This window comes from Nonomuraea guangzhouensis (assembly GCF_019396345.1).
Lineage (GTDB): Bacteria > Actinomycetota > Actinomycetes > Streptosporangiales > Streptosporangiaceae > Nonomuraea > Nonomuraea guangzhouensis.
On the sequence record NZ_JAHKRM010000034.1, the window covers coordinates 1 to 111,484 of the forward strand.

The following is a 111,484-nucleotide window of genomic DNA, read 5'->3' on the forward strand; positions in this document are numbered from 1 at the left end:
CAAACGCTGGATCACCCGCTGGAAAGCCGCTCTCAACGCCTTCGCCATCACCTTCGAAGGCCGCCTGAACCCGACCACCCCATAGAACTAATTCAAGATCGAGTTACACCGTTTACTGGACAGGCCCTTAAGCATGGGCAATCGATCACGACAAGGTCGGCACCGGCCGCTACTGATGATCTCCGTTCCCGCTGACGGCGGCTGGTGTCTGACGGTCCGGGGCTTCGTTGCTCAGCCCCGGTCCACCGGGAGCCCGGGTTGCTGTCCTGCCTGCCGAGGATGCCCTGCGCTAAAAGAGGGACGGCGTACCAGAGATCAGGACAGGGTGTCCTTGATCGCGATCTGGCCATTGCTGATCACGAACTTCTGGTTGGTGTTGTTGCTCTCGCACTGCCACAGGTACACCTGGATGCCGTTGCCGCGGCCGTTGGTGGCGTCCAGGCACAGGGGGTTGCCGGAGTTGATGGTGGATTTGAGGATGATCATGTCTCTCTGGATGACCCAGAACTGGTTGCCGTTGTTCAGGCACTGCCACTGGTAGACCCGGGTGCCGTTGGTGCGGCCGTTGGAGGAGTCCAGGCACATCACCGGGCTCCGGCCGACGGTGTCTTCCACCTTGATGAGGCCGCTGTCGATGACGAACTTCTGGTTGGTGTTGTTGCTCTCGCACTGCCATTGGTACATCAGGGTGCCGTTGCCACGGTAGTTGCTGACATCGACGCACATTGCGGGCCAGCCCAGGGCGGTGCGGCCGGCGGGCTGGTGAGTAGAGGCGGCGGCGGGCATGGTGGTTGCCGCACCCGCCGCGATGGAGATGGCAGCGATGGCTAGCAGACGGCGAGCAAGCATGATTGGCCCCCAGAAGAGTTGATCAAGACTCAAGCACCATGCCATGGCCGACAGTTATTGATCAATTACTCTGTGTGCAACCCTGTCGCGTGTCGTGATGTGCTGCCGGCTTCAGGAGTGGGCCGCGACGAGTTCGGCGAGGTCCAGCGCATCCCCTCTGATGCCGGCCAGCCAATCATCTTGTACGTATTCGAAGTTGCCGGTTTCGGTGTCGAACAGGCCGATGCTCCCGGCCGTCACCTGCTGTTCGGGGTTGATCGGCTCCGGCTCCCACCGGGTGAACTTGGGCTGCACCAACTGGGCGAGCGCGTAGGAGGTCGTGCGGCCATAGTGGCGCGGGCCGTTGAGGTGGTGGTAGTGGCCGCTGACGTGCAGGCGTGGTTGCAGGTGCTCGATGAGCGCGGTCAGCTTCGCCGAGCCCTGCACGTTCCCGCGCCGATCGCGTGACATCCCGTACGGGCCGTCATGAGTGACCAGGACGTCCACGTCACCCGGTCCGACCGCCATCAGCCGCGCGTACGCGCTCTCGTCCAGGTCCATCTTCCCCGGAACCTCGATCAGCCCGAGGAACGCCACGCGCTGCCCGGCGACCTCGACCACGTTCCCGCAGGCGACATGGCGGTAAGCGCCGAGCGGGTCCACCGGCACGACCTCGGTGGCCGACGCGTCGTGCAAGGAGGCCAGCCAGTCGTGATCCTCATGGTTGCCGCTGACGAACAGCACACAGGGAACCCGCCCGAGAGCCGAGCGCACCCCCTCGGCGAATGCCGGCGACGGATCGAGCAGGCGAAAGAAGTCCCCCTGAGCGGGATGGTCCCGGGCGAAACGACGGCTCGACTCGTCCCACCGATCGAACGACGGGTAGGCGCCCAGATCGCCGACCTGTATCACGGCGTCGAGCCGAACCCCCAGGCGCCTCTGCAGCACCACGGCCGCACCCAGCGCGTGCAGCACACAACCATGGACATCACCTAAGAAAGCGATCTTCATCGCCTGCCGACCTTTCGCGAAGAGCCATCCGGACATGGCCCAGCAACGGTCGAGCGGCGCAACGATGCGGTGTCAACCACCGGCCCTGGACCGGTGACTCACATCCCAGCGCTCCACCGCCATCTCGACGACCGAGCCAAGCCGAGCGTCGCACCTCGGCCGGAAGAACGTCAACCACAAATGGTTCGTCTCCGACTACCCCGACAGGTGCGCCAGCAGCATCTCCAGCGGCCGCGGCACGCGATCGAGATCGAGTGCCGCGACGAGCGCGCCAGAGTAGCGGATCTTGCGGCCACTGCCCGATCCCATGAACCGGCGCAGCTGGTCGTGAGTGGCGCTCCCGCGCCATGCGAGTTGCTTCTGAAGAGTACGAAATGAACTGAGCTCGCCCTCGGCATCGACAACGCGCTCAACCGTGGCGGTGCCAAGGGCGCGGATCAGCTCGTCTTCCAGGTCAGCGACGCACACGAAGAATCCGAGCGCCTCCAGATCGCTCCGGCTGAGATCGGATCCCAGGCCGGCGCGCTCGAGACTCCGCTGGAAGTCGCCTTCCTCTCCGGCGTCGCACAGACCGGCCAGCCGGAGATTGCGACCGCGAGGGCCGAACCTGCCGAGATACGTCCCGATGTTCGTGGCACCGCCCATCGCCACAAGGGAGATGCCTTCGGCCGCCAGGTTCCGGCCATGACGCTCGGCCAACGCTTCGATGGCCGACTTGTCACTGGCTCCCTCGACCAAGACCACGGTTTGAGTGTCGCTCACGAGCCCAGCTTTGCACCGAACATGGAGAGGTTCATCCTCTTTTGCGCGTTGGAAGGTCACCAGCCGCAGATCACGGTCTCCGACTGCCAGCGGGCTCACCAGTTCGACGAGACAGGGCATGGGTGGCGCGTCGCCTGACATCTTCAGCAGTTGTTTCGTCGGACTACTGGGACGCAAGGTCGTAAGGCCCAAGCACCGCTGAGATCGAGAAGGGAGACCTCGCCATGCCCACGCGCACGCCGTCTCCTCGCGGTGGTCGTCATACCTCACGCCGCCCACCGAAGACGGGCAGCGATCAACGATGCACTGGCCGGCTTTCTCAACGGAAGTCTTGAAGCAGACAGCCACAATGGAGGGCTCATGTTCGCCACTTATGCCACGATCACCATCTTCGCCTCGGTGCTGTACGGCAGCGCCGCCGTCGTCTACCTGATCGGCCACGAATTTCCCAAGGCTCAGGCCGATATGAAGCGCTTGCCACGGTCGTGGGTGCCGGTGTTGGGCATGATGCTGGCGGCGGGCTCTTTGGGGCTGTTGGGTGGGTTCGCCATTCCCATGCTGGGGACACTCGCTGCCGCCGGCCTCGTGCTGTACTTCATCGGCGCGCTCCTTGCGCACCTGCGAGTGGGTTCCCGCAAGCTCGTGAATTGGGGCGGATTCTTCGCCACCGCGGTGGCCGCACTTGCCGTGAACCTGGTCTATTACTGGTCGTGATCCGTGAGGCAGGCTCACTCACCTGGCGCCGATCGCGGTGATGGACGACGGCGAATACGTGGGCTCGATAACGGCCTTCCTGCTCCAACCAATGCTCTGAACTGGGCATTCTCTCAGTAGTACCCCTAGCTATACCCCCGTTGGGGCGTACGCGGGAACGACTGGGAAGGCCCCCGGCTGGTGTGCTGATCACTGTCAGTCAAGCACCCCCTCCCAGGAGCAAATGAAATGGCAGTCAACAGCCGGCCGGATATCGAGCAGCATCCGAGTCAGACCGGGCTGCGGGGTTTCATCCGTCGCCGTCCGCTGATCAGTTTCTTCGTCCTGGCCAATCTGCTGAGCTGGGCCGCCTGGACGCCATACATTCTCTCGGCGACCGGTCTGGGGGTCGTGAATTTCACGTTCCCCTCGCTGCTCGGTAGCACGCAGTTCGCCGGTGTTCTCCCCGGCGCCTATCTCGGGCCCATCCTCGCCGCGTTCATCGTGACCGCGGTCGCGGACGGCAAGGAAGGCGTTCGCCGGTGGGTCGGGCGGATGACGAAATGGCGGGTCAGCTGGGTCTGGTACGTCGCGACCGCCGTCGGCGTTCCCGCCGCCATCATCATTACCGGGCTCGCGGTGTCCGACGGAGACATCCACATGCCGCCCGTCGCCGTGCTGGTGGCTTACCTGCCGGGCCTGCTGCTCCAGATGGTCACTACCGGTCTGGCGGAAGAGCCTGGTTGGCGTGACTTCGCCCTGCCGCGCCTGCAGCGCAAGTTCGGCCCGCTGGTCGCCACCCTCGTCCTCGGCCCGCTGTGGGGGCTCTGGCACCTGCCGCTGTTCCTGAGCGAGTGGGGCGGGTGGCCGGACGTCACCCCGATGAGGATCGGCGAGTTCGTCGCCTCCTGCTGCGTCCTCAGTGTGGTCTTCACCTGGGTGTTCAACCGGACCGGCCAGAGCCTGCCGCTGGTCATGCTGCTGCACGTCAGCATCAACAACTTCCTGTCGATCGCGTACGCGGACATGTTCCCGTCGATCGCCAGCGCCGAGCAGGCCTCCCACGTCACCCTGCTCGCGAGCACCACGGGAGCGATCGTGGTGCTCGTCGCGACCCGCGGCCGCCTCGGTTACCGACCGGTCGAGGAACCCACGCCGGAGGTCACCCATCAGAACTGAACCACCGCGCCACGAAAGCGGGCGTGGGACCGGAATATCGGTCCCACGCCCGCTTTGTGTCGTGCCCGTGGACTTCTGTGATCCGCAACTCAGCTCACCCGAGAACTTCAAAGATCGGTGGACGGCCGGGCCGCACAGACACTCCCGATCGCAGACCCAGGCCCCCCGCGCCCTGCGGGCCGGGCCACACTATGACTGCTCACCCGCCAGAATTCAGGGGAAGGCGAGGGCGGTCTGCGGACAACAACAGATGACCAATGTCCCGCCGACCACAAGGCCGTTGAATGAATGAGCCACACCTGGCCGATCCCCCGGGCGACGCCCCACCGTCGCAGGACGACGCCGTGGTGATCGAGCGGTCCTGGGACGAACCCGAGCGTTTCGGTGCCGTCTTCGACGCGCACTACGCGGAGATCCACCGGTACGTCTCCCGCCGACTCGGTCCACACGCCGCCGACGACGTCTCCGCTGAGACGTTCGCGCTCGCCTTCCGTCAGCGTCGCCGGTACGACACGAGCCACCGCAGCGCCCGCCCCTGGCTCTATGGCATCGCAACCAACCACATCAGCCGATACCGGCGCGATGAGGTGCGCCTCCTTCGTGCCGTGGGCCGGCTGCATCCGGAACCGGAGCCGGCCCGGGGCCACGAGGACGAGGTGATGGCGAAGGTGAGCGCGCAAGGCGTCAAAGGCACGCTGGCCAAGGCCATCGCCGCCCTGCCCGCGGCCCAGCGTGACGTGCTGTTACTGGTGGCGCTCTCAGGGCTGAGCTACGACGAGGTGGCGCAGGCTCTGGACGTGCCTTTCGGCACGGTGTCCTCGCGGCTCAACCGGGCTCGTACGAAGTTGCGCAAGGCACTGGGCGGGACGAATCCGCTGCTCGATGAGGAAGAGACACGTTGATGAACGAGCTGCATCTCGTACGTGGGGTGTACGACGACCCGCCTCCGCCCTCCGATGAGGCCGCGGCGGCCGCCCGTCGCAGGATGTTGAGTCAGGCCGACACCGTACGGCCACGCCCACGCCGTGCGTGGCGCCTGCCCATCGGCCTGGTGGCCGCCACCACGGCCGCAGCCGTGGTGGCGGGCGTGGCGCTCACCACCCACGACGCCGGTCGACCGCAGATAGAAGTGGAGGCCACCCCTCATACCCTGTCGCCTCGCGGCATGATGCTGGCCGCCGCCTCCCAGGCGGAGCTGCAGCAGCAGGGTCGCTACTGGTACACGCATCAGCGCACTAGCTTCTCGGCGCTCGCGCTCGGCCGGACCGGCGGGTACGTCGTGGAGGAGCGCAGCGAGTACTTCCAGTGGAGAGGAAGAACCCGCGGCGACGGCGAGTCCTTCTACGGCCGTGACTTCGCGGGCAAGCCCCAGACCCGCGCCGACGCCGACGCCTGGCGTGCGGCGGGTTCCCCGCCGAGCTGGACGGTGCGTTCGTCGGGCGTGAGCAGGACCGTCAGGACGAAGTCGGGTGCCTGGCAGGTGGACAATCCGGACGACCAGGGCGGCGGCACATTCAACATCGCCGGCGTCGGCCAGTTCAGTTACCAGGAGCTCCAAGAGTTCCCTACCGACCCCGGAGAGCTGCGCAAGCTCTTGTGTGAGGGCTTGATCAAGCTGGCGGCAGGCCGGTCTGGAGCGCCGAGACGCTGCGACGGTCCCAAAGGCATGCTCGACCAGGTCTTCTTCGTCCTCCTGGATACGCCCGTGCCGCCCAAGGTGCGAGCCGGTCTCATCCGCCTGGTCACCGACTATCCCGGCGTGCGACAACTGGGCACCGTCACGGATCCGCTCGGCCGCACCGCGGTCGGCCTCGCGGCCCCCTTTGAGAGCGCCGACGGCCGTGGGAAAATCCAGCTGGATGTGTTCTTCGACCAGCGGACCGGCAATGTCCTGGGCAGCCGTGACATCCAGCTCGAACCCGGCCCCGACAGCAAGAAATGGCAGGTTCCCGGCAGGATGCTGGACTCCTGGGTGGCCGTGGACTCCGGCTGGAAGGACACCAGGCCCACCCTTCCTGACTAGGAGCCGGTCACGACGCCGCGTGGTGGGCGCCTGCCAAAATCCCGCCGTACTGGATGGCGACCAGGTGGCGGATCGGGATCGTCTGGCTGGACGCGCCCGCTTCCGCCTCCGCACACCACCCGTCGTACGTCTCCGACAGTGCCCGCGCCCGGAGGGCGGGCGTGCCGTTGCCCACCGCGAGCTCGCCCTCAAGCGCCCGCAGCAGCATCCCCCCGAACCGGAGCCGCACGCTGTGCAGCGTGTCCCGGCACGAGAACACCTCGGCCACCGTGGCGGGCCGCTCGTTCTCCGGGCCGCCGGCCTGGCTCTGGTCGGTGAGCGCCATCCTGGCGACCATCGGGATGAAGGCTCGGCTCGCGCGGACGAAGGGAGAGTGGGTGACCAGGTCGTCCGACACCGCGGCCAGTGCTTCAGCCAGGACGGTGGACGTGGCCTGGAGGTCCGCGGCGTGGGCGAGCAGCAGGTCGCGGTAGTTGCGGTCCGTTGGTGTGGTGTCGTCGGCGGCGGCGCTGGTCCAGTAGGGCACGATCACCATCGACGATCCACCGGTACGTGCACGGCGCCGCTGCCTTCTCCTGATCCGACTCGTCAGGCAGCCGCGCCACCCAGGCCGCGAACCCGGCCGTCGACTCGACCTCATCGGACGGCAGCAACCCGAAACCGTCCTCGCGGAGGCCTGGCCCCACTCGGCATGCGCCTCGAGCCAGGCGGCGTGCAGACGTGTGGTGGGGGCGATCAGTTCCGGCATGCCGCACCATATCTATCCAGGTCAGTTGTCGATCGTCTGGTAGGCCGTGGTCCAGAAGTCGCGGTGCAACCGAGGGGTGTCCAGGGAGTCCATCGCCGTCTGGGTGAACAGGATCCCGGTGAGCCCCGTGGCCGGATCGGCGTACGCGGTCGTGCCCAGGCCGCCGTCCCACCCGAACTGGCCCACGGACGCCAGGTCGCGGCGGTGGGTGCGGACGGCCATCCCGAAGCCGTAACCGCCGTGCCTGCCGAAGTGGTCGCCGAACGCGTCCTTCTCGACCTTCTGCTCCGGCGTCAGATGGTCCATGGTCATCAGCTCGACCGACGCCCGGGACAGGATGCGCTCGCTGCCATGAGCCCCCTTGTTCAGCAGCATCCGGTAGAAGGCGTGGTAGTCGTCCACCGTCGACACCAGTCCGTCGCCGCCCGCTTCGAACGCCGGCGGCGAGCTGTACTTCCCACCGGCAGCCTCGTCCCACACGACCAGCCCACCAGTCTGCGGATCGTGGGCGTAGCTGGTCGGCAGCCGGTCGATCTTGTCCGCCGGCACGGAGAAGCCAGAGTCCCTCATCCCGAGCGGGTCGAAGAGCCGCTCACGCAGGAACGCCTCGAACGACTGCCCCGCGACCCTGCCGACGAGGACGCCGAGCACGTCGGACCCGGTGTGGTACTGCCACAGATGTCCCGGCTGGTACATCAGCGGCAGCTTGCCCAGACGGCCAAGCCATTCATCTGGCCCCTCCGCCGGTGCGGAGCCGTCGAGGCCCAGCTCGCGCATCGCGACCTGGATGGGGTACGTGTCCGGCGCCGCCAGCACCGCCCCGAACCCGAAGGTGAACGTCAGCAGATCGCGTACGGTGATCGGCCGCAGCGCCGGCACGGTGTCCTCCAGCGGGGCGTCGATCCGCGTCAGCACCTGGCGGTTGGCGAGCTCGGGCAGCCACTCGTCGATCGGGTCGTCCAGCCGCAGCCGGCACTCCTCGACCAGGATCATCACCGCGGCGGCCGTGATCGGCTTGCTCAGCGACGCCAGCCGGAAGATCGTGTCCCTGCGCATCGGCGCGCCGCCGTCGGTGTGCAGCGTCCCCATCGCTTCGACGTGCGTGTCATCTCCGCGACCGACCAGGGCGACCAACCCAGGAATCGCACCAGATTCGACATGCCCGGCCAGCACGTCACGCATCCGCCGCACCCCTGCCTCCGACAGGCCCCGCTTCTCCTGCATGCTCCAGTTGCCCTGCATATCCCAGCTGGCGGTGGTCGTCATAGCTCTCTCCTCCGGAGTTGCGTACGTTGTGCGCTTGATGCGAACACTGTACTCACAATGCACGGTCGTACGCAAGCCGGTTGGCGGCCACCACCCACCCCCTTGCCCGTCTGGGTGGTTGACCGTGGCAGCCCGCCCCGAGCGGTCCTCGCTGTCGCTCGGGCTGTTCTCCCTGAGGCGCCTCCGGCGCACAACGGTCTTCGCAATGGGACGCTTCGCGCTAGGGGACTCAGGCGCTTCTTCCAGTCGGGCCGCAGCCCCGACCCCTGGAGGACTTCGCTCCGCTCAGACGCCTTATATCCCTGCGCAGGCTTCGCCTGCGCCTTCCAGCTGGCCGTCTATATGAGATTCGCAGGACGGTGCCTGCTGGCTCTGCTCGATGGAAGCTCTACTGTCGCCCTGCCCCACGGCCATGGCGGGCAGGGCGACGACGGGAAGATCATGCCGCACATCGTTTACGACGTTGAACGCTTGCGGGTGTATACCATTCGCTATACTGCAGCATGTGGCCGATGATGAATGGGATGTCTACATCGTCGATGAGGTGCGTGAATGGATCGATGGGCTCGACGACGCGACACACACGCGCGTCGTGCAAGCGATCGACGCGCTCGCCGATGGTGGGCCAGGTTTGGGACGGCCGTTGGTCGATACGATCACCGCGTCGCGGCTCCAGAACCTGAAGGAACTCCGGCCGGGCACTGTGCGCATCCTGTTCGCCTTCGATCCGTGGCGATCGAGCATCCTGTTGGTCGCGGGTGATAAAGCGGGGCAGTGGAACGCCTGGTATCGGCAGGCCATCCCACTAGCTGAGCAGCGCTATGAGACCTATCTGAAGGAACGGCAGGCGGAGGAGGGCAGATCGTGACGGGATACGTGCGTTGGAAGGACATCCGTGCCGAGCACATCGAACGTGCCGGTGGTGAGGAAGCCGTAGAGGCGGGCAAACAGGAACTCCTCGCCAAGGTGCAAGGACACCGGCTCGCCGAGATCCGCCGGAGTCGCGGGCTGACCCAGCAGGACATTGCTCAGCGCATGGGGGTTACCAAGGGGCGCGTCTCGCAGATCGAGCAAGGAAAGATCTCCGGGCAGGAGGTTCTCGCTCGATATGCCACTGCGCTCGGTGGGCGGCTCCATCAGTCGATCTACTTCGACGACGGTGACATCGCTGCCATTGCCTGAGGTTCCGAGCGAGACACCCGGCAGCGCGGTCGATGCGGTTCGGCGGCTATTCCTCGTCGGCGCGGAGCACCTCGCTCAGCTGCCGGCGGCGCCGTAGCGCCGACTAGATGTACTGACCACAGAGGTTGAGTACGGGGCGACATGGCTTCGATGATCTTGTAATTGGGTGAGGGCCTTCGGTTTGGTGTGGATTGCGACATCTACCACCGAACCAGAAAGGCCCTCATGCCCCACCGTAACGCGCCGCTGACCGAACTCGGGCGTCTGCGCCTGGCCCGCTGCGTGGTCGAGGACGGCTGGCCGCTGCGCCGCGCTGCCGAACGTTTCCAGGTCGCCGTGACCGCTGCCCGGCGCTGGGCCGGCCGCTACCGACGGCACGGCAGCGCGGGCATGACCGATCGCAGCTCACGCCCGCACCACAGCCCACGCCGCACCCCGACCCGGATCGAGCGGCGCATCATCAAGGTCCGGCTGCTACGCCGGTGGGGACCGGCCCGCATCGCCTACCTGCTCGGCCTCAACCCGGCCACCGTCCACCGGGTCCTGACCCGCTACCGGCTCGCCCGCCTGACCCACCTGGACCGCGCCACCGGCCGGCCGATCCGCCGCTATGAACACCCCGCCCCCGGCGACCTCATCCACGTCGACATCAAGAAACTCGGCAACATCCCCGACGGCGGCGGCCACCGCGCGCACGGCCGGGCCGCAGGCGGGCGCAACAGCTCAGCCCACCGCGACCCCAACCGGGCCCGCACCCACCACGGCCGACCCAACCTCGGCTACGGCTACCTGCACAACGCCATCGACGACCACTCCCGCCTGGCCTACACCGAGATCCTGCCCGACGAGACCAAGGAAAGCGCCGCCGCCTTCTGGCAACGCGCCCAAGCCTTCTTCACCACCGCCGGGATCACCGTGCGCCGGGTACTGACCGACAACGGCAGCTGCTACCGCTCCCACCTGTGGCGCGACACCCTCACCGCGGCGGGCATCACCCACAAACGCACCCGCCCCTACCGCCCGCAGACCAACGGCAAAGTCGAACGCTACAACCGCACCCTGCTCGACGAATGGGCCTACGCCCAGCCCTACCGTTCCGAAACCGAACGCCGCGCCGCCCTACCGGCCTGGGTGCACACCTACAATCACCACCGCGGACACACCGCACTGAACGGCCTTTCACCCGCCAGCCGCGTACCCAACCTCACGGGACAGAACAACTAGACGACCTCGGATCTGCACCGGTTCCTGGGCGCCCTGCTCGGCGGGCGCCTCCTTCCGCCCGCTCAGCAGAAGGAGATGTTCACCACCGTCTCGACGGAGGGCGCGGACTGGGTGCCCAACACCAGGTACGGCCTCGGCGTCTACTCTCAGACGCTCCCGTGCGGGGTCACGCTCTGGGGCGGCGGCGGCTTCATCCAGGGCTCGACGTCGTACGCGATGGGCGACCGCCGGGGCACCCACACGCTGGTCAGCAACATCAACGGCGACTGGAACGACTTCCTGAAGACCTTCACCCAGCTCTTCGAAACGACCTTCTGCAAGAAGCCGGCCTAAAAAGAAGGTGTCTTCGAACCCCTGAACTGCCAGTAACCCGTGCAGGAGCCTGTCGGCGGTCCCGGAGGCGGCAGTCCCGAGCAGAGGCCGCCGCCTTCGGGCGTTCTCCGAAGTTTCGGGCGTTCTCAGAAGTCCGGGAAGAACCACAACCGCTGTGCCGCGGCCGCCTTGAAGAAATGGCCCAGGGACTCGATGACCGCCCTTGGCTGTGGATGGCCGTCGCCGAGGTCGATCTCGGTATCCGGGTGCTCGGCCAGCCAGCGGTCGAGCGCGTCGGCGAGCACCTGGACTTCGTCGGGATCGAGCAGCGCGTACAGGCTGGTGTCGAGGTGCTTGGAGACCCAGCCCTCGTAGACCTTGCCGCGAAACCCGGTGATGTCGCTGTCGGACGGCCAGAACACGCCCGCGGGAAAACCGCGCGGCATGTTCTCAAACGGCTCGATGTCCTCGGGCACCATCCACTGGAACGTGATCGGCTTGCTCAGTGTGCCGTGCCCGGTGACGGATGGATCTCCGGGACGCACCGCGTAGACGTCTAAACCCATGATCGAATACTTCCACACGCCACCGACAGTCAGCGGGTGAGTCTCCGGCTCATCAGCGTGATCGCAGCAACGGTCAGGTGCGCCTCGCAGTGCGACGGCTCGCCGGCCGGACGAACCACCGGGCCGACGTGCTCGACAAAGGTTCCTCTAGTACCAGGCCAGGCTGTAGATGGCCCGGTCCGACTCCGGGATGAGGCCCGGCAGGCCGAGCTGGGCAGCGCCCGGCAGTCGCCGCATCACGTCACCCAGCTGCCTGTTGACCCCGGTCATGAACTCGGCGGCGTCCTTGTCGTCGCCGCTCCAGAGGTCGGACAACTCCCAGCCGCCCTTGTTGACCACCGCGTCGAAACGATGCTGGGCGCTGGTCAGTATCTCGGCGCATTCGGTGGTGCGCAGTCCCATGTCACCGTGGACGGACGCCAGCCCGCGAACGGTCTCGAAGATGGACTTCAGCGCCTCCTGCGCCTTGTCGGCCGCGGGGCCGTGCCAGGGCGCGTCACGGATCTCCTGGGCGCGGAACACGATCCCGTGCGCGACCTCGACGAGACCGTTGGCGATGGCGTTCGTGGCGGCGGCGTAGTCGGTCAGCACCTGCGGCTTCCACGACATCAGCATTTCCCTGATCTGGGCTCTGTTCAGGCCGTGGTGCGAGGTGTCGTCGGTGATGAGCTCCGTCACCGGATCACCGTCGTTCTCCTTGAGGATGCGCGGGCTGATGGAGCCGTTCGGGTAGGCGTTGCTGACCCGGTAGTCGCCCTTCGGGCTCCAACTCGTCTCCGGTATCGTGATCCACGCCTCCGGCTTCGCGCGCCAGCTGTCCACGTCGGCGAGCTTGTAACTACGGCCGCTGGTGGAGACCAGACCCGCCGCCATCGCGCACTCCATCATCGCGTCCCCGGTCAGGCAGGAGAGTGCCTGCTCGAAGCCGGTGATGACGTCCGACACCGTGATCGCGGCCTTCCAGTTCAAGATGGTGCCGGTCATCTTGGCTGACTCGAACCGCCTGTGCAGCAGGCGATAGACCGCGTCGAACTGGGTCATGAGCTGTTTGCCGATCGTCTGCAGCCGCCCGTGGTCGACCTCGTACCCGCTGCTGTGCTCGAGCGCGAGCCCCGGCCAGTAGTTCTCGCGAATGGGCAGGTTCTCCCACGCGCTCCATTCGTCCTCGGCGGTCGGCTGCGGTTCGCGCATGGCTCACTCCTTGTTAGTGATCAAGGAACGCCACGCTAGGAGTCCTGGTTGACGGGCAAGCGAAGATCAGGTTAACGGACGGTCTCGTACGGAACGAGGCCAGGCCGAGGTGGCGCCGGGGCGAGAACGTCCGCGATCATGGTGGACAGATCGCCGGCGATCGGTATTCTCGGCGGCGTCATACGGCAGTTGACCTTCGCCGACCGCATCCCGACAACAATCCTCCGCCGAACGCTCAGTAGGCGCACCAAAGTTCACGAGTACGGTGTTGTAACGCAAGGGATTGGCCACTACATGGCGTACCAGCGGGTGAATTTCGCCGTCCTGGGCTCCGTTCAGGTGTTCCTTGAGGGCGCCCCGATCCATCTTCGGGGCAAACCTCGAGCCGTGCTGGCCACTCTGCTCCTCAACGCCAACACCGTGATCTCCCGGGACGGGCTGGTGGCCGCGCTGTGGGACGAGCCTCCGACCACCGCGGTGGCCAACATCCAGACCCACGTCTGGCAGCTACGGCGGGCGATTCCCGGTGGGGACCAGATCGTGCGGACCGAAGGGTCCGGCTATCTGCTGCGCGCCGAGCCCGATCAGCTGGACGCACTCATCTTCAGTGACGTGGCGCGCGAGGGGCGGCTGGCCGTCCAGCGGGGCGAGCTGACGGTCGCCGAGCGGGCGTTCGGGCGGGCGGTGGCGCTCTGGCGGGGCCGGCCCGCCGAGGACCTCGTGCTCGGTGAGGTGTTGACGCCCCGGATCGCCGAGCTGGAGGAGGAGCTGTACCAGGCGCGTTCCGACTGGATCGACGTCCGGCTGGCCCTCGGGCAGCATGACCAGCTGATCGGTGAGCTGCGGAAGATCGCGGACGCGCATCCACTGCGCGAGCGTCTCTGGGGTCAGCTCATGCTCGCCCTGCACCGGGCCGGGCGGCGGGGCGAGGCGTTGGACGCCTACCGCCGGGTGCGGACGGTCCTGGTGGAGGAGCTGGGCGTCGAGCCGGGCGAGGATTTACGCCGGCTCCACGCGAACCTCTTGGCGGATCAACCGTCAGCCCCCAGCGCTCCGGCACCGGCTACCGCGCAGCACGAGCCCGCCGAACCAGACACCACGACAACGTGGCACCACATCTGCCAGCTACCCGCGGACCTCGCCGACTTCGTCGGCAGAAGCGCAGAATTGACAACGATCACCACGGTTCTGCGCGGCAGGGACCCCGCGGTCTCCGCACCCGTGATCGTGGCCCTGTCAGGCGCCCCCGGACTCGGCAAGAGCACCCTGGCGATCCACCTGGCGCATCTGCTCCGGCCCGCCTTCCCCGACGGTCAGCTCTACGTACGGCTCGGCGCGGCCTCGCCCGCGCCGCGCGATCCCTGGCGCATTCTCGGGGAGTTGCTGAGAGCACTCGGGGTGGACGGGAACGCGATCCCCGACACGCTCGAAGAGCGCGCCACTCTGTACCGGTCGCGCCTCGCGGATCGCGAGATCCTCATCATCCTCGACGACGCGGCGGAGGAGGCGCAGGTGTCGCCCCTGTTACCGGGCACAGCGCGTGGCGCGGTGCTGGTGACCTCCCGTGCGCAGCTCGCCCTGCCCGGGGCTCAGGCGATCTTGCTGGACGTACCCGACGATGACGATGCGGTGGAGCTGCTCGAACGGGTGGCCGGACAGGCCCGCGTGCGCGCGGAGCCGACGGCGGCGGCCTCGATTCTGCGCGCCTGCGGACGCCTGCCGCTGGCGATCCGCATAGCGGGGGCGAGGCTGTCGGCCCGGCCCGCCTGGCCGTTGTCCGACCTCGCGGCCCGACTGGAGGACACTCGCCGGCGTCTCGACGAGCTGGCTCTGGGCCAGCAGACCGTTCGCGCCAACTTCGCTGTGAGCTACGACGCCCTCACCGACGTGGCGCGGCGGATGTTCCGGCTGCTCGGCCTGTGCGGGCTGGAAAGCGTGCCCGAGTGGGCCGCGGCGGCGCTGCTGGGAGAGTCCCGGGAGGTAACGGATCGCGCCCTGGAGACCCTGGTCGTCGCCGGTCTGGTGAACGGGCCGGAAGCCTGCGCCGCGGGCGGTCTGCGATACCGGCTGCACGATCTGCTCCGGGCGTTCGCGCGGGAGCAGGCCGAGGCGGAGGAGAGCGAGGCACGGCGGCGCGCGATTCTGCTCGGGCTCGTCAGGGAGAGTCTCGACCGGGTGGCGGCGGCCGTCACTGATCTCCCCCTGCCCTGCGCGCCCACGCCGGGCGCCGGCGAGTCCCGCCCGACAGCAGGGCGAGGCGACTCCGAGTGGCTGATGGAGGAACGCGGGAACATGGTGGCGGTGGTCGAGCTCGCGGCCGCGCTGGACAGACCCGCTCTCGCCTGCGAGCTGGCCTACCATCTGACGGCCTACCTCCGGATTCACGGCTTCTTCGACCAGGCCACCCGGATTCACGATGCCGTCATCGCCGCCGCGACCCGGCTGGAGCACACCCCCTCGATACTGACCACCCGGCTGATGCGGGCGGATCTCATGGTGGAGCGGGGGATGTTCGGCGACGCGCTGCCGGAGTTCGCGTCACTGCTCGAGCTGTTCGAGCGCAGGGGAGACCGGCACTCCGCCGCGTACGCGCTCAGCGGCCTCGGCATCTGCCGGCATATGTCCGCGGACTTCGAGGAGGCGCTGGATCGCACCACGGAAGCCGTCGACCGGTTCGAGGAGCTCGGCGACCACGGCGGGCTGCTCAGTACCTTGATCCACCTGACGTCGATCCACCTTGAGCTCGGCCACCACGACCAGGCCGCCGAGGTCTGCCATCGCGGACTGGAGCTGGCGCGCGGGTGCCGCACCGCGTACCCCCGGGCGATCCTGCTCCGCGCCCTGGGCATCACCCACTACAGCAAGGGCGAGGTGCCGGAGGCGATCCGGCGCTATGAGGAGAGTCTCGAACTCAGCCGCCGGCACGGCTATCCGATCATCACCACCATGACGGAGCGCCGGCTGGGGGAAGCCCTGGGCGCGGTGGGACGGTTCGACGAGGCGGTGCGGACGCTCACGCGCTGCCAGCGGAGCTTCGCCCGTTTCGGTGACATGTACGGTGAGTCGCTCACCGCGTACGCCCTCGGCGAGGTCGCCTTCCGGCGCCGCCGTTCGCCCGAGGCACTGCGGCACCTGACGCACGCGCTCGACGTGCTGGGAGTCAAGGAGATGCAGCACTGGCGCGCCCGGGTCCTGCGCGAGATCGGCCGCGTCCATGCCGATCTCGGTGACCCGGACGCCGCAGCGGCGGCCTGGAACGAGGCGCTCGCCATCTTCCACAGCTTCGACTCCGCGGAAGCGGCGGAGGTGAGTGCCTTTCTCGATACCTTGCGCCAGATGCCCGCCGGGTGACTCAGCCACCTGTTCCCCGTACGACCGGTACGGCTGTGACGCCTGCCTGACGTGCCGCCCGCCGGGCCGTACCCGGCGATGTCCCCGTCGCGACGACGGCACCTCCGTGCAGCGCGACCCAGGAGCGTTCGGCAGCGGGGAGATCGGCCAGCGCCGCGGTGAGCTCCACCCGATCCGGTTCACTCCGCAGGGCGCGAGCCCGGTCGCGGCGCCGCCAGAACAGGTGCTGTCCCACGATCAGCGGCCCCAGCGGCAGCAGCAGCGGGAAGAGCTCCAGCTCGGCGAACAGGACGGCGAGGGTCAGGCCCAGCAGCAACGCCGCCTCGGTCACGGCGGCCCACCAGCCGGCCGCCTTGCCGTACGCCTTGGCCGCCACCAGAGGCCACACGGCCAGCATCAGGCAGTCGCCGAGACCGGCCAGGCTCGAGTCGGCCCCGTAGCCGGTGGCGAGGATCGGGGCGAACGGCAACCCTTCGACCCGGGACACGAAGTCAGCCGTCAGCGAGCTCACGCCCGTGGCGAGGGCGTCATAGACGGTCAGCGCCGCGGCCAGGCCCGCCACGTGGGCGGCCTTCATCCCCGCCTGCGCCCACAGGTTGGCGACCCCGACCGTGAGGAGGATCATCGTGAGGTCGTTGACGACGAGCACCGCCGTCGGCCATCCCGCGAAGTACGCGGCCACGTCCGCCGCGCAGAGCAGGGCGGCCGCCAGTGCGGCGTTCCGGCCGCCCAGCATCGGCGACAGGGCGAGTTGCGACACGGTGAAGAGCACCACGCCGAAGATCGTGACGACGAGCGCGATCGGCATGTGCATGTAGGCGAACGGCATGGCCACGAGCATCACGACCATGACGCAGATGTCGGTCCAGACGAACGTGCCGACCGGCGGGCGCGGCATCGTCACCTTGGCGAAGTAGCCCGCCGCGGCACCCACGGTCAGCAGGACGAGCAGGTAGAGGACCAGTCCGCGCAGGACCGCCTCGCTCATCGGCGCGCTCATCGGACTCCCATCTCGGCGACGGCCTCCGCGGCCGACTCCGCGGCGGCCCGCAGGGCCGGCTTGGCCACCCGGGCGGACGCGGTGGCCGTGACCTGCTCGAAGGTGTGTTCGCGCAGGTCCGCGCGTACGCGGCAGGGGCCGGGCAGGTCGGCCGGATCGTCGACGAGCTCGATGCCCCGCAGGGGAAGCTTCAGGTCGGCCACGCGCTCCTCCAGCCGGGACAGCAGCGCGCGGCTCTCCTTGCCGGTCACTTTGCCGGTCACGGCGTGCAACACCGGTCCCGACCCGGTCTCCTCCAGCGCGTATCGCGTCGGGAGCGGGATCTCGTGCTCCGACTGGAGAAGGTCCAGCACGTCGCGCGTGGTCAGGGACGAGGGTGACAGCCGGCCGAGGATCCGTGAGGTCGCCGGTACGACCGCGAGCTCGCAGGCCGGCGTCTCGCTCTCGGGCAGCACTTTGACGATGTCACCGGTGACGTAACGGAGCAGCAGGGTCGTGTCGCGGTACATGGTGTAGGGCGTCACCACCAGCACACCGTGGGCCCCCGGAGCCGCCGGTTGGAAGGTCTCGGGGTCGAGCACCTCGACGTGCCCCTGGTCGGTGGGGATGTGCAGGTGTCCCTGCCCACAGACCTGGCCGGCCACGGGGAAGATCTCCGTCATCGAGTAGCCGTCCAGGACGGGAGCCCCGAACATCGCCTCCGCGCGTTCCTTCAGCGCGTCGGTGAGGACCTCGCCGCCGGAGTGGATCTCTTCGAGACCGAAGTCCTTCGCGTCCCATCCGCCCTGCTCGGCTTCCTGGACCAGTGCCGCGAGGTAGGAGGCCGTCGTGTTGAGGTGGGTCACCTGTGGCTGCTTGCCCGGGACGTGCAACGGAACCGCCAACCGGTCCAGCGTCGCACGGGGGTCCACGAGGCCGACGTGGGCGAAGGCCGCCCCGGTCATGGTCACCGCCCTCTCGACGAGGATCTGGGCGATGGACCGCGAGGTGATGCAGTTGGCCCAGACATGCTGAGGGCGGAGCCCACCGGCCAGCATCAGCGCCAAGGCCGACATGCCGGACATCAGGTCGATCTCGTACCGGGAGAACCAGACCATGGTCGGCACACCCGTCGTGCCCGTGGTCTGGGCGAGTACGGCCGGGCGGGCCCCGTCGGCGACGAACGCGGAAGGCAGGTCGCGCAGCGCGGCCTTCGTCGTCGGTTCGATCGACGCCAGGGAGTCCAGGGTGATGGATCCCGGGTCGATGCCGTGCTGCTCGAACCACCGCCGGTAGTAAGGGGTGTCGCGGGCCGTCAAGCGCACCGTCCGCCGGAGCCTGCGCGCGGCGAGTTCGCGCTGCATCTCGGGATCGGGCGCGGTCAGCATGTCGCCCGCGCCCTCACCGGGGGATCCGAACTCCTCCAGGGTCGCGCGCATGTCGTCCACCAGCGCGGACACGTCCTTCACCCGGAATCGCCGGCCTGCCAGCATCGACCAGGCGTAACCCATCTGCCGGGCGGCTGTCCCGAACATCCTGTCCCATCCTTTGCGCCGTGGTCTTGGAACACGACGGCCCCTGGGCCGGCACGAGGCCGTACCCAGAGGCCGTCAAGTAGGACCGAACGTCAGCCGTTGAGGCCGAACACGGCGGTGGAGAGGGCGCTGGCGACGAAGCGCGCGTAGAACCGGGCCGTCTTGATCATGATCTTCCCCTTTCGTTCCTGCCCCTGTGAGGGACAGGAACGACTCTCGTAGCGGGGACTACACGATCGCTACACGGCCACTATCGGAGCAGGTCAGCACGCTGATGGCGTCAGACGAGGTCGAACCGGTCGAGGTTCATCACCTTGTCCCACGCCGCGACGAAGTCCTTCACGAACTTCTCCTTCGCGTCGTCGCTCGCGTAGACCTCCGCGACCGCGCGCAGCTCGGAGTTCGACCCGAAGACGAGGTCCGCCCGAGTGCCGGTCCACTTGACCGCGCCCGTGGCGGCGTCGCGCCCCTCGAAGGTGTTCGCGTCCTCGGACGTCGCCTGCCACGTCGTGCCCAGCTCGAGCAGGTTGGCGAAGAAGTCGTTGGTCAGCGACCCGGGGGTCGTGGTGAAGACGCCGAGCTGCGACTGCTGGTGGTTCGCGCCCAGGACGCGAAGGCCACCGACGAGGACGGTCAGCTCGGGGGCGCTCAGGGTCAGCAGGTTCGCCCGGTCGATGAGCAGGTACTCGGCCGGCAGCCGGTTGCCCTTCCCGAGGTAGTTGCGGAACCCGTCGGCGGTCGGCTCGAGAGCGGCGAACGACTCCACGTCGGTCTGCTCCAGCGAGGCGTCCACCCGACCCGGCGTGAAGGGGACCTCGACGTCGAAGCCGGCGTTCTTGGCCGCCTGCTCGACGGCCGCGGCACCGGCGAGCACGATCAGGTCGGCGATCGAGACCTGCTTGCCGCCGGTCTGGGCGGCGTTGAAGGCCTGCTGGATCCCTTCCAGGGTGCGCAGCACGATCGCCAGCTGGTCGGGGTCGTTGACCTCCCATCCGCTCTGCGGCTCGAGGCGGATGCGCGCACCGTTGGCGCCGCCGCGCTTGTCACTGCCACGGAAGCTCGAGGCCGACGCCCACGCGGTGGACACGAGCTGGGACACCGACAGGCCCGAGGCGAGGACCTGGCCCTTGAGGGCGGCGATGTCCGCGGCGTCGACGAGCTCATGGGTCACCGAGGGGAGGGGGTCCTGCCACAGCAGCCTCTCGGCCGGGACCTCCGGGCCGAGGTAGCGCACGATCGGGCCCATGTCGCGGTGGGTGAGCTTGAACCACGCCCGCGCGAAGGCGTCCGCGAACGCGTCGGGGTTCTCGAGGAAGCGTCGTGAGATCTGCTCGTAGATCGGGTCGATGCGGAGCGCGAGGTCGGTCGTCAGCATCGTCGGTGCGACGCGCTTCGACGGGTCGTGGGCGTCGGGGACGGTGTCAGCCCCGGCGCCGTCCTTCGGCCGCCACTGGTTGGCGCCGGCGGGGCTCTGGAACAGCTCCCACTCGTAGCCGAACAGGATCTCGAAGAAGCTGTTGTCCCACGTCACGGGGGTGTTCGTCCAGATGCCCTCAAGGCCGCTGGTGATCGCGTCGGCGCCCTTGCCGGTGCCGAAGCTGTTCTTCCAGCCGAAGCCCTGCTCCTCGATCGAGGCGGCCTCGGGGTCGGCGCCGACGTGGTCCGCCGGGCCGGCGCCGTGCGTCTTGCCGAAGGTGTGACCGCCCGCGACCAGGGCGACCGTCTCCTCGTCGTTCATCGCCATCCGGCGGAAGGTCTCACGGATGTCGCGGGCCGCGGCGAGCGGGTCCGGGTTGCCGTTCGGGCCCTCCGGGTTGACGTAGATGAGGCCCATCTGGACCGCGCCGAGGGGGTTTTCGAGCTCCCGGTCGCCGGTGTAGCGCTCGTCGCCGAGCCAGGTGGTCTCGGGACCCCAGTAGACGTCCTCGTCGGGCTCCCAGACGTCCGCACGACCGCCGCCGAAGCCGAAGGTCTTGAAGCCCATCGACTCCAGGGCGACGTTGCCGGTGAGGATCATGAGGTCGGCCCAGGAGAGCTTCTGGCCGTACTTCTTCTTGACCGGCCACAGCAGGCGGCGAGCCTTGTCGAGGTTGCCGTTGTCCGGCCAGCTGTTGAGGGGGGCGAAGCGCTGCTGGCCGGCCCCGGCGCCGCCGCGGCCGTCGCTGATCCGGTAGGTGCCCGCGCTGTGCCACGCCATCCGGATCATGAACGGGCCGTAGTTGCCGAAGTCGGCCGGCCACCAGTCCTGCGAGGTCGTCAGCACCTCCGCGATGTCCCGCTTCACGGCCGCGAGGTCGAGGGTCTTGAACGCTTCGGCGTAGTCGAACTCCTCGCCGAGGGGGTTGGCCACGCCGGGGTTCTTGGCGAGGATCTTCAGGTTGAGCCGCTCCGGCCACCACTGGCGGTTTCCGCCGCCCTGCGTCGGGTGCGGCGCGCGCTCGTGCGCGACCGGGCAGCCACCTGCGCCCTCCGCCTTCGCGTCGGTGACGATTGCGTCATGGTTCTCGGACATGGGGATCCTTCCGGACTATGGAATCACGGTGCTCAGGAACTGCTGGCGGTCGAACAGGCGGGACACAGGCCCCAGTAGATGACCTCGGCCTCGTCGATCAAGAAGCCGTGGGCGTCGGACGCGGTCAGGCAGGGCACCTCGCCGACCGCGCAGTCGACGTCAGCGACGACACCGCACGACCGGCACACGACGTGGTGGTGGTTGTCCCCGACGCGTCCTTCGAACCGGGCCGGGCTGCCGGCCGGTTCGATGCGGCGTACGAGGCCCACTGCGGTGAGCGCGTTGAGGGCCTCGTACACGGCTTGCAGGGAGATGTGACCTACGCGATCGCGTACACCGGCGGCGATCGCCTCGACGTCGAGGTGGTCACCGTCACGGACGGTCTCGATCAGTGCGACGCGGGCGGCCGTCACCCGGAGGCCCGCACCGCGCAGCTCCTCGGCGGTGGTCGGAGTCCTGGATGCGGTCATAGCGCCAAACCTACCCACATAAACACGAAAGATACAAGATAACGAATTATGCAAGTCTAGCGACGCGTTGGCAACGTTTGTCCCGTTGCCGAGTTAGGTGCCGGCCGGGTGTTCCCCAAGATCCGCGCCCCGGTCCACCGCCTCGAACAGCGCCGCCGCCCGCCCGGCGGTGTCCGAGGCCCAGCGCCCCGTGCTGAGCAGTCCCAAGATCAGAATGCCGGTGCCGAGCCCGAGTACCAGCCACCACACGCCGTGCTCAGCGCGGATGTACGCCGTCCCGCCGCCGGCCAAGGCCGATCCCACGATCGCCCCGGAGATCGCGACGCTAGAATTTAGAGCGTGCTCGAAGTCAAGCCGCAAACGGCTCACTCCGACCCCCAGACCGGCCTGAGCATCGCCGAGGCCGCCCGCCGCACCGGGGTGAGCGTGCACACCCTGCGCTACTACGAACGCGCCGGCCTGGTCGTCACCACCGTCGACCGCACCGCCGGCGGCCGGCGCCGCTACCAGCAGCTGGACCTGGACTGGATCAAGGTCTGCACCAGGCTGCGGGCCACCGGCATGCCCATCAAGACCATCCGGCGCTACGCCCAGCTCGTCGCCGCCGGGCACGGCAACGAGCAGGAACGACTCGCCCTCATGGAGGCCCACCGCGCCGACGTGAGCGCCAAGCTCGCCGAGATACAGGAGAACCTCAAGCTCATCGACCACAAGATCGACGTCTACCGAGGCCGGCTCGCCGCCGGCGACGCCGACCGGCTATGGGCGCCCAACCGCGAGAACCACACGAGAAAGGCCACTCCCTGATCGGGTAGTGGCCTTTGACGTGTGTCGCCGAGCTGAGAGAACTATCCGCAGTGCTCGGAAGGGCTGGTGTAGGTGCTGCTGCCGACCGAGCCGCCCCACACGACGCACTGTCCGCCCGCGTCGCGCTTGACCGGCCCCGCGTAGTAGTCGAACTTGCCCGAGTCGGTCGCCTTGCTCTCGCCCTTCGGCTGCAGGAACGCCGACACCTGCGTCGCCGTGCCGAGGTTCGTCGTCTTCAGCGTGACGACGCAGTTGTTCTTGTTACCCGAGTTGTAGAGCAGGTAGGCGCGACCACCGGTGAGGGCGGCTTGGTCGATGACCGTGAACCCGGCGCCGCAGACGCTCTCCGGGGTGTTGGGGTTGGTGGGGCTGCCGCCGCCGCAGCCGTTGGTGCTCTTGAGGGCCTTCTTCGTGCCCAGGGACACGGTCGTGCCCTCCACGGTCGGGCTGGTGTCCATCGCGCCGCTGGAGGTGCGCTGTTCGTAGTGCAGGTGCGGAGCGTTCGATCCGCCCGTCGAGCCGACGGTCCCGATCACGGTGCCCTGGCTGACGGTCATGGAGCTGCCGGGCGACTTCACCTGGGTCGCGAGGTGCGCGTACCGGGTTCGGGAGCCGTCGCTGTGGCGGATCTCCACCCACCGGCCGTAGCTGGTGCTTCCCGCGTTGTAGAAGGTCGCGGTGCCCGCGGCGGTGGCGCGCACGGTCTCGCCGTTGATGGCGTCGCTGCCGTAGTTCTGCCAGTCGATGGAGCCCGACGGGTTGTGAGTGGGCGTCCAGTTGTTGGCGTAGAACGTCTTCCCGCAGTTGAACGGGCTCTTGTGTGACACGGCCAGTGCGCCGGCGGCCTGCGCTGAGGCGGCCTGGGGGACCAGCGCAACCGCGAAAGCGACCGCGAGGGCGGCGGTGATCGCGGATCTGACGGTCGGCCTGCTGGGTGCGGGCATGCTCACCTCTCTGAACAGGTGCGTATGGGGGGATACGGTTAGGCGCTCAGCTTCTTCAGATGACTCAGGGAGCAGACGGTAATCGAGGGCCCGCATAGCACCCGCATATCCCCCGCATATCGAGGGGAGCGCTTTGCAGGTGGCGCCTCGACTAAGCCAGGAGGAGCATATCTTTTGGCATGCCCAAAATCATAGATTTGGTCGTAGATTAAGGAGCGCCGATGAGACAATCAGTAAGCATTCCGCTACTGGACGATAGTTCACTAACGGCGACGATTGCACTACCGAAAGGGACCGCGCCCGCCACTGGATGGCCGGGAATGGTGGTTGTGCATGAAATCTACGGCGTCGAACCGGACATGCTTGATGTAATAGACCTATTCGCCGCACATGGCTACGCGGCCGTCTTGCCTGATTTGTACAGCCACGGCACCAGGATCGGCTGCCTGACCCGAGCCATGCACCAACTCGCGACCGGAAAGCCGGGGCGCCCGGCCGCCGACATCGACGCGACCCGGCAATGGCTGGCCGACCGCGAGGACGTCGACGGTGGACGGCTCGGGGTGATCGGATTCTGCATGGGCGGTGGATTCGCCCTCGCGTACGCGGCGAGCGAGCCGCCCGGCGTACGAGCCGTATCGGTGAACTACGGCGTGGTCCCCCGGCGCCAGGAAGAGCTGCGGTCGGTGTGCCCGGTCGTGGGCTCCTACGGCGGCCGCGACCAAGGCTTCCGGTCGCACGGCAGGCGGTTGCAGGAGCACATGCGGGCGCTCGGCATCGAGCACGACGTGGAGATCTATCCGGCTGCCGGGCATTCCTTCATGACCGACGGTCATCACCCGATCGCGAAACTCGCACTGTTCCCCTTGCGGCACGGCCTCGTCGGGCCGGCGGCGGACGACGCGTGGCAGCGCACCTTCGCTTTCCTCGACGAACACCTCGCGAACCACGAGTAGGCCGCGACCAGCCCCCTATCCGGACCCGGCGTGGATCAACCGGATGATCGCCTGGCTCATCCGGGCGTAGTCATGGTCGTTGACCAGATCGCCACGGAGGCTGAAGTCGCTCATCACCGTGATCCGGTCGGCGAGGGTGACGATCTCCGGCAGGTCCGACGAGATCAGCAGCAGGCCCAGCCCGGAGCCGGCCAGTTCGGCGATCAGCTCGTGGAAGGCCGCCTTGGTACGTACGTCGATGCCGACGGTCGGCTCGTCCACGATCAGGATCTCGCAGCGCGCGGCCAGCCACTTCGCCAGGCTCACCTTCTGCTGGTTGCCCCCGGAGAGCTGGCCGGCGAGCTGGCGTACCGAGGAGGCCCGGATGCCGAGCCGGTCGGCGTACTCCTCGGACAGACGCCGCTCCGCCCGGTCGGTCACGAGCCCGGCGCGGGCGAGACCGCGCCAGATGGTCACGCCGATGTTGCGGGTGATCGGCTGGTCGAGGAAGAGCCCTTCTTCCTTCCGGTTCTCCGTCACGTAACCGATCCGGTAGCGCCGCAGCGCCTCGCCGACGTCGCGAATGCGCACCGGCCGGCCCTGGACCTCTACCGTGCCCGACGTGATCCGGTCCAGCCCGAGCAGCGCCTTGGCCAGCTCGCTGCGGCCGGCGCCCACCAGGCCGTACAGGCCGAGGATCTCGCCGGGACGTACGGACAGGGAGATGTCGCGGTGGCCCCGCGCGGTGCTCACCTCGCGCAGGCGCAGCGCCGCCGGCGTCTCGGGGTCGACCTGCCGCTCGGGGAGGCGCACCGAGGCGTACGCCCGCCCGACCATCAGATCGACGATCCGGTCCTGCGTGTAGTCCGCCAGCGGCTCGGCCTCGGCGACGGTACGCCCGTCACGGAGCACGGTCACCGTGTCGGCGACGGCGAAGACCTCCTCCAGCTTGTGGCTGACCAGCACGACGGCGTGGCCGCTGTCGCGCAGCTTGCGGACGATCGCGTAGAGCCGGTCGGCCTCGTCGCCGGTGAGCGACGCGGTCGGCTCGTCGAGCAGCAGCACCTTGCTGTCGATGCTGAGCGCCTTGGCGATCTCGACGAGTTCGGCCTGCGCGACGGAGAGCCCGGAGACCGGGGTGTCCGGATCGAGGTCGAGGTCGAGCAGGTCCAGGCAGCGCCGGGCCTCGGCCCGCATCCGGGCGCGGTCGACCAGCCCGAAGCGCCGTGGCAGGTGGTGCAGCACGATGTTCTCGGCTATGGAGAACTGGGGGATCAGGTTGCGTTCCTGGTGCACCACGCCGATCCCGGCCCGCTGGGCGTCCAGCGGACCGGCCAGGCGCAACTCGGTGTCGCCGAGTAGCACCTGCCCGCCGTCCGGCTGGTACACCCCGGTCAAGATCTTGATCAGCGTGCTCTTGCCCGCGCCGTTCTCGCCGAGCAGCGCGTGCACGCTGCCGGCGGTCAGGCGCAGGGTGGCGCCGTCCAGCGCGCGTACCCCAGGGAATGTCTTGACCAGACCCTCGGCCGTGAGCATCACGACGACCTCCGCAACAGTCTCTGCCGGACGGTGCCGAGCAGCACCGCGCCAAGGACGACCGCGCCGACGATCAGGTCGATCCAGCGCGGGTTGATGCCGAACTGGGCCTGCATGACGTCCACCAGCCGGACCAGGAACGCCGCGAGACAGGTCCCGACGACGCTGACCACGCCGCCGGTGAGCGCGACCCCGCCGATGATCGGCGCCGCGAAGCTCGGCAGCAGCAGGTCGTCGCCGATGCTGGAGTTGACCGAGCCGGAGGCAGCCACTGTGATGATCGCGGCGACTCCGGCCAGCAGCCCGCTGAGCCCGTGCGCCACGATGATCGACCGATCGTTGGAGACCCCGGACAGCCGCGCGGCGAACGGACTCCCGCCGGTGGCGAGCAGTTGCCGGCCGGCGACCGTACGCGCGAAGAAGACGCCCACGAGCGCGGCCACCGCGAGCGCGACGAGGAAGACCACTGGCAGCCCGAGCACGGAGGCGCGGCCGATGTCCCGCAACCCGGGCGAATAGCCCTGGAACGTGTCGGGGCCGTTCACCCCGTACCGGAGTCCCTCGATGATGGTCATGGTGGCGAGCGTGACGATGAAGCCGTTGATCCGGGTGAAGACGACGAGCAGCCCGTTGACCAGGCCGGCAGCGCCGCCGACGGCGAGTGCGCCGAGTACGGCCATCGGCGCCGGCAGTCCGGCGTCGATCATCATCCAGGCCGCGACCATCGAGCAGAGCCCGGTGAGCGCGCCGACCGACAGGTTCATCTGGCCGATCGCCAGCACCACCATCTGGGACAGCCCGATGATGATCGGGACGGCCAGGAACCGGAAGAACGCGCCCAGCGTGCCGCTGGAGAGCATGCCGCCCCCGGTGGCGACGGACAGGGCCACGAAACCGGCCGCCGCCAGCAGCGCGAGGGTGAACTCCGGGCGGCCGGCGATCACGCTGGTACGGCTGGCGCTCATGCCCGCGCCCCCCTTCGCTCGGCGATCACGTGACGCACCCGGTCCAGCGAGAGGGCGACCAGCAGCACCAGCCCGATGTAGAGCTTGAGCTCGTCGAGCTGGAACTGCAGCAGGTTCAGTCCCTTGTAGATGACCTGGGTGAGCGTCGCGCCGAGGACCGTGCCGAGGATGCTGACCGCGCCGCCGGCGAGCAGCGTGCCACCGAGCACCGGCCCCAGGAACGACGGCAGGAGGAACTGGTCCCCGATACCGGCCGAGAACGCCCCGTTGTTCGCCGCGAGCAGGAACCCGGCCAGCCCCGCGAGCAGCCCGCTGAGCGCGTGCGCCTGCACGACACGGTTCTTCGTGGGAATGCCGGACAGCTCGGCGGCCTTCTCGTTCGAGCCCGTCATGAGGATCTCCCGGCCCAGCCGGGTGTACCGGAACAGCAACCCGACCGCGAGCGCCGCGACCAGCGCCAGTGGCACGATCAGCGGAACGCGCGGGCCGCACACCTCGCCCACGCAGTAGTCGGCGAACGTGTCGTTGCGCAGCACCGTCATGCCCGCCGGCTGACCGCTGAAGGCGACCCCGTCGGTGAACCTCGTGTAGAGGATCGTGATGAGCCCCACCAGGGCGAAGTCCATCGCGAGCGTGACCACGAACGAGTTGACGCCGGTACGCGAGATGATCAGGCCGGCCAGCGCGCCGAGCAGCGTACCGACGGCCAGCCCGATCACCAGGCCGACCGGCAACGGCACGCCGAGCCGGTCGTAGGCGAGCCCCATGGCGAACGCGCTCATCGCCGCCATGCGGCCGACGGCCACGTTCATGTGCCCGAGCGAGAGGACCGCGAGCTGGGCGAGCCCGACGACCGCGTACACGCTGATGTCCGACTGCAACGGCACCAGCGTGAGCCCGGTGTCCAGGAACGCCGGCCGTAACGTGGTGAAGAGCGCGACCAGGCCGATGAGCAGCACGACCAGGCCGAGGCGGGGATTGGCCCAGATCGGGATGCGCGGTCCGGCCGGCTTCGGAGGAGCCGCGGTCCGTGTGCTCACCGGACTCGCCGGTCGTCGATCGCGTCGCGGTCCCACTCGATGCCGAGCCCGGGGGTGGACGGAGCCAGCGCGTGCCCGTCCACGATCTCGATCTCGTGCCGGGTGATCGCCCGCAGTTGCGGGATGTGCTCCAGGTAGCCGCTGTTCGGCACCGCGCAGCAGAGGCTGACGTGCAGCTCCATGAGGAAGTGCGGGCAGACCGGGACGTTGTACGTCTCGGCCAGGTGCGCGACCTTCAGCCAGGGGGTGATGCCGCCGATGCGGGCCACGTCGACCTGGACGATGCCGGCCGCCCGCCGGTGCAGGTACTCGCGGAACTGGGCCACCGAATACAGCGACTCGCCGACGGCGACCGGGATCGAGCTCGCCGCGACCAGTGCCTCGTGCCCCGCGACGTCGTCACCGGGCAGCGGCTCCTCGAACCAGTACGGGTCCGCCGGTTCGAGGAGCCGGGCCCGCCGGACGGCCTCGGCAGCCGTGAGCGACTGGTTGGCGTCGAGCATCAGGTCGAAGTGGGGGCCGACGGCCGCGCGTACGGCGGCCAGCCGCTCGGCGTCCTGCACCGGCGAGCGGCCGATCTTCAGCTTCGCCCCGCGCCAGCCCGCGGCCTGACTCGCCTTCGCGCCGGTGATCAGCTCCTCGGTGCTCAGGTGCAGCCAGCCGCCCTCGGTGTCGTACAGCGGAATGCGATCCTTCGCGCCTCCCGCGAGCATCCACAGCGGCCGGCCGGCGTCGCGGCAGCGCCAGTCCCACAGCGCCGTGTCCACGGCGGCCAGGGCCAGCGAGGTGATCGCGCCGACCGTGGTGGCCCGCGTCGCGGCGAACAGATCCCGCCACACCGCCTCCACCCGGCCGGGGTCCGCGCCGACCAGCCGCGGCAGCAGGTAGTCGCGCAGCAGGGCGAGCACGGCGGTGCCGCCGGTGCCGATCGTGTACGAGTAGCCGGTCCCGGAGCCACCGTCATCGGTCTCGATCTCGACGAAGACGGTCTCCTGCTTGAGGAACGACTGGACTGCGTCGGTGCGTACCGTCTCGACCTCCAGATCGACAAGGTACGCCTCGACGTGACTGATCGCGGGCAACGAAGCTCCTAGTTCTTGCAGGTCAGATACTGGCTGTCGAAGGCCTTGCGCAGATCTTCGGTCTTGGCCTGCCGTTCGGCGTCGTAGCTGTCGACATTGGCCTTGGTGACGACGAAGGAGCCGGAGTCGACGGCCACTCCCGGCTTGCTCATCGTGCAGCCGCCGGCCAGCTTCATCAGCGCGTACGAGCCGACGGACGCCTGGCCGACCGGGTTCTGCAGCACCGTGCCGGCGACGGAGCCGTCCTTGATGCCGGCCAGGATGGTCTGGTCGTCGTCGATCGCGATCACCTTGATCGGCAGCTTGGCCTGCTTGACGCCGTCGGCGGAGGCGACCGCCGGGTTGTACGCCGTGTTGACGATGCCCTGCGTCTGGGTGCCCTTGGCGGCGAGCAGGTCGGCGACGGCCTTCTGCGCGCTCTGCAGGTCCTTGTCGACGTCGGTCACCGTCTGCAGGAGCTCGACCTTGCCACCGGTCTCGTCGACTGCCTTCTGCACGCCGGCGATGCGGCGCTGGGTGTTGGAGTCGACCTTGTTGCCGGTCAGGTGCACCAGGTTGCCCTTGCCGCCCATGGCCTCGATCGCGGCCTGGGCGGCCTTGTACGCGGCCTGCTGGACATCGGTGGACAGGCAGAAGCCGGCCTTGTCGACGTCCCCGGCCGGGCAGGAGCCGAGGGAGGCGGTCGGGTAGCCCTGGCGCGTGAGGTCCTCGAACGTGGCGTTGATGTTCTCCGGGGAGACCCCGAAGACGCCGAAGGCGTTGTAGCCCTGGGCGGCGAGCGACTTGAGTACGTCGTTCTGCTTGGTCTGATCCCAGTCGGAGGTCTCGTTGAACGTGACGTCGCCCAGCCCGAGGTCGGTCTTCACCTTGGCGCCCGTCGCCTTCCAGGGCTGGAAGTAGGGGTGCGCGCCGCCCGGGACCAGGGCGATCTTGACCTGGTCGGGCTTCCGGGCCGTCGCGCCCGCGCCGGTCGCCGCGTCGTCGCTCTTCCTCGTGCAACCGGCCATGGTGCCGACGGCGAGTGCCAGGAGGGCAGCCACTCCGCCGAGCCTGGTCAATGGTCTTTGCGTCATGACCGCGCCTCTCGGACATCATCGATCCTATAGGATATTTCATGGATGTATAGCGACAGGTGATTGGCCCCGTCAAGGGCGTATCTGGGGTCGTTTGAGGGCCCGGAATCGTACATCGTGCGTGATAAGCTGCAGCGGAGTGGATGACGTCCAGCGGCGTGGGGAGCAGTGATGGCCAGAGATCGAGCCGGTGGCGCGGCCGGCAGCTCGGCGGAGTCGATGATCGCCCCGCTGCCCAGCCGCCAGTCCCTGACCGACGACGTCTACGAGGCGATCAAGACCCTGATCATGGATCACGTCATCGCCCCGCAAGCCCGGCTGAGCATCGACCAGCTGGCCCGCGACCTGCGCGTTTCGTCGACGCCGATCCGCGAGGCCCTGATCCGCCTGGAGTCGGAGGGCCTGGCCAGGAAGGAGGCGCTGCGCGGCTACACCACCACGCCGGTCCTGACGCCTGATGAGGTCAAGGAGCTGTTCGAGTTCCGTACCGTCATCGAGCCCTGGGCCGCGGCCCGAGCCGCCCAGCGACGCGACGCCGCGAGTCTCGCCCGCCTCCAGGCCGAGGTGGACTCCGTCGACACGCTTCCGACCGGCGACACCTACCAGGCCTACCGCGAACTGGCCGGCCACGACGAGCGCTTCCACCGGCAGATCGCCGAACTGTCCGGCAACGACCAACTCCTGCAGGCGTTCGTCCGGACACACTGCCACCTGCACCTGTTCCGCCAGCGCTACAGCACCCGACTCGGCTCCGCCACCATCGCCGAGCACCAGGACATCGCCGCCGCCATCGCGGCCGGCGACGCCGAGCTCGCCCGGGCAGCGATGCTCACCCACCTGCGACGAGCCCAGCAGCGCCTCACCTAGCAGGTGGTCGCTAGAGGTCAACGGCCCTTAACGGCACCTTCAGACCCTGGATATTCACCGAGGACACCACCGGCCTCCTTGACTTCATCAAGGACGCGTTCGACGCCGAAGAGCTCGGCCGGGTCCATGTGGACGGCCGCGCGATCCACCACGCCGAGGCCATGACCTACCTCCAGTCCACCCTTGGCCCAGCCCTGCCCGCGCCTCAATAGCAGCCGTGCGACAGTTGCGCTTGCTTCGTTTATTGCGGATACTGCGAATGAGGGGGGTGTAATCAGTGGCAGACATCCAGGCAAAGCGTGTCGAGCCCGGAACCATCGACGCAGAGGTAGCCAGCCGGGCGGTCCGCCGAATCAAGGACTATCTCATGAGGCATCCCGAGCAGACCGCTATCCCCGTCGCAGGGGAGCATGGCGGAGAGGATGCGTTGATCTTGCCTCGTCAGGCCGTGAGCCTGCTCGTCTTCGTCCTTGCCCAGGCAGCGGAGGGGCGAGGGGTAACTGTCATACCGTCGAACGCTGAGTTGACCACCCAGCAGGCGGCGGACATGCTGAACGTCTCGCGTCCTTACCTGATCAAGCTTCTGGAGTCGGGGGAGATCCCCTTCCGGCTGGTAGGCAAGCACCGACGCGTTACCTACGAGGCCCTCCAAGACTTCAAGCGTCACGATGACGCCAGGCGCCGGACCGCCGCCGACGAACTCGGCGCACTGGGCCAAGAACTGGGCATTTGACCATGGCCTTCGTGGTGATCTATGACGCCAATGCACTCTATGGCAACACGCTGCGCGACTTGCTCATCCGCCTCGCCATGACGGGTCGCGTGCAGGCCAAATGGACCAATGAGATTCTCGGCGAGGTGCAGCGTAATCTTGCAGTAAACCGGCCGGACATCACGCAAGAGAAGCTGAACAAGCTTTGCAACCTCACGAACTCGGCGGTCCGGGACTGCCTGGTCGAGGGTTATGAACCGCTGGTTGAGGGCTTGAAGCTCCCTGATCCCGGTGATCGACATGTGCTGGCCGCCGCGCTACGCGCTGGTTAGAGCACGCCGCTCAGCCGAAGGTACGGTCGTAGGGTTCGTAGAGATCACCGTCCACATGGCGGTCCATGTCCTCGAGATACTTCCGGTCGTCCAGTCGCGGCATGCTGCGGGATGCGGCGGCGAACTCGGCCCGCGAAACGGTCCGGCGCCGACGGCGAAGAGGGAGCAGGTCGCCTTGCGAGATCTCGTGGGAGTGGTCGGGCTCAGAAGCGTCCACCCCTTGAATCTATAACGGTGCCACCACGTGCGCTGGCTGTGTCAGCTGTGTGGATGTGGTGCAAATAGCGTGAAGCTATCGATCAAGATGTGGTGTGGCCGCTCGCTCCGCCAGCACACTGCACGTCATGGCGTTCTCCGCGGCGAAGGCTCCTCGTTGGTGGAGGGTGCCGGCCCTCATGGCATTTGCCGGCTGGCTGTTCCTGGCCGCCACCTACTACCTGTTCATCCCGATCTTTCACGAGATTTGGCTGTACATCTGGTTGCTGATCGGGTTCGGGTGGCTGTGGGCGGGCCTGTGGACCTTCACCGCCGTGATCGCGTACATCTCCATCACGTCGTACGGCCGAGCTTTCGCCGGGTTGGTTCTCGCGGTTGTCATCGGCACCTTTCTGTGGCGCACCGACTGGCCCATCGCCAGCGTGAAGAGCATGATCTGGCTTCGTCAAGGGGCCTTCGCCGACGTTGCCGCCGCCTATGAGAGGGGTCAGCCTGTCGCGGTGCCCGCGTGGATGAGGTCTCTGGCCGTAGACGGAGAGGTGCAAGCCCAAGAGAACGGGCTCTACTTCCAGGTGTTCGTGGATTGGCGGGCTGAAAGTGGCGTCGGGTTCGCGTACATACCGGGCACGGCGGATTCTCGAAGGCTGCTCCAGACGGCGGCCGGCGATCTCGGTGCCCCGACTCGGGATCTCGGTAACGGCTGGTGGTGGATCGAGTAAGGCTCGGACGCCGCGCAAGGTAGCGTCGGGGTCATGCGGCTTCATGTGGGATGCGCGATGTGGACGCACGTGCCATGGCAGGGGCGTTTTCTGCCTCGTCCGCTTCCGCCCACCGAACGCCTGCGTGCCTATGCGAGCTGGTGTAACGCGGTCGAGGGCAATACGACGTTCTACGCGACACCGGCCAGGAGCACCGTGGAGTCGTGGGCTCGGCAGACCGCGCCCGACTTCCGGTTCGTGGTCAAGCTGCCCAAGTCGATCACGCACGAGCGTCGCCTTACCGCTATTGATGAGGAGCTCCGGTCGTTCCTGGAGGCGATCGAGCCGCTCGAATCGCGAGCTCACGCGCTCTGGGTCCAATTGCCGGGGTCGTTCGGACCGACCGAGCTCGGCACCCTGGCGGGCTTTCTCCGGCAGCTTCCCCGCTCCTACAGGTACGCCGTCGAAGTTCGGCACCGCGCGTTCTTCGATGACGCACGATCCGTACGGCTGCTCGAAAGCGTTCTCGCCCGCGCTGAGGCCGAATGGGTCCCGTTCGACACCACCACCCTCTTCCAGAGCCCGCCGACCAGCGACGCCGAACGAGACGCGTGGACGAAGAAGCCGCGCGTGCCCCGCCGGTCGGCCGCTCTCACTGACCGTCCGATCGTTCGCTACCTCGGCAGGGACGACACCGCTCGTACGGTCGAGGGCTGGCAGGAATGGATCGGCACGGTCGTCGAATGGCTGCGCGAAGGGCGTTCGCCGACCGTGTTCGTGCATACCCCGGACAACGCCGACGCCCTCATGCTCGCCCGGCGGTTCCACGATGAGGTGCGGAGCCGGCTGCCCGAGCTCGAGCCGCTGCCCGAGCCCCTGCCGAACGAGCCACTGACCCTCTTCTGACGGGCTACTACTATGTCCGGCACCAAGGGCGCTTATGAGCCGGGTGTCGGGGAACACCGGCGCTGCGCCGAGCGCCGGTGATCGCCGCGGGCCGTCGACCGGACCGCGGCGATGTGGCTCAGCCGGTGTAGTCGGTGGTGTGGGTGTCGCCGGTGGTCGGCCACAAGTACTTGCCGTTGTCGGCGGTAGAGAAGGCGGTGTTGTCGTCCCCTGTACGCGCCTGGATGAGATTGTTGCGCCAGGTGGAGCCGCGAGCCGATCCGCCCCAGATATTGCCGTACAGGAAGCCGTACAACTGATCGAGTTCGGCCGAGAAGACGTTGCCGGTGACGGTGATGTTGGTGGCGTTGTTGATGTCGCCGATGTGCAGGGCGTAACCCCAGCCGGACACATAGTTGTTCGTGACCGAGATGTTGTCGTAGACGCCATCGCCCTGCATGGCCAGAGCATTGGTATTACCCAAAGAGGCCAGGGTGTTGTGGTCGACGATCATTGGACCGCCATTGCCTTCACTCTGCGGGCCGATGCCGTCATGGTGATAGACGTCATGCGACGTATCAGCCATGTCATGAATGTAATTGTTCGTCCAGGTCGACGGGCGTCCCGGGAATCCCGTCACCATCTCCAGGCCCGCGTTGCCCCAGATGTCGTTGTGGTCCATGACCGCGACGGCTTCCTTCATCGTCGTGGCCAACTGCCACGATTTGTCGAAAGGCGTGCCCGGCGTGGTATGGGATGACGAGACGGTGCCGTCGTTGCCCGGAGGCATCGAATAGGAGCTGGGCTTGAGCGTCGAATACAGGAATTTGACGTTGGTGTCCGAGTAGATCTGAATGAGATTGTCATTCGGATCGGTGCCCTCGAACAAGCAGCCGACGAACGTAAGATTATCGCCGTAGATGACCACCTTCAACGCCAGGAAACGCGTGAAGGAGATGACGCTGTTGTCCGGATAGCGCAGCGTCAACGGCTTGCTGGCACTCATGTTCGCGGCATAGTCGGTGAGCTTGCCCGGGTACGCGCCCAGGCCCAGTCCGCCGGCGTTGGCCGGAGTGTTGGCATAGCCGGTGTTCGAGAAGTCCGGCCAATACCCGGAACCGTCATTGGGCCGTGCGTCGATGGCCGCGACGCTCTTGACCGGCACGGACGCGCGAGATTCGGCGCCGGCGGTGGAGGCGGATGCCATCAGCGCGAAAGCGGCCGCGACGGCGACGGTCGCGCGGACGAGGGGAGAACGGCGGAGTTTGGATAAGGCTCCGCGAGATGATGTCTTGATGTCGTGCTCCGAGGTAGTCAAGACTCCCGTGCGGCTCAGGAGTGGCCACGCGTGACCGGGACGTTATCAACCTTTCACAAGAGCCGTCAATAATCGCACTCTGCGACTGGTCAACCGCCTGCGGTAACGCCGCTTTCCCCTGCGCTATATGGATTTCACCCACGAACGAGCCTTGTTGATGGGCATCGCCAGCTCGTCCTGCACCAGGCGTACGGCCTCATCTTCGTCGCCGCGCACCTTGAGCTGGCGAACGCGACCGGTGATGTCCATGGCCCGCATCGGATCCGTGTACTTGTGTATGCGTCGTTGCCGCAGGACCCTGACCAGCTGCACCACCCAAACAATGATGAAGCCGATAAAGAGTCCGCCGAAGATGAGATGGATCGCCGTATCCAGCACGGAGTGATCATAAGTTGGGCCGCCGGCTCCCAGGAGTTTCGGCGCGGGCATTCGCCCAGCTCACACCGAAGCTTTGCTTTTGGCGGGGTCCGGGTGACCGCCCGAGGTTCACCATGCGGACGTCTGGCTGCCCCCGATGGGAGACTCCACCGTCATTTCGGCATGTCGACATGGTCGCGAGACGCTTTCAGGGAAGGACCCGCGCCCATGACGATCGCTCTTGACACCGGCCGCTACACCGTTGGCATGGCCACGAGCGCCGCCGACGTACAGGCCGCCCAACGGCTCCGGCACCAGGTCTTCGGCGAGGAGATGGGGGCGCGGCTCGACAGCCCGGTCTCCGGCCTCGACGTGGACAGGTTCGACGCGTACTGCGACCACCTCCTGGTCCGCTACGACGACGAAGTGGTCGGTACGTACCGGCTGCTCCCCCCAGGGCGGATGGACCGGCTGTACGCCGACGCCGAGTTCGACCTGGCCAACCTCGCGCCCATCAGGAAGAACCTGGTCGAGGCAGGACGCACCTGCGTGCATCCCGATCACCGAGGTGGCGCGGTGGTCGGCCTGATGTGGGCGGGCATCGCGCGCTACATGGTGAACGGCGGTCACAAGTGGCTGGCCGGTTGCTGCTCGGTACCCCTCGATGACCGGGGCGTGCTCGCGGCCGGTGTCGTCGACCGGGTGCCGCTGGGTCCGGTGGAGTACCGCGTGACGCCGCGCGACCCGTGGCGGCGGGGCCGGGGCGCGGTCGGTTCGGACAGGTTCGTGCCGCCCGCGCTGCTCCGCGGCTACCTGCGGCTGGGCTCCTGGGTGTGCGGGGCGCCCGCGCATGACCGCGACTTCGGCACCGCCGACTTCTTCGTCCTGCTCTCGATGGACAACGTGAACGCCCGTTACCTGCGGTACTTCCTGGGAGAGCCGCTGTGAGCTTCACCCCTCTACAGATCAACCCGTGGCTCCGGATGGGGCCGTGCTCCCCCGCTGCCTGCGTGGACGCCCCGGCCGCCGCCGTCGGCCCCGTCCACCGGGTGGCGCGGCTCCTCGCGACGTTCCTCGTCCTGCTCGCGGGCCTCACGATCTCCCTCGCCGCCTGTCGAGCCAGTACGGCCTGGCGGGCGGAGATCACGAAGTCGTGGGCGAGGTTGCTGCTGCGCGCGCTCGGCATCAGAGTCATGACCACGGCCGGCGACGCGTTCTTCGCGGAATCGCAGGCGGCGCCGTCCGCCCCTGGAGAGGGAGCTCTCCTCGTGGCCAACCACATCTCCTGGCTCGACCCGCTGGTCATGGCGGCCACGGTGCCGTCGCGCCCGCTGGCCAAGCGGGAGATCGGCGAATGGCCGCTCATCCGTACGCTGGCGGCGGGCTCCGGCGCGCTGTTCATCGACAGGGAACGACTCTCCGCCCTCCCGTCGGCCGTCGCGACGGTCGCGAACGCCCTCAGAGCGGGCGACACGGTGGTCGCGTTCCCCGAGGGCACGACGTGGTGCGGGCGTGGGATGGGGGAGTTCCGCCCGGCCGTCTTCCAGGCGGCGATCGACGCGGGCGCCGCGGTACGCCCGGCGGCGCTGCGCTACCGCGAGGGAGAGTCGACGTCGACCCGCGGCTGCTATGTCGGAGACGACTCGCTGCTCGCCTCGCTCCTGCGGGTGACCGCGACCCGGGGCCTGGTCGCCGAGGTGACCCTCTTCGCTCCCGTACGTCTCGCCCCCACCGGAAGACGCCACGAGGCCCGCGCCACGCTGGCCAGAATCGCCGAGGCGCAGGTCCGTAGTGGCGCAGTCGAAGCGCAGGTCCGTACCGACGCCGTCGAGGTCCCTCCGCGCCGCCAGCCTGTGGTTCACCGAAGCATTGCGATCCGATAAACCGCATAAAAAGCCACATATCGTACGGCCAGCATGGGCCGGCCCCACCCGCCGCACATGGCCCGGCTCCCTCCAGGGGAACGCTCCTCCGGCTCACGGGGCTGGGCGCCGTGACGTGCGCATCCTTGACCCCGGCCACCCCTTGGTTGCCCGTCGTCAGCAGACCACGGGCAACCAGGGGCCGCCCTATCGAGCCGAGGACGCGAGAGTGTCAGGCTTGTTGGTGATGATGCCGTCCACCCCATAGGCGATGAGGCGGCGTATGGTGTCGGGGTTGTCCACCGTCCAGGCGAAGACCGCCATCCCCAGGCTGTGGACGCGCCGGACGTACTGCGTGGAGAGATTGCCATACGGTGGGTTGATATGGCTGGCGTAGGCCGCCAGCTTCGGCAGGTCCGCGACGGACGGCGTGCCGAGCAGGCCGATGGGCACGTCAGGCATGGCGCGGTGGAATGTCCGCATCGATGCCCAGCTGAACGACTGCACGATGAGCCGGCCGGAGCTCAGCCACGAGGTGTTGCGCCGCAACTCGTCGGCGACGCGGCCTTCGATGCCCGGGTAGAGCGCGGGTTCCTTGATCTCCAGGAGCAGGCTGAGGCCGCTGCCGTCCATCTCGTGCAGCGTCTCTTCGAGGGTCGGCACGGGCTCGCCGTCGTACTTGTCGGCGAACCATGACCCGGCGTCCAGCTTGCGGATCTCCGCGAGCGTGAAGTCCCCGACCCGCCAGGGCGCCCGGCCCGGGAAGATCCGCTCGACGTCCGTGGTGCGGGAGAGCGTCGTGTCGTGCATCAGGACCAGGGCGTGGTCCTTGGTCTCCTGCACGTCGAGTTCGAACCCGTCGGCTCCCAGCTTTCCGGCCAGTTGGAAGGCGGCGATGGTGTTCTCGGGCGCGTACGCGGAGGCTCCGCGATGCGCGATGGCGGTGACGTCGGAGGCTTCGCGATGAGGGGTGATCGTCGACGGCGATACGGCGGAGGCTGTGGGGGATACGGCGGCGAGGGCGGCGAAGGAGATGACGACGATTGCTCCGAATGGACGGAACATGGGGCTCCTCGGGCTTGGGGAAGCAGCCGGAAATCCAAACTTGACAACCACGTGTGACGCGAAGTTGAGAAAAGGGCAACTCGTTGATGCCGGGAGGATGAGCATTGGGACACCGGGTTGTCCCGTCAGGCGCCCCCCGCCCACGACGCGCTCCTGACGCTCCAGCACGGCTTCGCGCAGCCGTTCCGGAGCGGTGTCGGCCGGGTCGACGGCGCGGTTGTACGGGATGCCGTGCGCCGACCTCCACACGTGGATGAGATCGGGGAGGGCGACAGCTCGTCGATGACCACATGGAGCCCCGATCCCGGCAGGACCGCGATCGATGCGTATGCGGCCTCCAGCATCGGGCGCCTTGCGGGCCCGCACCGGATCTCGACCATGGTAGCCCTCCGTGAGCGAACGAGTACCTGTCGTAACGGAAGCCTTCCCGGCTCAGCGGTCCGCCACGCCTGCCGCCTCCCCCCTTTGGCGATCCCCTGTTCGCGGGCTGGACGGCCCGGGTCGGCGGCGTCCCGCCCGCGCCGGCGGTGGCTCGAATGTCGTCCTGAGAGGTAGACCCAGCACTACTGCCTGCCCGCCCACCAGCGGATACCGTCGATCGCGTGTTGACGAGGACCGCGCTGGAAGCGCTGACTCAGCGGCCGCCGGTCTTCCTGCGGTCCGCCTGGCCGTGGCGCTCATTGGCGTACCTGCTGGCCGGTGCGGTTCCAGGCCTCGTGGTGTTCGCCGTCGTGGCGAACGGGCTGGTCTTCCGCCTGCCTCTGCTGGTGATCGCTGTTGTGCCGGCCGTGGTGGTGCTGGGCAGATCCCTGGTGGCCCGCTTCGAGCGGCTGCGCCTGCGGTTGGTGGACGGCGCCCCATTGCCGGAGACGCCCGACCGGGGCCGGCGGGAGATGGTGCTGACGCTCGTCACGGTGTTCGGGCTGTGGTGGATCGACCTGGTGGTGGTCGGGTTCACCACTGGCGGGCCGGTTGTCCTGATCCTGTCTCCTGTCGTCCAGCCCGACACGACCGGGCTCGTCGCCGGGGTGGCCGCGCTGGCTGGGGTGCTGCTGCTGCCGGTGGCCGCGTACACGCTCACCGCCTGGGCCGGCGCCCGAGGTGGCATGGTCCGGGCGATGCTGGCCCCGCCCGAGCTCAACGAGGTGCTCAGGTCGCGCGCCCGGCTGGTCGACGCGTTCGAGGCCGAGCGCCGAAGGATCGAACGCGACCTGCACGACGGCGCCCAGCAGCGGCTCGTCGCCCTGTCGATGACCCTCGGCCTGGCCAGACTGGACCTCGCCGACGACGACCCCGTCGGAAAACTGGTCGAACGGGCCCACGACCAGGCCAAACAGGCGCTGGCCGAGCTGCGCGAGCTGATCAGGGGCGTACACCCGCAGGTGCTGACGGACCGCGGCCTGCCCGCGGCCGTACGCGACCTGGCCGGCCGTTCGCCCGTTCCCGTCAACGTGCGCATCGACCTGACCTCTCACGCACGTGCACGTCAGGAACCGGCGCAACGTGCGCCCTGGAGAGCGGCGTTCGGTGGACCGGCGTCCGAGGGGCCGGTGTCCAGGGAGTCGGCACTCCAGAAAGCGGTGCCCGAGAAGCCGGACACCGACCTGACCCGCCGCTCCCCCTCGATCGAGGGCGTGACCGGCCACTCGCAAGCCCCTGTCGGTGGCGATTCGTCGGTCAGGCTGCCTGCGGCCGTCGAGGCCACCGCCTACTACGTGGTCGCCGAGGCCCTCGCGAACGTCGCCAAGCACGCCCAGGCCACGAAGGTCACGATCAACGGTCACCTGGAGAAAGACCGGCTGGTCGTCGAGATCCACGACGACGGATGCGGCGGCGCCGACCCGGCCAGGGGGACCGGGCTCACCGGCCTGGCCGACAGGCTCGCCGTGGTCGGCGGGAGACTGTCTCTGTCCAGCCCGGTGGGCGGTCCGACCCTGATGCGAGTGGAGATCCCGTGCGCGTAGTGATCGCCGAGGACGCCGTCCTCCTGCGCGAGGGCCTGGCCGGACTGCTCGAACGTTTCGGCCACACCGTCGTCGCCGCGGTAGGCGACGCGTCCGCGCTGGTCGAGGCCGTGACCGAGCACCGGCCCGACGCGGTGGTGACCGATGTGCGGATGCCGCCCGGGTTCGCGGACGAGGGACTGCGGGCCGCGCTGGAGCTGCGCGGGAAGGACCCGGGGCTGGCGGTGCTGGTGCTCAGCCAGTACGTCGAGCAGACGTACGCGGCCGAGCTGCTCGACTCGGAAGGCGGCGCCGGCGTCGGCTACCTGCTCAAAGACCGGATCGGTGACGTACGCGAGTTCGTCGACGCGCTCGATCGGGTGGCGGCGGGTGGCACGGTCGTCGATCCCGAGGTGGTGCGTCAACTCCTGAGACGCCGCCGCGATCCCCTCCAGCGACTGACCCCACGGGAACAGGAGGTGCTCGCGCTGATCGCCGAGGGCCGCTCGAACGCCTCGGTCGCGCGGGAACTGTTCGTCACCGAGGCCGCCGTGGCCAAGCACATCGCGGGCATCTTCACCAAGCTGGACCTGCCACCGGCGGCCGACAACCACCGCCGGGTGCTGGCCGTACTGGCGTATCTGCGGACCTGATCGGACCGCGACCCTGCGGGGCTGGTCAGGGCGCGACGCAGGGCTCGTCTATGCGCGGCTGATCAGGCCGCGACTTTCCACCTCCCGGTCAAGCGCACCGGCCCACCGCCTCACCGGTCCGTCGCGAGCGCGTACGGCACTTCGGTGTCGATCATGGCCTGAAAGCCCCATGCCAGGTCGCGTTCCTAAGTAGAGTTCTAGCAGCGTCCCGACATGAGATTCAGGATCGAGCGATGAACGAGCAGTGGCGGGAAATCGGCGACCGGGTCTACGTCCGGCGCCACAAGTCATTCGACATGAACGTCGGCCTGATCGTCGGAGACGACCACTGCTTAGTGCTCGACACGCGCGTCTCCCACCGCGAGGCCACCGACCTGATCGAGGCGATCAGGCGGATCACCACCAGCCCATGGACGGTCGTCAACACCCACTCCCACTTCGACCACTACTTCGGCAACGCGATGTTCCTGCCGGGCGAGATCTGGGGTCACTCCAGGTGTGCCGAGGAGATCGAGCTGCACGGCGAGCAGCAGCGGGCGACGTGGATCGAGCTCCTGCCCGCGGACCGGCGGGCGGAGCTGGAAGAGGTGGAGATCGTCGCGCCTGACCACACGTTCACCTCCACGGCCACGCTCGACATCGGCGGCCGGGCCGTGCACCTGCGCCACTTCGGTCTCGGCCACAGCAGCAACGACATCGTCGCGCACGTGCCCGACGCCGGGGTGGTGTTCGCCGGTGACCTGATCGAAGAGGGCGCGCCGCCGGCCTTCAGTGACTCCTACCCACTCGACTGGCCCGTCACGGTCGCCGCGATGCTGGCCGAGCTGCCCGAGCAGGTGATCGTGCCGGGGCACGGCGCGGTGGTCGATCGTGCCTTCGCCCTCGCCCAGCAGGCCGAGCTGGTCGCCGTGGCCGAGCTCGCCACGCGGGCGCACGTGGAGGGCCTGCGCGACCTCATCACCCGTTTCCCGTACCCGGAGGACGTCGCCAGGCAGGCCATCGAACGGGCCTTCCTGCAGCTCGACAGCCAGCTGGCGTAGCCGAAGCCTGGACAGCCGTGCTGCCCCCTTCTATATTGCATATTGCACTATAGAAGGAGGCATCATGGCACGACGCCATGACCTGGTGGGGCTGACAGTGCTCGCCATGCTCTCGGTACGTGCCAGCCACCCGTACGAGCTGCACCGCTTCATCATCGACACGCACAAGGACTACGTGACCGGGCTGCCGCGCAGCCTCTACCACGCGGTCGAACGCCTGGCCAAGGACGAGCTGATCGTGCCCGCGAAGACCGACCGCGAAGGCCGCCGGCCCGAGCGGACGGTCTACGAGATCACCGACGACGGCCGCCAGGAGCTGGCGACGAGGCTGTGCAGGCTGGTGGAGCAGCCGGACCCCGACCGGCGCACGCTGGTGGCCGCCGTGTCCCTGCTCGGCGCGCTGGAGGTGCCCGACGCCAAGCGGGCGCTACGCACGCGTACGGCCTCCGTCGAGGGGACGATCAGCGGGATCGACGCGCACCGGCGGGCGATGGCCGACAGCGGCCTGCCGGAGATGCTCATGCTCAAGCTGGAATGCGAGCAGGCTCTCTACAAGGCCGAGCTGGCCTGGCTGCGCGACCTGCTCGACCGGCTGGACAAGGGCGAGCTCGACTGGACGGGCACGGTCAGGCGGTCGCTGATGGAGCAAGCGCTGGAAAGTCAAGTGCTGGAAAGTTGAGTGGCCGCCGGGGTGCGCCAACACCCCAGCGGCCGGAAATCCGAACAAGGCGCCTGCCCTGTCCAGGACTCGCAGTCTCAGGATAGGCGCCGCGACGACAGGAGCTGTGCCATGTCCACCGAGATCAAGGACCTTCTCACCAGGCTCGCCGAAGCCTGGAACTCCGGCGACGCCACGGCCTATGCCGAGCTGTTCACCGAGGACGCCGACTACATCACCTTCTTCGGCCTGCACCTCCAGGGCCGGGAGGCCATCGAGGTCACCCATCGGCAGCTGTTCCAGAGTCCCATCAAGCTGACCGGAGGCGGTGGCGAGCCGTTCATCAAGCCGCTGGGGGACGGAGCCGCGCTGGTGATCTCCGGTGGCGGCTCGACCGTCGACGGGCGGCCCGACCCGAGCCGCGATTCGATCGTCACCTTCACCGCCGTCAGCACGCCCGGCGGCTGGCGCTTCGCCTCGTTCCAGAACACCCGGGTGGGCCGGCCATGAAGCGAGCACTGCTGGCCGAGGCGTCCGGGGTGGTCGAGGCGCCGCCCGAGCGGGTGCGCGAGGCGCTGGTCAAGAACCTGCTACCCCACGGCGTGCCTGGAGAGGGCCGGTTCACCGTCGAGGACCAGCCGGGCCACACCTCGACCGTCGAGGTCACCGACCGCTCGATCGCCTACCAGGGCGGCTGGTGGTATCGGGGCGAATGGTGGCATTCAAGGCACCCGCAGGGCACCCTCGTCGTCCACCAGGTCTACAACGTCGCGGAGTGGATGCGCTGGGCCGTACCACTGGCGAACCGGTTCTTCATCGGCTTCGACGACGCCACTCGCGAGAGCTTCGCCAAGGGGCTCGCCCGGATAGGAAAGGACTTGGGCTGCTCCATACGCCTCGCTTAGGCTGCCGCCCATGAGCCTGGAATGGGCACCCCTGAACAAGGACGACGCCGGGCCCCTCGCCGAGCTGGCCGCCGCCATCGAGGCCGAGGACCGGACCAGCGAGCACTTCAGCCTCGAAGACGTCATCGGACACCTGGCGAACCCGCTGCTCGACCTGGCCGAGGGCACGCTCGCGGCCAGGGACGGGCAGCGGCTGATCGCCTACGGTTACCTGCCGGTCAAGGGGGTGCGGGACGGCGTGCACGCGATGTTCCTCCGCGCCGGAGTCCACCCCGCCTTCCGCGGGCGGGGACATGGTGGGCGGGTTCTCGACTGGGCGATCGAGGCGGCGCCGGAGCTGCATGAGCGGGCCCACCCCGGCAAGGGGCTGGAGCTGCAGACCGGCATCCTGCAGGAGAACACCGCGGCGGCGGCGCTGCTCGAACGCAAGGGGTTCGCCGCCACGCGCTGGTTCGCCCAGATGCGTCGTGACCTGTCGGGGGAGCCGCCCCAGGTGCGGGTGCCCGATGGGATTGACTTCGTCACGTACACGCCGGAATTGGAGGAGGACGCCCGGCGGGTGCGCAACGAGTCGTTCCGCGACCACTGGGGCAGCGGGCCGCACACCGCGGAGAGCTGGCGGCACAACATCACCGGCAGCCACGGCTTCCAGCCCGAATCGTCCTTCGTGGCCCGCGCGGGGGACGAGGCGGTCGCCATCGTGATGACCCATCACCATGAGGCGGCAACGGCCGCGACCGGCGTGCGTACGGCCTGGATCGACATCATCGGCACGCTGCGGGAGTGGCGCGGCAAGGGTGTGGCGGCCGGCCTGATCGCGCACGCGCTCACCGCGTTCAAGGAGCAGGGGTACGACCGGGCGGGCCTGAGTGTCGACGCCGACAACCCCACGGGAGCTGTCGGCGTCTACACCCGCGCCGGGTTCGAGGTCTACCAGCGCGCTACGGCGTACTCGCTGACGATCAGGCCAGCGTGATCTTGCCCTTCACCAGCTTGATCTTCTTGGGGGCGAGCGCACGCTTGGCCGGGCCACGGACCACCTTGCCCGTGGTGGCGCTGAACTGGCTACCGTGACACGGGCAATGGATCTTGCCGCCGCTGACGCTGGCCACCGTGCAGCCCTGGTGGGTGCATACGGCGCTGAAGCACTTGAAGACGCCCTTCTTCGGTTGGGTGATCACGTACTTGCCCTTAACGATCTTTCCCTTGCCGACCGGGATGCTCTTGGCGCTGGCCAGAACCGGACCGGCGGCCTCCTCTTCCGCCTCGGCGGGCTGTGTCCACAGGAAAACGACTCCTGCCGCGCCCGCGGCGCCACCTCGGGTGATCAGTGCACGACGTGTGAGCATGATTGCCTCCTTCAACTATCCACACGCTGAGATGTGGCTAGTGGTTCAGAGGAAATCTTGCGATAAATCCGCCTTCTTCGGCTATGAGCGTGCCGCCGTGCAGCGATGCGATGTCCCGCGCGATCGGCAGTCCGAGCCCGGCGCCGCCGACATCCCTGGCCCGCGCCTCGTCCAGCCTGGTGAACCGGTCGAACACCGCCTCCCGCTCCCCCTCCGGGATCCCCGGCCCGTCGTCGAGCACGCGGAGCACGGCCTGGCCGTCCTCCCCGTGCACCCGCACCCGTACGAATGTCGCGGCGTGCCGTACCGCGTTGTCCACCAAGTTGGTCACCAGGCGGGCCAGGTGCGCGCGCGACCCCTGGAAGACCACGTCGGGCTCGACGTCCAGCTCCATCCGCAGCTCCGGCCGCCGCTTGATGCGCAGCGACTCCTCCGCCGCGACCTGGCCGAGATCGAGGTCGCCCGTACGCAGCGGCTCACCCGCGTCGAGCTTGGCCAGCAGGAGCAGGTCGGCGGCCAGCGACTGGAGACGGTCCACGTCGGCGAGCGCCTCGGCGGTCAGCTCGGTCGGTTCGGCCAGCTCCAGTCGGGCCCGCAGCGTGGCGATCGGGCTGCGCAGCTCGTGCGCCGCGTCGGCGACGAACCGCTTGTGCGTCTCGACGGCCGTCTCCAGCCGGTCGAGCGTACCGTTCACGGTGGTCGCCAGGGCGGCGATCTCGTCGCCCGACCGGGGTACGGGCACCCGCTGGTGCAGGTCGCGGGCCGTGATGTCGGCCACCTTGGCCCTGATGGCCGCGACCGGGGCGAGCGTGCGGCCGACCGAGAACCAGGTCATGCCCGCCACCACGAGCAGCAGCGCGGGCACGCCGGGCAGGAGGGCACCGTTGAGCGTCGCCAGCGCCTGGTCGGCACCGGCGAGCGAGGCCCTGGCCCAGAGCATCCCCGACCCGGTGGACGTCGACACGGGCATGCCGGCGACGGCGAACGCGTCATCCTCCGCCCAGCTCCCCACCGGCACCGCCCGCGTGGCCGTGATCATGACATCCAGATCGGCCATCCGCACCACACCATCCGCGTCTGCCGTCCGCCCGGTCAGCATGTCGCTGTAGCTGCGGACCTTGCCGGCCGTGGCGGGTTCGCCGCAGGGGCGGGCCGGGCCGGTCACGGTGGGCCCATCAGACGTATGGACCTTGCTGGTCGCAGTGGGTTCGCCGGACGGGCGGACCTTGCTGGTCGTGGCGGGATCGGGCGTGGGGCCCTTGCCGGTCGTGGCGGGTTCGCCGGGCTTGCGGACTGGATCGGTCGTGGCGGTGTCGCTGGACGGGCGGACCTTGCGGGTCGTGGCGGGTGCCCTGCAGGCGCGGACGAAATCGGTCGTCGTGAGTTCGCCGGACGTGCGCGCCAGGCCGGTCGCGCCCTGGCGCGGTTCGGTGCTCAGTGCGATGGTCTGCGCGTACGGCGCCGCGGCCACGGCCTTCCTGGCCGCCTCCTCGTCCGCGCTGCTCCGCAGGCTGCCCCGCAACGCCATCACCAGCACGAGGGCCGCCAGCCCCAGCGCCACGGCCACCACCAGCGTCGCCGCCGCGGTCGCGCGCAGCCGCACCGACGCCAGCCCCATCGGCAGCCGCCCCGCGAGCCGCTCACCAACCCGCCCCGTCAGCCGCCTCCACCGCGAAGCCCCGCGATCCCGTCCTGAAGCCAGCCGAGCCAGCCTTGAAAGCCGGATCCGCCCCGAAAGCCACGAGGTCATGCCGCCTCCAGCCGATACCCGGCGCCACGCACCGTCACCAAGGTCGTCCTGCCGAACGGATGGTCGATCTTCCGGCGTAGCGCGCTGATGTACACCTCCACGATGTTCGGATCGCCGTCATACGCGAAGTCCCACGCCTGCGCCAGCAGTTCGCTCTTGGACACCACCTCACCGGCCCGCCGCGCCAGCCCATGAAGCACCGCGAACTCCTTCGGCGTCAGCGCGATCTGCACCTCTCCCCGGCGGCAGCGTAACCCGGCCGGATCGACGACCAGGTCGCCGACCGTGATCGTCACCGGCCGCTCGTGTCCGCCCCTCCGTACCAGTGCGCGCAGCCTGGCCAGCAGCACCACGTACGAGAACGGCTTGGCCAGGTAGTCGTCCGCGCCCGTGTCGAGCGCCTCGGCCTCGTCGTAGATGCCGTCCTTGGCGGTGAGCATCATGATCGGCGTCCAGTTGCCGGCCTCGCGTAATCGGGAACACACCGTGTAGCCGTTCAGCCTGGGCAGCATCACGTCGAGCACGATCACGTCGTACGTGTTCTCCGAGGCCATCCAGAGCCCGTCGCGCCCGTCATAGGCCACGTCGACGGCGAACCCCTCACCGGCCAGGCCACCCTTGACCAGATCGGCCAGCCGCTGCTCGTCCTCCACCAGTAGCACTCGCACACCGGCCAGAGTGCCGCACGCCACCTAAAGCCAACCTGAAGATCGTTTCGGCTGTCTTCAGGATCACTTCAGGTACGGCGGGCCAGGCTCGGGGCGTCCGATCGTTTCCAGCAAGGAGATTCCATGTTCAAGCGACGTCTCGCGGTACTCGGTGCGGTGGGCGTGCTCGTGCTCACGGCCCTGGGCGGCTCCGCGATGGCCGACGAGGCTCCGTCGACGGTCCCGGGCGCCAAGGTGACGTGTACCACGAGCGACGGCAAATCCATCGAATTCGCGCGGGCGAAGGCCGTGGCGGCGCCCGATGAGGTGTCGAAGGCGGCGGCGCCTGAGGGGATCGCGGTCACCCGCACCGACGACGGCCAGATCGAGATCAAGGAGCTCACGAAGGGGGAGGTCTTGGAGGCGGTCCCGGCCATGCCCGCCACCCCCGCCGACGATAAGGGGTTCACCGCCGCCGAGCCGACCGGCGGCGCCGTGAAGCTGGAGAGGCTCACCACCCAGAGCGGCACACCGCTCGAGACGCTCAGCGTCAAGTGTGAGTCGAAGTAGGTGAGGCCGCGCCCGCCGTAGCACCGGGGGTGTACGGCGGGCGCGCACTCACTCGGCGAACGACGGGTGCGGCCCCAGCGCCCAGTACTCGAACAGGCCGTGCCCCACGAGCCCGTCGTACTCGAAACGGCCCACGGCGTCGACCATCCCCCACATCTTGGCCGCGTCGTCAGGCAGCGTGTACGTGACGCCCTGCACGACCGGCCCGGGACCCTGGTACATCCCGTGCTTCCAGTCCGGCTCCAGGCCGTAACCGGTGCCGACCATGAGGTGGACCGGCAGCACGGGTGTGCAGCGCACGTCGAACGCCTTGCCGCCCGGCGGTGAGAACGTGATCGTGGCCTCGACGACGTCACGGGTGCCGGGGGCGTAGACGGGGTGGTACTCGGGCCGGCCCAGGTACTCCTCCTCGCGCCCGTCGGACCAGACCCGGGTGGCCTCCTCCAGCACCCGGCGGCCCTTCTCGTCCTCCTGGACGATGCAGAGGATCGCATGGTCGTCGAACCTCATGGGCGCGTACAGCCAGTAGAAGGTGCCCGCGTTCTTCGTCTGGATGCCCGGCGGCTCGGGCTCGCCGACGGGCCTGATGCCCCAGGACCGGTCGCGGGCGCCCTGCCATCGGTCCGGGGTGACCGGTATGTCCACGTCGTCGATGCGGATGTGGCCGGACCAGAGCCCGGTCTGCGCCAGCCGGATGGAGTCGAAGATGACCCGCTCCTGCCAGCGGACGAAGTGCCGTGGCTCGAGCGTCGCCGGGATCGTGCCCTCCCAGGTGAGATCGAAGGACAGGCCATGCTCGTTGGGCTCCAGGATGATCTGGAGTCGTTTGAGCCCTTCGATGACCTTCACCTGGAACGGGCCGATCTCGGTGTTCATCCGGTCGGCGCCGAGTTCGCGCGAGGCCCGGACGACGCGGTGCAGGTTCCCGTAGCGGACGCAGGCGAAGGCGTCGGTGACGCCCAGGTTCGGGTACTGGCCGGCGCCGACGAGCAGCATGAGCTCGTCGGTGCCCGCGTGGCAGTTGAAGTAGTAGCGGTCGTAGAAGTTGCGGTCGGAGGTCGCCACGTGCCGCATGACCTGGGCCGCCTGGTGGATGGGGTAGTCGTCGAGCGGGGACAGCGCCATGCCGCTCGTTGTAGCAAGCGCTTGGTATAGGAGTCAACAAGGAACGCGAAGTGCGCCCCCCGCTCGATCGAGCGAGGGGCGCGCCTTCGTGCGGATCATGACATCTTGCGCGATGTCTCGTCCGCCTTGTCGGACACCGTGGACGCCATCCCTTCGGTGGCGCCCGCGGCCTTGTCCGCCGTGTCGCCGGCCCAGCGCGACGCGTCCGCGGCCGAGTCCTTCATGTGCTCGGTCCACTGCTGGGCGTTACGCCGGTAGAACAAATAACCGATCGTGCCCACAGCGAGACCCGTCATCAGGATCATGACCGGCCACTGCCGCGACCTGCGCGGCGTGGGATCGATCTTGTCGGCCGCGGTGGCCAGCATGGCGCTGACCTTGGGAGCGAGCTGATCCTCGACCCGATGCGCGGCCTCCTCGAGCCTCGGTGCCGCCCAGTAGCGGGCATCCTCGATGCGCTGGGCGGTGACCACCTTGGCCTGATCCGCCATCGGCGCCATTTGCCGGCCGGTTCGCACGGCCCGGGCCTTCATACGGCCCATCCACGTGGGTGGGACTACGATGACCACGCGGCGATTTCTCCGTGTCAGGGACACAACAACCTCCCCTGCTTGATGGGGCCCCGAGCCTGACCTGCCCGTAGCGGAGCGGCTCAATCATGGCCGTCCATGGCAGGATGGCTCCCGAGGCCTACGGCCGTCGTCATCGAATCACCGCAAAACCAACCTTGTGCATAGAGGGGGGCTGCTATCTCGTGGCCGAGAAACTGATCGCAAACCTGCAGACAAATCGCGGAAATATCAAGATAGAACTCTTCCCGAACCAGGCTCCCAAGACGGTCCGCAACTTCGTCGAGCTCGCCGAAGGCGGCCGTGAGTGGACCCACCCGGGCACCGGCGAGAGGAGCACCGGCCGTTACTACGACGGCACGATCTTCCACCGGGTGATCCCCGGCTTCATGATCCAGGGCGGCGACCCGCTGGGTGAGGGCATCGGCGGCCCGGGCTACGACTTCGACGACGAGATCCACCCGGATCTCTACTTCAACCGCCCTTACCTGCTGGCCATGGCCAATGCCGGCATCCGGTTCGGCAAGGGCACCAACGGTTCGCAGTTCTTCGTCACGGTGGTGCCCACGCCGCATCTCAACGGCAAGCACACCATCTTCGGCGAGGTGATCGAGGGCCAGGACATCGTCGACGCGATCGCCAAGACGCCGACCGGCCAGCGCGACAAGCCGATCGACGAGGTGGTCCTGGAGTCGGTCACGATCGACCGCGTCCAGGGCTGACCAGAGCGCACGGGGCGGGCTGCACGGGCTAGCGCGGCAGTGTCGCGCAGGCCGTAGGCTGCGGTCATGACCAGCCAGCCGCCCAGCCCGCCCCCGCAGCCCGAGCAGCCCGCGGAGGCCGTGCCGACGTGCTACCGGCATCCGGGGAAAGAGACCTGGGTCCGTTGCCAGCGCTGTGAGCGCCCCATCTGCCCCGACTGCATGCGCGACGCCGCCGTGGGCTTCCAGTGCCCCGAGTGCGTGGCCGAGGGCAATCGAGGGCTACGGCAGGCGCGGTCGGCCTTCGGCGGCAGCGTGGTCGACACCCCATACGTGACGTGGGCGCTGCTGGCCCTCAACGTGCTCGTCTTCGGCGCCCAATACCTGACGGGCGAGACGGTCACCAGCGCGCTGGCCATGCGGCCGTACGAGGTCGTCGCGCAGGAGGAGTATTACCGGCTGATCACCTCGGCGTTCGTGCACGGCGGGGTGTTCCACATCCTGTTCAACTGCTGGGCGCTCTACGTCGTCGGCCCCTATCTGGAGCGGGCCTTCGGGCACACCCGCTACCTGGGCATCTACCTGATCAGCGCGCTGGGCGGCTCGGTGCTCGGCTACTGGCTGGACCCGCTCAACCACTTCACGGTGGGCGCGTCAGGGGCGATCTTCGGCCTGTTCGGCGCCGTGTTCGTCCTGGGGCGCAGGCTGAACATGGACGTACGCGGCATCGCCGTGCTGATCGTGATCAACCTAGTGATCACTTTCGTGGTCCCAGGCATCAGCTGGACCGGCCACATCGGCGGACTCATCACCGGATCAGCCCTCGCCGGGGCCCTGGCCTACGCTCCCAAGAGCAACAGGACCCTCTGGCAGGTGCTGACGGTCGTGGGAGCGCTGGCCATCCTCGTCGTGCTCGTGGCCGTCAGATCCTCGGCCATCCTGAGCGGCGTCGCGGGCTGACTTCCCCAGGGTGTGGAAAAACTGTGGAAAAAACTAACGCCAGCGGGTGGAAAGCACCACCCCGAAGATGATGAAAACAAACCCGATCAGCAGATTCCAGTTGTGGAGATCGCCGATGAAGGGCGCCCCGGGAGCCACGTAGTAGACGGCTATCCACAGGATGCCGATGATCCACGACACCACCATGGTGGGCGCCAGCCAGCGGGGGCTGACCGTGACCTGCTGGGACTTCTGCGGCGGCGTGTAAACCGCCTTCTTGCGAGCCTTGGACTTGGGCACTGGAAACTCCTGCTGGGCGCCTGGGCATCCGGATTGTCCGCAGGCTATTCGTTGAGCGTAGTTGAAGCGTGCCCAGGATAGTCGCCACGCGCACGAGATGGCGATCCCCGGGCATCGGGTTGGGGCGCGCTTACGCTGAGTGAGTGAGGGCCGTGCTGCGGGCCGCGGGGGAGCTGACCATCACCGCGGGCCTGATCCTGTTGCTGTTCTGCGCCTACCTGCTCTGGGGGACGGGCGTCTACACCCAGCGCATGCAAGTGCAGTTGCAGCAGGAGCTGGGCGAGAGACATGTGCTCCCGAAGATCGAGTTGGGCCAAGCCGTGGCCATGCTGCGCATCCCGAGGTTCGGGCGCGACTACCACTACGCCGTGGTGGAGGGCGTGGACACCGAGCATCTGAAGAAGGGCCCGGGCCACTACCCCGGCACCGCCCTCCCCGGACAGATCGGAAATTTCGTCGTATCTGGGCATCGGACCACGTATCTGGCGCCGTTCAACCGGATCGACCAGCTCAAACGCGACGACGAGATCATCATCGACACCGCTGAGGCCCGCTACACCTACCGGGTGACCGCGCAGCACATCGTGGAACCCGACGAGGTCGACGTGCTCAGCCCGGTGCCCGGCAAGCCCGATGCCAGGCCCACCAGAGCCTTCATCACACTGTCGACCTGCCACCCCGAATACTCCGCCGCCCAGCGGCTCATCGTGTCCGGCGTGCTGAAGAACACCGAACTCAGGAAGGAATGACATGTACGGATGGCTCTGGCGCGGCCTGCCGGGCGGCACGGGTGCCAAGCTGCTGGCGGCCGCCCTGCTGGTCGCCGCGGCGGTGGCCGTACTCTGGTATGCCGTGTTCCCGCTTCTCGAACCCGTGGTGACGCTCGACGAGGTGACCGTTCGGAAATGACCCGTGTGCTGGTCGTGGACAACCATGACAGTTTCGTCCACACCATCGTCCAATACCTGCGCGAGCTGGGCGCCACGTGCGAGGTGCGCCCGCGCGACGACGTCCGCGTGGGCGACGCCGACGGCTTCGACGGCGTCCTGGTGAGCCCGGGCCCCGGCACGCCTGAGGCGGCGGGCGTGAGCGTCCCCCTGGTGCGTCACGCGGCCCTGCGTGGCCTGCCGCTGCTCGGGGTCTGCCTCGGGCACCAGGCGATCGGCCTGGCCTACGGTGCCACCGTGTCGCGGGCGCCGGAGCTCGTCCACGGCCGGACCAGCGCGGTGTCGCACGACGGGCTCGGGGTGTTCGCCGGGCTCCCCTCGCCGGTGCGGATGACCCGCTACCACTCGCTGGCCGTACGGCCCGACACGGTGCCCGCCGAGCTCGACGTGACCGCGCACACCGCCGACGGCGTCATCATGGGCCTGAGGCACCGTACGGCGCCCATCGAGGGTGTGCAGTTCCATCCCGAGTCGGTGCTGTCGGAGCATGGCCACCAACTGCTCGGCAACTGGCTGCGCGGGATCGTGTAACACTCGCCCGCCGCCGTACGACAGACAGATGAGCGTCCCCGCCGTTGCCCCCGAGCGGCGGGGGCGCTCTTTGACGTTCCCACCCCTGACAAACGCCAGGGCCGCCCTCCCGGTGCGGGAGGGCGGCCCTGGCGGGCGGCTAGGGGGTCAGCCCAGGTCGCCGTCGTCGATCGGTGAGTCGTCGGTCGGCTGTGTGTCGTCCGTTGGCTCGTCCGTAGGCTGCTGCGGGTCGTCCGTGGGCTGGTCCGTCGGCTGTGGCTGCTCCGTCGGCTGCTGCTCGGGACCCGTGGACACCACGATCGTCACGGTGGTGCCGGGGTTGACCTTGGCGCCGGCTTCGGGGCTCTGCTGGACGACCGTGCCCTGCGGCTGGTCGCTCGACTGCTGGTCCACCTTCCACTTGAAGCCCGCTCCCTTGAGCGTCTTGATGGCCTCCTGCTGGGTCAGGCCGATCACGCTGGGGATGTCGGAAAGAGCCTTGGGCACGTAGAGGATGACCGTGCCGTCCTTGTCGACCTCCTCGCCGGCCTTGGGGTCGGTCTCGATGACCTTGTCCTGCGGCTTGCTGGAGATCTTGGTCTTGATCGAGCTGGTCAGCCCGGCTTCCTCAAGGATCTTGGTGGCTTCCTCGGTCGTGGCGCCGACGAGCCCCTCGGGAACCTTCACCTTCGGCGGCCCCTTGGACACGATCAGTTTGACCGTCGAGCCCTTCGCCACCTCGGTGTCCTGGGCGGGATCAGTCTTGATCACCGTGCCCTTGTCGAATTCGGCGTTGGCCTCCTGCACCACCTCGGGCGTCAGGCCCAGAGCGGTGAGCTGGGCCTGGGCGGCCTTCCAGTTCTGTGTGGAGAGCGCGGGGATCTTGATCCCCCCGGTGGGCTTGTCGCCGCCGCTGCTGAACACCGCGTAACCGATGCCGATGAACGCCCCGATGATCAGCAGCGGGACGATGATCCAGGCCGCGGTCTTGAGCGCCTGGTTGCCGCCGCTGTTGGACGCCCGCCGTCGGCCGCCACGGCCGGTGTGCCCGTCGTCGTACTCGTACGGCGGGACCGCGCGGGTGCCCTGAGTGGCCGGGCCGGTGGCGGCCTGGGTGGCCGTCATCATGCGGGTGCCCGCGCCGTAGTTGCTGGTCATCGCCATCGTCTGGGCGTCGACCGGCTGGCCGGACATCGCCCGCTGGATGTCGGCCCGCATCTCGCCCGCGTTCTGATAGCGATGCGCGGGGTCCTTGGCCATGGCCTTCAGCACGATCGCGTCGCACCACGCGGGGATCTCGGGGTCGATCTGCGACGGCGGGATCGGCTCCTCACGCACGTGCTGGTAGGCGATCGCCACGGGGGAGTCGCCGGTGAACGGCGGCTGACCGGTGAGCAGTTCGTAGAACACGCAACCGGTGGAGTAGATGTCGCTGCGGGCGTCGACCCGCTCGCCGCGGGCCTGCTCGGGCGACAGGTATTGGGCGGTCCCTATCACCTGCGCGGTCTGCGTCATCGTCGCGGCCGAGTCGGCCATCGCGCGGGCGATGCCGAAGTCCATCACCTTGACGTCGCCGTTGCGGGTGATCATGACGTTGGCGGGCTTGATGTCGCGGTGGACGATGCCGCCGCGGTGGCTGTAGTCGAGCGCCCGCAGGATGCCGTCGACGAGCTCGGCCGCCCGCTCCGGCAGCAGCCGGCGGTCGGCCCTCAACAGGTCGCGCAGCGTCCTGCCGTCGACGTACTCCATCACGATGTAGGGCACGGGGGCGCCCTCGCTGACGTCCTCGCCGGTGTCGTAGACCGCGACGACGGCGGGGTGGTTCAGCGAAGCCGCGGACTGCGCCTCACGCCGGAAACGGGCCTGGAAGGTGTGATCGCGCGCCAAATCCGAGCGGAGAGTCTTGATCGCGACTATGCGGTCCAGCCGGATGTCTCGGGCGCGATAGACCTCGGCCATGCCGCCGCGCCCGACGACGCCGTCGAGCTCGTAGCGACCTCCGAGTCGCCGAGGCTGAGTCATTTCCTGCACTGTCCCTTACCGTTCATCTTGGGTACCGGCCTGCTCGGGGGGGACGCCGGTGTCCATCATCGACCCCGTGGCCCATCACGTCTTCTCCTTCGGCGGGTTTGTTACCCCGGGGTCAGGCGAAGTGCTTGGTGTCGGACTTTTCGGTGTCGTGGTGGGCGTTGGGGTTGGTGTGGGAGTCGGTGTCCGGGTGGTCGGCGTCGGCTTGGGGGTTGGCTTCTTCGTTGGACTTGCCGACACGCTTACCGTAGCCGACCGTGAGGGTACCGGCCTCTTCGACTTCACCGTAATCACCGGCGGTCGTCGAGTATGAGGTCTGGCCCGCGGAGACTTCGAGGTCGGAGCCTGGCTCGCCGACTCCGACGGGTCGGCCACGCTGGGCGGGGCGGGCACCGCGTCGCGGTCCATGAACGTCAAGGCGCCGAGCCCGACGGCGGCGGCGCATCCCGCGCTGGCGACCAGCGCCATCGTCAGCCTGCCCCTGCGACGGCGCGGTCGGGTGATCGAGCCGGGGGGCGGCGCGTGCATCGTCGCCGCGTGGTCGGCGGGCAGCGCGGACGCCGTGCCGTAAGGCTCGCCCGCCGAGCCGCCGAAGTTGTCGGTGGTGTGTTCGGTCTGCGGCTGCCGCACCCGGAAGCCCGCCGGGTCGGTGAGCATGCTGAGCTCGGTGGCCGATCTGTGGCCGGCCAGCGACTGGCGCAGCATGTGGGCGCGGTCGGCGACGTCCATCGCCGAGGCCGGCCGGTGCCGCGGGTCCTTGATCAGCAGCGTCATGACCAGCTCGCGCACCGCCGTGGGCACGTCGGCGCCGAGCGGTGGCGGCGGCTCGTTGAGGTGCATGAGCGCGATCGCCACCTGGCCCTCGGCCTGGAACGGCGTACGCCCCGACAGGCACTCGTAGGCCACCACGCCCAGCGAGTAGAGGTCGGTCGAGGGGGTGAGCGGCAGACCCTGCGCCTGCTCCGGGCTGACGTATTGGGCGGTGCCGAGCACGGTGCCCGTCAGCGTCACCGGAGCCGCCTCCACGGCGCGGGCGATGCCGAAGTCGGTCACCTTGATGGTGCCCTCGGAGGTGACGAGCAGGTTGCCCGGCTTGATGTCGCGGTGGATGACCCCCGCCGAGTGGGCGGCGTGCAGCGCCTTGGCCGTCTGGTGCACCACGTCGAGCGCCACTTCGGGGCCGAGCGCGCCGTTGCGGGCCAGGATGGCGGACAGCGGCTCGCCGTGCACCAGCTCCATCACCAGGTAGGCCAGGTCGCTCTGCTCGCCGTAGTCGAAGATCTGCGCGATGCCGGAGTCGCCCAGGGCGGCCGTGATCCTGGCCTCGTTGCGGAAGCGGCTGCGGAAGGTGGGGTCGGCCTGGATGTGGCTGCGCAGCACCTTGACGGCGACCTCGCGGCCGAGCAGCTCGTCCCGGGCACGCCAGACGTCCCCCATACCGCCCGAGGCGATGCGGGAGAGCAGAAGGTAGCGGTTACCGAGCCGCATGATCCAGCAGCGTAGCGGTCATCACTTGTTCAGCACCGCCTCCATGATGGCTTTGCCGATCGGCGCGGCGGTGTGGCCGCCCGTCGCCTCGGCGCCGACGTTGGCGGCACCGGACTCGACGATGATCGCGACCGCGACCTTCGGGTCATTGGCCGGCGCGAAGCTGATGAACCAGGCGTGCGGCGGCTGCTTGTCGGCCGTCTCCGCGGTGCCGGTCTTGCCCGCCACCTCGACGCCGGGGATCTGCGCCAGGTTGGCGGTGCCGTTGTTGACGACGCTGACCATCATCTCGCGCAGCTTGCCCGCCGTCTCGGAGCTGACCGCCTCCGACAACTCCTCCGGCTTGGCGTCCTCGACCGAGTCGCCCTTGGAGTCAGTGATCTTGTTGACCAGGTACGGCTTCATGACCTTGCCGTCGTTGGCGATGCCCGCGGCGATCATGGCCATCTGCAGCGGCGTCATCTGGTTGCTGCGCTGGCCGATGGAGGCCATGGCGAGGGCCGCCTTGTCCTCCTCCTTGCCGAAGGAGCTCTGCGCCACCGACATGGGGATGCCGATCTGCGTCCCCATGCCGAACTTCTCCGCCTGCTCCTTCATCTTGTCGTAGCCGAGCTCCATGGCGATCTTGGCGAACGGCGTGTTGCAGGACTTCTCCAGCGCGTAGACCAGCGGGACCTGCCCGGCGCCGCAGGCCGCGCCGCCGTAGTTGGGCAGGCTGATGTTGGTGCCGGGCAGCGGAAGGCGCTGCGGGGCGTCCACGACCGTCTGTCCGCCGCGGCTGGAGTCGTCCTCCAGGTACGCCGCCGCGGTCACTACTTTGAAGGTGGAGCCGGGCGGGTAGGTGCGGTCGATGTTGCGGTTGAGCAGCGGCTGATTCTTGTCCTTGGCCAGCTCGTCATAGCGGGGGAACACCTTGCCCTTGTCGGTGCTCGACAGCTCGGCCGGGTCGTAGGTGGGCAGCGACACCATTGCCAGGATCGCCCCGGTCTTCGGGTCGAGCGCGACGGCCGCGCCGCGCTTGCCGCTCTCGCGCAGCGCGTCGTAGGCCGCCTTCTGGGCTTTGGGGTTGATCGTCACGTCGACGTTGGCGCCCCTGGTGGGATCACCGGTGAACAGGTCGATGCTCCGGCGCAGCAGCAGGTCGGAGCTGGAGCCGTCGAGCAGTTTGTTCTCGTACCGCTCGATGTTGGACTCGCTCTCCGGCGAGAAGAAGCCGGTGACGTGCGCGTAGAGCTTGCCGTCGGGATATTCCCTGAGGAAGCGGAAGTCGCCTTCCTTCTTCTCCACCGACTGCGCCAGGATCACCTTGCCGCCGGCGGTGATGCGACCGCGCTCCACGGCGTAGCGCGCGTAGTAGTTGCGCTGGTTGCGGGAGTCTCCGCTGTATTGCTCCGCTTTTACGGCCTGCACGTAGTTCACGTTGATCATCAGAAGCGCGAACATGGCCAGGCAGGCCACGGCCGCACGCTTCAGAGTGCCGTTCATCGCTGGAACACCTGCGTCATTCCCTCGTTCTGGATCGCCTGGGGCGGAGGTCGCCGTGCCGAGTCTGACATGCGTACCAATAGTGCGATAAGGATCCAGTTAGCGAGCAATGCCGAGCCACCCTGGGACATGAACGGGGTGACCAGGCCGGTCAGGGGAATGAGGTTCGTCACGCCGCCGACGATGATGAACACCTGCCAGGCCAGGATGAACGACAGGCCGCCCGCCAGCAGCTTGGAGAAGGGGTCGCGGGCCGCGAGCGCGGTGCGCAGCCCCCGCTGCACGATCAGCGCGTAGACCATGAGCAGCGCCATCAGGCCGGTCAGACCGAGTTCCTCGCCGGTCGCGGTGAAGATGAAGTCGGAGAACGACAGCGGGATGAGGTAAGGGTGGCCCTGGCCGAGGCCGGTGCCGAGGATGCCGCCCGCGCCCATTGCGAACAGGCCCTGCATGAGCTGCGCGCTGCCGCCGAGCTCGCGGTTGAAGAACTCGGCGTTTCCGGGGTCGAGCCAGACCTCGATGCGGGCGTGCACGTGGTCGAAGACCTGGCTGGCCAGGAACGCGCCGCCGACGAACAGCAGGATGCCGATCAGCACCCAGGAGGTGCGCTGGGTGGCGATGTACAGCATCACGATGAACGTGCCGAACAGCAGCAGGGAGGAGCCCAGGTCCTTCTGCAGCACGAGCACGCCCAGGCTGACCGCCCAGGTGATGAGCACCGGTCCGAGGTCGCGGGCGCGCGGCAGGTCGATGAAGAGCAGCCGGCGGCCGGCCAGGGCCAGCACGTCGCGCTTGGCCACGAGGTAGCCGGCGAAGAAGACGACCAGAGCGATCTTGGCCAGCTCCGCGGGCTGGATGATGGCGGGGCCGAAGCCGATCCAGATGGTGGCGCCGTTGACGCTCTTGCCCAGCCCGGGAATCAGCGGGGAGATCAGCAGGAACAGCCCGGCGAAGCCCGCGGTATAGGTCAGGCGCTGCAGCGTACGGTGGTCGCGGAGCACGACCAGCGTGATGGCGAACAGGACCACTCCCGCGCCGGTCATGATCAGCTGGTTGGTGGCGGACGCGCCGCCGGTGCCTCTCGCGCCAGAAGCCTCGATCCGGTAGATCATCACCAGGCCGATGCCGTTGACCACCGTGACCAGCGGGAGGATCAAGGGGTCGGCCCACGGCGCGAACTTGGTGAGCACCAGATAGGCGGCCAGCATGAACCCGCCCAGCCCCAGGCCGTACGTCAGCATGCCCGAGGGGATCGCGCCGTCGAGAGCCAGCCCGACGTTGGCATAGGCGCCCATGACGATCACGACCGCGAACGCCAGCATCGCCAGCTGGGCGCCCCGCCGCTTGGCCGGCATCAGGACAGGTGCTTCCGCCACTTCACTCATCTACTGCGGCTTCGCCTTCGTCTTCGTCGTGCTCGGGGTGGCTGAGGCGCTCGCGCTCGGGGTGGCCTTCTGCTCCGTCGGCTCGGCCGTGGCCTTGAAACCGTTGATGCGGGTCACGCCCTCCGCCACGGTCTTGACGTCGATGCCGCCCTTGACCAGCGCCTGGTCGGGGTCGGAGAGCTGGGAGAGCGGCTTGCCGGTGTGCTGCGCGACCGAGAAGAACTGGAACGGCCCCACCTCCTGGCGGATGCCCCGGAACACGACCACCTCGTCGCCCTTGGCGCCGACGAAGAACTGGTCCTGAGTCCACTGCCAGCCGAAATAGCCGCCGACGCCGATGGCGACGACGGCCACACCCAGCACCGAGACCAGCAGGGGCCACACCCGGCGTCGTTTGACCGGCCGCCGGGCCGACTGTGGGCCCGAATCCTCGAAGTCGTCGTCGGTCAGCACCGGCTGGGGCGCGGTCACCGCACCGGCCCGTCCCGGCGAGGTGTCGGGAGCGTCGTGCCGCAGGCGGTTCATGCCCGCCGCCCCGACGATCGCCACCTCGGCGGGCACCTGCTGCCCGTCGGTGAGCTCCACCACGTCTGCCAGCACGCAGGTGATGTTGTCGGGCCCGCCGCCTCTGTTGGCCAGGTCGATGAGCTGGCGCACGACCTCTTCCGGGTCGTCGATGTTCGTCAGAGTGGCGTGCAGTGTCTCCGCGCTCACCACTCCGGACAGCCCGTCGGAGCAGAGGAGATAGCGGTCGCCCACCTGCGCTTCGCGCAACGTGAGATCGGGATCGACCTCGCCGCTCCCGTCGAGCGCCCGCAGCAGGATCGAGCGCTGCGGGTGCGTCGCCGCCTCCTCCGGTGTGATGCGCCCGTCGTCGACCAGCTGCTGCACCAGTGTGTGATCGTGGGTGATCTGGTAGAGCTCCCCGCGTCTGAGCAGGTAGGCGCGCGAGTCGCCGACATGCACCAGGGCCACCGAGGTGCCGTGCCAGAACATGGCGGTCAGCGTGGTGCCCATGCCCTTGAGGCTGGGATCCCGCCCCACCATCTCGTGCAGCTTGCGGTTGGCGTCGCGTACCGCTGCCTCGATGGCGTTGAGCAGGTCACCACCCTGTTGAGCCTCTTCGAGAGAGGCCATTGCGGCGATGGCGACAGAACTCGCCACCTCACCGTGTGCGTGTCCGCCCATACCGTCGGCGACGGCTAGCAGGCGGCCGCTTGCGTACGCCGAGTCCTCGTTCCCTTCGCGGAGGAGGCCGACGTCCGAGCGGGCGGCGTAGCGGAGTGCGATGGTCATTTGCGCAATTCAATGACTGTCTTGCCGACGCGGATCGGAACACCGAGCGGCACCGGGGTCGGGCGGGTGACTTTTGAGCGGTCGAGGTACGTGCCGTTGGTCGAACCGAGATCTTCCACGATCCACTGACCGTCCTGAGGGAAGAGCCGGGCATGCCGACTGGAAGCGTAGTCGTCTGTGACTACCAGCGTGGCGTCGTTGGCCCGGCCAATGCTGATGGGCGTCTCCGTGAGATTAATGGTGGTGCCTTGCAGCGGGCCACCCGTCACAACGAGCTGGCGTGGCTCGCCCTTCTTATTCTTCGGCTTAGCCGCCGGTTTGGTGGGCTTGATGCCACCCTTGCGTGGACCCGCGGGGGCCGTACGTGATCCGAACAAGTCAGTCCGGATCACGCCGACTGCGGCAATGACGAAGAACCACAGCACCGCCAGGAAGGCGAGCCGGATCAGCAGCAGCGTGAGCTCGGACATGGACCGCTTGTCTACCCCTAATCGCGCCGGAACACCAGAGTCGTGCGCCCCAGGGTCACTCGCGTGCCGTTCTGGAGCTCGACTCTGCGTACCGGCTGGCCATTGACGAATGTGCCGTTCGTCGATCCGAGATCGACTAGGGCGACTTGCTGACCCTCGACGCGGATCTCCGCGTGGTGGCGAGAGACGCCGGGGTCGACAAGACGAAGATCGCAGTCGGTGCCCCTGCCCAGCAAGGTCACCGGAGTGGTGAGCTCGTAGGAGCGGTCGCCCTGCGGATCGTCCTGAGTGGACACGAGCAGCCGGGGCCGCCCGTTGAAGGCATTGGGCCTGGATGGTGGCAGATCACTCGCCGGCTGGCGAATCTCGTCCTGCTCCACAGTGGCGCCGCGGATGACCCCCGACCTGATGCGGAACAACCCCACTGCCAGGTCGGCGGCGGTCTCGAAACGGACCCGGACCGGTCCCACGAAGGAGTAGCCCTGTTCTTTGGCGTACTCCCTGGCGAGGTTGGCCAGCTCGTGGCTGATGCTGTCGGCATAGACCTCAAGCCGCTCGCTGTCGGTCGTGGACAGTTCAACCACGAAGTCGTTGGGCACGAGCGTCCGACCTTGAGCGACGATAGCCGCGCGCTCATCCATCTCCCGCTGAACCGCGCTGGCGACCTCGACCGGCTGAAGGTCAGATTTGAACGCCCGCGCAAAGGCCCCCTCAACCAAGCCTTCGAGCCTTCGCTCGAAGCGCTGAAGGACTCCCACCGGGTACCTCCCTTCCTCCGTGCATATGATCGCGGCCACCGGACGCGCTCACCGCGCCTGGCCTCCGCTCGTCCCACGTCGCGGGTGGTCCCGGCGCTCGTCAGCTGTCGCGCCCAGCTCCTCCGCTCCCGTGTCTTATGCGATCGTATCCGGGTTCAGTACCAGCGGCTGTTCCGTGCTACTGTTTCTCCGCACCCACAAGGGCGGGTGGCGGAACGGCAGACGCGCACGGTTCAGGTCCGTGTGTCCGAAAGGACGTGAGGGTTCAAATCCCTCCTCGCCCACTCGGTGACAGGGGACCCATGGTCGCGACCCTCACGGGATCGCTTCCCTCGGTCCCCTCGTCGTTTACACCGGGGGATGACCCCCGGACCCCCAGCATTAGACCCGCTGGGGGTTGATCTTTCTTATGAGACTTTGCTTCTTTGGCAGACCTACACTGGCGAAGAGTGCCCCGGTTCGCAAGAGCCGGGGCTTCTTGATTTTGGGAAGAGTAGGGCCGGCCGGTTGCAGATCGCTTTCGGATTGCTTTCCGGCCGGGTGTGTGTTTTTGGCCACACTGGTGGGGCTAGGCGGCTATTGCTCGGGTGTCTAGGAGCTCGTTGAGTAGGTCGGTCAGGCTTACCATGCCGATGATCTTGCTTCCCTGTGTTACCAGGGCTAGGTGGGCGTGGGCCTCCTGCAGTGCTGTTACCGCTTCGGGGGCTTGGGTTACGCAGGGCAGCTTGGGGACTGGGCGGGCCAGGTCTGCCGCTGTGCGGTCGGGGTGGACCAGGGCGTCTCGGGCGTGGAGGACGCCTTGTACGTCGTCTGTAGCGCCTACCAGGAGCCTTAGGTGGCCGCTCTCCGCTGCTGCTTGTCTGATCTCTTTGGCGTTGGCCGATGGTGGGACGGTGACGAAACGGTCTACCGGGACCATGAGGCGTTCTATGCCTTCTGCCTGTAGGCGTAGGGCTCTTGTGAGTAGGTCGTGTTCTTCTCTGTCCAGGAGGCCCATGCGGCCTGATTCGCCTACCAGCATGGCTAGCTGGCGGGGGGTTCTTGTTGTGGCCAGTTCGTCTCTTGGGCTTACGCCGAAGAGGCGGAGGATCACGTTGGTCAGGCCGTTGAGGGTCGAGAGCAGAGGGCGCATCAGCCAGGTGAAGCTGCGGAAGGGCAGCGTCAGGAGGAGGGCCGCTCGTTCTGGGTGAGTCAGTGCCCAGGACTTGGGGGCCATTTCGCCTACCACCATGTGGAGGAAGGTGACCAAGGCCAGGGCGATGGTCAGGGCGATTGGCATGCGCATCGACTCTGGGATGCCTACCGCGGCGAAGACCGGTTCCAGGAAGTGTTCGATCGCCGGCTCTGTTACCTGGCCCAGGCCCAGTGTGCAGAGGGTGATGCCCAGTTGGGCGCCGGCCAGCATCAGGGAGAGGCGTCGGCCGCCGCCTACCGCTGACTTCGCGGCGATGCGGACCAGGCGGTTGCCGTTGGCGGCCATCTCCTCCAGGCGGTGGCGCTTGGCGGAGACGAAGGCGAACTCCGCTGCCACGAACAGGGCGTTCAGTAGCAGGAGGACCAGGCTGATCAGGATCATCGTCATCGGGTCGCCTCCGCGTGCTGGACCGGTGCGAGTCGTACTCTTTCGGGCACGCGGCGGTTGAGTGACAGGACGGTGAGTTCGGCCAGGTGCTCCTCCTGGTCGTCCTCGGTGAACGGGTCCATTTCCGGAATGACGGGCACGGTCACGGTGTCGCCAAGGTCGGGCATGCGGCCCAGTTTGGCGAGGACCAGGCCGGCGAGCGTGTCGTAGTCGTCGCTCTCGGGCAGTGAGACGCCGGTGGCCCGCTCGACCTCGTCGAGCCTGAGCCGGCCCGGCACCTCCCAGATGCCGCCCGGCTGCTCGACGGCGCCGTCGGGCTCCGGGTCGTTCTCGTCGATGAGCTCGCCGACCAGCTCCTCCGCCAGGTCCTCGACGGTGATGACGCCGGCCAGGCCGCCGTACTCGTCGATGACGCAGACGAGGTCGTCCTTGGACGAGCGCATCTCGTTCAGTACGGCGGGCAGCGGCAGCGAGTCGGGCACCAGCACCGCGGGGTGGGTGATGCCGATGATCGGGCCGTCGTCGAGACCGGAGGTGATCAGCTCGCGCACGCCCGTCACGCCCACCACGTCGCCGTCGGCGCCGAGCACCGGGTAGCGGGAGTGGCCGCACTCGCGGATGACCTCCACGAGGTCGGAGACCGGCTGCGAGTCGCGGACCACGACCACGCGCGGGCGCGGGACCATGATCTCCTCCGCGGTGCGGTCGCCGAACTCCAGCGCCCGCTCCAGCAGCTCCGACAGGCGCGGGGGCAGCTCGCCCGCGAGGGTGGACTCGGCGATGATCCGCGAGAGCTCCTCGGGGGTCGCGCCGTGCTCCACCTCCTCGACGGGCTCGATGCCGACCCGCCTGAGCAGGCCCGTGGCCGCCGAGTCGAACAGCCGGACCACCGGGCCGACCACGGCGAGGTAGGCCAGCGTCGATCCGGCGAGGAACTTGGCGACGGGCTCCGGACGGGCGATGCCGAGATTCTTGGGCGCCAACTCGCCGAAGACCATCTGTACGACGGTCGCGACGAACACCCCGATGGCCACGGACAGGCCGGTGACCACCCCCTCGGGCAGACCGGTGTCCGTCAGCCATGGGCCGACGATCGTCGCGATGGCGGGCTCGGCCAGGAACCCGACCAGCAGCGCGGTGACGGTGATGCCGAGCTGCGCGCCGGAGAGCATGAAGGAGAGGCGGGAGGTTACCTGGAGCGCCTTCTCCGCGGCCGGATCGCCGGCGGCGGCCTGCTCACGCAGGAGGCCCCGGTCGGCGGCCACGAAGGCGAACTCCTGCGCGACGAAGTAGCCGGTCGCGGCAGTGAGCAGGAAGAGGGCCAACAGCCCGAGATACGCGCTCACCGTGGTGAGCTCCGAAAAAATGAGGTCTCAGGGGATCCCGTGCGTGTGCACGGGCGAATATTCCATGGGTCCGGGGCGGACACGATCATCCCTTCGATGGCGGAAGTCCATAAACCGTAACGATGGGGTTGGCAGCAATGTTTCCGAAGTGACGCTCCGCTAGTTCTGCGTACTTTTCCGTGGGAAAACCTTGGTGAGACGTCTTCACTGGTGGGGGGTTGGACGTAGCGTCTATGACAACCGAAGGGGAAAGAGGTCAAGTGTCTGAGGAAGACCGGACGCGAGCCATGCGCTCGCCGGGCGATGGCCGCCCGCTGCCCGGCAGGAACGACGGCGGCGCGCGCTCAGGTGGTGCTCCCGCGCATCGGATCCCGTCGGCGCAGCAGGTTCCGCCGACGGCTAAGCAGGCGCCGCCGGCGAATCTGCCCGCCGAGCCGGTCTCCGACGCGCCTCGGGCCGGCAGCTCGCGCGTGTACGGCCGGCAGCGCTCAGGCGGCAGCCCGATCAAGCCGTTCAAGCCCAAATCGGAGCCGACCCCGTCCGACCCGTCCGGCCCGTCGGGTCCCAAGCCGCCGCGCAGGCGGATCAAGGGCCGGACCATACTGACGATCGTCGCCGCCGTGGTGGCGCTGCTGCTCGTGGCGGGCGTCGGCATGTTCTTCTGGATCGACTCGCGGCTGACCGGGATCCCCGGCGTGCTCAACGACTACACGGGCCGTCCCGCCGACACTCCGGGCACCAACTGGCTGCTCGTCGGCTCCGACAGCCGCAAGGGCCTGTCGGCGGCCGACCGCAAGAAGCTCGCCACCGGCCGCGCGGCCGGCCAGCGGACCGACTCGATGATGCTGCTGCACATCCCGGCGGGCAGTGACAAGCCGACCCTGGTCAGCCTGCCGCGTGACTCGGCGGTCACCATCCCCGGCAAGGGCCGCAACAAGCTCAACGCCGCCTACGCCATCGGCGGCCCCAAGCTGCTGGCCCAGACGGTCGAGACCGTCACCGGGGTGCACGTCGACCACTACATGGAGATCGGCTTCGCCGGGTTCGTGGACATCGTCGACGCGGTCGGCGGCGTCGAGATCAACGTCCGGGCCGCGGTCGACGACCCCAAGGCCGGGTTGAAGCTCAAGAAGGGGGTTCAGACGCTGACCGGCGGCCAGGCGCTCGGCTACGTCCGTACCCGTAAGGGCGGCGCGCTGCCCGACTTCGAGCGGACCAAGCGCCAGCGCCAGTTCCTCGGCGCGGTCGTCAAGAAGGCGGCCAGCCCCGGCGTGCTGATCAACCCGTTCACCTCGATCCCGCTGGCCATGAGCGCCACCGACGCGGTCGCCGTCGACGAGGACACGGGCGCGTTCGACATGCTGTCGCTGGGCCTGGCCATGGGCGACAGCCCGGTGACCACGGTCGTGCCGTTCGGCGGCAACGAGATCGCGGGCGGCGGCAGCGCGGTCAAGTGGGACAAGGAGAAGGCCCTGGCCCTGTTCAACGCGCTCAAGGAGGACAAGCCGGTGCCGCAGAACATCATCGACGCCGGCTGACCCCCGCCGCTGTGAAAGGTCCGGTACGTCCACGTACCGGACCTTTCAGTTACCTGAGGAGATGGCGCCCATGGCGGCGGTCGAGGCGGCGATGACGACGACCGAGTTGATCGCGGCGATCGTCTTGGCCACCGCGTCGCCCGCCCACTCGCCCTCGGCGATCTCCTTGACGCGCTTCCTGCTCGCCCCGGGGAACGCCTTGCGGTCGAGCTTGGCCGCGTACATGACGGCGATGAGCACCGCGGTGCGCGCGTCGGGCTCCGCGCCCGCCAGCACGTCGCCCACGCGCTGCCTGACCTCCGCCTCGACGCGGCCGTCGGCCTCCGGCCAGCGGGTGGTGGGGAAGACGCCGAGCACCTTGCCGCGCTCCTCGGTCAGCACGCCCGACTCGGCGAGCCGGGTCAGCAGGCGCCTGCGCAGCTTGGTGGAGTGGAGCCTCTGGACCCACCAGTCGGGCCTGCGCTCCTTGCCCTCCGCCGCGATGCGGGCCAGCGTCGCGTCGAGCTCGTCGTCGCCCAGCGGGGTGGCGCTCACGACCGACACCTTCTTGCCGGACAGGGCCACCCGTTCGTTCACCGCCAGCTCCGCCAGGATCGCGCCGCCAAGGGCCGGATCGAGCTGGGTGGCGCTGATCAGCTGCTTGCCCTCCTCCTCGCTGTAGGCGAGTAAGAGCAGTTCCTCCGCGATCGTGACACTCATTCTTTGACACTAACGTGCCGTTCATGGGTATCTCGGAGAAGCTGCACGCGGTGGGGCGTCCCCTCCTCGACGCGCAGCTCGCGCATCCCACCGTGGTGGGCATCGGGCGCGGTGATCTGGCGGAGCCGGTGTTCCGGTCGTGGCTGGAGCAGGACTATCTGTTCCTGCTGGACTACGTGCGGGTGTTCGCGCGGTTGGCCTGGCAGGCGCCGGCCGCGCATCTGGGCGACCTCGTGGACCTGGCGCACACCACCTTCCACGACGAGCTGAGCCTGCACCGGGAGCTGTCGGCGCCGTTCGGGGCGGACCTCGAGAACGCGCGGAAGGGGCCGGCGTGCGCGGCCTACACGGCGTTCCTGCTGGAGTCGGCCGCCGATTACGGCGAAGGACTGGCGGCGCTTTATCCGTGTATGTGGGGATATTCAGAGCTTGGTCGGCTGCTGGCGGAGAATCTGCCCGCCGAGCCGCGCTACCGCAGGTGGGTGGAGACGTACGCCGATCCCGGTTTCGCGGCGCTGACCGTGCGGATCGGCCAGATGATCGACGAGGCCGGGCCAGAGCCCGCGCGCGCCGAGGCGCTCTTCGCCGAGGGCATGGCGCACGAGCTGGCGTTCTGGGACGTGCCGTAGTCGTCCACAGGCTGTGGACGACGACGGCACGTACCCTGGTGGCATGCCGGAACTCCCCGAAGTGGAATCGCTCGCCGGTTTCCTGCGCGAGCGGGCGGTCGGCCGTACGGTCCTGGGTGTCGACGTGGTCGCCTTCTCGGCGCTCAAGACCTTCGACCCGCCGGTCACCGCGCTCGGCGGGCTGACCATCACGGGCGTGGCGCGGCACGGCAAGTTCCTCGACCTCGACTGCGACGGGCTGCACCTGGTCATCCACCTGGCCCGCGCGGGGTGGCTGCGCTGGCGCGAGGACCTCTCGGGCGCGAAGCCGGTCAGGCCGGGCAAGGGCCCGCTCGCGGCAAGGGTACGGTTGGCGCCCGACGACGAGGGGCTGGCGCCCGGGTTCGAGCTGACCGAGGCGGGAACGCAGAAGCGCCTCGCCATCTATGTCACGAAAAATCCGGATGACGTGCCGGGTGTTGCCGCCCTCGGCCCCGACCCCCTCGACGACGCCTTCACCGTGGCCGCGCTCAAGGCCATCCTGGGCGGCAGCCGCACCCAGGTGAAGGGTTTGCTGCGCGACCAGAAGGTCATCGCGGGGATCGGCAACGCCTACTCCGACGAAGTGCTGCACGCGGCCAAGATGTCCCCGTTCAAGATCGCCGCAACGCTTACCGACGACCAGATCGCCGACCTGCACGAGGCCATCGTCACCACGCTGCGCGAGGCGATGGAGCGGGCGCACGGCCTGGCCGCCAAGGACCTCAAGGCGGAGAAGAAGTCCGGCCTGCGTGTGCACAACCGCGCCGGCCAGCCCTGCGACGTCTGCGGCGACACGATCCGCGAGGTGTCCTTCGCGGACTCCTCGCTCCAGTACTGCCCCACCTGCCAGACAGGCGGCAAGCCGCTCGCCGACCGCCGCCTGTCCCGCCTGCTGAAGTAAGCCTTCACGCCCTGACGGCGACGGGCTCCTCGGCCTCTCCTGGCTGGCCGGTGGGGGCGGCCGGGCGGCGGCGGAGGCCGGTGGCGATGACGATCGCGGCGACCGCTGTGGCGGCCACCGGCACCAGCAACGCCGTCCTGATGGCCGACAGCCCGGCCTCGGCGGAGGTCGCGCCGCCGAGCGCCGCCACGCTGACGGCCGTGACCATCGACAGCCCGAGCGCCGCGCCGAACTGGAAGGCGGTGTTCAGCAACCCGCCGGCCAGCCCCTGCTCGTCCTCCGCGATGCCCTCCGTCGCGACGATCGTGAGCGGGCCGTACACGAAGGCGAACATCAGCCCGATCATCAGCATCGACGGCAGCATGGCCGCGTACGACCAGTCCATCCCGACCCCCACGAACAGGCCGTAAGCCGCCAGTCCGGACAGCAGGCCGCCGAAGATCACCCGGGCGTTGCCGTACCTCTGCACCAGCCAGGGGGTCAGGGTGGGCGCGAGCACCACGTCGGCGGCGGCGGCGAGCAGGGCCAGGCCGGTCTGGACGGTGGACCAGCCGCGCAGCTCCTGCAGGTACAGCGTGATGAGGAACTGGAAGCCGAAGAACGACGCCGTGAGCAGCAGCGCCGTCAGGTTGGCGCGCACCAGGGGTGCGGAGCGCAGGACGCCGAGGCGGACGAGGGGCGTGGCCGCCCGCCGTTCGATCGCCACGAACGCCGCCAGCAGCGCCGCGCCGCCCGCGAACGCGCCGACGGTCCAGCCAGGGCCATCGGCGGGGTGCTCCAGCCGTACGAGGCCGTAGACCAGCAGCGTCATCGCGCCGGTGATGGTCGCCGCGCCCGCCAGATCGACGCCGCCGGCGGGCCGGGGCGCGCGCTGCTCCTTCAGCACCGGGACGGCGATGATCAGGATCGCCAACGACAGGATGACGGGCGCGAAGAAGACCCAGCGCCAGCCGATCGAGGCCAGCAGGCCACCGATCACCAGCCCGAGCGCGAATCCGGCCGCGGCCGTCCCCGCGTACACGAGCAGCGCGCGGTTGCGCAGCCTGCCCTCGGGGAAGCTGGTGGTGATCAGCGACAGTCCAGCGGGCATCATGAACGCGGCCGCGACACCGGTGAGGAACCTGGCGACCAGCAGCACCCACCCCTCGGTCGCGAACCCGCCCAGTCCGGAGAACACCACGAACACGCCGAGCCAGAACAGGAACATCCTGCGCCTGCCCAGCAGGTCGGCCGCCCGGCCGCCGAGCAGGATGAAACCGCCACAGCCCAGGACGTAGGCGCTCACCACCCCGCTCAGCATGCCCGTGGACAGCCCCAGATCCGCCCTGATCGACGGCAGGGCCACGTTCAGCATGGCCACGTCGGTGCCCTCGATGAAGACGGCTCCGCACAGCACGATCAACATGCCCCAAGCGCGTTTGGACATGATCAACCCCCGGTTACTTATCGGCATCTCGGTTATCTCTTGTAACCGTGAAAATCATCCGGCAGCATGAGATCCCATGGAAGACGGCACTTCTAAGTCACCCGGTTACTGCGAGAGCACCGTGGACGACGACTACGACGTGCGGCAGTGGGACACCAGGGAGGACTGCGAGGTCCGGCAGATACTCGACCGCGTCGCCGACAAGTGGTCGCTGCTGGTCATCGCGCTGCTCGACTGCCAGAGCCTGCGCTTCACCCAGTTGCGCCGCGAGATCGACGGCGTCAGCCAGCGGATGCTCAGTGTGACCCTGCGTCACCTGGAGCGGGACGGCCTGGTCAGCCGTACGGTCCATCCCGTGGTGCCCCCACGGGTCGACTACGCGCTCACGCCGCTCGGCCGGACCCTGCACCAGACGATCAAGAGCCTGGTCACCTGGACCGAGGAGCACCAGCAGGAGATCGCCCAGGCCCGTGCCGCCTACGACGAGCGACGCGAGATGATGGAGGCATGACGGTTCCAGAGATCCCGGCCAGCGACGTTCCCACCGACGGTTACCTGCTCGACGTGCGGGAGCAGGACGAATGGGTGGCCGGGCACGCGCCCGAGGCAGTGCACATCCCGATGACGCAGATCCAGGGGCGGGTCGAGGAGGTGCCGGGCGACCGGACCGTCTACGTGGTCTGCCGGGTCGGCGGCCGGTCGCTGCAGGTCGCGGCCTGGCTCAACCAGCTCGGGCGCGAGGCCGTCAACGTCGACGGCGGCATGCAGTCTTGGGCGGGCGCGAGCCGTCCGATGGTCAGCGAGACGGGGCACCCGCCGTTCGTCGCCTGACGGATGACCAGCGGCCGCCCTTATTTGGCTTTTCGGACGATCGCGGACGGAGGGTGTGAGACCCCCCTGTGGTCAGCCGCCTCCTGATGAGGCAAGATGAGGGCGCAAACTGCACAACTGACGCGGGAGCTCGGGGCACCGGGCTGAGAGGGTAGCGAGCCGCTGCCGACCGCTTGAACCTGTCCGGGTAATGCCGGCGTAGGGAGTGAGCGATGACACATGTCGTTGACGAAGTTCCGCTGACCCTCGAGGGAACTCCCCCCAAGACGCTCGGGCTGCTCGACCAGGGTGCCCTGTGGGCGAACCTGGCCGTGAGCCTGCTGGGGTTCAGTGGAGCGCTGCTCCTGCTCAACCCGCTCGGTGACGCTCCGCTCACGCTGGCCGCCGCCCTGGTGGCCACGCTCGTCGGCAGTCTGGTCGGCAGCGCCATGGTGGGGCTGGCGGCCATTCCGGGCACGCAGACCGGGCGGCCGGCCATGGTGCTGCTGCGCGGGTTGTTCGGGGCGCGGCTGTCGTACATCCCGACCGTGCTCAACATCGTCCAGATGATCGGGTGGGGCGCCTTCGAGCTGTGGGTGATCTCCAAGGGCGCCATGGCCATCTTCGGCGACGCCGTGCCGTACCAGGCGTGGGTGGTGGTGGCGGGGGTGCTGACCACGTCGCTGACCATCTGGCCGCTCGGGTCGATCCGGCTGCTGCGGCGTTACGTCACCATCGGGGTGATCATCTCGCTCATCTGGTTCGCGGTCGCGTTCCTGTCGAAGGCTCCGCCGCAGAGCGGTGGGTCGTGGGCGGCGTTCGCGCCCGCGGTCGACTACGTCATCGCGCTGTCGGTCTCGTGGGTGCCGATCGCGGCCGACTTCGCCCGGCACTCCAGGTCGAGCCGGACGGCCTTCACCGGCGTGGTCGGCGGCTACACGCTCGCGCAGGTCGCCTGCCTGGGGCTGGGCGTGTACGCGGTGGCGATCGCCGGGTCCGCCGCGGTGGAGGCCGACGGCACGGCCGTTTTCGGGCCGTTCGTCGCGGCGCCGCTGGGGGCGCTGTTCTTCGCGATCCTGGTGCTGCGGGAGGCCGACCAGTCGTTCGCGAACGTCTACTCCACGACCATGTCGCTGCAGAACCTCATGCCGCGCGTCGACCGGCGGGTCATCTCGATCGCCATCGGCGTGCTGACCACCGGCATCGCGCTCGTGGTCGACGTGAACTCCTACGGGGCGTTCCTGGGGGTGATCGGGGCGGTGTTCGTGCCGATGTTCGCGGTGCTGGCGGTCGACTACTTCCTGCTCGGCGGGCACGCGCGGTGGAACACCGAGGAGAACGCGCCCGCTCGCTGGTCCATGCTGGTGCCCTGGGCGCTCGGCTTCGTGGCGTACTGGCTGACCACCTCCACGCCCACGGTCGCGCCGTGGGACGGCCTCTGGGCGGCGGTGCGTGCGGCCATCGGGTTCACCCGGCAGCCGTGGATGAACGGCGCGCTGGGCGCGGCCCTCGTGGCGGCGCTGGTGACGCTGGCGATCGGCGCGGCGGCGGCCAGGCGCGCGTCGGCCGCCCGCCGCTGAGGACGGGCCTCAGGCTCCGTGTACGGGCGTGAGGCTTCGCCTGCGGGCGTCAGGCGCGCGAGCGCTGTTCGACGTTGAGGAGGTGGCGTTTGGCCGCCTGGCCGCCCGCGTAGTCGCCCAGCTCGCCGTCGCCCGGCACGATCCGGTGGCAGGGCACGATCACGCAGACGGGGTTGGCGTTGAGCGCGTTGCCGACGGCGCGGAGCGCGCGCGGCCGGCCGATGCTCTCGCCGATCTCGTCCAGGGTCGCCGTCTCCCCATAGGGCACGGCCATCGTCTTCTGCAGCACCGTGCGCGCGAACGTCGTGGCGATGGACAGGTCGACCGGCGTGGCGAAGGCCCGCAGGCGGCCGGAGAAGTAGGCGTCGAGCTCCCTGCGCACCGGGTCGAGCCGCCCGGGGTCGGGCCCGACGAACGCGCCGACATGCCTGACGACCAGCTCGAAGACGATCTCCTCGGCCTCGAAGCTGCACGCCACGACGCCCTTGCCGCTCACCGCCAGCACCAGCCGGCCGACCGCGCCGTCATAGGTGCCGAACGCCACATCGGGCGGCACCTCGCCGCGGTAGGTGGCGGAGGTCACCCGCAGCAGGGCATCGAGATCGCTGCTCGACATACCCGTCACCCTCTTCCCCCGCCTGGAAAGGCCGTGCCCGCAGCGTATCGGACGGATCGCCCGACGAACGCCGCACGCCACAGGCACTATGGAGGTGTGGGTGACGACAGAGCAAGCAGTGACGATGAGATCGCCTGCGCGGTGCTCGCCAGCTCGCCCAACGCCGTGATCGCGCTCGACCGGGATCAGACCGTACTCGTCTGGAACCACGCGGCGGAGCGGCTCTTCGGCTGGTCGGCCGAGGAGATGCTGGGCCGCAGGGCGCCGATCGTGCCGGGGGAGCTGACAGCGGAGCACAACGCGGTGCTCGAACGGGTGCGCACGGGCGGCCAGGTGTCGCTGCGTACCAAGCGGTTGCGCAGGGACGGCACCGTGCTGGATCTACGGGTCGACACGAGCGCGTTGCTCACGGGCAGCGCCGTGGCGGGCTATGTCTTCGTGCACCATCTGACCGAGGCCGACGAGGCCGCCAGGAACCGCATGGCGCGGCGGGCCAGGCTGGTGCGCCGGCTCACCGACGTGGTCGGTGACATCAACGCCGAGCTGGAGCTGCCCGCGGTTCTCGACCGCATCGCGGCCAGCCTGACCGAGCTGACCGGCGCCGACGCGGGCGGCTTCGTGCTCATCGAGGACGAGCGGCTGCGGCTGGTGAGCGCTCACCAGCTGCCCGACTCGCTCAAGGGCGTGACGGCCGAGCTGCGTACCAGCCTGGTCGGCAAGCTCTTACGCACCGGCAAGACGGTGATGCTGGAGTCGCAGGACCTCGGCGACCTGGTCTGGACCAAGCTCGACGGGCTGCACACGATCGCGCTCGGGCTGGCCGCGGTCGGCGGGCGTCCCTATGGCGCGCTGTACGCGCTGTTCGCCAAACACAAGCCCGGCCATCTGGAGCTCGAACTCCTCGAACTGCTCGCCGGGCACGCCGGCATCGCGGTCGGCAACGCGGTGGCCTACCAGGAGGCGGTACGCCAGCGGGCACATGAGCGGGCGGTGTTCGACGCCAGCGCCGACGGCATCGCCGTGCTCGACCGCGCGGGGCGGGTCAGCCAGTGGAACCCGGCCGCGGCCGAGCTCACCGCGATGCCGGTCGAGGACGTCCTCGGCGGGCAACTGCCCTTCCCGCTGCCCAGCCCCGGGGAGAAGCTCACCTACCAGCTGGAGACCGGGCGCTGGCTGGACGTGGTCAGCGCCGAGATCGAGGAGACGGGAGAGGTGGTCATCGACTTCCGCGACGTGACCACGGCCAAGGAGCTGGAGGAGGCCAAGGACCTGTTCCTGGCCACGACCAGCCACGAGTTGCGCACGCCCATCACGATCGTGCGCGGGTTCGCCAGCACGCTCGACTCGCGCTGGGACAAGCTGACCGACACCGAGCGCCGCGCCGCCGTCCACACGATCGCCGAGCGGGCCAGGTCGCTCGGGCAGCTCATGGACCACCTGCTGCTCGGTGCCAGGGCGGGCGCCGACGAGCCGCCGGTACGCATCGAGGCGTTCGATCTGGCCGAGCGGATCCACGCGGCCACGCTCGGGCTGCCCGTGCTGTCCGACAGGCACCGGGTCGAGGTGGCCATCTCCGACGCCCTGCCGCAGGTCAGCGGCGACGCGCTGGCCACCGACATCATCCTCGGCCAGCTGCTGGAGAACGCCTTCAAGTATTCGCCGAAGGGCGGCCTGATCAGCGTCGGCGCCTGGCCCGAGGAGGACGCCGTGGTCGTGGTCGTGGACGACGAGGGAGTCGGCATCGCCGCGCCGGACCGCGAACGGGTCTTCGAACGGTTCGTGCAGGTCGACAGTGGTGACCGGCGCAGGTTCGGCGGGGTCGGCCTCGGGCTGTACATCGTCCGCAGTCTCGCCAGGGCTCAGGGCGGCGATGTGAGCGCCCATCCGCGACCCGGCGGAGGCACTCGAATGCGCCTCGTGTTGGGCAACGCTTCTCTTATCCGATCCGACACACCGATGCGGTAACGACGTGGTCACAGTTGAGCTGATCTATCGTCCAATGTGTACAAGCTGTGATCGAGATGCGGTTTCTGGGATCGAGTAACGGGGCATTTCGGTCGTACCGGGGAAGTGTTCCCGTGGGGGGCACTGGGAGCGGGGAGGTGGGTGTGTCAAGCGTGGTGCTACTGCCGTACGCGCCGTCCAGCGTCGCCGTCGCCCGCCAGCGTATATCCACTGACCTGCAGGATTGCGGTGTCTTCTCCACCGCGATCGACGATGCCGTCCTCGTGGTGAGCGAGCTGCTGAGCAACGCGCTACGGCATGCGCATCCGCTGCCGTCGGGCATGGTCAGGGTGGCCTGGCTGAAGAGCGACGAGCACATCGAGGTGGCGGTCAGCGATGGGGGTGCCTCGACCGAGCCCCGCGCCGGCCGGCCGACCATGTCGTCGCTCGGGGGCAGGGGGCTCGGCATCGTCGAGTACGTCGCGGAGAGCTGGGGAGTCCGCCACGACGGTGACATCACGACGGTGTGGGCGATCCTGCTCGCCCCCAACGGATCGATGAACGGGCAGGTCCACGCACTCAAAGAGGCCGGATAGCCGCTCGCTCAGACAGCCCGGGCGGCCAGGATCGCGCGCTCACCCGCGACCCACGCCGTGGAGATCAGCAGATAGAGTCCCGCCGCCAGCGGCAGCACCGCGGCGGCCAGCACCGAGCCGAACGGCAGCAGCGGCATGAGCCTGCGGATCATCGCGGGCTGCTCCGCCGGCAGTGTGGCGCTCACCTTCCGGGCCGAAATCCAGGCCACGACCGCGATCAGCGCGATGACCACGGCAAAGACCAAAAATGGCACGCTGACCAGACCGTAATTGGTGACAATTCCGGCGACGTGCTGACCCAGTGGGGCGCCCAGCAGGTCGTGGCCGAGGAAGGCGGTCGGGTGCGTGGCGACCCGATACATCACCCACATGAACGGAAGCTGCCCCAATCCCGGCAGGATCGTGGCCAGCGGCGAGGTGCCTTCCTTCGCGTACAGCTTGGTGGTCTCCTTGGCCAGCCGCTCGGGGTTGCGCGACCACCGCTTCTGCAACTCGCGCAGCTTGGGCGCCAGCCGCTTCTGGATCTGGGTGGCGCGGGCCTGGCGGATGCCGAGCGGCAGCAGCAGAAGGCGTACGGCCACGGTGAACAGCATGATGGCGACCGCGGCGTTGTCGCCGGAGACGGTCAGCAGGAACGAGATGAGAGAGTCGAACATGAGCCCCTTCAATCAAGAAAGATGGATCAGGGCTCGCTGAAGAGAGAGCCCCGCTTAACCGGAAGCGGGGCGCGATGACGGAGCTCGTGGCCGCGGCCGACCGGCGGCGGCGGGGTGGCGCAGGCGCTGGAAGGCCGTGCGCCGGGCATAGCTCAGCGGGAAGCCCGGCGCGTCGCCGCCGATGGCGGGCAGCAGCCGGGCGGCCCAGGTGGCGAGCAGCAGGATCGCCACCATGGTCACGCCGATGAGCCAAGGATCGAACAGGAAGAGCGTCACCGCGACGAGGACGACTTCCCGACCAGCGTGACGGCGATGAACACCAGCAGGGCGACGACTCCGATGATGAGCGCGACCTTGAGCAGCCCCATGATCATGGGCAGCACGAAGTTGAAAAGTACGAAGAGCCCCAGAAGGGCGCCCAGTACGAGCATGACGACTCGACTCATGCGCCCACCGTACGTCCTGCGGGCATGATCCGCGAGGCTTACGAACCAATGACGTAAGTGTCGATTCGGGGTCCCCCGCCGTACGGTGAAAGTGTGAACACGCGCATCCTGGTGGTCGACGACGACCCGACCGTGGCCGAGGTGGTGGCGCGTTATCTGGAGCGCGACGGGCACGAGGTCGAATGCGTGGGTGACGGCGCGGAGGCGCTGCGCCGGGCGCTCGCCAGTCCGCCCGATCTGATGGTGCTCGACCTGATGCTGCCCAAGATGGATGGGCTGCAGGTGTGCAAGAAGCTCAGGGAGCGCTGGCCGGTCCCGGTGATCATGCTGACCGCGCTCGGTGAGGAGATCGACCGTGTGGTCGGCCTCGAAACCGGCGCCGACGACTATGTGACCAAGCCGTTCAGCCCGCGCGAGCTGGCGCTTCGCGTCCAGTCGGTGCTGCGCCGCGCCCGCGGGGCCTCGGTCACGGGCGGCACGGGCGTGCTGCGTGACGGCGACCTGGTGGTCGACGTCGGGGCGCACGAGGTGGGGCTGGGCGGCGCCGAGGTGATGCTCACCGCCCGCGAGTTCGACCTGCTGGCCTACCTGATGCGTAACCCGCGGCAGGCGTTCAGCCGGTCGGCGCTGCTGAATCAGGTGTGGGGATGGTCGTTCGGCGACTCGTCCACGGTGACCGTGCACGTCAGGCGGCTGCGGGAGAAGATCGAGCCGGACCCGACCGCGCCGCGGCGGATCGTCACCGTCTGGGGTGTGGGATACCGGTACGAACCGCTCGAAGGCCAGCCATGAGCCCCAACCCCGCGATGGTGAGCGACCTGAGCATGATCGTGGCGGTCACGGCGGGGCTGGGGCTGCTGGTGGGCGTCCTGGGCGTGTCCGTGATGTGGTGGCTGCGTGCCCGCTCGATCGGGGTCATGCTGGCCGTCGTCATGGTGGTCGCGATCGCGGCGACGCTGGCCGGCGTGGTGGCGATCACGCTCAAGATGATCATCGCGGGCCCGGTCAAGGACATCGTGCTCAGCGTGGTGGCCGTCGGCGGGCTGGTCGGGCTGGGAGTGGCGTTCGTGCTGGCCAGGCGGGTCGTGGGCGAGAGCAGGCGGCTGGTGGCGGCCGTCCGCGACCTGCCGTTCACCGCGCCCAAGGGGTTGCCGTCTGAGCTGCAGACGATCGCGAACACGCTGGAGGAGGCGTACGAGCGGGAGCGCGCCCTGGAAGGGGCACGGCGCGAGCTCGTCGCCTGGGTGAGCCACGACCTGCGTACCCCGCTCGCCGGGATGCGGGCGATGGCCGAGGCGCTCGAAGACGGGGTGGTGTCCGACTCTGTGACCGTCGCCCGCTATCACCACCAGATCAAGCTGGAGGTGGAACGGCTGTCGGCGATGGTCGACGACCTGTTCGAGCTGTCCCGGATCCACGCCGGGGCGCTGCGGCTCTCTCCTGTCCGGATCGGGCTGGCCGACCTGGTCGCCGACACGCTCGCGGGGGCCGAGCCGCTGGCCCGCGCCAAAGGGGTGCGGCTGACCGTCGAGGCCGCCGAGGCGGTGCCCGTGCGGGCGGACGCGAACGCCCTGAGCCGGGCGCTGGGAAATCTGGTCGTCAACGCGATCAGGCACACGCCGTCGGACCGCACGGTCGTGTTGCGGGCGGCCGTCGACTCGGGCATGGCGTGCCTGTCGGTCAGCGACTGCTGCGGGGGCATCCCCGACGAGGACCTGAACCGGGTGTTCGAGGTGGCCTTCAGGGGCGAAGCGGCCCGGACCCCGACCAAAGACGGCGGGGCCGGGCTCGGCCTGGCGATCGCTCAGGGCATCGTGGAGGCGCACGACGGGGTGATCGGCGTGGTCAACGACGGGCCGGGCTGCCGTTTCGAGATCCGGCTGCCGCTGGTCCCGGGATAAGGCGTCCGTCAGGTCGTGACGTCAACCGGACTCCGGGAGGGTGCTGTCGTGGCCGCCGCCGAACGACTCCGACATCGCGCGGAACGTCGGGCACGGCCAGCGCCACATGCAACTCCGGCATCGCAGGATGGGATTGGCGGAGTCACTGGTGATGCCTCCCGCGTCGCGCGGCTGGTGGAGGTCGAACAGCCGCAGCCCGAGCTCGGAGAATCTGAGCAGGTCGTCGCGGGCGTCGGCGAGGAAGTCGAGGTCCTCGCCGGCGAGTTTCGTGTGTACGGGGACGAAGCCTTCGTGGTTGACGAGGCTACGCAGGCGTCCCACTTTGTCATGCCACGAGGTGGCCTTCTCGGTGCGAATGAGGATGGCTTCCAGTCGTTCGCGGAGTCGCTGTCGGTGCGGATCTTCGGATCTGTCTGTTCTCATGAATGCTCGGGCCCGTGGTCGCCCGGCCCCTCCTTCTCAGTGAAGTAGTGACCAGAAGCGAGGTGCCGGGCCGCCCCCCTCTCCGGCCATGCCGGTGTCACACAGTCAAGCTTCGCGTACTCTCTGTTTTCATGGAGCCCAAACGGAGGACAAAAACCTGTGCTTCCCCTATCGGCGTGACAACGTGACCGGAAGGCTCCGCGCCGCTAGCCTGCCCATGTGGAGCTCAAGGTCTCGACTCGATCACATGCCGGCCATGCGCTAGTCGCCATCACCGGTGAAATCGACCTCTATACGGCACCCCACCTGCAGGCGGAGTTCGCTCGGCTGCTGCAGGACGGGCCCAGCCGCGTGGTCATCGACATGTCCGGCGTGGATTTCTGCGATTCCACGGGGATGAACGTGCTGCTGTCCGCGCTCAAACGCGTCAAGGAGCAGGGCGGGGCGCTCGACGTCGCCGCCCCCAGGCCGGCCGTGCGTAAGATTCTGCAGGTCACCGGCCTCGATTCGGTCTTCACCGTGCATGACGAGGTGCCGCAGGAGTTCCTCATCACCGAGGGCTCATGACGGACACGGCGGTCATCATCCCGGCCAAGGACGAGGCCGACCGCATCGGTGCCACGGTCACCGCGGCGCTCGCCCTGCCGGGCGTCGACCTGGTCGTGGTCGTCGACGACGGTTCGACCGACCGGACGGGCCGGGTGGCGCGGGCGGCGGGAGCCAGGGTGGTCCGCCACAGCCGCAACCGCGGCAAGGCGGCGGCCATGGAGTCCGGTGCCGAAGCCGTGCGCCTGCTCGACGGTGAGACGCCGCACCACTTACTCTTCCTGGACGCCGATCTGGGCGAGACCGCGCGGGCCGCGGCTCCGCTCATCGAGCCGGTGCGTGCCGGCACGGCCGACATGACCATCGCGGTCTTCGTCACCCGCGTCAGGCTGGGCGGCCACGGCCTGGTCGTCCGCCTGTCCAGGGACGGCATCCGCAGGGCCACCGGCTTCGACGCCGCCCAGCCGCTCAACGGTCAGCGGTGCATCACCAGAGACGCCTTCGAGGCCGCCCGGCCGCTGGCGCACGGGTTCGGCGTGGAGACGGCGCTGACGATCGACCTGCTGCGTAAGGGCTACCGGGTGGAGGAGGTCGAGGTGGAGATGACCCATCGGGCCACCGGCACGGACTGGCGGGCCCAGGTGCATCGGGCCGGGCAGTTGTGGGATGTGGCACGCGCGCTCGCCACCCGGGAGCCGCTAATCACCCAAAACCTCAACAAACTCCGCCCCAAGCGCTAGCCCCCTGCGTCGCTAAATCCGGCAAACTTCGTCAGCTTCCCGATCCACCGGGAAAAGGGCCGTTTCCCCGCGTCGTGTTTGCCGTGGTGCGCCCGGACCGCCTCCGGGTCTCGGCAGGTCTCCGCCGGTCCGCCTCCGGGTCTCGGCCAGGTCTCCTCTGGGCCGTCTCTGGGCCGTCTCTGGGCCGTCTCTGGGCCGTCTCCGGGCCGCGTCCGGGCCGTCTCCGGGCGTCTCCGGGCCGCGTCCGCGCCGCCTCCGGGTCGCCGGCGGCGGAATTGTCGGCGTGGGCCTGTTGAATACGGGCGCATGGACACCGAACCGCAGAGGCGTGGGCCGTTCTGGGACACGATGGCCGGGCGGGTCCCGCCGCCCGCCGCGGCCGAGACCCTGGGCTGGGAGCTGATCGAGGTGGATCCCGACCAGGGCACCATCGAGGTGGCGTTCAAGGCGAGCGAGCGGTTCGTCAATCCGATCGGGGTGATCCAGGGCGGCTTCCTCGCCGCAATGCTCGACGACACGCTGGGTCCCGCGCTGGTCGCGACGCTGCCGGAGGACCAGTTCGCGGTCACCCTCGACCTGCACGTCCAATACCTCCGCCCGGCGCGGCCGGGTCGGCTCACCGGCAGGGGGCGGGTGGTGCGGCGCGGCAGGGAGGTGTGCTTCCTGGCCGGCGAGCTCGTCGCGCCCGACGGCAAGACCGTGGCCGTGGCCACCGCGACCGCGCACCTCCAGACCCGCCGCGGTGGAGATAATGCGGTGTGATCAAACTCATCCCCATCAACGCCGACAGCGCTCCCGAAGCCCTCGGCGGCTACACGCAGGCGCTGGCGGTCGAGGGGGCGTCCAGGCTCCTGTTCATCAGCGGTCAGATCCCGCAGACCCGGGAGGGCACGGTTCCCGAGGGCTTCGAAGCGCAGTGCAGGCTCGTGTGGTCCAACCTCCTCGCCGCCGTGCGCGAGGCGGGTCTGGAGGTGTCGAGCCTGGTCAAGGTGACGACGTTCCTGTCCGATCGCCGATACGCGGAGGCCAACGGCGCGATACGCCGCGAGGTGCTCGGTGCGCACACCCCGGCACTGACGGTGATCATCGCCGAGATCTTCGACAGCGCATGGCTTCTGGAGATCGAGGCCGTCGCCGCCGGGTGAGATAACGTCCCGAAATAGGCCACTAAAGTAGCCCTTGGACGAGTGTGGCCAGGGGCCACGGTCACCCTCTGGAATGGAGTGTCATGAGCGATGACAGCCCTGCTGGCCAGTCCGCCTGGGACCGCATTGACACGACCATCCCTCATTCGGCCCGCGTGTGGAACTATCTGCTGGGCGGCAAGGACAACTTCGCGCCCGACCGTGAGGCCGGCGAGCTGCTGCTCCGGACATTTCCTGACTTCGCCGAGGTTGCCCGGCTGCAACGTGAGTTCCTCATCCGTGCGGTGACGTACCTGGTGGAGGAGACCGGTGTCCGGCAATTTCTGGACATCGGGACCGGCTTGCCGACGGCCAACAACATCCACGAGGTCGCCCAGCGCATCGCGCCCGAGACCCGGGTGGTCTACGTCGACAACGACCCCATCGTGCTGGTCCACGCCCGTGCCCTGCTGACCAGCACCCATCCGGGCGTCACGGCGTACATCGACGCCGACGTGCGCGACCCCGACGTGATCCTCGAAGGCGCGGCCAAGACGCTCGACTTCAGCCAGCCGATCGCCCTGGTGATGCTGAGCATCGCCGGGCAGCTGCCCGACGAGGACGACCCGTGGGGGATCGTCGGCCGGCTGATGGCCGCGTTACCGTCGGGCAGCTACCTGGTGCTCAGCGACGGCACCAACACCAACCCGGCCTTGATGGAGGCCGTCAGCGCCTACAACAAGGCCGCCGCCAACTCCTATCACCTGCGCGCTCCCGCCCAGATCGGCACCTTCTTCGAGGGCCTCGACCTCGTCGAGCCCGGCGTCGTCCCCACTCCTGAGTGGCGGCGGCCGGTCGATGCGTGGGATGAGCCGGCCAAGCTGGTGAGCGCGGTGTGCGGCGTCGCGCGTAAGCCGTAGCGACCGCTGGACGTCCATCGGGGTGGCCGGTTGAGGCATCGCGCTCAAGCCGTACGGGTTTCCGGACATCCATTGCGCTCTCTGATCCGAACCACCTATGGTCGGCGCCGCGTCGACCACCGTTGGAGGGTGCATGGAAGCGGGACGCGAACCGGGCCGCATCGCAGCGGGACGCGAGCCGAACCGCATCGAGCCGAACCGCTTCGAGGCGGGACACGAGTCGGGTCGCTTCGCGGCGGGACATGAGCCTGGTCGTTTCGAGGCGGGGCGTGAGTCTGGTCGTTTCGAGGTGGGACGGGAGCCGGGCCGCGGAGGTGGGCAGCCGCCGGGGGTCGAGGAGTTGCTGGAGGCCACCGCGCGGGGTGACCGGGCGGCGTTCGAGCGGCTGTACGAGGCGGTGGCGCCGCGGGTGTTCGGGCTGGTGCTGCGGGTGCTTCGGGACCGGGCCCAGAGCGAGGAGGTCGCTCAGGAGGTGCTCGTGGAGGTGTGGCGCAACGCCGCCCGCTTCCAGTCGGGGCGGGGCTCGGGGCTGGCGTGGGTGCTGACGATCGCGCACCGCCGCGCCATCGACCGGGTCCGCTCGTCTCAGGCGAGCATGGACCGCGAGGAGCGGGCGGCCCGGATGGAGGTGTACCGGCCCTTCGACGAGGTGGTCGAATCCGTCGAGGGCAGGCTGGAACGCGACCGCCTGCGCCGCTGCCTCCAGGGCCTGACCGCGCTGCAGCGAGAGTCGGTCACCATCGCCTATTACGGCGGATACTCCTATCGTGAGGTTGCTGAGCTGGTCAAAGTCCCGCTCGCGACGGTGAAGACCAGGATGCGCGACGGGCTGATCCGGCTGCGCGACTGCCTGGGGGTGGAACGATGAGGGGCACGACCGGCGGGTCCGATCCGCACACGCTGGTGGGCGCGTACGCGCTGGACGCCATTGACGACGAGGTCGAGCGGCACCGCTTCGAGGACCATCTGGCCGGGTGCCCTGACTGCGCCTTGGAGATCGCGGGGTTCGCCGAGACGGCGGCGCGGCTGGGTTCCGCTGTGGCCATCGAGCCGCCGCCCAGCCTGAAGGAGCGGGTCTTCGCCCAGATCGACCAGGTCCGGCAGGCCCCGCCGACCGTCGCCGACCCCGCCTACGGAGACCAATCCCAGTGGCAGCCCGAGCGGCGGCCAGAGGGGTGGGCAGAGGGACGGCCGGCGGATCGGTCGGACGAGTGGTCAGGTGGGCGGCCGGCGGGGCGGTCGGAGTGGGCCGAGCGACGGACACAGCGAGGGCTACAGCGGCGGCCAGAGGGGCGGGCGCGGCGGCGGTCACGGTGGCGGCCGCTGGCGGCGGCCGTGGGGGTTGCCGCCTGTCTGGCGGCGGTCGCCGTGGTCGGTGCGGTCGCCTTGCAGGCTCGCGGCGAGCTGGAGCAGGTACGGCGGACGGAACGTGCGGTCGCCGCCGTGCTGACGGCGCCGGACTCCCGCACCGCCACGGCCTCGGCCCGGCAGGGCGGTCGCGGCACGGTGGTCGTGTCACGCTCGCAGGGCAAGATGGTCTTCCTGGCGGCGGGGCTGGCCGACCTTCCGGAAGGCAGCGTGTACCAGCTCTGGCAACTGGCCCCTGGGCAGATCAGCTCGGCCGGACTGCTCACCGCCGACGCCGCGGGCCACACCGTGCCAGTGATCACCGCACCGGGACCTGGGGTGGCCAAGATCGGCGTGACCGTCGAACCGGCCGGCGGCTCCGCGCAGCCGACCACCAAGCCACTGTTCCTGGTGAACCTGCCCACCGCCTGACCGGGTGACGGCTCCTGACCCAGGTCGGTCATCCGGGTCCGGTCGGTCGCCCGGGTCCGGTGGGTCACTCGACTCTGGCCGGTCACCCGACTCCGATCGGTCAGTCGGGTCCGATCGGTCACCCGGGTCCGGTCGGTCACCCGACTGCGGTCGGTCAGTCGACTGCGGTCGGTCAGTCGGGTCCGGTTGGTCAGTCGGCGTCGACCGGTCAGCCGGTCCGGGATCGCCCCGTTCCGGAACATCGGTCATCCGTCCGGGGGGCCGCGACGAATACCTGGTGCAGCCGCACCGGCGAGCGCGTCACCCTTGGCCATCTCGTGAGTGGCGCGCCGACCGGGCTGTTGTTGAACTGTAATCCGGCGCGCCACGTATCTCCACGTGACCCATCCCCACCCCAGCAAGGGGAAGCATGCGTTGGACCACGATTGCCGGCGCGCTGTTGTGCGTAGCGCTGGCCGGCGGCTGTGCCTCATCAGCGGCGGGAACGCCCGCCACCATGGCCGCCTACGACCAGGAAGACGTCCAGTTCAGCCAGGAAATGATCACCCACCATCGCCAGACCATCCAGCTGACCCAGCTGGTCGCGCAACGTACCACCACGCCGTACGTACGCGAGCTGAGCCAGAAGCTGGAGGCCAGTGAGAAGGCCGACATCGAGAAGATGTCGTCGTGGCTGAAGTCCTGGCAGGTGGCCGTTCCGGTCGAGGACGCCAAGGGCGTCGCCAAGCAGGTCGCCCAGCTGACCCCGAAGTCCGGCAAGGCCTTCGACAAGCTCTGGCTGGCGCTGATCTCGGCGCACCTCGACCACGGTGTCATGATGGCCTCGGCCGCCCAGACCGGCGGGAAGCACGGCCCTACGATCGAGATGGCGACCCGGCTCGTCACTGAGCAGACCGCCGAGATCGCGGAGATCAAGGAGCAGCTGGCCTGACCGTGACCAGTACCCAGGATTCGTGGCGGCAGGTGGGCGCGACGCGCGCCCGGATGCCGTTGCGCCTCGCGCGGTCGGCCTCGTTCACGGTCGTCTGCGTGGCCCTGTCCGCCATCGGGCACTGGCTGGCGGGTGGCACCGCACCCGGACCGGCCATGGTCGCGGGCGCGGGTGCCGTCGTACTGGTCGCGGCCACCGCGATGGCCGGCAGGGAGCGATCCCGGCCGCTGATCGTCGGGCTGCTCGGCACGGCGCAGGTGGGCCTGCACGTGCTGTTCGCCTCGCAGGGGGAGACCCCGCATCTGGCCGGGGTGCACGGTCAGAGCACCTGGCCCGGTATGTTCCTGTGCCATGCCGTCGCCACGCTGCTGACCGCGTGGTGGCTGGCCGGTGGCGAGGCCGCGCTCTGGTCGCTGCTGCGCCGTCTCGCCGCGCGCGCCGTACGGATCCTCCCGCCCGTCAACGACCCCATGTGGCCGCTCGCCGCTCCCGTGGCCGCGGACCTCGTTCCCGACCGGCCGCGCGAGCACATGTTGCGGTACGCGGTCGTACGGCGCGGACCTCCATTTCGTCCTGCCTGACTCACCACGACGCGAGCAATCTGCTTCAGCGTCCTGTCCGGCATTTCTGGAAACGAAGTGGAGCCCCCATGCTTTACCGCCGAATCGGCACCATCGCCGCGGCAGCCCTGGCCCTCACAGTCGGCCTCTCCCTGCCCGCCCTCGCACATGTCTCTATCAACCCCGGCACCGCGGAGAAGGGCGGCTGGACCAAGCTCGCCTTCCGGGTGCCCAACGAGCGTGACGACGCCTCGACCACCAAGCTCGTGGTCACCTTCCCCACCGATCACCCCCTGCCCTTCGTCTCGGTCAAGCCCGTGCCCGGTTGGAAGGCCGAGCTGACCGAGGGCAAGCTGCCCGAGCCCATCGTCGCCGACGATGGGGACAAGGTCACCGAATCCGTCCTGAAGATCACCTGGACCGGCGGCAAGATCGAGCCGGGACAGTTCCAGGAGTTCGAGGTGTCGGTCGGGCCGCTGCCCAAGGACGTGGATGAGATCGCCTTCCCCACCGAGCAGACCTACTCCGGTGGCGAGGTCGTCAAGTGGGCGGATGAGCCCAAGGCCGACGGCACCGAGGCGGAGCACCCGACGCCCACGCTGAAGCTGGTGGCGGCGGCCTCCGGCGACGAGCACGCCGGGATGGCCATGCCCGCGGCGGCTCCGCCCTCCGCGCAGTCCGCCCAGAGCGTCGCCATGATGAAGCAGGCCGCCTCGTCGTCGACGTCCGACGGCACCGCCCGGATCATGGGCGTGGCCGGCATCATCGTCGGCCTCGTGGGCGGCGGCATCGGGCTGGTCGGCTTCAGACGGCGCTCGACGGCCGCTTAGCGCGTCACCCTCGGGCCGCACTTGACCGGCCGCCTGGCGTGCCCGCCTCGGGCCACAGGGCGGGCGTCGAGCGCGTCAGCGACAACCGTTCAGCCCCGCTTCCGATGAGTTTCCGGTGGCTGACCTGTCCGTACCTGTGACAGCGGTAGCAGCAGGCGGAGGGAGCGGGGATGAGCGACATCCAGCAGTGGGTTCAGCGGGCCATCGACCGGATGGTCGAGTCGGGCGCGGAGCGTGGCGTGCAGGTCGCCGTCTTCCTGCACGGCGAGCAACTGGTGGACGCGGTCGCCGGGGTCGCGGATCCGGCGACCGGGCGGCCGGTGACGCCGGGCAGCGTGTTCTACAACTACTCGATCGGGAAGGCGGCGACCGCGACGGTGGTGCACGTGCTCGCCGAGCGCGGCGCCTTCTCGTACGACACGCGCGTGACGGAGGTGTGGCCGGAGTTCGCCGCGCACGGGAAGGGCGCGGCGACCCTCCGGCACGTGCTGACCCACGCGGCCGGCGTGCCGGGCGTGCCGGCGGACACCACCGTGGCGGACCTGTGCGACTGGGACAAGATGTGCGCGGCGATCGCCGACGCCGAGCCGTGGTGGGAGCCGGGCGCCGCGGTCGGCTATCACGCCTACACCTTCGGCTACATCCTCGGTGAGATCGTCCGCAGGGCGATCGGCAAGCCCATCTCTCAGGTGCTGCGCGAGGAGGTGACCGGGCCGCTGGGCGTGGCCGACGAGCTCTACTTCGGCATGCCGGCCGCCGAGCACGGCCGGTTGGCCCGGCTGGAGGACCCGGAGGGGGCGGCGGAGATGATGGCGGGCATACCCGCGGACTCGCCGATGTTCCGGGCGGGGCCGCCGGTGACGTTCCCGTCGGCCGCGCTCGGCAACCGGGCGGACGTCCTGGAGGCCGACATCCCGGCGGGCGGCAAGACCTCGGCCCGCGCCATCGCGCGCATGTACGCCGCGCTCATGGGCGACGTCCCCGGGGTGCGCCTGATCTCGCCGGAGCGGCTGCGCGAGGTCACGGCCGTCACCGCCGAGGGCGTCGACCAGGTCTTCGGCAATCCGGCCACGTGGGGGCTGGGGTTCGCCATCGGCCTGCCGGGTGTCGCCGAGCCGGTCACGAGCGCGTTCGGGATGGGCGGGGCGGGCGGAAGCTTCGCGTACGGGGACACGGCCAGTGGCATCGCGTTCGCGGTGACCAAGAACCGGCTGACCCCCGACTTCTCCGCCGCCATCGAGCTCATCGGGATCATCGCGAAGGGCTGATCCGCGATAATCCCTGCGTGCACGGATATTCCCGGCGATTATTCCTCCGGCTCGGCGGTGCGGCCGTGGCCGGAGGGCTGATCCCCACCGCGGGGGCCGCCCACGCGGCGGACTTCGCCCTCCTGCGCCGCCGGTGGCAGGACGTGACGGCGGGAGCGGGGTTCGACCCGGCTGTCGAGCCGTACCGGACCAGGCTGATGCGGTTGGGCAGGACGGCGGCCGGCTACCGGGACACCATGGCGCCGGCCGGCACGTCGCTCTGGCCCGGCCTGGTGTTCCCGTCCTTCGCCGAGAACACGGTGCGGCTGCAGGCCATGGCCCGCGCGTACGCGCTGCCCGGGACCGGCCTGACCGGCGACGCTAGCCTGGGAGCGGCCGTCGCCACCGGCCTCGACCACTACCGGCGGCAGGTGTACGCGGCCGGCGCGCGCCCGGCCGGCAACTGGTGGCCCTGGCAGATCGGCGTGCCGAAGCGGCTCCTCGACGTGGCCCTGCTGATCGGCCCGCACCTGACGGACCGGCAGAGCAGGGCACTGAGCGAGGCCGTGGACCACTTCGTCCCCGCCTGGCGCCTGGCGGACTACAGCGGCAACAGCACCGGGGCCAACCGGGTGGACCTGTGCACGGTGACGCTGCTGCGCGCCATCCTCAGAGCCGACCCGGACAAGGCCGCGCTGGCCGTCTCGGCGCTGTCCCCGGTCTTCCCGTACGTCACCGAGGGCGACGGCTTCTACCGGGACGGCTCGTTCATCCAGCACACGTCCGTCCCCTACCAGGGCGGGTACGGAGCCGTGATGCTGTCCGGCCTCGCGACGCTGTTCGCGGTGCTGCGCGGCACGCCGTGGGAGATCACCGCCCCGAACATCTTCGACATGGTCGAGCGGTCGTTCGCGCCGTTCGTCCACGACGGCTTCTGCATGGACCTCGTCAGCGGGCGCGGGATCGGCCGGGATCCGTACGGTGACCACAAGAGGGGACGGATGATCGCCTCGGCGATCCTGCTGCTGGGAGACGCGGCGCCCGCCGCGGCGCGGACCCGCTGGCAGGGCCTGGTCAAGGGCTGGGCGGTACGTGACACGGTCAAGCCCATGCTCGACGAGGCCGACCACCTCGGGTTCCACGCCCGTCTCGCCGCCGTCCTGGACGACGACGCGATCCCCGCCGCGCCGGAACCGGCCGGGCACCGGCTCCTGCCCATGAGCGCCCGCGCCGTCCATCGCGGGCCGGGCTGGTGCGCGGGCCTCAGCATGGCCTCCTCCCGGATCGGCCACTACGAGCACGGCAACGGCGAGAACACGCGCGGCTGGCATACCGGCTCGGGAATGCTCTACTGGTGGGCCAAGGGCCACGGCGACCAGTACTCCGACTCGTTCTGGCCGACCGTCGACCCGTACCGGCTGCCGGGCACGACCGTCTCCACCAAGCGGCTGGCCGACGGCGCCGGCGGGGGATGGGGCGACACCTGCCCGCCGGGCCGCTGGGTGGGCGGGGCCACGGACGGCACGTACGCGGCGGTCGGCCAGCACCTGAACGGCTTCGAGAGCACGATGGAGGCGTTCAAGTCGTGGTTCTTCCTCGACGACGCCGTGGTCTGCCTGGGTGCCGGGATCACCGGGCGGGACGGTGTGCCGGTGGAGACCATCGTGGACAACCGCAGGACCGGCGCGCTGCTCACACTCGATCAGAAGGCGGGCTGGGCGCACCTGGCCGGCCACGGCGGCTACGTCTTCCACGGCCTCCTGCGCACGTCGCGCGAGAGCCGCACCGCCGGCTCGGTGACCCGGAGCTACGTCACCCTCTGGCTCGACCACGGGGTCGACCCGGACGCGGCAGGTTACGTCTATTCGCTCCTTCCGGGCGCGACCCCGGCCAAGACCCGGGCCCGCGCCACGGACCCGGCCTGGCTGCGGGTGCTCGTCAACACCGCACGGCAGCAGGGGGTCCAGGTGCCGTCGCTCGGCCTGACCGCCGTCAACTTCTGGAACGCCGGAGCCGCCGGCGGCCTGACCGCGTCCGCTCCCTGCGCGGTGCTCGTCAGGGAGCGCGGCGACGGCACGGCCACGGTGACCGTGTCGGATCCCCGGCGTGACCTGAGCGAGCTGACCGTGACCTGGGACCGGCCGGTGTCCCGGGTGCTCCGCGGCCATCCGCTCCTGGTCGGCGCCACGACCGGCGCGAAGCTCACGCTCAGGTGGGGACGGCTGTCGGACCGGGGCGGCAGCTCCAAGACGATCACCGTACGACTGGGCTAGCGCTCGAGTCCTACAGATCCAGGCGGATGCCGTAGGACTCGAGCCAGACGTTCAGGTCCAGGGCCAGCTCCAGGCTGAACCGGGACATCGTCGTGGTCGTCTTGCCGACCGGGGCCGCGATGATCTCCCTGACGGCCGCCGCGTCGAGCAGGTCCAGGACCGGTGCCTTCCCGGTGTGGACAAGGTCGCGCAGCGTGTCGCGGAGCCCCTGCTCGTAGGCGACGTCCTGGGTGGCCGGGTAGGGGCTCTTGACCCGTCGCAGGATCGACTCGGGCACCAGGTCGACGACGGCGGCGCGGAGCAGGCTCTTCTCCCTGCCGTCGAAGTTCTTCATCGCCCACGGCGTGTTGAAGACGTACTCGACCAGCCGGTGGTCGCAGAACGGCACGCGGACCTCCAGGCCGACGGCCATGCTCAGCCGGTCCTTGCGGTCCAGCAGCACCGGCAGGAACCGGGTCAGGTGCAGGTAGCAGACCTCGCGCATCCGCCGTTCGTGGCCGTTCTGGCCGGGCAGGTACGGCACCTCGGCCAGCGCGGTCCGGTAGCTGTCGGCGACGAACGACGGTATGTCGAGCCGCTCGAACAGCCCCTGGTCGAGCAGATCGCCCGGGTTGTGGTCGCGCATGACCATCGCGAGCCAGGGGAAGGTGTCGGCCTCGACCGCCTGCGGCAGGTGGAACCAGGCGTACCCGCCGAACAGCTCGTCGGCCGACTCACCGGACAGGGCCACCGTGGAGTGCTCGCGGATCGCCCTGAACAGCATGTACAGGGAGCTGTTCATGTCGCCGAGGAAGTTGGGGATGTCATAGGCGCGCACCACCGCCGACCGCAGGCGCGGATCGGTCAGCTCCGCGGTGTCGAGCGTGATGTCGGTGTGGTCGGAGCCGACGTACTCGGCGAGCTCCTTCACGAACGGCCTGTCCGGGTCCCCGCGCAGGTCGTCGGGCTGGAAGTTCTCCGCGTAGCCGGCGAAGTCCACCGCGAACGACCGGATCTGCCCGCGCTTCTTGGCCAGCGCGGTGATGGTGCTGGAGTCCAGCCCGCCCGACAGCAGGCTGCACAGGGGCACGTCCGAGACGAGTTGGCGGCCCACGATGTCTTCGAGCAGGCCGCGGATCGTGCGGACCGTGACGTCGAGGTCGTCGGTGTGCTCGCGCGGCTCCAGTGCCCAGTAGCGGCGGAGGGAGCGCCCCTCTCGGCGTACCCGCAGCAGGTGGCCGGGGCGCAGCTCACGCATGCCCTTGAAGATGGCCTGTTCCGGGCTCCTGCCCATGGAGAGCAGCTCGCGCAGGCCGTCGGCGTCCACCACCGGCTCGGCCAGCGGGTTGGCGAGGATCGCCTTCGGTTCGGAGCCGAACAGCACGCCGTCGCGCAGCGGGTAGTAGTAGAGCGGCTTGATGCCCATGCGGTCGCGCACCAGCAGGAGCTCCTGGCTGCGGTCGTCCCAGATGGCGAGGGCGTACATGCCGTTGAGCCGGTCGGCCACGCCCTCACCCCACTCGAGGTAACCGTGGAGCACGACCTCGGTGTCGCTCCTGGTGCGGAAGCGGTGCCCCTTGGCCGCCAGCTCGGCCCGCAGTTCGACGAAGTTGTAGACCTCTCCGCTGTAGGTGATGACCACCGGGCCCTCGGCCGTCATGGGCATGTGGCCGCCCTCGACGTCGATGACCGCGAGCCGCCGGTTGCCGAGCATGGCGTGTGGCGACTGCCACAGTCCCTCATCGTCTGGGCCGCGGCAGCACATCGTCTCGGTCATGGCCTGGCCTGTGGCGCGTTCATGGGTCAGGTCGCGCTCGAAGTCCACCCATCCGGCGATTCCGCACATGAGTCCTCCCAAAAGGCATGGGAACGGTATGTGCAAACGTATCTGTGTGCGGAGGGCTGGTCTATCGACAAGAAACGAAATAGTCGTACAAATCGTGCGTCAAAAATCGCCCAAACGATGGCATGTCTAAAATAGGTTGACTTGTCGGACCGAAAAGTTGTCCGAGGTCAGCTGGATTTTCCGAAATTGATCGAGCCGAAGACGTCACCGGCTTGGAGCACCGGGCCGGTGATGCGCGCGTCACCGCTGATCGTGTTGGTCACGTCGTGCTTGATCTGGACGAGGCGGGCCGTCTCCGCCGTCCACGATGTCAGCGTCTCCGCGAATCCGGGGTCCGCCTGAGCGCGCTCGACCAGGCTTTGGGCGGTCTGCTCTGGAGTCTGTGCCGTTTCGATGGCGGCCACGGCGTCGTCACCGAAACGGCGGCGGACGAGGCCCGTCAAAGAGGTCCAGGCATTCTTGCCGACTTCGCCCGCGGCGCCGCCGACTATCGCGGAGATGACCGCCGTGAGTGCGGGAATGACGCTCGGATCCATCGCGCCTCTTTTCGTCAAGGACGTTCTCCCAGACTAGCGCGCGGCTTGCCACGATCCGGCCCGGCGGGAACACTACTGAAACGTGGCTGGGCCGGAGAGCGGTGGAAATGACGCTGATATACGCAACGAGGTGTCCGGACAGGTGTCCGGCGGGGTGGTGCAGGCCCGCGACATAGGGTCCGTGACCATAGGCGCCGTGCCCCCGCCGCCCGTGCGGATCCCCCGGCAACTGCCCGCGATGCCGCCCGGCTTCGTCAACAGGACCACCGAGCTGGCCCTGCTCGACCGCCTCCTCGAAGGGGGACCCGCGATCGCGGTGGTCAGCGGCCTCAAGGGAGTCGGCAAGAGCGCGGTCAGCCGCCGCTGGGCGCACCAGGTCCACGAACGGTTCAGCGACGGCCAGCTGTACGCCGACTTCGGCGCCCTGCGCCACCGGGGCGGGACCGAGGTCAGCGATGTCCTCGGCGGATTCCTGCGCGCGTTCGGCGTCCACGAGGAGTGGATCCCGGCGGAGCTGCCCGAACGGGCGGCGATGTTCCGCTCCATGACGGCCGACCTGCGGCTGCTCGTGCTGCTGGACGACGCCGAGCACGCCGCCGAGGTGACGCCGCTGTTCCCCGCCTCCGCCGCCAGCGCGGTCGTCGTGACCAGCCACCGCCAGCTCGGCGAGCTGCTCGTCGCGGGCGCGCGGCCGGTCAGGATCGCGCCGCTCCAGGACGAGGAGGGTGTCCGGCTGCTCGCCGGCATGCTCGGCGAGGACCGCGTCGCCGCCGAACGCGAGCGGGTGAGCGAGCTCGTACGACTGTGCGGCGGCCTGCCGATCGCCCTGCGCGTGGCCGGAGCACGGCTGGTCCAACGGCCCACCTGGACGGTCGATCGGCTGGTCGGCGAGCTGGCGGACGCCGAACGACGGCTGGATCAGCTGATGACGGAGGGCAGAGCGATCGTCGAAGCGGTCTTCGACTCCGCGTACACCGGGCTGCCGGAGCAGGCGGCCCGCCTCTACCGCCTGCTGGGCACGCTGCCCGGCCCCGGCTTCTCACCCGGCGTGGCGCGGGCCGTCCTCGACGGCGATCCGGAGCGGGCCTTGGACCTGCTGCTCGACGCGAGCCTCGTCGAGGAGCTCGACGGCGACACGTACCGCTTCCACGACCTGGTCCGGCTGCACGCGGCCCGATGCGCGCGGCGGGTGGACCCGCCCGAGGCGCGGGAGGCGGCGCTGCGCCGGGTGGCGGAGTGGTACCTGCGGCAGGTCGCCGCCGCCGACGCCGCCATGGGGCCGCGCCTGCGCCTGGCCGATCACCGCCTGCCGGCCACCGACCGGCCGTTCGCCACGCCCGGCGCCGCCCTCGACTGGCTGGAGAAGGAGCGGGCCAACGTGCTCGCGCTGCTGCGGGCGGCGGCGGCGCTCGAATGGGATGAGCTCGTCTGGCAGCTGGCCGAGGCCCTGTGGCCGCTGTACCACGCGCGTAAGCACTACGCCGACTGGATCGAGACCAACCGGCTGGGCGTGGCGGCGGCGCTTCGGTGCGGCGATCGCGCGGTCGAGGCCAGGATGCGGAACCAGGTGGCCCGCGCCCAACTGGAGCTCGGCGAGACCGACCAGGCGCGGGCCGAGCTGGTCCGCGCTCACCAGGCGGCCCGCGAGGCGGGGGAGCCGAGAATGGAGGCGGTGGTCCTGGAGTCGCTCGGCCAGGTCGCCCTGGCGCGGGAGCTGCCGGACGACGCCATCACCCACTTCGCCGCGGCGCTGGCCGTTCACGAAGGGCTGGGCAACCCGCGCGGGGTCGGCATGCAGAGCTACCACCTCGGGCTGGCCCACAGCCGCGCGGGCCGCTACGACGCGGCGATCGCGGCCTTCGACCGGGCGCTGGCTCTCATGACCGACGTCGGTGACGAGCTCAGCCAGGGCAAGATCCACCTCGTCCTGGGCGAGGCCCACCGCGAGCTCGGCCACCGCCCGCAGGCGCTGCGGTCGGCGCGGACCGCCGCGGACATCATGCGCGAGCGCCGCATACCGGCCAAGGAGACGCGAGCCCTGGAGCTGCTGGCCGACCTCGCGGACGACCGGGAAAGCGCCGAGGCGTACGTGCGGCAGGCCCTCGCGGTCTGCCTCTCCTCAGGCAACCTGCCCAAGGCCGAGGAACTGCGCGCCCGCCTGCGCGACTAAGCGAGGCGGACCGTTGTTTCTCGTTCGCCTATTCGGACGGTGGTCAAGGGGCCGTTGCCGTGCGCCAGCCAGCCGTACACCGCGGACGGCAGGCACCGGGGGTCGGGATCGCCGGCGGCCGCGGTCACCTCGAACCGCCGGCCGTCCCGCAGCGCCAGCCGGACCCGCCGCGCACCGACCACCTCGGCGGCCATGAAGCAGCCGGGGTAGCGTCGCAGGGTCTCCTCCGCCCAGCCGCCGGCCGCGTCTCCGCGGACGATGATCGCCGCGCTCTCCAGCAGCCGCCGGTCCAGCTCCTCGGCGTCGACGACCAGATGCGGGTCCCGTACCCGCGCTCCCGGCTCGCCGGCGGCGGGGAAGCGGCGCAGGGCCACGGTGCCGTCCCGGACCTCGGTCTCCACCAGGAACGAGAGCACCTCGCCGCGCTCCCCCAGGGGATCGGGCAGGGCGGTCGCGGCAGGGTCGGGTCCGGGTTCGAGGTCCATCAGCCGGTACGCGAGGCGCCGTAACAACGTGCCCGCCTGGCCGGACATGCCGAGCGTGCGCCCGGTCACCTCGTCATAGGCGCCCGGCCGGTACGCGTCCACGATCGCCTCGATCTGGCCCAGCAGGCCCCGGCGCGGGTCGAGACGGGGCAGCGCCCGGGACAGCGCGGCCGTGGGGGAGGCCGGGTCGAGCTCCTCCGCCTCGCGCCCGGACGAGGCCAGGACAGTGGGGCGGCCCAGCGCGGCACCGTAGAAGGTGACCGACCCGTGATCGCCCACCACCACGTCCGCCGCCAGGAGCGCGGCCTGCCAGCCCCGCTGAGGAGGAAGCAGCACCAGGCCCGCGTCGAGGGCGTCCGCCAGCCACAGCCGGAGCTGGAGGCCGCCGTGGCCGTAGCGGATGTTCGGATGGGCGGCCAGGACCACCTGGTACTCGTCGAACGGCAGCTCGGCCGTCAGGCGCGCGACCAGGTCGGTGTTGGCGCCGAGCAGGGAGTTCGGGCCCCAGGTGGAGCTGATCAGCACCAGTCTGCGATCACCGGTGCCGAGGGAGCGCCGGTAGCGGTCGCGCCGCGCCGCGTTCGCCAGGATCCGGTCGAAGCACGGATCGCCGGTCACCACGGCCAGCGGCACCGCCTCCGGACATTCGCCCGCCAACCGGGTCAGCTGCTCGTGGTGCGACAGGGCGATGGCCGCCGGCACGATCCGGCCGTCGTGCATCAGCTGGCTGCGGGCAAGGCCCGAGACGCCACCCGAAAGGCCGCCTGGGAGGTCGCCCGGGAGGTCGCCCGGGAGGTCGCTCGTGGCGGCGAGCAGCCGGTTGTGGCCGGCGCCGTGCGGCACCAGCAGCAGCGGCGCCTTCAGCCGGTGCAACTCGCCGTTGGCGCTGGCGGAGACGGCCAGGTCGAACGGTGTCTCCACGGCCTGCGCCCAGGAGACGACGCGTGCCTCGACATCGCGCAGATAGTCGCCGACCCCGTCGTCGAACGCCGAACCCGCCGCGACGGTGAACAGCACCTGGACCCGGGGATCCGAACGGAACAGCGGCAGCACGTCCAGCAGCCGGCTCGCCGAGGTCACCGTGCGCGCCACCGCGAGGATGTTCCGGCTGGTGCCGACCGTGCGCCAACGGCGAGACCCGGGGCCGATCGGTACCCGAAGCCAACCCTCGCCGCTCACCACCACTCCGACCGGCCCGATTTCGCAGTAAAAGCCCACCTTATGATGAGGACCCGTCGTACAGGTACGCGGCCGTCCCCATCCCCCGCCGGCGGGAGCCGCGCGTACTCCTCGATCAGGGTCCGGCGCGGCGAGTGGACGGCACCGTCGGCTACTTTTCCGTCATTTACCATATTCCTGGCGTGTCATTGGAAAGCCGGGGGAAGTCCCGCTCGCCTCTCCGGTGACGCCGATAAATTCGCCGCCCGACATCCTGGGGCCGCTCTCCTCGTACAAGGCCGCATTCCCCGACAAATCCGACGTATTCGTATTATGTGCGGACATGTTGTGAAATGAGGTTTTGCCTATCGTCGGGAGACCGGGCCGGTCGACGGGATTATCGTGGAATATGTTCCGCCGTATCGGCGTATCCCGGGGAACCCGAAACCGGCGCTCTCATCCAAATCCGTTTCAGGGAGTGATCTCTGATGCTCAAGCGTCTGCTTCTCACCGCCTCCTTGGCGGCATCCACCCTCATCGTCACCGGAACGGCCACAACACAGCCCGTCAGCGCCGCGAGCGTATGCCCGCCCAGCGCCCAGCACGTCACCGCCATGCCGCAGAGCGCGGACAGGAAGTGCGAGTGGCGCTGGTGGCACCACAAGTGGTGCAAGTTCTGCTGGCGGCACGGTCACTGGGAACGTCAGTGGTGCAAGAGCTGGGACCACGACGACGACCACGGCCACATGAGCTAGCCTCAGCCATCACCATCAGCGCACAACAGTCGCTCCGCGTGGCCCGCCCGCGCGGGGCGATCTCCCATGCCCCCTGGCAACAAGCTGAACAGCCAGGCGGGACGTCAGGGAGATGTCTCCGGGGGGCTCGTCGGTGCCAGGCCGAGTATTCCGGTGGCGACCCGATGCAGGTGGACACGGAAGCGCGCCACGGTCCTATCGCCCTGGGAGAAGCCGGCGGGGGGTGAGCTCATCGTGGCATAGCGCACGAAAATGATGACGGTCCAGGCGATCGTTCGCACGCAGAGTTCCACATCGGCGTCGGGAGCGATCAGGCCCGCCTCGGCCATTCTGTTGAACACGGTGAAGACGCTGTTGACCAGCGGCTCGTTGTAGATCTGCTCCAGGTCGCGCAGATCGGCGGCATCCCCCAGCCAGCGGTGCATCAGCAGGGCGGAGATGTCGGGGTTGTTCAGGCAGAAGTCCAGATAGTCGTCGACGAGCGCGTGGATGCTCGCCGCCGCCTGCGGCGCTCCCGACTCGTCGATGCGAGCCAGGGAACGCTCGAAGAGCGCCTTCTGCTCCGTGTAACCGTGCCCCATCACCGCCAGATAGAGCTCCCGTTTGGACCCCGCGAGCTCCATGACGGTGTCGATGTCCAGCTCGGCGGCCTCGGCGATCTGGACCAGCGTCGTCGCGTCGTATCCGAGGGCCGCGAACAGTCGCGACGCGGCCGAGATGATCCTTTCCACGCCCCTCCTCTCTGGAACACGCGATTCGAGCCCCGGTACGCGTGGTCGGCTCCCCTCCCACTCCAACAGATCGGCTGCCAAACTCCGGCAAAGCGACACGCCGGAAGGGGATCTGGCATCATGCGATCATGCGAATCGGGACGCTCGGCGCAGCTCGGATCACCCCCACCGCGCTCATCAAGCCGGCCCGTGCCGTACCCGAGGTGGAGGTGGCCGCGGTCGCCGCCCGGGACCGGTCGCGGGCCGCGGAGTTCGCCGCCAAGCACGGCATCCCGCATGTTCACGGGTCCTACGAGGACCTGGTCGCCGACCCCTCGCTGACCGCCGTCTACAACCCGCTGCCGAACGCGCTGCACGCCGAATGGACTCTCAAGGCGATCGAAGCCGGCAAGCACGTGCTCTGCGAGAAGCCGTTCACCTCCAACGCCGCCGAGGCGCGGACCGTCGCGGACGCCGCGGCGCGGTCCGGCGTGGTGGTGATGGAGGCCTTCCACTACCGCTACCACCCGCTGATGGAACGGGCTCTCGAGATCGTCGGCACCCAACTCGGCGAGGTCCGGCATGTCGAGACCTGGATGTGCTTTCCGCTGCCCAGGTTCTCCGACATCCGCTACTCGCTGAAGCTCGGCGGGGGCGCGCTCATGGACGCGGGCTGCTACGCGGTGCACTGCCTGCGGACGCTCGGGCCCGGCGAGCCCTCGGTCGTGGCCGCGGCGGCGCTCACCAAGTCTCCGGGGGTCGATCGTGCGATGGCCGCCGACCTGCGCTTCCCCGGCGGTGCGACCGGGCGGCTGCACGCCTCCATGTGGTCGGGACAGTTACTCAAGATCGCCGCGCGGGTCGAAGGCGAACGCGGGTCGCTGCACATCACGAACTTCGTCGCCCCGCAGTTCTTCCACCGGATGACCGTGACCGTCGACGGCGTGCGGCGCCGCGAGCGGGTCGCGGGCGACGCGACGTACACCTGCCAGCTCCGCGCCTTCGCGGCAGCGGTAGGCCAGGGCACCCCGCCGCTGACCCCACCGGCCGACTCCGTCGCCAACATGACGATCATCGACGACATCTACCGCAAGGCGGGGCTCCCCGTGCGCGGCGCCGTCTAGGGGGCTACCTGGCCAGGCGGCTTCGACGGCGCCGGGACAGGCGCAGGGCGAGGACCAGAATGGCGACGGCCGTCGCGGCGAGGCCGGTGATGAGGACCCACGGCCAGGGCGAGTCGATCAGTGCGGGGATGCCCCAGCTGGCCGGCTTGCCGGGGAAGAGCAGGGTCGCGGTGACGGTGTGGTGGACCCGTCCGCTTTCCAGCAGGAGCTCGACCTTCCACGGGCCGTCGGGCAATCGTTCGTCGAGCACGACGGCGACCGGCGCACTCGCGTTGACCTCCAGCGTGGTGCCCAGCTGGGCTGGGAACGGTCCGGCGCCGAGTCCGCCAGGCCCCTCGCTCAGCCGCATCTTCCCGCTGATGTCCAGGGCGCGCTGGCCGGTGTTGTGTACCGTGGCCTGGACCACGGGCATGCCGTCGGCGGTGCGGCCGGGGGTCAGCCGGTCGATGCGGAAGTCCGATGGCGGGTCGCCCCCGGGGCCGACGTCGAGATAGATCCTGATCCCGACCCGGTTGACCATCTGGACGCTGCGGGCGGAGCCGGACACGGATGGGGAGGTCGCCTCGGCGAAGATGGCGCCGTACCGTTCCCCCTTGGTGGCGGACTCGGGAATGGTGATCGTCGCCTTGAGCGGGACGTTGCTGTGCGGCGGCACGACCAGCTCGGTGCGGTTGACGGACACCCACGAACTCAGCTCGTTGGCGTCGCGGTCCGGCGTCGGCAGGAACTTGTGATCGCGGATCTCCGCCGCACCGGGATAGACCGAGATGTGCTGGGGGCTGTTGGAGGTGTTCTCGATCTCGAAGCGCCGGGAGATCTTGGTGCCGGGGTTGATGTGGTCGACGATGTACAGGTAGGCGCGAGGGTCGTCGCGGCGGTTGGCGGAGGCCTCCAGCAGCTTGATGCCGATGACGCCGCGTGAGTCGCGGTGGGACGGGTCCGGGCCGCCCGATCCGCCTTGTGCGAGGGCGGGGGCGCTGATCGCGCTGATCAGCAGCGTCAGCGCCCCCATCGAGGAGAGCAGCATGATACGCACGGCCACTGTGGTCAGGTCACCGTGTGCGTGATCGTGCCGGTGTACTGGCCTCCCACGTTGCTCAGGGCGACCGCGATGGTGATCAGCGGGTTCCACGTCGCCGAGTTGCTGCCGGTGCCGCCCGAATGGCTGTAGGCGGTGCGCGAGGCGCTCAAGGCCTGTCCCGTCGCGGGAGGTGGGTTGGCACACCCGGTCTGGCCGGCGGTGAAGGTGCCGTTGCCGGTCGTGGCGCTGGCGGTTCCCGAGCAGTAGGACACGCTGGCGTTGGTGATGGTCTCCCCGGGGTCGTCACCGCCGCCGGTGGTGAAGGACGACGAGGTCACGGACGCCGTCCAGGTGGGGGTGGCCGAGGCGCGCGCGTCGTTCACGGTGACCGATCCCAGCTGGCCGTAGGCGTTGCCGCCCGGCGCCGCGTCGTTGGTCAGGTCGACCGTGCTGTTGGGCACGGTGATCTCCAGCGCACCCACGGTCACATCGAAGGTGGTCGTGGTGTTGCACGCCGTGTTGTTGGCACAGGTGCCGGCCTCGGCCGGTATCCCGGTCAGCGCCCCCAGCGTCATCACCCCCGCCAATCCCACCAGGCCGGTCCTCAAAAGCGCTTTCATGCTGGTGAATTCCCCTTGAACTCGCATGGAACGTCGACATCGAAAATCCCGGCCCGCTTCCGGCCCAGGATGTGGGGACATTAACACGGAGCGAAAGCGACTCCTCCGCCGATACGGTCAATCGCCCCACCAAAAAACGCCAAGCCTTCGAATACCGTCATTGACCGGTCGCAGCACCCCGGCCCATGAGCTCCCTATCAAAATTCTGCATAAGTGTTGGTGACGAATTTACCGGCCACGAGGATTGCCCTATGAACGCGGCCCGCCATCCGCCGCTTAAACTGCCGACGACTTTTCGCTTGTCGAAGCGTGCGGTCCAGTTCATGCAGGTTCATCGGAATCGAGGAGATACGTGCGGACATTCGCCTCGCTGATGGCGTCGATCGTCGTAAGCCTCGGGCTCGCCGCTCCTGCGGCCCCCGCGGCCGCCGCCGGTGCCATCGGTGCCGCGACGAACTCCACGTTCGCCTTGCACGCCAACACCCTCACGATCACCGTGCCCGCCTCGAGCAACCTGGGAAACGGCACTCATGGCAACTCGCTCAGCGCCATCCTGGGCACGATCACCGTGGAGGATGGCCGTAACGGGTCCATGACCTGGACGGCGACGGTGACGTCCACCAACTTCACCACCGGCGGCGGGAGCGCCGGCGAGACGATCACCAAAGGCAACGTCTCGTACTGGTCCGGCCCGACCACCTTCTCATCGGGCGGTGGCTCACGCTTCCCGGGGCAGCTCACCCCAGCGGACAAGGTTCCGCTGTCCTCGCCTGTGACCGCGTTCAGGGGGACCAAGGCGCCGCTCGCCACCGTCACCAGTTGGCAGCCGACACTCGTGGTCAGTGTCCCGATCGCGGCCGTCTTGGGCCGCTACACCGGCGTCATCACCCATACGGTCACCTGATCGCCCGCTTTCCGCGGACGCGATTCTCGGTATGCGGCGAAGCTGACATTTCCCACTGGCTTGGCCGGTGAATTGGCGGACTCATGACCGGCCACAAACAAAGACTGCCGAGGCGGAACGGCGGCGCCGGGAGATATTGGGACGGCTGGGCCGGACAGAGGTGAGGAATGTCCGGTGCATCAAGTATTCGGCGGAATTCGCGGCGGATATTCGAGCATTCCGGACGCTGGGCCGACAACACCCGCCCGGAGTCCGTTGCTCGTCCGTCCGATTTCTTGCCGTTCTACCTGAAAGGGAATGTCATGCGTCGACGCGCCAGAATCCTCGGATATCCACTCGCCGTCATGGCCCTGCTCCTGGCGGCCCACATACCGGCCGCCGCATCCGATGCCAAGCCACCCTATCCCCCCATGCCCCCACGCCCCTGGGTCAAGCTCTGCCTCAAGCTCAAGCAGCAGCCGGCCCACAAGCACATCCGGTGCACCATCCCGCCCACCAACCCGCACGGACGCGGCCCCCTGCGCATAGCCGACTCCCTGCGCACACCGACGATCAACGAGATCGCCATACCGACCTACGGGGCTGTTCCCGTCGGCATCACCTCCGGGCCGGACGGCAACATCTGGTTCACCGAGAACTACGGCAACAAGATCGGGAAAGTCACCCCTGGCGGCGTGTTCACCGAATACAGCCTGCCCACCGCGGACTCCCAGCCCGGGCACATCACCACCGGCCCCGACGGTGCTCTGTGGTTCACCGAAGCGACCAACAACAAGATCGGACGCATCACCACCTCCGGGACGATCACCGAATACAGCCTGCCGACCAGCGGTGCCTACCCATGGGGCATCACCGTCGGCCCGGACGACAACCTGTGGTTCAGCGAGACCAACGTCGACAAGGTCGGAAAGATCACCACGTCCGGGACGGTCACCGAATACAGCCTGCCGACCAGCGGCGCCTACCCCATGTTCATCACCACCGGCCCTGACGACAACGTGTGGTTCACCGAGCCCCTCCTGGGCAGCCTCGCGAAGATCACCACCAGCGGAACCGTCACCGAGTACGCCGGTCCCAGCGGCGCGTTGCCCATCGGGATCACCACCGGGGCCGACGGCAACCTGTGGTACACCGATGCCCAGGGAAGGATCGGTAAGTCCACCACAGGCGGTAGCTTCACCGACTACGCCCTCAGCGATCCCAACAGCTTCCCCTGGGGCATGACCCTCGGCCTGGACGACAACATCTGGTTCGTCGAACAGAGCAGCAACATGGTCGGCAGCATCACCACAGGCGGCACCATCAGCGAAGACGCCCTTCCGACCGACTACGCCGGTCCCATGCAGATCACCGTCGGATCCGACGACAACCTCTGGATCACCGAGGACTTCGTCGACCAGCTCGCCATCGTCACCCCCTGACCTGACCGGATCGGCAGCCGCGCACCTGGCGTCGCGGCTGCCGATTCGTGCGTCCGTACACGGTGAGCATCCCCTGGCCGAACGCCTACTTGTAACGTCCTACATAATTGGTAGGAAATTAGAAGTTAGGAGTAGGGATTTGGAGGGATGACCGTGCACATGCCGAACTTCCTGGTCGTAGGCGTCCCCAAGGCGGGAACGACAGCCCTGCACGCCGCGCTCCAGCGGCATCCACAGCTCTACCTGCCTCAGGTCAAGGAGCCCAAGTACTTCCTCACCGACGGCCCGCCACCCACCAGAGGCGGGCCGGGCGACCTGAAGACGTACCGCGAGCACGTCTGGCGCCGCGCGGACTACGAGGCGCTGTTCGCCCCGGCGCCCGCGGGCAGTCTGACCGGCGAGTGCACACCCTTCTACCTGTACGACCGCGACGCGCAACGCCGCATCAAGGCGGCCATCCCCGACGCCAGGCTCATCGTGATCGTGCGTGACCCGGTCGAGCGCGCTCACTCCAACTGGACCCACCTGTGGTCGGCCGGGCTCGAACCGATCGGCGACGTGGTGCGTGCCTGCGAGGAGGAGGGCCGGCGGATCGCCGCCGGGTGGGCGCACTTCTGGCACTACGTGGCACTCGGCCGGTACGGCGAGCAGCTCGCCGACCTGTACGAGCTGTTCCCGCGCGAGCAGGTGCTGGTCTTCCGCTACCGGGACCTCGTCGACCGGCCGGCCGAAACGCTCGACCGGATCTGCGGGTTCCTCGGGGTGGAGCAGGGGCTGCTGACCGAGACGCCGAGGGAGAACGTCACGGCGCATCCCGACGCCAGCCCGCGGCACGCGCTGCTGTCCACGGCCCGGCGGCTCCTGCCCGGGGCCCTGGCCGATCCCGTCGAGCAGCTGCTCCAGCGGCGGGCCGCCCCTCGCCGCCCCCTGACCTGGGAGCAGCGGAGTCAGCTCATTCCGTACTTCACCGAGGACATCCGGCTCCTGCAGCGGGTCACCGGCGAGGACTTCGGCGACTGGCTCCGGCCCCGGGAGCGTTCGGGCGGCCTGGTCGGCGCGCGGCCGCCCGGCCAGCGGCAGTCCAGGAACGGCCGCCCAGCCCGCCCTGACCAGCCGAGACCTGACCAGCCAAGACCTGAGCAGGCCAGCCCTGAGCAGCTCAGCCCGCCCTGATCAGCGCAGCTCGGTGCGCAGCTCGTGGGCCCCGTCGGCGCGGGTGTACTCGTAGTAGAGCCGGATCCGGCCGTCCGGCAGGTCGACGATGTCGAGGTAACGCAGTCCGCCGCCCCGGTGCGGCGACATGGCCGCCGGGGCGGTCCCCAGCGGGGTCAGGTCGCCGGGGTCAGAGCCCTCGGCGATCCCGGTGCGCTCCTCGTAGTTCTCGGCCGCGCTGGCCCGGCCGTCGTAGAAGGCCAGCACCCGGTCGCCGGCGAAACGCACCGAGCTGATCCGTACGCCACGCCCGTCCCACAGCCCCGGCCGCCCGCTCAACGCCGTGCCCTGCCAGGTCCACTCCAGGCCGTCGGTGCTGGTGGCGTAGTCGGTCACCATCCGGTCGGCCTCGTCGGCGTCGGCCAGCGGATGGCAGGAGGCCCACAGATGCCACTTCCCGTCCCGCCGTACGATCACCGGGTCCTTCACGCCGGTCTTGGGGTCGCCGGGCAGGACGGTGTCGCGTGAGCGCGGGTCGAACCCGGCGGGGTCGTCGCTCTCCAGCACCTCCACCCGCCAGTGCTTGGTCCCAGGGGTGGCGCAGCTCAGGTAGAGCCGCCAGCGGCCCTCGTCCGTACGCACCAGGGTCGGCCGTTCCAGGGACTCGGCGGCCATCTCCTCGCGGGTGATGGTCGTCAGGGTCTCGAACCGCTCACCGTCGACCGAACGGGCGACCACCACCGCGTAGCCGCGTCCCTGTCCGACCGGGCGACGCAGCCGATAGGCGAGATAGATCAGCCCGTCGGCCGCGACCGCGCTGGGCCCGCCGGCCCAGTGCCCCTCGCCCGCGATCGGTGGCAGGACCGCGACCGTCGCGCGGTCAGGGTCGGGGAGCAGGGCTGCGTGAACGTCCATGTCGGTCGGCATGGAGTCGAGGCTAGGCCACGGCGTGGAGCTGGACACGGATGCACACCTTCCCTTTGCATTCCCTTATTCCTACCTAAATGGTCTGAATACTACACGGCCCCGCGAGCGGAACGCGGGTCCCCATGAATCGGCAAGGGAAGTGACCTGGTCGTCCGCATTCCTCCATCGACGTGGTCACTATGTGCATTGGGCGCTTACTCCGTGTCATTGACGGCGATACCTAACGCATTACGCCCAACTGCCGAGACGGGGGCCGTGGACATGAGCGAAACCACGACGGACGCCGCTGTGGACGAGGTGCACATTCTGTGGACCTCGGAGGGCATGAGCTGCGACGGCGACACGGTCTCGATCACGGCGGCTTCCCAGCCGAGCCTTGAAGAGGTGCTGCTCGGCCTGGTGCCCGGACTGCCGAAGGTGACGTTGCACAACAAGGTGCTGGCGGCGGAGACGGGCAGCGACTTCATGGCCGCCTTCCACCAGGCCGCGGAGGGCGGCCTGCGCCCGTTCGTCTTCGTCGTCGAGGGGTCGATCCCCAACGAGAAGATCAACGGCGAGGGTTACTGGACGTCGATGGGGAACGACCCGGTGACCGGGCAGCCGATCACCGTCAACCAGTGGATCGACCGGCTCGCGCCGCAGGCGTGGGCGGTGGTCGCGATAGGCACCTGCGCGACGTACGGCGGCATCCACGCCATGGCCGGGAACCCGACGGGCAGCATGGGACTCGGCGACTACCTGGGCCACGACTTCCGCTCGGCCGGTGGGCTGCCCATCATCAACGTGCCGGGCTGCCCGGTGCAGCCCGACAACTTCATGGAGACCCTGACCTGGCTGCTGTATCAGGCCGCGGGGCTGGCGCCCATGATCCCCCTCGACAAGCAGCTGCGGCCGACCTGGTTGTTCGGCAAGACGGTGCACGAGGGGTGCGACCGCGCCGGCTACTACGAGCAGGGCGACTTCGCCCAGGACTACAACTCGCCCAAGTGCCAGGTCAAGATCGGCTGCTGGGGTCCGGTGGTCAACTGCAACGTCCCCAAGCGCGGCTGGATGGGTGGGATCGGCGGCTGCCCCAACGTGGGCGGCATCTGCATCGGCTGCACGATGCCCGGGTTCCCCGACAAGTTCATGCCGTTCATGGACCAGCCACCCGGTGCGCTCGTCTCCTCCACCGCCACCGGCGCGTACGGATCGCTCATCCGCAAACTGCGCGGCATCACCAACAGGACGGTCAACAAGGAGCCGAAGTGGCGGCACAACGAGCCTGAGTTGACGAGTGGCTACAGCCGGAACGGCGCTAGGCGAGAGGGAACGACGCGGTGACCATCCGATCCAAGGAGGCTCAGGAGACTCGGCAACTGGTCGAGATGTCCTGGGACCCCATCACCCGCATCATCGGCAACCTGGGGATCTACACGAAGATCGACTTCAATAACAACGAGGTCGTCGAGTGTAAGAGCACCTCTTCGTTGTTCCGGGGCTACAGCGTGTTCATGCGCGGCAAGGACCCGCGGGACTCGCACTTCATCACCAGCCGTATCTGCGGCATCTGCGGCGACAACCACGCGACCTGCTCGGTCTACGCGCAGAACATGGCGTACGGCATCAAGACCCCACCTCTGGGCGAGTGGATCATCAATCTCGGCGAGGCGGCCGAGTACATGTTCGACCACACGCTGTTCCAGGACAACCTGGTGTTCGTCGACTACTGCGAGCAGATCGTCAAGGAGACCAACCCCAGCCTGCTGCGCAGGGCGGAGACCACGGAGGCGCCGCACGCCGACGTCCACGGATACCGGACGATCGCCGACATCATGCGGGCGTTCAACCCGTTCACCGGCGCGATGTACCGCGAGGCGTTGCAGGTGAGCCGGGTCACCAGGGAGATGTTCTGCCTGATGGAGGGGCGGCACGTACATCCCTCGACGATCTATCCGGGTGGCGTGGGCACGGTGGCGACACCCCAGCTGTTCACCGACTACCTGTCCCGGCTGCTCAGGGTCCTTGACTTCATCAAGAAGGTCGTGCCGGTCAACGACGACCTGTTCGACTTCTTCTACGAGGCGCTGCCCGGGTACGAGGAGGTCGGCCGGCGGCGGATCATGCTGGGCTGCTGGGGTTCCTTCCAGGACCCGGCCGTCGTCGACTACGACTACCGGACGATGGGCGAGTGGGGCCGGGGCATGTTCGTCACCCCGGGCATCGTCCTGGACGGCGAACTGCGTACCACGAGCCTGGTGGACATCAACCTCGGCCTCCGGATCCTGCTGGGCAGCTCGTTCTACGACGACTGGCAGAACGAGGAGATGTTCGTCACCCACGACCCGCTCGGCAACCCGGTGGACCGGCGTCATCCGTGGAACCAGACGACGCTGCCGAAACCGCAGAAGCGGAACCTGACGGACGGCAACTACAGCTGGGTCATGAGCCCCCGCTGGTACGACGACCGCACCGGCGATCACCTCGCGCTGGACACCGGCGGCGGCGCGCTCGCCCGGCTCTGGACGACGGCGCTGGCCGGCATCGTCGACACCGGATTCGTCAAGGCGACCGGTCACAGCGTGGAGATCAACCTGCCCAAGAGCACGCTGCTGCCGGAGATGAGGTTCGAGTGGAAGGTGCCCCAGTGGTCCAACACCATCGAGCGCAACCGGGCCCGCATCTACTTCATCGCCTACTCCGCCGCGATGGCCTTCCACTTCCTGGACAAGGCGATGGCCGAGGTACGGGCCGGCCGGACGAAGGTCTTCACCGACTTCGACGTGCCCGATGAGGCGATCGGCTGCGGCTTCCACGAGGCGGTGCGCGGGGTCCTGTCCCACCACATGGTGATCCGCGACGGCAAGATCGCCAACTACCACCCGTACCCGCCCACGCCGTGGAACGCGAGCCCGCGCGACACCTACGGCACTCCCGGCCCGTACGAGGACGCCGTGCAGGGGATGCACATCTTCGAGGAGAACGGCCCGGAGAACTTCAAGGGCATCGACATCATGCGTACGGTACGCAGCTTCGACCCCTGCCTCCCGTGCGGTGTCCACATGTACCTCGGCGACGGGAAGGTGCTCAAGCAGGTGCACTCCCCGACGCTGGGCACGAGCGTCTCCGGATAGGGGCGGGCGATGTCACTGACCGACCGCGCGGCCGCCGAGCGGGTGGCCCGGGTCGACGCCCTGCTGGACAGCGTCGAGTCGCTGCCCGATCCCGGGCTCACCGTCGATGCGCTCCAGGCGATGCTCGACCTGTACGGCGAGGCTCTCGCCCGGATCCTCGCGATCGGCGGGGACGCGCTGGGGCCCGCGCTGGTCGAGGACGAACTGGTCGCCTACCTGCTGTTGCTGCACGGCCTGCATCCGCTGGAGGTGTCCGTCCGGGTCGAGCAGGCGGTGAGCCGCGTACGGTCCCGGCTCGGTGGCTCGGCCGTCGAGGCGGTGACCGTGGCGGACGGTGTGGCGAGGGTGCGGCTCCGGCGCGGTCGCGGTGGCTGCGGTGGCGCGGCCGATCCGTCGGCCCTGCTGGAGGAGGCGATCCGGAACGCCGCCCCGGAGCTCGACCGGGTGGAGATCGAGGAGCTCGGCCCGCCCCCGGTCCTGATCACCATCGACGCCCTGCGCCGCCCGGGCGCACGGACGTCGTGAGGGAGCGCGGCATGGCGCGAGGGGGCCTGCGCGGCTTCCTCGACCGATCGGCCCGGGACGACGCCGACCGAGCGGCCGAGCAGTCTCCGGGGGACCGGGGCGACGCCGACCGAGCGGCCGAACGGTCGGACCGGGACGACGGTTCGTGCCGGTGCGAGCTGTGCGCCGCGCCCATCCCGGCCGAGCACCGGCACCTGCTCGAACTGGCGGTCCGCGAACCACGTTGTGCCTGCCGGCCGTGTGCCCTGCTCTTCGACCACCCACCGGCGCAGGACGACCACTACCGCCTGGTGCCCGACCGCCGGTGGTACCTGCCGGACTTCGCCCTCGACGACACCACCTGGCAGGCCCTGGAGATCCCCGTACAGATGGCGTTCGCCTGCCGCGACACGTCCGAAGGGCGGACCGTGATCCGGTACCCCGGCCCGGCCGGAGCGGTCGAGGCTGCGACCGCCCCGGCCGCCTGGGCCTCGGTGGAAGCGGCCAACCCCGTGCTGCGGCAGCTGGCCCCCGACGTGGAGGCGCTCCTGGTCAACCGGACCGGCGGCGCGCGAGACCACTGGCTCGTGCCGATCGACGACTGCTTCGCCCTCGTCGCCGTGCTCAGGTCCCGGTGGAAGGGCCTGGCCGGCGGCCAGGACGTCTGGAACGGGGTCGGCGCCTTCTTCACCGAACTGCGGAGCCGGGCCAAGCCCGTGCCCGCGGACCTGTCGAAAGGAGTTCCACGATGACCGGCGACATCAAGGTGGGCCGCCCCCAAGTGCGGCCCGACGCGCCCGCGCACCTGAAGGGCGTCCACGAGGGGAACGCGCTCGGCAACTACGAACGGCAACCGGGCCACCTGCCCGGAGGCTTCTCGACGGCGGCGCGATCCACCGGCATCAACCCGCGGGACCGCGACCCGATCGACCCGGCCATGCCCAACCTCTCCCCGGCATGAGGCCGGGACCGGGCAGCAGGGGAGCTTCATGAAGCCGCCGGAGCTGAGGTTCGCGGTCGAGAAGGCCGAGGCGGTGGACTTCGCCGCCGTGCCCATGGTGCGGTTCACGCTGCGGATCGACGGCACCGGCGCGCCGCCGGTCCGGAGCCTCGCGCTGGACACCCAGATCCGCATCGCCGACGCGCGGCGCCGCCACGACCCGCCGACCCGGCGGCGGCTCACCGAGCTGTTCGGCGCGCCCGAGGAGTGGGGGCGGGCGTCGAGGAGCCTGCTGTGGGCGCGGGTGGTGACGCAAGTACCCGGGTTCGACGGGGGCACGATCACGAGCATCGACGTGAGCTGCACCTATGACTTCGAGGTGGCGGTCGCCAAGTACTTCCACACCCTGCCGGACGGCGAGGTCCCGCTGGACTTCCTGTTCAGCGGGACGATCTTCTACGCCGACGCCGGCCTGCTCCGGGTGGCCCGGATCCCCTGGGACACCGACGCCGCGTTCCGGATGCCGGTCCAGGTCTGGAAGGACGTCATGGACCACTACTTCCCGCGCAGCGCCTGGCTCCGGCTGGACCGCGAGGCGTTCGACCGGCTGTACGACTACAAGATCCAGCACACGTTGACGACCTGGGAAGACGTCGTGGGGAAACTGCTGGCGAGCGAACCGGGCGGTGGCTGACGGATGGACCCGGTGACACAGATCGCGCGCGCGGTGCTGTACGAGGGCTACCTGCTGTGGCCGTACCGCCGCTCGGCGCTCAAGAACGCGCAGCGCTGGACCCTGGGCGGCGTCTACCCGGAGCGGTGCGGCGAGACGGGCGACCCCTCGCTGATGCGTACGCAGGTCCTGATCGAGGCGGACCCGGTCGACACCGTCGACGTCCGGGTGTGCTTCCTGCACGCGGTCACCCGCGAGGTGGCCGGCGCGGACCTCGTTCCGGTCCCGGAGCTGGTGGCCGGGGGTGAGCGCCACGTGGCCAGGGAGGAGGCGGCCGAGCGGGAGGTCGCCGCGTTCGGGCTCGACCTCGCGGGGCTCGTCCAGCAGCCGGCCCTGGTGGACATCGACATAGCCGAGGGCTCGGACGTCGAATGGCTGCTCGGCCCCGACGGCCGGCGCGTCGGCGCGCTTTCGCGTAGCTGGCAGGCGTTGCGCGGGCGGATCGAGATCAGGGCAGAACGCCCGCGGCCCGGCGTCTTCCGGATCACCGTCGAGGTCGGCAACACGACCGGCTGGGCGGGCGGGAGCCGTACCGAGGCGCTGAAACACACCTTCCTGTCCGCGCACCTGGTCCTGCACGCGCCGCGCGGGCGGTTCGTCTCCCTGACGGACCCGCCGGAGGAACTGCGGCCCCTGGCGGACGGCTGCGAGAACGCCGGCGCCTGGCCGGTCATGGTGGGCGAGGAGGGCGAGCGGCACACGATGCTCGCGGCGCCGATCATCCTCTACGACTACCCCCGGATCTCCCCGGAGAGTCCGGGCGACCTCTTCGACGCCACCGAGATCGACCAGTTGCTGACCCTGAGCGTGCTCGCCCTGACCGAGGAGGAGCAGCGGGAGATCCGCGACGGCGATCCTCGGGCGCGGGAGATCCTCGACCGCTGCGTCTCGCTCTCACCCGATCGGCTCATGCGGCTGCACGGCACCCTACGGAAGGAAGGTCATGACGGCGACGGATGACTTCTGGGCCCGGATGGAACGACGGGGACCGGACACCGTGATCGTGGACGGCACGACGCTCGGCGCGGGCAGCCGGGTGCGCCTGCGCCCGCGATCGCGGGCGGACGTCTTCGACCTCGCCCTGGACGGCCGGGTCGCCGTCGTCGAGAGCGTCGAGCAGGACGAGGCGGGCGGCATCCATCTGGCCGTCGTCCTTGAGGACGATCCGGGCCGCGACCTGGGAGAGGCGAAGCTGCCCGGACACCGGTTCTTCTACTCCGCCGAGGAGGTGGAGCCGATCGTGGCCGACAGCCGGACCGCACGCGTCCTGGTCGCCGGCA

Annotated in this window: 118 protein-coding genes, 1 tRNA gene and 1 riboswitch (1 of these 120 cut by a window edge); of the genes, 68 read left to right on the plus strand and 51 right to left on the minus strand. The window is 68.9% G+C overall.

Going from position 1 to position 111,484, the window contains the following annotated elements; translation table 11 throughout:
• Positions 1-315 precede the first annotated feature (315 nt).
• From KME78_RS49390 to KME78_RS49400, 3 genes are all read right to left on the minus strand, one after another.
• Positions 316-849 (minus strand): RICIN domain-containing protein, encoded by a 534-nt coding sequence (locus KME78_RS49390; protein WP_219536950.1) that lies wholly within the window; start codon positions 847-849, stop codon positions 316-318.
• A gap of 111 nt (positions 850-960) precedes the next feature.
• Positions 961-1,839 carry a metallophosphoesterase family protein gene (locus KME78_RS49395; protein WP_219536951.1) on the minus strand — a complete coding sequence of 293 codons (879 nt, stop codon included), beginning with the start codon at positions 1,837-1,839 and terminating at the stop codon, positions 961-963.
• Positions 1,840-2,034: 195 nt separating this feature from the next.
• Positions 2,035-2,601, minus strand: a complete 567-nt coding sequence (locus tag KME78_RS49400) for a TOPRIM nucleotidyl transferase/hydrolase domain-containing protein (RefSeq protein ID WP_219536952.1) — start codon at positions 2,599-2,601, stop codon at positions 2,035-2,037.
• Between the two features lie 360 nt (positions 2,602-2,961).
• Between KME78_RS49400 and KME78_RS49405 the strand changes: the two genes are divergently transcribed.
• The 4 genes from KME78_RS49405 to KME78_RS49420 all read left to right on the plus strand — a co-directional run bounded on the left by KME78_RS49405 (position 2,962) and on the right by KME78_RS49420 (position 6,496).
• Positions 2,962-3,315: a DoxX family protein gene (locus KME78_RS49405; RefSeq protein WP_219536953.1), complete on the plus strand. Its 354-nt coding sequence runs from the start codon at positions 2,962-2,964 to the stop codon at positions 3,313-3,315.
• Between the two features lie 228 nt (positions 3,316-3,543).
• Positions 3,544-4,473 carry a CPBP family intramembrane glutamic endopeptidase gene (locus KME78_RS49410; protein ID WP_219536954.1) on the plus strand — a complete coding sequence of 310 codons (930 nt, stop codon included), beginning with the start codon at positions 3,544-3,546 and terminating at the stop codon, positions 4,471-4,473.
• Between the two features lie 284 nt (positions 4,474-4,757).
• Positions 4,758-5,375 carry an RNA polymerase sigma factor gene (locus KME78_RS49415; RefSeq protein ID WP_219536955.1) on the plus strand — a complete coding sequence of 206 codons (618 nt, stop codon included), beginning with the start codon at positions 4,758-4,760 and terminating at the stop codon, positions 5,373-5,375.
• A complete protein-coding gene (locus KME78_RS49420) occupies positions 5,375-6,496 on the plus strand; it encodes a CU044_5270 family protein (protein WP_219536956.1) in 1,122 nt (373 codons plus the stop codon). The genes KME78_RS49415 and KME78_RS49420 overlap by 1 nt, the downstream gene beginning before the upstream one ends.
• Positions 6,497-6,503: 7 nt before the next feature.
• Here KME78_RS49420 and KME78_RS49425 read toward each other — a convergent pair whose 3' ends face one another.
• Entirely contained in the window at positions 6,504-7,031 is a 528-nt protein-coding gene (locus KME78_RS49425; protein WP_219536957.1) for a hypothetical protein, read from the minus strand.
• A gap of 234 nt (positions 7,032-7,265) precedes the next feature.
• The gene (locus KME78_RS49430; RefSeq protein WP_246653733.1) at positions 7,266-8,510 is read right to left on the minus strand and encodes a serine hydrolase domain-containing protein; all 1,245 of its coding nucleotides are present in this window, start codon (positions 8,508-8,510) and stop codon (positions 7,266-7,268) included.
• A 505-nt stretch (positions 8,511-9,015) separates the two neighbouring features.
• Between KME78_RS49430 and KME78_RS65380 the strand changes: the two genes are divergently transcribed.
• From KME78_RS65380 to KME78_RS49450, 4 genes are all read left to right on the plus strand, one after another.
• Positions 9,016-9,378 (plus strand): type II toxin-antitoxin system RelE/ParE family toxin, encoded by a 363-nt coding sequence (locus tag KME78_RS65380; RefSeq protein WP_308127420.1) that lies wholly within the window; start codon positions 9,016-9,018, stop codon positions 9,376-9,378.
• Complete coding sequence (locus KME78_RS66755; protein ID WP_219536958.1) at positions 9,375-9,692, plus strand: helix-turn-helix domain-containing protein; 318 nt, start codon at positions 9,375-9,377, stop codon at positions 9,690-9,692. Before KME78_RS65380 ends, KME78_RS66755 begins: the two co-directional genes overlap by 4 nt.
• Before the next feature lie 225 nt (positions 9,693-9,917).
• Positions 9,918-10,916 carry an IS481 family transposase gene (locus tag KME78_RS49445; RefSeq protein WP_219536959.1) on the plus strand — a complete coding sequence of 333 codons (999 nt, stop codon included), beginning with the start codon at positions 9,918-9,920 and terminating at the stop codon, positions 10,914-10,916.
• Between the two features lie 75 nt (positions 10,917-10,991).
• Entirely contained in the window at positions 10,992-11,249 is a 258-nt protein-coding gene (locus KME78_RS49450; RefSeq protein ID WP_219536960.1) for a hypothetical protein, read from the plus strand.
• Between the two features lie 125 nt (positions 11,250-11,374).
• On the opposite strand, the gene KME78_RS49455 is transcribed toward KME78_RS49450, so the two are convergent.
• Complete coding sequence (locus KME78_RS49455; RefSeq protein ID WP_219536961.1) at positions 11,375-11,794, minus strand: hypothetical protein; 420 nt, start codon at positions 11,792-11,794, stop codon at positions 11,375-11,377.
• Positions 11,795-11,941: 147 nt separating this feature from the next.
• Entirely contained in the window at positions 11,942-12,985 is a 1,044-nt protein-coding gene (locus tag KME78_RS49460) for a hypothetical protein (protein ID WP_219536962.1), read from the minus strand.
• A gap of 294 nt (positions 12,986-13,279) precedes the next feature.
• On the opposite strand from KME78_RS49460, the gene KME78_RS49465 reads away from it, so the two are divergent.
• Entirely contained in the window at positions 13,280-16,336 is a 3,057-nt protein-coding gene (locus tag KME78_RS49465; RefSeq protein WP_219536963.1) for an AfsR/SARP family transcriptional regulator, read from the plus strand.
• Position 16,337: 1 nt separating this feature from the next.
• On the opposite strand, the gene KME78_RS49470 is transcribed toward KME78_RS49465, so the two are convergent.
• From KME78_RS49470 to KME78_RS49490, 5 genes are all read right to left on the minus strand, one after another.
• A complete protein-coding gene (locus tag KME78_RS49470; RefSeq protein ID WP_219536964.1) occupies positions 16,338-17,324 on the minus strand; it encodes a hypothetical protein in 987 nt (328 codons plus the stop codon).
• Positions 17,325-17,332: 8 nt separating this feature from the next.
• The gene (locus KME78_RS49475) at positions 17,333-18,850 is read right to left on the minus strand and encodes a phenylacetate--CoA ligase family protein (RefSeq protein WP_219536965.1); all 1,518 of its coding nucleotides are present in this window, start codon (positions 18,848-18,850) and stop codon (positions 17,333-17,335) included.
• A gap of 280 nt (positions 18,851-19,130) precedes the next feature.
• The gene (gene katG, locus KME78_RS49480; protein ID WP_219536966.1) at positions 19,131-21,362 is read right to left on the minus strand and encodes a catalase/peroxidase HPI; all 2,232 of its coding nucleotides are present in this window, start codon (positions 21,360-21,362) and stop codon (positions 19,131-19,133) included.
• 32 nt (positions 21,363-21,394) lie between these two features.
• Positions 21,395-21,832 carry a Fur family transcriptional regulator gene (locus tag KME78_RS49485; RefSeq protein ID WP_219536967.1) on the minus strand — a complete coding sequence of 146 codons (438 nt, stop codon included), beginning with the start codon at positions 21,830-21,832 and terminating at the stop codon, positions 21,395-21,397.
• Positions 21,833-21,925: 93 nt separating this feature from the next.
• Positions 21,926-22,135: a hypothetical protein gene (locus KME78_RS49490; RefSeq protein ID WP_219536968.1), complete on the minus strand. Its 210-nt coding sequence runs from the start codon at positions 22,133-22,135 to the stop codon at positions 21,926-21,928.
• Positions 22,136-22,171: 36 nt separating this feature from the next.
• On the opposite strand from KME78_RS49490, the gene KME78_RS49495 reads away from it, so the two are divergent.
• Positions 22,172-22,639: a MerR family transcriptional regulator gene (locus tag KME78_RS49495; RefSeq protein ID WP_308127421.1), complete on the plus strand. Its 468-nt coding sequence runs from the start codon at positions 22,172-22,174 to the stop codon at positions 22,637-22,639.
• 41 nt (positions 22,640-22,680) lie between these two features.
• On the opposite strand, the gene KME78_RS49500 is transcribed toward KME78_RS49495, so the two are convergent.
• Positions 22,681-23,583, minus strand: coding sequence for a M23 family metallopeptidase (locus KME78_RS49500; protein ID WP_219536969.1), 903 nt, complete (start codon positions 23,581-23,583; stop codon positions 22,681-22,683).
• 221 nt (positions 23,584-23,804) lie between these two features.
• Here KME78_RS49500 and KME78_RS49505 point away from each other — a divergent pair, with 221 nt between their 5' ends.
• Positions 23,805-24,539, plus strand: coding sequence for a dienelactone hydrolase family protein (locus KME78_RS49505; RefSeq protein WP_219536970.1), 735 nt, complete (start codon positions 23,805-23,807; stop codon positions 24,537-24,539).
• Between the two features lie 15 nt (positions 24,540-24,554).
• Here KME78_RS49505 and KME78_RS49510 read toward each other — a convergent pair whose 3' ends face one another.
• Genes KME78_RS49510 through KME78_RS49530 form a run of 5 tightly spaced genes read right to left on the minus strand, consistent with a single transcriptional unit; the run spans position 24,555 to position 30,214 of the window.
• Positions 24,555-26,054, minus strand: coding sequence for a sugar ABC transporter ATP-binding protein (locus KME78_RS49510; RefSeq protein ID WP_246653791.1), 1,500 nt, complete (start codon positions 26,052-26,054; stop codon positions 24,555-24,557).
• The gene (locus tag KME78_RS49515; RefSeq protein WP_219536972.1) at positions 26,054-27,019 is read right to left on the minus strand and encodes an ABC transporter permease; all 966 of its coding nucleotides are present in this window, start codon (positions 27,017-27,019) and stop codon (positions 26,054-26,056) included. Before KME78_RS49515 ends, KME78_RS49510 begins: the two co-directional genes overlap by 1 nt.
• Positions 27,016-28,059 carry an ABC transporter permease gene (locus tag KME78_RS49520; protein WP_219536973.1) on the minus strand — a complete coding sequence of 348 codons (1,044 nt, stop codon included), beginning with the start codon at positions 28,057-28,059 and terminating at the stop codon, positions 27,016-27,018. Before KME78_RS49520 ends, KME78_RS49515 begins: the two co-directional genes overlap by 4 nt.
• Positions 28,056-29,141 (minus strand): mandelate racemase/muconate lactonizing enzyme family protein, encoded by a 1,086-nt coding sequence (locus KME78_RS49525; protein WP_219536974.1) that lies wholly within the window; start codon positions 29,139-29,141, stop codon positions 28,056-28,058. Before KME78_RS49525 ends, KME78_RS49520 begins: the two co-directional genes overlap by 4 nt.
• 8 nt (positions 29,142-29,149) lie before the next feature.
• On the minus strand, positions 29,150-30,214 hold the full coding sequence (locus KME78_RS49530) for a sugar ABC transporter substrate-binding protein (protein ID WP_219536975.1): 1,065 nt from the start codon (positions 30,212-30,214) through the stop codon (positions 29,150-29,152).
• 171 nt (positions 30,215-30,385) lie between these two features.
• On the opposite strand from KME78_RS49530, the gene KME78_RS49535 reads away from it, so the two are divergent.
• The 3 genes from KME78_RS49535 (at position 30,386) to KME78_RS49545 (ending at position 32,125) form a co-directional block, all read left to right on the plus strand.
• On the plus strand, positions 30,386-31,081 hold the full coding sequence (locus KME78_RS49535; protein ID WP_219536976.1) for a GntR family transcriptional regulator: 696 nt from the start codon (positions 30,386-30,388) through the stop codon (positions 31,079-31,081).
• A 277-nt stretch (positions 31,082-31,358) separates the two neighbouring features.
• Positions 31,359-31,814, plus strand: coding sequence for an excisionase family DNA-binding protein (locus tag KME78_RS49540; RefSeq protein ID WP_308127422.1), 456 nt, complete (start codon positions 31,359-31,361; stop codon positions 31,812-31,814).
• 11 nt (positions 31,815-31,825) lie between these two features.
• Complete coding sequence (locus KME78_RS49545) at positions 31,826-32,125, plus strand: PIN domain-containing protein (RefSeq protein ID WP_308127423.1); 300 nt, start codon at positions 31,826-31,828, stop codon at positions 32,123-32,125.
• Positions 32,126-32,135: 10 nt separating this feature from the next.
• Here KME78_RS49545 and KME78_RS49550 read toward each other — a convergent pair whose 3' ends face one another.
• Entirely contained in the window at positions 32,136-32,342 is a 207-nt protein-coding gene (locus tag KME78_RS49550; RefSeq protein WP_219536978.1) for a prevent-host-death protein, read from the minus strand.
• Positions 32,343-32,469: 127 nt separating this feature from the next.
• On the opposite strand from KME78_RS49550, the gene KME78_RS49555 reads away from it, so the two are divergent.
• The gene (locus tag KME78_RS49555) at positions 32,470-33,060 is read left to right on the plus strand and encodes a hypothetical protein (RefSeq protein ID WP_219536979.1); all 591 of its coding nucleotides are present in this window, start codon (positions 32,470-32,472) and stop codon (positions 33,058-33,060) included.
• A 33-nt stretch (positions 33,061-33,093) separates the two neighbouring features.
• Positions 33,094-33,945, plus strand: a complete 852-nt coding sequence (locus KME78_RS49560; protein WP_246653747.1) for a DUF72 domain-containing protein — start codon at positions 33,094-33,096, stop codon at positions 33,943-33,945.
• A gap of 118 nt (positions 33,946-34,063) precedes the next feature.
• Here the strand turns inward: KME78_RS49560 and KME78_RS49565 are convergent, their stop codons facing one another.
• Together KME78_RS49565 and KME78_RS49570 are read right to left on the minus strand one after the other, a co-directional pair.
• Positions 34,064-35,242, minus strand: a complete 1,179-nt coding sequence (locus KME78_RS49565; protein ID WP_219536980.1) for a hypothetical protein — start codon at positions 35,240-35,242, stop codon at positions 34,064-34,066.
• Between the two features lie 123 nt (positions 35,243-35,365).
• Positions 35,366-35,620 (minus strand): hypothetical protein, encoded by a 255-nt coding sequence (locus KME78_RS49570; protein ID WP_219536981.1) that lies wholly within the window; start codon positions 35,618-35,620, stop codon positions 35,366-35,368.
• Positions 35,621-35,827: 207 nt separating this feature from the next.
• Between KME78_RS49570 and KME78_RS49575 the strand changes: the two genes are divergently transcribed.
• Positions 35,828-36,547 (plus strand): GNAT family N-acetyltransferase, encoded by a 720-nt coding sequence (locus tag KME78_RS49575; RefSeq protein ID WP_219536982.1) that lies wholly within the window; start codon positions 35,828-35,830, stop codon positions 36,545-36,547.
• Complete coding sequence (locus KME78_RS65390; RefSeq protein ID WP_219536983.1) at positions 36,544-37,482, plus strand: lysophospholipid acyltransferase family protein; 939 nt, start codon at positions 36,544-36,546, stop codon at positions 37,480-37,482. The genes KME78_RS49575 and KME78_RS65390 overlap by 4 nt, the downstream gene beginning before the upstream one ends.
• 186 nt (positions 37,483-37,668) lie before the next feature.
• Here the strand turns inward: KME78_RS65390 and KME78_RS49585 are convergent, their stop codons facing one another.
• The gene (locus KME78_RS49585; RefSeq protein WP_219536984.1) at positions 37,669-38,526 is read right to left on the minus strand and encodes a glycerophosphodiester phosphodiesterase; all 858 of its coding nucleotides are present in this window, start codon (positions 38,524-38,526) and stop codon (positions 37,669-37,671) included.
• 602 nt (positions 38,527-39,128) lie between these two features.
• On the opposite strand from KME78_RS49585, the gene KME78_RS65395 reads away from it, so the two are divergent.
• From KME78_RS65395 to KME78_RS49620, 7 genes are all read left to right on the plus strand, one after another.
• A complete protein-coding gene (locus KME78_RS65395; RefSeq protein WP_308127424.1) occupies positions 39,129-40,490 on the plus strand; it encodes a sensor histidine kinase in 1,362 nt (453 codons plus the stop codon).
• Entirely contained in the window at positions 40,481-41,122 is a 642-nt protein-coding gene (locus tag KME78_RS49595) for a response regulator (protein ID WP_308127425.1), read from the plus strand. The genes KME78_RS65395 and KME78_RS49595 overlap by 10 nt, the downstream gene beginning before the upstream one ends.
• A 233-nt stretch (positions 41,123-41,355) precedes the next feature.
• Positions 41,356-42,162 (plus strand): MBL fold metallo-hydrolase, encoded by an 807-nt coding sequence (locus tag KME78_RS49600; RefSeq protein WP_219536986.1) that lies wholly within the window; start codon positions 41,356-41,358, stop codon positions 42,160-42,162.
• 64 nt (positions 42,163-42,226) lie between these two features.
• Positions 42,227-42,841: a PadR family transcriptional regulator gene (locus KME78_RS49605; protein WP_219536987.1), complete on the plus strand. Its 615-nt coding sequence runs from the start codon at positions 42,227-42,229 to the stop codon at positions 42,839-42,841.
• 111 nt (positions 42,842-42,952) lie between these two features.
• Entirely contained in the window at positions 42,953-43,330 is a 378-nt protein-coding gene (locus tag KME78_RS49610) for an SgcJ/EcaC family oxidoreductase (protein WP_219536988.1), read from the plus strand.
• A complete protein-coding gene (locus tag KME78_RS49615; protein WP_219536989.1) occupies positions 43,327-43,725 on the plus strand; it encodes a hypothetical protein in 399 nt (132 codons plus the stop codon). The genes KME78_RS49610 and KME78_RS49615 overlap by 4 nt, the downstream gene beginning before the upstream one ends.
• Positions 43,726-43,735: 10 nt before the next feature.
• Positions 43,736-44,701, plus strand: coding sequence for a GNAT family N-acetyltransferase (locus KME78_RS49620; protein WP_219536990.1), 966 nt, complete (start codon positions 43,736-43,738; stop codon positions 44,699-44,701).
• Here KME78_RS49620 and KME78_RS49625 read toward each other — a convergent pair.
• The 3 genes from KME78_RS49625 to KME78_RS49635 form a co-directional block, all read right to left on the minus strand.
• Complete coding sequence (locus KME78_RS49625; RefSeq protein ID WP_219536991.1) at positions 44,688-45,074, minus strand: Rieske (2Fe-2S) protein; 387 nt, start codon at positions 45,072-45,074, stop codon at positions 44,688-44,690. The two genes, KME78_RS49620 and KME78_RS49625, sit on opposite strands and share 14 nt — an antisense overlap.
• Positions 45,075-45,111: 37 nt before the next feature.
• The gene (locus KME78_RS49630) at positions 45,112-46,692 is read right to left on the minus strand and encodes an ATP-binding protein (protein ID WP_246653754.1); all 1,581 of its coding nucleotides are present in this window, start codon (positions 46,690-46,692) and stop codon (positions 45,112-45,114) included.
• 128 nt (positions 46,693-46,820) lie between these two features.
• Positions 46,821-47,492, minus strand: a complete 672-nt coding sequence (locus KME78_RS49635; protein ID WP_219536992.1) for a response regulator transcription factor — start codon at positions 47,490-47,492, stop codon at positions 46,821-46,823.
• A 123-nt stretch (positions 47,493-47,615) separates the two neighbouring features.
• Between KME78_RS49635 and KME78_RS49640 the strand changes: the two genes are divergently transcribed.
• Positions 47,616-48,041, plus strand: a complete 426-nt coding sequence (locus KME78_RS49640) for a hypothetical protein (protein ID WP_219536993.1) — start codon at positions 47,616-47,618, stop codon at positions 48,039-48,041.
• Between the two features lie 48 nt (positions 48,042-48,089).
• On the opposite strand, the gene KME78_RS49645 is transcribed toward KME78_RS49640, so the two are convergent.
• Together KME78_RS49645 and KME78_RS49650 are read right to left on the minus strand one after the other, a co-directional pair.
• Positions 48,090-49,166, minus strand: a complete 1,077-nt coding sequence (locus KME78_RS49645; protein WP_219536994.1) for an Rv3169 family protein — start codon at positions 49,164-49,166, stop codon at positions 48,090-48,092.
• A gap of 95 nt (positions 49,167-49,261) precedes the next feature.
• Entirely contained in the window at positions 49,262-49,657 is a 396-nt protein-coding gene (locus KME78_RS49650) for a hypothetical protein (RefSeq protein WP_219536995.1), read from the minus strand.
• 263 nt (positions 49,658-49,920) lie between these two features.
• Here KME78_RS49650 and KME78_RS49655 point away from each other — a divergent pair, with 263 nt between their 5' ends.
• A complete protein-coding gene (locus KME78_RS49655) occupies positions 49,921-50,457 on the plus strand; it encodes a peptidylprolyl isomerase (RefSeq protein ID WP_443687884.1) in 537 nt (178 codons plus the stop codon).
• Positions 50,458-50,523: 66 nt separating this feature from the next.
• On the plus strand, positions 50,524-51,396 hold the full coding sequence (locus tag KME78_RS49660; RefSeq protein ID WP_219536997.1) for a rhomboid family intramembrane serine protease: 873 nt from the start codon (positions 50,524-50,526) through the stop codon (positions 51,394-51,396).
• Between the two features lie 33 nt (positions 51,397-51,429).
• Here the strand turns inward: KME78_RS49660 and KME78_RS49665 are convergent, their stop codons facing one another.
• Positions 51,430-51,675: a cell division protein CrgA gene (locus tag KME78_RS49665; protein ID WP_219536998.1), complete on the minus strand. Its 246-nt coding sequence runs from the start codon at positions 51,673-51,675 to the stop codon at positions 51,430-51,432.
• 143 nt (positions 51,676-51,818) lie between these two features.
• Between KME78_RS49665 and KME78_RS49670 the strand changes: the two genes are divergently transcribed.
• From KME78_RS49670 to KME78_RS49680, 3 genes are read left to right on the plus strand one after another with little or no spacing between them, the layout of a single operon-like run.
• Positions 51,819-52,424, plus strand: coding sequence for a class E sortase (locus KME78_RS49670; RefSeq protein ID WP_219536999.1), 606 nt, complete (start codon positions 51,819-51,821; stop codon positions 52,422-52,424).
• A 1-nt stretch (position 52,425) separates the two neighbouring features.
• On the plus strand, positions 52,426-52,584 hold the full coding sequence (locus tag KME78_RS49675; RefSeq protein ID WP_219537000.1) for a hypothetical protein: 159 nt from the start codon (positions 52,426-52,428) through the stop codon (positions 52,582-52,584).
• On the plus strand, positions 52,581-53,153 hold the full coding sequence (locus KME78_RS49680; protein ID WP_219537001.1) for an anthranilate synthase component II: 573 nt from the start codon (positions 52,581-52,583) through the stop codon (positions 53,151-53,153). Before KME78_RS49675 ends, KME78_RS49680 begins: the two co-directional genes overlap by 4 nt.
• Before the next feature lie 147 nt (positions 53,154-53,300).
• Here the strand turns inward: KME78_RS49680 and pknB are convergent, their stop codons facing one another.
• The 7 genes from pknB to KME78_RS49715 form a co-directional block, all read right to left on the minus strand.
• On the minus strand, positions 53,301-55,154 hold the full coding sequence (pknB, locus tag KME78_RS49685; RefSeq protein ID WP_219537002.1) for a Stk1 family PASTA domain-containing Ser/Thr kinase: 1,854 nt from the start codon (positions 55,152-55,154) through the stop codon (positions 53,301-53,303).
• A gap of 84 nt (positions 55,155-55,238) precedes the next feature.
• The gene (locus KME78_RS49690; RefSeq protein ID WP_219537003.1) at positions 55,239-56,648 is read right to left on the minus strand and encodes a serine/threonine-protein kinase; all 1,410 of its coding nucleotides are present in this window, start codon (positions 56,646-56,648) and stop codon (positions 55,239-55,241) included.
• 21 nt (positions 56,649-56,669) lie between these two features.
• A complete protein-coding gene (locus KME78_RS49695; RefSeq protein WP_219537004.1) occupies positions 56,670-58,133 on the minus strand; it encodes a peptidoglycan D,D-transpeptidase FtsI family protein in 1,464 nt (487 codons plus the stop codon).
• The gene (locus KME78_RS49700; protein WP_219537005.1) at positions 58,130-59,518 is read right to left on the minus strand and encodes an FtsW/RodA/SpoVE family cell cycle protein; all 1,389 of its coding nucleotides are present in this window, start codon (positions 59,516-59,518) and stop codon (positions 58,130-58,132) included. The genes KME78_RS49695 and KME78_RS49700 overlap by 4 nt, the downstream gene beginning before the upstream one ends.
• Positions 59,519-60,814 carry a Stp1/IreP family PP2C-type Ser/Thr phosphatase gene (locus tag KME78_RS49705; RefSeq protein ID WP_219537006.1) on the minus strand — a complete coding sequence of 432 codons (1,296 nt, stop codon included), beginning with the start codon at positions 60,812-60,814 and terminating at the stop codon, positions 59,519-59,521. It lies immediately after the preceding gene.
• Positions 60,811-61,284: an FHA domain-containing protein FhaB/FipA gene (locus tag KME78_RS49710; RefSeq protein ID WP_219537007.1), complete on the minus strand. Its 474-nt coding sequence runs from the start codon at positions 61,282-61,284 to the stop codon at positions 60,811-60,813. Before KME78_RS49710 ends, KME78_RS49705 begins: the two co-directional genes overlap by 4 nt.
• 17 nt (positions 61,285-61,301) lie before the next feature.
• The gene (locus KME78_RS49715) at positions 61,302-62,042 is read right to left on the minus strand and encodes an FHA domain-containing protein (RefSeq protein ID WP_219537008.1); all 741 of its coding nucleotides are present in this window, start codon (positions 62,040-62,042) and stop codon (positions 61,302-61,304) included.
• Between the two features lie 201 nt (positions 62,043-62,243).
• On the opposite strand from KME78_RS49715, the gene KME78_RS49720 reads away from it, so the two are divergent.
• Positions 62,244-62,326, plus strand: a tRNA-Leu gene (locus tag KME78_RS49720).
• A 284-nt stretch (positions 62,327-62,610) separates the two neighbouring features.
• Here KME78_RS49720 and KME78_RS49725 read toward each other — a convergent pair.
• Together KME78_RS49725 and KME78_RS49730 are read right to left on the minus strand one after the other, a co-directional pair.
• Positions 62,611-63,624, minus strand: coding sequence for a hemolysin family protein (locus KME78_RS49725; protein ID WP_219537009.1), 1,014 nt, complete (start codon positions 63,622-63,624; stop codon positions 62,611-62,613).
• A complete protein-coding gene (locus tag KME78_RS49730; RefSeq protein ID WP_219537010.1) occupies positions 63,621-64,970 on the minus strand; it encodes a hemolysin family protein in 1,350 nt (449 codons plus the stop codon). Before KME78_RS49730 ends, KME78_RS49725 begins: the two co-directional genes overlap by 4 nt.
• Before the next feature lie 260 nt (positions 64,971-65,230).
• Here KME78_RS49730 and KME78_RS49735 point away from each other — a divergent pair, with 260 nt between their 5' ends.
• On the plus strand, positions 65,231-66,508 hold the full coding sequence (locus KME78_RS49735; RefSeq protein WP_308127426.1) for an LCP family protein: 1,278 nt from the start codon (positions 65,231-65,233) through the stop codon (positions 66,506-66,508).
• A gap of 45 nt (positions 66,509-66,553) precedes the next feature.
• Here KME78_RS49735 and KME78_RS49740 read toward each other — a convergent pair whose 3' ends face one another.
• Positions 66,554-67,207, minus strand: a complete 654-nt coding sequence (locus tag KME78_RS49740; protein ID WP_219537011.1) for a GOLPH3/VPS74 family protein — start codon at positions 67,205-67,207, stop codon at positions 66,554-66,556.
• Between the two features lie 23 nt (positions 67,208-67,230).
• Here KME78_RS49740 and KME78_RS49745 point away from each other — a divergent pair, with 23 nt between their 5' ends.
• Both KME78_RS49745 and KME78_RS49750 read left to right on the plus strand, forming a co-directional pair.
• The gene (locus tag KME78_RS49745; RefSeq protein WP_219537012.1) at positions 67,231-67,836 is read left to right on the plus strand and encodes a TenA family protein; all 606 of its coding nucleotides are present in this window, start codon (positions 67,231-67,233) and stop codon (positions 67,834-67,836) included.
• 43 nt (positions 67,837-67,879) lie between these two features.
• Positions 67,880-68,758 (plus strand): Fpg/Nei family DNA glycosylase, encoded by an 879-nt coding sequence (locus tag KME78_RS49750; RefSeq protein WP_219537013.1) that lies wholly within the window; start codon positions 67,880-67,882, stop codon positions 68,756-68,758.
• A 4-nt stretch (positions 68,759-68,762) separates the two neighbouring features.
• Here KME78_RS49750 and KME78_RS49755 read toward each other — a convergent pair whose 3' ends face one another.
• Complete coding sequence (locus KME78_RS49755; protein WP_219537014.1) at positions 68,763-70,184, minus strand: MFS transporter; 1,422 nt, start codon at positions 70,182-70,184, stop codon at positions 68,763-68,765.
• Positions 70,185-70,260: 76 nt separating this feature from the next.
• Between KME78_RS49755 and KME78_RS49760 the strand changes: the two genes are divergently transcribed.
• The 3 genes from KME78_RS49760 (at position 70,261) to KME78_RS49770 (ending at position 72,574) form a co-directional block, all read left to right on the plus strand.
• Positions 70,261-70,695 carry a winged helix-turn-helix transcriptional regulator gene (locus KME78_RS49760; protein ID WP_219537015.1) on the plus strand — a complete coding sequence of 145 codons (435 nt, stop codon included), beginning with the start codon at positions 70,261-70,263 and terminating at the stop codon, positions 70,693-70,695.
• Positions 70,692-71,015, plus strand: a complete 324-nt coding sequence (locus KME78_RS49765; protein WP_219537016.1) for a rhodanese-like domain-containing protein — start codon at positions 70,692-70,694, stop codon at positions 71,013-71,015. The genes KME78_RS49760 and KME78_RS49765 overlap by 4 nt, the downstream gene beginning before the upstream one ends.
• A gap of 112 nt (positions 71,016-71,127) precedes the next feature.
• Positions 71,128-71,237, plus strand: a riboswitch (TPP riboswitch).
• The gene (locus KME78_RS49770; protein WP_219537017.1) at positions 71,228-72,574 is read left to right on the plus strand and encodes a purine-cytosine permease family protein; all 1,347 of its coding nucleotides are present in this window, start codon (positions 71,228-71,230) and stop codon (positions 72,572-72,574) included. (Overlaps the previous riboswitch by 10 nt.)
• 49 nt (positions 72,575-72,623) lie before the next feature.
• On the opposite strand, the gene KME78_RS49775 is transcribed toward KME78_RS49770, so the two are convergent.
• The gene (locus KME78_RS49775) at positions 72,624-73,190 is read right to left on the minus strand and encodes a methylated-DNA--[protein]-cysteine S-methyltransferase (protein WP_219537018.1); all 567 of its coding nucleotides are present in this window, start codon (positions 73,188-73,190) and stop codon (positions 72,624-72,626) included.
• 96 nt (positions 73,191-73,286) lie between these two features.
• On the opposite strand from KME78_RS49775, the gene KME78_RS49780 reads away from it, so the two are divergent.
• On the plus strand, positions 73,287-75,155 hold the full coding sequence (locus tag KME78_RS49780; protein WP_219537019.1) for a sensor histidine kinase: 1,869 nt from the start codon (positions 73,287-73,289) through the stop codon (positions 75,153-75,155).
• 143 nt (positions 75,156-75,298) lie between these two features.
• Positions 75,299-75,730, plus strand: a complete 432-nt coding sequence (locus tag KME78_RS49785) for an ATP-binding protein (protein WP_308127427.1) — start codon at positions 75,299-75,301, stop codon at positions 75,728-75,730.
• Positions 75,731-75,738: 8 nt separating this feature from the next.
• Here the strand turns inward: KME78_RS49785 and KME78_RS49790 are convergent, their stop codons facing one another.
• Genes KME78_RS49790 through KME78_RS49800 form a run of 3 tightly spaced genes read right to left on the minus strand, consistent with a single transcriptional unit; the run spans position 75,739 to position 76,832 of the window.
• Entirely contained in the window at positions 75,739-76,386 is a 648-nt protein-coding gene (locus KME78_RS49790; protein WP_219537021.1) for a YidC/Oxa1 family membrane protein insertase, read from the minus strand.
• 54 nt (positions 76,387-76,440) lie between these two features.
• A complete protein-coding gene (locus KME78_RS49795) occupies positions 76,441-76,662 on the minus strand; it encodes a DUF6412 domain-containing protein (RefSeq protein ID WP_219537022.1) in 222 nt (73 codons plus the stop codon).
• Entirely contained in the window at positions 76,659-76,832 is a 174-nt protein-coding gene (locus KME78_RS49800; protein ID WP_214635541.1) for a hypothetical protein, read from the minus strand. The genes KME78_RS49795 and KME78_RS49800 overlap by 4 nt, the downstream gene beginning before the upstream one ends.
• Before the next feature lie 93 nt (positions 76,833-76,925).
• Here KME78_RS49800 and KME78_RS49805 point away from each other — a divergent pair, with 93 nt between their 5' ends.
• Positions 76,926-77,624: a response regulator transcription factor gene (locus tag KME78_RS49805; protein ID WP_219537023.1), complete on the plus strand. Its 699-nt coding sequence runs from the start codon at positions 76,926-76,928 to the stop codon at positions 77,622-77,624.
• On the plus strand, positions 77,621-78,733 hold the full coding sequence (locus KME78_RS49810) for a sensor histidine kinase (RefSeq protein WP_246653759.1): 1,113 nt from the start codon (positions 77,621-77,623) through the stop codon (positions 78,731-78,733). The genes KME78_RS49805 and KME78_RS49810 overlap by 4 nt, the downstream gene beginning before the upstream one ends.
• Before the next feature lie 21 nt (positions 78,734-78,754).
• On the opposite strand, the gene KME78_RS49815 is transcribed toward KME78_RS49810, so the two are convergent.
• Positions 78,755-79,054: a hypothetical protein gene (locus tag KME78_RS49815; RefSeq protein WP_246653767.1), complete on the minus strand. Its 300-nt coding sequence runs from the start codon at positions 79,052-79,054 to the stop codon at positions 78,755-78,757.
• Between the two features lie 321 nt (positions 79,055-79,375).
• Here KME78_RS49815 and KME78_RS49820 point away from each other — a divergent pair, with 321 nt between their 5' ends.
• The 12 genes from KME78_RS49820 to KME78_RS49875 all read left to right on the plus strand — a co-directional run bounded on the left by KME78_RS49820 (position 79,376) and on the right by KME78_RS49875 (position 90,106).
• On the plus strand, positions 79,376-79,723 hold the full coding sequence (locus KME78_RS49820) for an STAS domain-containing protein (protein WP_219537025.1): 348 nt from the start codon (positions 79,376-79,378) through the stop codon (positions 79,721-79,723).
• Entirely contained in the window at positions 79,720-80,442 is a 723-nt protein-coding gene (locus KME78_RS49825) for a glycosyltransferase family 2 protein (RefSeq protein WP_219537026.1), read from the plus strand. Before KME78_RS49820 ends, KME78_RS49825 begins: the two co-directional genes overlap by 4 nt.
• A 306-nt stretch (positions 80,443-80,748) precedes the next feature.
• On the plus strand, positions 80,749-81,204 hold the full coding sequence (locus tag KME78_RS49830) for a PaaI family thioesterase (protein WP_219537027.1): 456 nt from the start codon (positions 80,749-80,751) through the stop codon (positions 81,202-81,204).
• A complete protein-coding gene (locus KME78_RS49835; RefSeq protein WP_219537028.1) occupies positions 81,201-81,587 on the plus strand; it encodes a RidA family protein in 387 nt (128 codons plus the stop codon). The genes KME78_RS49830 and KME78_RS49835 overlap by 4 nt, the downstream gene beginning before the upstream one ends.
• Positions 81,588-81,670: 83 nt before the next feature.
• Positions 81,671-82,486 (plus strand): SAM-dependent methyltransferase, encoded by an 816-nt coding sequence (locus KME78_RS49840; protein WP_219537029.1) that lies wholly within the window; start codon positions 81,671-81,673, stop codon positions 82,484-82,486.
• Positions 82,487-82,619: 133 nt separating this feature from the next.
• Positions 82,620-83,354: an ECF RNA polymerase sigma factor SigK gene (sigK, locus tag KME78_RS49845; RefSeq protein WP_219537030.1), complete on the plus strand. Its 735-nt coding sequence runs from the start codon at positions 82,620-82,622 to the stop codon at positions 83,352-83,354.
• Positions 83,351-84,265, plus strand: coding sequence for an anti-sigma factor (locus KME78_RS49850; protein WP_219537031.1), 915 nt, complete (start codon positions 83,351-83,353; stop codon positions 84,263-84,265). The genes sigK and KME78_RS49850 overlap by 4 nt, the downstream gene beginning before the upstream one ends.
• A gap of 409 nt (positions 84,266-84,674) precedes the next feature.
• Positions 84,675-85,196 carry a DUF305 domain-containing protein gene (locus KME78_RS49855; protein WP_219537032.1) on the plus strand — a complete coding sequence of 174 codons (522 nt, stop codon included), beginning with the start codon at positions 84,675-84,677 and terminating at the stop codon, positions 85,194-85,196.
• A gap of 2 nt (positions 85,197-85,198) precedes the next feature.
• A complete protein-coding gene (locus KME78_RS49860; protein WP_219537033.1) occupies positions 85,199-85,777 on the plus strand; it encodes an MFS transporter in 579 nt (192 codons plus the stop codon).
• A 68-nt stretch (positions 85,778-85,845) separates the two neighbouring features.
• Positions 85,846-86,586: a YcnI family copper-binding membrane protein gene (locus tag KME78_RS49865; RefSeq protein ID WP_219537034.1), complete on the plus strand. Its 741-nt coding sequence runs from the start codon at positions 85,846-85,848 to the stop codon at positions 86,584-86,586.
• A 170-nt stretch (positions 86,587-86,756) separates the two neighbouring features.
• Positions 86,757-87,854, plus strand: a complete 1,098-nt coding sequence (locus tag KME78_RS49870; protein ID WP_219537035.1) for a serine hydrolase domain-containing protein — start codon at positions 86,757-86,759, stop codon at positions 87,852-87,854.
• Positions 87,855-87,871: 17 nt separating this feature from the next.
• A complete protein-coding gene (locus KME78_RS49875) occupies positions 87,872-90,106 on the plus strand; it encodes a polysaccharide lyase 8 family protein (protein ID WP_219537036.1) in 2,235 nt (744 codons plus the stop codon).
• A 10-nt stretch (positions 90,107-90,116) separates the two neighbouring features.
• On the opposite strand, the gene asnB is transcribed toward KME78_RS49875, so the two are convergent.
• Together asnB and KME78_RS49885 are read right to left on the minus strand one after the other, a co-directional pair.
• Positions 90,117-91,931 carry an asparagine synthase (glutamine-hydrolyzing) gene (gene asnB / locus KME78_RS49880; protein ID WP_219537037.1) on the minus strand — a complete coding sequence of 605 codons (1,815 nt, stop codon included), beginning with the start codon at positions 91,929-91,931 and terminating at the stop codon, positions 90,117-90,119.
• A 167-nt stretch (positions 91,932-92,098) separates the two neighbouring features.
• On the minus strand, positions 92,099-92,467 hold the full coding sequence (locus KME78_RS49885; RefSeq protein ID WP_219537038.1) for a hypothetical protein: 369 nt from the start codon (positions 92,465-92,467) through the stop codon (positions 92,099-92,101).
• A 130-nt stretch (positions 92,468-92,597) separates the two neighbouring features.
• Between KME78_RS49885 and KME78_RS49890 the strand changes: the two genes are divergently transcribed.
• A complete protein-coding gene (locus KME78_RS49890) occupies positions 92,598-94,637 on the plus strand; it encodes a tetratricopeptide repeat protein (RefSeq protein ID WP_219537039.1) in 2,040 nt (679 codons plus the stop codon).
• Here the strand turns inward: KME78_RS49890 and KME78_RS49895 are convergent.
• Entirely contained in the window at positions 94,634-96,214 is a 1,581-nt protein-coding gene (locus tag KME78_RS49895) for a UDP-N-acetyl glucosamine 2-epimerase (protein WP_219537040.1), read from the minus strand. The two genes, KME78_RS49890 and KME78_RS49895, sit on opposite strands and share 4 nt — an antisense overlap.
• Positions 96,215-96,768: 554 nt before the next feature.
• Here KME78_RS49895 and KME78_RS49900 point away from each other — a divergent pair.
• Positions 96,769-97,035: a hypothetical protein gene (locus tag KME78_RS49900; RefSeq protein WP_219537041.1), complete on the plus strand. Its 267-nt coding sequence runs from the start codon at positions 96,769-96,771 to the stop codon at positions 97,033-97,035.
• A 104-nt stretch (positions 97,036-97,139) separates the two neighbouring features.
• Here KME78_RS49900 and KME78_RS49905 read toward each other — a convergent pair whose 3' ends face one another.
• On the minus strand, positions 97,140-97,766 hold the full coding sequence (locus KME78_RS49905; RefSeq protein ID WP_219537042.1) for a TetR/AcrR family transcriptional regulator: 627 nt from the start codon (positions 97,764-97,766) through the stop codon (positions 97,140-97,142).
• 128 nt (positions 97,767-97,894) lie between these two features.
• On the opposite strand from KME78_RS49905, the gene KME78_RS49910 reads away from it, so the two are divergent.
• Positions 97,895-98,869 carry a Gfo/Idh/MocA family protein gene (locus KME78_RS49910; protein ID WP_219537043.1) on the plus strand — a complete coding sequence of 325 codons (975 nt, stop codon included), beginning with the start codon at positions 97,895-97,897 and terminating at the stop codon, positions 98,867-98,869.
• A gap of 4 nt (positions 98,870-98,873) precedes the next feature.
• Here KME78_RS49910 and KME78_RS49915 read toward each other — a convergent pair whose 3' ends face one another.
• Positions 98,874-99,911: a hypothetical protein gene (locus KME78_RS49915; RefSeq protein WP_308127428.1), complete on the minus strand. Its 1,038-nt coding sequence runs from the start codon at positions 99,909-99,911 to the stop codon at positions 98,874-98,876.
• A 5-nt stretch (positions 99,912-99,916) separates the two neighbouring features.
• Positions 99,917-100,510 (minus strand): hypothetical protein, encoded by a 594-nt coding sequence (locus KME78_RS49920; protein ID WP_246653771.1) that lies wholly within the window; start codon positions 100,508-100,510, stop codon positions 99,917-99,919.
• A gap of 352 nt (positions 100,511-100,862) precedes the next feature.
• On the opposite strand from KME78_RS49920, the gene KME78_RS49925 reads away from it, so the two are divergent.
• The 3 genes from KME78_RS49925 (at position 100,863) to KME78_RS49935 (ending at position 104,008) form a co-directional block, all read left to right on the plus strand.
• Complete coding sequence (locus KME78_RS49925) at positions 100,863-101,414, plus strand: hypothetical protein (RefSeq protein WP_219537044.1); 552 nt, start codon at positions 100,863-100,865, stop codon at positions 101,412-101,414.
• A 410-nt stretch (positions 101,415-101,824) separates the two neighbouring features.
• Complete coding sequence (locus KME78_RS49930; protein ID WP_219537045.1) at positions 101,825-102,835, plus strand: Vgb family protein; 1,011 nt, start codon at positions 101,825-101,827, stop codon at positions 102,833-102,835.
• Between the two features lie 147 nt (positions 102,836-102,982).
• Positions 102,983-104,008 (plus strand): sulfotransferase family protein, encoded by a 1,026-nt coding sequence (locus KME78_RS49935; protein WP_246653775.1) that lies wholly within the window; start codon positions 102,983-102,985, stop codon positions 104,006-104,008.
• On the opposite strand, the gene KME78_RS49940 is transcribed toward KME78_RS49935, so the two are convergent.
• Positions 104,009-104,914, minus strand: coding sequence for a glycoside hydrolase family protein (locus KME78_RS49940; RefSeq protein WP_246653781.1), 906 nt, complete (start codon positions 104,912-104,914; stop codon positions 104,009-104,011).
• 261 nt (positions 104,915-105,175) lie between these two features.
• Between KME78_RS49940 and KME78_RS49945 the strand changes: the two genes are divergently transcribed.
• The 8 genes in view from KME78_RS49945 to KME78_RS49980 are tightly spaced (at most 28 nt apart) and all read left to right on the plus strand, a layout consistent with a single transcriptional unit that may run on beyond the window.
• Entirely contained in the window at positions 105,176-106,237 is a 1,062-nt protein-coding gene (locus KME78_RS49945) for an NADH-quinone oxidoreductase subunit B family protein (protein WP_219537046.1), read from the plus strand.
• On the plus strand, positions 106,234-108,027 hold the full coding sequence (locus KME78_RS49950; protein WP_308127429.1) for a nickel-dependent hydrogenase large subunit: 1,794 nt from the start codon (positions 106,234-106,236) through the stop codon (positions 108,025-108,027). The genes KME78_RS49945 and KME78_RS49950 overlap by 4 nt, the downstream gene beginning before the upstream one ends.
• A 9-nt stretch (positions 108,028-108,036) precedes the next feature.
• Entirely contained in the window at positions 108,037-108,552 is a 516-nt protein-coding gene (locus tag KME78_RS49955; RefSeq protein WP_219537047.1) for a NifU-related iron-sulfur-binding protein, read from the plus strand.
• An 11-nt stretch (positions 108,553-108,563) separates the two neighbouring features.
• The gene (locus tag KME78_RS49960) at positions 108,564-109,283 is read left to right on the plus strand and encodes a DUF5947 family protein (protein WP_219537048.1); all 720 of its coding nucleotides are present in this window, start codon (positions 108,564-108,566) and stop codon (positions 109,281-109,283) included.
• Positions 109,280-109,492 carry a hypothetical protein gene (locus tag KME78_RS49965; RefSeq protein ID WP_219537049.1) on the plus strand — a complete coding sequence of 71 codons (213 nt, stop codon included), beginning with the start codon at positions 109,280-109,282 and terminating at the stop codon, positions 109,490-109,492. Before KME78_RS49960 ends, KME78_RS49965 begins: the two co-directional genes overlap by 4 nt.
• A gap of 28 nt (positions 109,493-109,520) precedes the next feature.
• Positions 109,521-110,165 (plus strand): DUF6084 family protein, encoded by a 645-nt coding sequence (locus KME78_RS49970; RefSeq protein ID WP_219537050.1) that lies wholly within the window; start codon positions 109,521-109,523, stop codon positions 110,163-110,165.
• Positions 110,166-110,177: 12 nt separating this feature from the next.
• Entirely contained in the window at positions 110,178-111,164 is a 987-nt protein-coding gene (locus KME78_RS49975) for a hypothetical protein (RefSeq protein ID WP_219537051.1), read from the plus strand.
• Positions 111,148-111,484 carry the beginning of a hydrogenase maturation protease gene (locus KME78_RS49980; RefSeq protein WP_246653784.1) on the plus strand. The gene runs 446 nt beyond the window's last position, so 337 of the gene's 783 nt are visible here — the first part of the coding sequence; its start codon is at positions 111,148-111,150; its stop codon lies beyond the right edge, outside the window. Before KME78_RS49975 ends, KME78_RS49980 begins: the two co-directional genes overlap by 17 nt.

Excerpts from the sequence above, each read along its gene's own strand:
- KME78_RS49810 (WP_246653759.1), top strand. The coding sequence starts at position 77,621 with ATGAGCCCCAACCCCGCGATGGTGAGCGACCTGAGCATGATCGTGGCG.
- pknB (WP_219537002.1), bottom strand. The coding sequence starts at position 55,154 with ATGACTCAGCCTCGGCGACTCGGAGGTCGCTACGAGCTCGACGGCGTC.
- KME78_RS49680 (WP_219537001.1), top strand. The coding sequence starts at position 52,581 with ATGACCCGTGTGCTGGTCGTGGACAACCATGACAGTTTCGTCCACACC.
- KME78_RS49790 (WP_219537021.1), bottom strand. The coding sequence starts at position 76,386 with ATGTTCGACTCTCTCATCTCGTTCCTGCTGACCGTCTCCGGCGACAAC.
- KME78_RS49510 (WP_246653791.1), bottom strand. The coding sequence starts at position 26,054 with ATGCTCACGGCCGAGGGTCTGGTCAAGACATTCCCTGGGGTACGCGCG.
- KME78_RS49970 (WP_219537050.1), top strand. The coding sequence starts at position 109,521 with ATGAAGCCGCCGGAGCTGAGGTTCGCGGTCGAGAAGGCCGAGGCGGTG.
- KME78_RS49450 (WP_219536960.1), top strand. The coding sequence starts at position 10,992 with ATGTTCACCACCGTCTCGACGGAGGGCGCGGACTGGGTGCCCAACACC.
- KME78_RS49885 (WP_219537038.1), bottom strand. The coding sequence starts at position 92,467 with ATGGATCCGAGCGTCATTCCCGCACTCACGGCGGTCATCTCCGCGATA.
- KME78_RS49675 (WP_219537000.1), top strand. The coding sequence starts at position 52,426 with ATGTACGGATGGCTCTGGCGCGGCCTGCCGGGCGGCACGGGTGCCAAG.
- KME78_RS49745 (WP_219537012.1), top strand. The coding sequence starts at position 67,231 with ATGGGTATCTCGGAGAAGCTGCACGCGGTGGGGCGTCCCCTCCTCGAC.
- KME78_RS49390 (WP_219536950.1), bottom strand. The coding sequence starts at position 849 with ATGCTTGCTCGCCGTCTGCTAGCCATCGCTGCCATCTCCATCGCGGCG.
- KME78_RS49755 (WP_219537014.1), bottom strand. The coding sequence starts at position 70,184 with ATGTCCAAACGCGCTTGGGGCATGTTGATCGTGCTGTGCGGAGCCGTC.
- KME78_RS49765 (WP_219537016.1), top strand. The coding sequence starts at position 70,692 with ATGACGGTTCCAGAGATCCCGGCCAGCGACGTTCCCACCGACGGTTAC.
- KME78_RS49555 (WP_219536979.1), top strand. The coding sequence starts at position 32,470 with ATGGCGTTCTCCGCGGCGAAGGCTCCTCGTTGGTGGAGGGTGCCGGCC.
- asnB (WP_219537037.1), bottom strand. The coding sequence starts at position 91,931 with ATGTGCGGAATCGCCGGATGGGTGGACTTCGAGCGCGACCTGACCCAT.
- KME78_RS49830 (WP_219537027.1), top strand. The coding sequence starts at position 80,749 with ATGGACACCGAACCGCAGAGGCGTGGGCCGTTCTGGGACACGATGGCC.
- KME78_RS49630 (WP_246653754.1), bottom strand. The coding sequence starts at position 46,692 with ATGGGGCTGGCGTCGGTGCGGCTGCGCGCGACCGCGGCGGCGACGCTG.
- KME78_RS49900 (WP_219537041.1), top strand. The coding sequence starts at position 96,769 with ATGCTCAAGCGTCTGCTTCTCACCGCCTCCTTGGCGGCATCCACCCTC.
- KME78_RS49500 (WP_219536969.1), bottom strand. The coding sequence starts at position 23,583 with ATGCCCGCACCCAGCAGGCCGACCGTCAGATCCGCGATCACCGCCGCC.
- KME78_RS49955 (WP_219537047.1), top strand. The coding sequence starts at position 108,037 with ATGTCACTGACCGACCGCGCGGCCGCCGAGCGGGTGGCCCGGGTCGAC.
- KME78_RS49615 (WP_219536989.1), top strand. The coding sequence starts at position 43,327 with ATGAAGCGAGCACTGCTGGCCGAGGCGTCCGGGGTGGTCGAGGCGCCG.
- KME78_RS49410 (WP_219536954.1), top strand. The coding sequence starts at position 3,544 with ATGGCAGTCAACAGCCGGCCGGATATCGAGCAGCATCCGAGTCAGACC.
- KME78_RS49620 (WP_219536990.1), top strand. The coding sequence starts at position 43,736 with ATGAGCCTGGAATGGGCACCCCTGAACAAGGACGACGCCGGGCCCCTC.
- KME78_RS49485 (WP_219536967.1), bottom strand. The coding sequence starts at position 21,832 with ATGACCGCATCCAGGACTCCGACCACCGCCGAGGAGCTGCGCGGTGCG.
- KME78_RS49770 (WP_219537017.1), top strand. The coding sequence starts at position 71,228 with ATGACACATGTCGTTGACGAAGTTCCGCTGACCCTCGAGGGAACTCCC.
- KME78_RS49690 (WP_219537003.1), bottom strand. The coding sequence starts at position 56,648 with ATGCGGCTCGGTAACCGCTACCTTCTGCTCTCCCGCATCGCCTCGGGC.
- KME78_RS49935 (WP_246653775.1), top strand. The coding sequence starts at position 102,983 with ATGACCGTGCACATGCCGAACTTCCTGGTCGTAGGCGTCCCCAAGGCG.
- KME78_RS49430 (WP_246653733.1), bottom strand. The coding sequence starts at position 8,510 with ATGACGACCACCGCCAGCTGGGATATGCAGGGCAACTGGAGCATGCAG.
- KME78_RS49760 (WP_219537015.1), top strand. The coding sequence starts at position 70,261 with ATGGAAGACGGCACTTCTAAGTCACCCGGTTACTGCGAGAGCACCGTG.
- KME78_RS49640 (WP_219536993.1), top strand. The coding sequence starts at position 47,616 with ATGTTCAAGCGACGTCTCGCGGTACTCGGTGCGGTGGGCGTGCTCGTG.
- KME78_RS49910 (WP_219537043.1), top strand. The coding sequence starts at position 97,895 with ATGCGAATCGGGACGCTCGGCGCAGCTCGGATCACCCCCACCGCGCTC.
- KME78_RS49395 (WP_219536951.1), bottom strand. The coding sequence starts at position 1,839 with ATGAAGATCGCTTTCTTAGGTGATGTCCATGGTTGTGTGCTGCACGCG.
- KME78_RS49870 (WP_219537035.1), top strand. The coding sequence starts at position 86,757 with ATGAGCGACATCCAGCAGTGGGTTCAGCGGGCCATCGACCGGATGGTC.
- KME78_RS49625 (WP_219536991.1), bottom strand. The coding sequence starts at position 45,074 with ATGCTCACACGTCGTGCACTGATCACCCGAGGTGGCGCCGCGGGCGCG.
- KME78_RS49740 (WP_219537011.1), bottom strand. The coding sequence starts at position 67,207 with ATGAGTGTCACGATCGCGGAGGAACTGCTCTTACTCGCCTACAGCGAG.
- KME78_RS49535 (WP_219536976.1), top strand. The coding sequence starts at position 30,386 with ATGGCCAGAGATCGAGCCGGTGGCGCGGCCGGCAGCTCGGCGGAGTCG.
- KME78_RS49420 (WP_219536956.1), top strand. The coding sequence starts at position 5,375 with ATGAACGAGCTGCATCTCGTACGTGGGGTGTACGACGACCCGCCTCCG.
- KME78_RS49940 (WP_246653781.1), bottom strand. The coding sequence starts at position 104,914 with ATGCCGACCGACATGGACGTTCACGCAGCCCTGCTCCCCGACCCTGAC.
- KME78_RS49505 (WP_219536970.1), top strand. The coding sequence starts at position 23,805 with ATGAGACAATCAGTAAGCATTCCGCTACTGGACGATAGTTCACTAACG.
- KME78_RS49705 (WP_219537006.1), bottom strand. The coding sequence starts at position 60,814 with ATGACCATCGCACTCCGCTACGCCGCCCGCTCGGACGTCGGCCTCCTC.
- KME78_RS49850 (WP_219537031.1), top strand. The coding sequence starts at position 83,351 with ATGAGGGGCACGACCGGCGGGTCCGATCCGCACACGCTGGTGGGCGCG.
- KME78_RS49750 (WP_219537013.1), top strand. The coding sequence starts at position 67,880 with ATGCCGGAACTCCCCGAAGTGGAATCGCTCGCCGGTTTCCTGCGCGAG.
- KME78_RS49475 (WP_219536965.1), bottom strand. The coding sequence starts at position 18,850 with ATGTTCGGGACAGCCGCCCGGCAGATGGGTTACGCCTGGTCGATGCTG.
- KME78_RS49530 (WP_219536975.1), bottom strand. The coding sequence starts at position 30,214 with ATGACGCAAAGACCATTGACCAGGCTCGGCGGAGTGGCTGCCCTCCTG.
- KME78_RS49960 (WP_219537048.1), top strand. The coding sequence starts at position 108,564 with ATGGCGCGAGGGGGCCTGCGCGGCTTCCTCGACCGATCGGCCCGGGAC.
- KME78_RS49945 (WP_219537046.1), top strand. The coding sequence starts at position 105,176 with ATGAGCGAAACCACGACGGACGCCGCTGTGGACGAGGTGCACATTCTG.
- KME78_RS49415 (WP_219536955.1), top strand. The coding sequence starts at position 4,758 with ATGAATGAGCCACACCTGGCCGATCCCCCGGGCGACGCCCCACCGTCG.
- KME78_RS49455 (WP_219536961.1), bottom strand. The coding sequence starts at position 11,794 with ATGGGTTTAGACGTCTACGCGGTGCGTCCCGGAGATCCATCCGTCACC.
- KME78_RS49600 (WP_219536986.1), top strand. The coding sequence starts at position 41,356 with ATGAACGAGCAGTGGCGGGAAATCGGCGACCGGGTCTACGTCCGGCGC.
- KME78_RS49725 (WP_219537009.1), bottom strand. The coding sequence starts at position 63,624 with ATGACGATGATCCTGATCAGCCTGGTCCTCCTGCTACTGAACGCCCTG.
- KME78_RS49560 (WP_246653747.1), top strand. The coding sequence starts at position 33,094 with ATGCGGCTTCATGTGGGATGCGCGATGTGGACGCACGTGCCATGGCAG.
- KME78_RS49930 (WP_219537045.1), top strand. The coding sequence starts at position 101,825 with ATGCCCCCACGCCCCTGGGTCAAGCTCTGCCTCAAGCTCAAGCAGCAG.
- KME78_RS49775 (WP_219537018.1), bottom strand. The coding sequence starts at position 73,190 with ATGTCGAGCAGCGATCTCGATGCCCTGCTGCGGGTGACCTCCGCCACC.
- KME78_RS49700 (WP_219537005.1), bottom strand. The coding sequence starts at position 59,518 with ATGAGTGAAGTGGCGGAAGCACCTGTCCTGATGCCGGCCAAGCGGCGG.
- KME78_RS49645 (WP_219536994.1), bottom strand. The coding sequence starts at position 49,166 with ATGGCGCTGTCCCCGCTCGACGACTACCCCATCCACCAGGCGGCCCAG.
- KME78_RS49965 (WP_219537049.1), top strand. The coding sequence starts at position 109,280 with ATGACCGGCGACATCAAGGTGGGCCGCCCCCAAGTGCGGCCCGACGCG.
- KME78_RS49405 (WP_219536953.1), top strand. The coding sequence starts at position 2,962 with ATGTTCGCCACTTATGCCACGATCACCATCTTCGCCTCGGTGCTGTAC.
- sigK (WP_219537030.1), top strand. The coding sequence starts at position 82,620 with ATGGAAGCGGGACGCGAACCGGGCCGCATCGCAGCGGGACGCGAGCCG.
- KME78_RS49460 (WP_219536962.1), bottom strand. The coding sequence starts at position 12,985 with ATGCGCGAACCGCAGCCGACCGCCGAGGACGAATGGAGCGCGTGGGAG.
- KME78_RS49605 (WP_219536987.1), top strand. The coding sequence starts at position 42,227 with ATGGCACGACGCCATGACCTGGTGGGGCTGACAGTGCTCGCCATGCTC.
- KME78_RS49865 (WP_219537034.1), top strand. The coding sequence starts at position 85,846 with ATGCTTTACCGCCGAATCGGCACCATCGCCGCGGCAGCCCTGGCCCTC.
- KME78_RS49800 (WP_214635541.1), bottom strand. The coding sequence starts at position 76,832 with ATGAGTCGAGTCGTCATGCTCGTACTGGGCGCCCTTCTGGGGCTCTTC.
- KME78_RS49470 (WP_219536964.1), bottom strand. The coding sequence starts at position 17,324 with ATGAGCGAGGCGGTCCTGCGCGGACTGGTCCTCTACCTGCTCGTCCTG.
- KME78_RS49425 (WP_219536957.1), bottom strand. The coding sequence starts at position 7,031 with ATGGTGATCGTGCCCTACTGGACCAGCGCCGCCGCCGACGACACCACA.
- KME78_RS49610 (WP_219536988.1), top strand. The coding sequence starts at position 42,953 with ATGTCCACCGAGATCAAGGACCTTCTCACCAGGCTCGCCGAAGCCTGG.
- katG (WP_219536966.1), bottom strand. The coding sequence starts at position 21,362 with ATGTCCGAGAACCATGACGCAATCGTCACCGACGCGAAGGCGGAGGGC.
- KME78_RS49825 (WP_219537026.1), top strand. The coding sequence starts at position 79,720 with ATGACGGACACGGCGGTCATCATCCCGGCCAAGGACGAGGCCGACCGC.
- KME78_RS49920 (WP_246653771.1), bottom strand. The coding sequence starts at position 100,510 with ATGAAAGCGCTTTTGAGGACCGGCCTGGTGGGATTGGCGGGGGTGATG.
- KME78_RS49840 (WP_219537029.1), top strand. The coding sequence starts at position 81,671 with ATGAGCGATGACAGCCCTGCTGGCCAGTCCGCCTGGGACCGCATTGAC.
- KME78_RS49465 (WP_219536963.1), top strand. The coding sequence starts at position 13,280 with ATGGCGTACCAGCGGGTGAATTTCGCCGTCCTGGGCTCCGTTCAGGTG.
- KME78_RS49445 (WP_219536959.1), top strand. The coding sequence starts at position 9,918 with ATGCCCCACCGTAACGCGCCGCTGACCGAACTCGGGCGTCTGCGCCTG.
- KME78_RS49710 (WP_219537007.1), bottom strand. The coding sequence starts at position 61,284 with ATGTCCGAGCTCACGCTGCTGCTGATCCGGCTCGCCTTCCTGGCGGTG.
- KME78_RS49515 (WP_219536972.1), bottom strand. The coding sequence starts at position 27,019 with ATGAGCGCCAGCCGTACCAGCGTGATCGCCGGCCGCCCGGAGTTCACC.
- KME78_RS49855 (WP_219537032.1), top strand. The coding sequence starts at position 84,675 with ATGCGTTGGACCACGATTGCCGGCGCGCTGTTGTGCGTAGCGCTGGCC.
- KME78_RS49575 (WP_219536982.1), top strand. The coding sequence starts at position 35,828 with ATGACGATCGCTCTTGACACCGGCCGCTACACCGTTGGCATGGCCACG.
- KME78_RS49695 (WP_219537004.1), bottom strand. The coding sequence starts at position 58,133 with ATGAACGGCACTCTGAAGCGTGCGGCCGTGGCCTGCCTGGCCATGTTC.
- KME78_RS49660 (WP_219536997.1), top strand. The coding sequence starts at position 50,524 with ATGACCAGCCAGCCGCCCAGCCCGCCCCCGCAGCCCGAGCAGCCCGCG.
- KME78_RS49650 (WP_219536995.1), bottom strand. The coding sequence starts at position 49,657 with ATGGCGGATCAGGCCAAGGTGGTCACCGCCCAGCGCATCGAGGATGCC.
- KME78_RS49585 (WP_219536984.1), bottom strand. The coding sequence starts at position 38,526 with ATGTTCCGTCCATTCGGAGCAATCGTCGTCATCTCCTTCGCCGCCCTC.